Source organism: Thiofaba sp. EF100 (assembly GCF_039822285.1).
Taxonomy (GTDB): domain Bacteria; phylum Pseudomonadota; class Gammaproteobacteria; order Halothiobacillales; family Halothiobacillaceae; genus Thiofaba.
This window is the reverse complement of sequence record NZ_JBAJEY010000001.1, coordinates 506569-618885: the sequence shown is the minus strand read 5'-3', so window position 1 is coordinate 618885 and position 112317 is coordinate 506569. Positions and strand designations below refer to the sequence as shown.

Genomic DNA, 112317 nt, shown 5'->3' with positions numbered 1-112317 from the left:
CCGTCGCCATGTTCGAGGCCACCCACGGCACTGCGCCGGATATCGCCGGTAAGAACATCGCCAACCCGTCGTCGATCATCCTCTCGGCCGAAATGATGCTGCGCCACATGGGCTGGAACGAGGCCGCCGACGCCATCATCCGCGGCATGGAGGGCGCCATCCAGGGCGAGCGCGTCACCCACGACTTCGCCCGCCTGATGAAGGGGGTGACCGAGGTCACCAGCTCGGCGTTCGGCGACGAGATCATCCGCCACATGTGATTCGCCGGCCTTCGCCCGCATCGATCCGGACCCCGCCGCGCGCGGGGTTTTTCATGCGCCAGCGCCTGGGACCTGCTAAGTGTTGTGGGGCAAGGGTACTGACAGGCGATACCGACCATGCGCATCCTCATCATCCTCGGTCACCCCGACTCGGAAACCTATTGCGGCGCGCTCGAGCAGGCCTATGCCCGCGGCGCCGACATGTCCGGGGCGGAGGTGAGGCGGCTCAACCTGGGCGAACTGGACTTCGATCCCCTCCTGCATCACGGCTACAAGGAGATCCAGCCGCTTGAGCCCGATCTCGTCTATGCCCAGGAGGCGATCCGCTGGGCGGAGCACCTGGTGATCATCTACCCCACCTGGTGGGGCGACATGCCTGCCGTGATGAAGGGGTTCTTCGACCGCATCCTGCTGCCCGGTTTTGCCTTCAAGATGATCTCCGCTTGGCGCTGGAGGAAGCTGCTGAAGGGGCGGTCGGCCCGACTGATCGTGACCATGGACACCCCGCCGCTCCTGCACGGGCTGCTCTACGGCTCACCGGGGATCCGGCTGGTCAAGGACGCCATCCTCGGTTTCTGCGGCGTCTCTCCGGTGCGGGTGAGTACCTTCGGTCCGGTGCGTCACAGCACGGAGGAGCGGCGCGCCCGCTGGCTGGCCGAGGTCGAGGCACTCGGCCGTCGCCAGCGCTGAGCCGGCCCTGCGCGGACGGGGGAACTTGAAGGGATATTTCCCTTCCAATTCATGCTATTGTCCGCACCCTTCCCTGTCCGCCCGCCTTCCGCGAGGCTCTTCCCATGCTCCCTGCCAAGAACATCTTTTCCTACCGTAAATACTGGGCAAGCCGCTTTGGTACCGCGCCGTTCCTGCCCATGTCGCGCGCGGAGATGGACAAGCTCGGCTGGGACTCCTGCGACATCATCATCGTGGTGGGGGATGCCTACGTCGATCACCCGAGCTTTGGCATGGCGGTGGTCGGCCGCATGTTGGAGGCGCAGGGCTTTCGCGTCGGCATCATCGCCCAGCCGGACTGGACCTCGGTGGACGCCTTCCGCCAGCTCGGCAAGCCCAACCTGTTCTTTGGCGTGAGTGCGGGCAATATGGATTCGATGGTGAACCACTACACCTCGGATCGCCGCCTGCGCCACAACGACGCCTACACCCCCAACGACGAGCACGGCAAGCGTCCCGACCGCGCCGTGACCGTGTACGCCCAGCGTTGCCGGGAGGCCTACAAGGACGTGCCGGTCGTCATTGGCGGAATCGAGGCCTCCCTGCGCCGCATCGCCCACTACGACTACTGGTCGGACAAGGTGCGCCGCTCCGTGCTGCCGGACTCCAAGGCCGACCTCTTGGTGTACGGCAATGCCGAGCGCGCCATCGTCGAGATCGCCCACCGCGCGGCCAAGGGCGAGCACCCGCGCACCATGCGGGACATCCGCGGCACCGCCTTCATGACCGATGGCACCATCCCCGAGGGCTGGGTGATGCTGGACTCGACCACCGTGGACGAGCCGGGTCCCGTGGCCCCGCATCCCGATCCCTATGCCATGACCTCGCCGGCGACCTGCGCGAGCAAGGATGAGCCCTCACCCCCGGCCCCTCTCCCGCAGGGAGAGGGGGGCAAGGCTGCAGAGGTTAAGGTGGTGCATCTGCGCCGAGAGATCCCGCGCAATCACCCGCGCGAGCGCACGGTGATCCGCCTGCCGGCCTATGAGCAGGTCAAGGACGATCCCATCCTGTACGCCCACGCCTCGCGCGTGCTGCACCTTGAGACCAACCCCGGCAATGCGCGCGCCCTCGTGCAGCGGCATGGGGATCGGGATGTGTGGATCAACCCGCCGCCCATTCCCCTGACCACCGCCGAGATGGATGGCGTGTTCGGCCTGCCCTATGCCCGCGCCCCGCACCCGGCCTACGGCGACGCCCGGATCCCGGCCTGGGAGATGATCCGCTTCTCGGTCAACATCATGCGCGGCTGCTTCGGCGGCTGCACCTTCTGCTCCATCACCGAGCACGAGGGGCGCATCATCCAGAGTCGCTCGGAGGCATCCATCCTGCGCGAGGTCGAGGAGATCCGCGACAAGGTCAAGGGCTTCACCGGCGTCATCTCCGACCTCGGCGGGCCGACCGCCAACATGTACCGGCTGGCCTGCAAGGACGAGAAGATCGAGGAGAACTGCCGCAGGCTGTCCTGCGTCTTTCCGGACATCTGCAAGAACCTGAACACCGACCATGGCCCGCTGATCCAGCTCTACCGCAAGGCGCGCTCCTTACCGGGGATCAAGAAGGTGCTGATCGCCTCCGGCCTGCGCTATGACCTGGCCGTGCAGTCGCCGGCCTATGTCAAGGAGCTGGTGACCCACCATGTCGGCGGCTACCTGAAAATCGCGCCCGAACACACCGAGTCCGGTCCGCTCTCCAAGATGATGAAGCCGGGGATCGGCACCTATGACCGCTTCAAGGCGATGTTCGAGAAGTTCTCCCGTGAGGCGGGCAAGGAGCAGTACCTGATCCCGTACTTCATCGCCGCGCATCCGGGCACCACGGACGAGGACATGATGCACCTGGCCCTGTGGCTGAAGGCGAACGGCTTCCGCGCCGACCAGGTGCAGGCCTTCCTGCCGAGTCCCATGGCGCTCGCGACCGCGATGTACCACTCCGGCCGCAACCCGCTGCGCACCGTGCGCCGCACCGGCACCGAGGAGGTGTACTCGCCCAAGGGCCTCAAGCAGCGCCGCCTGCACAAGGCCTTCCTGCGCTACCACGACGCCGAGAACTGGCCGCTGCTGCGCGAGGCGCTCAAGCGCATGGGCCGGGCCGATCTGATCGGCAATGGCAAGCGCCATCTCGTACCGAGCTGGCAGCCGGCCGGCACCGGTCTGACCGGCGGCGAGGGGGCGCGTACCGGAAGAAAACATGGCCAGCAGAAGTTCCTGACCAAGCACACCGGCCTGCCGCCCCAGCCTTCGGTGCGGGACGGCAAGCCTGCCGCCCCGGCCCGGCGCGCGAAGCCGGAGGCCGCGCGTGCTCGGCCCACAGGCAACAAACCGGGACCGGCCAAGCGCGGCAAGGGGCGTTAAAGGCGATGTAGGAGGCCCGCCCCGGGCCGATGCCCGGGACCCATTTTTCGAGGGGGCATCATCTTTTTTGATGGGGCAGGGTGTGCGCAGGCGGGCTAGGATCAAGAGGCCAACCCCTTGTCCCAGGGCAATCGCATGAACCTGTTTCATCGTTCAAAACGCCCGCGTAGGAGCGGCGCCCCCGCCGCGACAGGCGTGCCGTGCGTGGGCGATCGGCCCGAGGGCGGGCCTCCTACCCCCAACAGGGCGACGATGGCCCCGTTGGCACGCTGGATTTTCGTCTTGTGCGAACGCTCCAGGCCTTCATGCGATTGCCCTGCCCCTTGTCTCGGAGGATGTTAGCCATGCGCCATGCCCTGATCCCGATGCTCCCCGCAGCCTTCGTTGCCACCGCCCTGTTCGCGGAGCCCGTCCTGGCGGACATCAGCCGCGGGCAGAAACTGCACGAGGAGAAATGCGCCGGCTGCCACAAGGCCCCGCACAACGCCGCGTTCTACACCAGCCGGGTGGGCAAGAAATACCCGACCAAGGACAGTCTCAAGACCATGGTCCAGTCCTGCGTGACCTATTTCGACGTCCCCTGGTTCGAGGAGGAGGTGCAGGCGGTGACGGATTACCTCAACCACACCTACTACAAGTACAGGTAAGACTTGGCCGCGGCTCTCCCGGACGCCCAACTCCTGTCCCTGCTCGAGGCGCGGGTGGGGCGGCTGCACGCCCGCCTGCGGCTTGGCATCGAGGCCGAGCACGAGGCCCAGGTCTTCGGCCAGGGCCGCACCTTCTTCCATATCGAGAACTGGTACTCCGTCCACGGCCTGATGCGGGGTGTCTTGCGCCTGACCGGGCTGCATGGGCGGGGGCGGCGCAATGCGCGCGACATCCGTCTGACCCGCAGGGAGGTACGCCTTGAGCGCCTGCCCCGGGCCTTCGATGGCTTCCGCCTGTTGCACCTCTCCGACCTGCACCTGGACATGCACGCCGACATGCCGCAGGTCATTGCCGAGGCCGCACGCGGGGTGGAGTGCGACGCCTGCGTCATCACCGGTGACTTCCGCGCGCGCACCTTCGGTCCCAGCGAGCCGGCCCTGGAAGGGCTGGACCGGTTGCGTGCCGTGCTGCCCGAGCGGGTGTTCGCCGTGCTCGGCAACCACGACAGTCTGCGCATGCTGCCTGGTCTGGAGGCGCTTGGTATCCGGGTGCTGATGAATGAATCCGCCGTGTTGGAGCAGGCGGGGGCGCGGCTGCACGTGGTGGGGGTGGACGACCCCCACTACTACGCCCTGGACAACCTGGAGAAGGCGACCACCGACGTGCCGCCGCAGGCATGCGCCATCCTTCTTTCCCACTCTGCCGAGATCTGGCGCCAGGCCGCGCACGCGGGCTTCGACCTCATGCTGTGCGGCCATACCCACGGCGGGCAGATTGCCCTGCCGGGGGGCATGCCGATCCTGTGCAATGCCCACGCGCCGCGCCGGCTGTGCAAAGGGGCCTGGAGCCATGCGGGCATGCAGGGTTACACCTCGCGCGGGACCGGGGTGTCGGTGCTGGACGTGCGGCTCAACTGCCCGGCGGAGATGACCCTGCATGTCCTGCGTTCGGGGCTGGGGCGTGACTCAGTACGGCCGGTTACGGATGTGCAGGCGGTAGAGCAGGCGGGAGAGGGCGATATCCGCCAGGACGAACAGTCCGGCCGTCAGGGTGATGTCGATCCAGCCGAGTCCGAGGGCAGGCTTGAGCAGCAGCAGGGGCAGGAGGGCCTCCGGTAGCTGGTCCAGCAGGGGGGCGCGGCTGCTGGGGGCGAGGGCGAGGCGGCGCTTGACGAAGCTGCTGCCAAGGTCGCCCAGCATCGAGAAGAGGGCGAGCAGCATCCCGGTGATCGCGCCCAGCCCGAGCAGGGGGGCCAGGGCAGCCGCGGCGAGCAGGGCCGCGATGAGGCCGCGCCAGGTTTTGTGCGGGCCGAACAGCGGGCGGCCGTCGAGAAAGAGCCGTCCACCATCCAGCGGGGGATCGAGCATCCGGCCGAACAGCCAAGCCACGATGATGGGGGCGCCATTGGCGGCCATCAGCACCAGCAGCAGCTTGAGATCGAGGATCGGGCTCATGCCGTGGATGTGGAGCTGCGTTCTCCGAACCGGCGCAGGATGTCCACCGCTTCCTCGTCCTCCACCTGGCGGAAGTCGGCGAAGAACTGGCCCACCGCCCAGAACTCCGCCGGGCTGTGCAGGCAGACCAGCTCGTCGACCAGGGGACGGAGCCGGTTGAGGGTGTCTGGCGGCGCGACCCCGATGGCGAGGATCAGCTTCTCGGGCTTCTTCGCACGAATGGCCTGGAGCGCGGCCATGACGGTGGCGCCGGTGGCCACCCCGTCATCCACCACGATCACCACGCGGCCTGCCGGGTCGAGCGGGGGGCGCACCGGGGTGTACTGAGCGCGTCGCTTGCGTAAGACGGCGAGCTGGGCGCGGGCCTCGGCTTCGATATCCTCCTGGCTCGCCCCGGTCATCGCCGCGTGATCTGCAACATGGATGTGGCCGGACTCATCCACTGCGCCGATGGCGAACTCCGGGTTGCCAGGGGCGCCGAGCTTGTGCACCAGCACGACGTCCAGGTCGCCCTCCAGCGCCTCGGCGATGATCGCACCCATCGGCACCGCACCGCGCGGGATGGCCAGCACCAGGGGGTGCCGGCCCTTCCATGGCTTGAGGCGGCCGGCCAGCTGGCGGGCCGCATCCTCGCGGTCCCGGAACATCATGCCTTACTCCAGCAGGAAGGAGATCTTGGCGTTGATGCGGTACTTGACGATGCGGTTGTCCTCGATCTTGGCTTCGAAGTTCTCGATATAAATCGACTTGATCCCGTGCAGGGTCTTGGCGGCGCGGTTGATGGCCTGCTGGGCGGCGTCTTCCCAGCTCTTCTCGGATTCGGCCAGGACCTCGATGACTTTGACGACATTGCTCATGGCGATTTCCTCCGGTGGTGTCTTCAGGTCACGGCGACCTGCCATCGACTATAGACCAGCCTTCGGCGCTTGGTGGGACCTCGTTTCTTCCTGCACCTCTGACTCGGAGTGAGGCCGGGCTTGGTCCTGGCCGCAGGCAAAGCGGAAGACCCCGCGCCCCGCCTTCTTGGCGGCGTACATCGCGCGATCCGCGGCCGCGATCAGCTCTTCCGGTCCTTGCGCATGCTCGGGCCAAAGGGCGATGCCGATGCTGGTGCCGATAGTCACGCGCTGTCCATCCAGTGGGAAAGGCTGGCCCATGGCCTGGATCAGCTTGCGAGCCACGGCCCCGGCCTCCATGTCCGTATGCGCGCCGGGCAGGAGGATGGTGAACTCATCCCCGCCCAGGCGGGCCACCGTGTCGGATTCGCGGCACAGGCCCTGCAGGCGCCGGCCCACCTCCTGCAGCAGGCGGTCGCCGGCCAGGTGGCCGAAGTTATCGTTGATCGGCTTGAAGCCGTCGAGGTCGAGGAACAGCAGGGTCACCCCCTGACCGTTGCGCCGCGCCATGGCGATGGCGCGCGTCAGGCGCTCCATCAGCAGGCGGCGGTTGGGCAGGCCCGTGAGCACGTCGTGATGGGCGAGATGGGCGATGCGCTCCTGGTTGATCTTCTTGGCGGTGATGTCCTCGTGGATGGAGATGTAGTGCGAGATGTTGCCCTGCGGGTCGCGGATCGGCGTGATGGTCTGCTGCACCACGTACAGCTCGCCGTCCTTGCGCCGGTTGATGGTTTCGCAGCTCCAGGCCCCTCCCGCAGAGATGGTCTCCCACAGCTGCTGGTAATACTCCACCGGCTGGCGGCCTGATTGCAGCAGACGGGGATTGTGGCCCAGCACCTCGCCCATCTCGTATCCGGTCAGGTTGAGGAAGGCCTGGTTGGCCCAGACGATCGTGCCTTCCCGGTCGGTGATGAAGGTGGGGTTGCCGGCGGCCACCAGGGCATCGTTCAAGAGGCGCATGCGCTGCTGGTCCATGGCCATCTCGAGGGTCAGGCTGAGGTGGTCGCTGAGGCGTTCGAGCCGGGTCCGGATCAGCGGGTCCTCGAACTGGTCGGGGCGCTCGGCATAGAGGCTGTACACCCCTTCGACCTTGCCACGCACGATCAGGGGAATGGCGAAGCCCGCGCGGATGCCGAAGCCCTCCACGACGGAGGCCCAGCGTTCCCAGGCAGGGTCGTCGGTGCTGGCGGACTGAGGGCGGCCGCTGCGCAGGGCAGCAAGGGCCGGTCCGAGCGTCACCTCGGGCAGGCCGCCGACATGATTGGCCTGCAGCAGCTTGACCAGACAGGGCTCTGCCGTACCCGCCGCGGCGACCGCGACCAGCGTGTCCTCGGCGACATGACGCTTGCCGACCCAGGCAAGCGGGAGCTGCAGGACATGTACGATCCGCCGGCAGAGGAACTGCATCAGCGTATCCCAGGATTCGCCGCGCAGGACGTGCTGGTCCAGCTCGTGGGTCAGGCTCTCCAGCCCTTCGAGGAGGGGGCGGAATCCGCTCCTCGAGTCGTGCGGCGTCGCGTCTGGAACCTTGCGCTGACGGATGTCGCGCACCACGCTGAGGACCACCTCGCGCCCGTCGAAGGGAATGACCTGGCTGTGGACCTCCACCGCGATCCGCTCCCCGGAGCGGGTCAGGTGGACTGTCTCGAACAGCCGCCGGCCTTCCTCGCGCAATGTGGCGAGATGCCCGCCGAGGAGGGCCTTCGAGGCGGGGTCGCCGAGGTCCGCGAGGCCCATGCGCAGCAGTTCGTCCCGGCTGTAGCCGAGGTGGCGGCAGGCGGTGTCGTTGACCTCCAGGACGTTTCCCTCGAGGTCATGGAGAAGCACGGCATCCGTCAGGTGATTGAAGAGGATGGCGAGGCGGGAGTCATCCCCTTTGGCCGCTGGAGTGGAGGATAAGACCATGAATGTTCCCTGCGCCCCGAACGGGGGGCTTATTCCTTACATAGCACATGGCCTTGATCCTCGCGCCCGATTCTCAGTCCTTGGGCTCGCTGAGGACGTGAGCGCCGTGCGTGACCGCCGCACCGGCGGCCATCGCCACCGCCACCATCACCGCCTCGCCAATCTCCTCCTCGGTGGCACCGTGGCGGCGCGCCAGGCGGGCATGCACCTCGAGGCAGTAGGGGCACTGGGTGATCTGGGCGGCGACGATGGCCATCAGCTCCTTGTACTTGCGCGGAATGGCGCCGTCCTTGAAGGCGACGTCGTCCAGCGCCTTGAAGGCAGCGAAGGACTCGGGGGCGAGGTGGTCGAGTTGCGCCAGGCGGCGCAGGTGCTTCATGTCGTACATGCGTTCCTCCTTAAAAAACAGAACGCTACGATGAGGCGCAGCCCAAGGGAAGAGGTCGGCTCGGTTAAACTTCAAAACATGGTCTTGATGAGGCAGGGCGAAGGGGGACGGATGCGGATACAGGCCGTGTTGCTCGACATCGGTGGGGTACTGCTGGACGGGGAGGCGCCCCTGCCAGGGGCGGCGGAGGCGCTGGACCAGCTACGTGCGGCCGGCCTGCCGTTCATGCTGCTGACCAACACCACCCGCACCGCACGTGCCGCACTGCTGGAGCGGCTTGCTGCGGCGGGATTGGTGGTGGAGCCGGAGGCTCTGCTGACGCCGGCCATTCTTGCGCGGGAGTGGCTGGTGCATGAGGGCCGCCGTCCCCTGCTGCTGATCCATCCCGGTCTGCGTGCCGATTTCTCCGGCGTGGATGAAAGCGCGCCCGATGCCGTGGTGGTGGGCGATGCCGGGGAGGGCTTCACCTATGCCGCCCTGAACGCGGCCTTCAGACTTCTGATGGAGGGGGCTCCGCTGGTTTCGCTCTCCGGCAGCCGGTACTTCCGCGAGGGGGGCGAGTTGTTCCTCGACGCAGGCCCGTTCGTGCGCCTGCTGGAGGAGGCTGCGGGTTGCCGCGCCTTGTCCTTGGGCAAGCCCGGCGTGGCTTTTTTCCGCCACGCCGTGGCGCGGCTGGGCGTGCCGGCCGAGGCGGTGGTGATGATCGGGGATGACGTGCAGAGTGACGTGCTCGGTGCACGGGCTGCAGGCCTTCAGGCCATGCTCGTGCGCACGGGGAAATACCGGCCTGGCGATGAGCGTGCCTGCCCTCCGGGGGTGGCGGTGGCGGCGGATGTGCTCGAGGCGGTGGTTCAGGTCACGGCTTTGCATCAAGGCTGAACAGCGACCTGAAGGGTTTGGCCCCCGGTTGATTCAGTTCAGGGCCGGCAGGATCTCGCCCAAGGCGCGTGGGCGGCCGACCACCCAGCCTTGGGCGTAGTCCACCCCGATCTCGCGCAGGGTGGTGAGGATCTCCTGGCGTTCGACATACTCGGCGATGGTGGGGATGCCCATGACCTTGCCGACCCGGGCAATGGCCTCGACCATCACCCGGTCGGTGGCGTCGTGGTCGACATGGCGGATGAAGCTGCCGTCGATCTTGAGCATGTCCACGGGCAGGTTCTTCAGGTAGGCGAAGGAGGACAAGCCGCTGCCGAAATCGTCCAGGGCGAAGCGGAAGCCCCGATCGCGGAACTCGCGCATGAAGTCCTGTGCCCGGCTGAGATTGCTGATGGCGGCCGTCTCCGTGATCTCGAAGCACAGGCGCTGGGGCGCGACGCCGCATTCGCGTACCTTCTCGTGCAGGAAGTCGCTGAACCCATCGTCGGCCAGGGTCTGGCCGGAGAGGTTGATGGCGACCGAGACATGCTGCGGTCCGCGGTGCAGGGAGGCCAGCGTTTCCTCCACCACCCAGCGGTCGATGCGCGACATCAGGTGGTAGCGTTCCGCGGCGGCAATGAAGTCCACCGGCCCGATGACTTCGCTGCCCGCCTCGCGCAGGCGGAGCAGGATCTCGTAGTGCTCCTGCTCGGTGGCAAGGGCGATGGGCCGGATGGGTTGGGCCACCAGGCAGAACAGACGGTTGGACAGGGCGTGCTCGAGCCGGGTGATCCAGGCCAGGGTGGCCTTGCGGCGGGAGAGGTCGGCATCCCCGGGGCGATAGACCTGCACCTGGTTGCGCCCTTTCTCCTTGGCGGCGTAACAGGCCGTGTCAGCGTCGCTCAGGGCCTCCTGGGCGCTCGCCGTCTGCGAGTCGATGCCGACGATGCCCGCGCTGACACTGACCGGGTGCGGTCTGCCGCCCCAGTAGAAGCGGATCTTGGCCATGGCATCGGTGATATTGCGGGCCAGGGTCTCGGCGCGCTCCAGCGGGCAGTCGGCGAGCAGCAGGGCGAACTCGTCCCCCCCGAGGCGCGCCACCATGTCAGAGGCCCGCGTCTGGGTGCTGATGAGCAGGGCGATCTGCCGCAGCAGCTCATCCCCGGCGGCGTGCCCTTCGGAGTCATTCAGCACCTTGAAGTGGTCGAGGTCGAACACCACCAGGGCATGCCGCCCGCCGTCCATGCGGGCGTTGTAGAAGAGCTGGTCCAGGCGGCGTTCGAAGGCTCGCCGGTTGGCCAGATTGGTCAGCATGTCGTGGGTGGCTTCCCACTCCAGGGTGCGCTTGGCCTCCACCTCGGCGGAGATGTCCCGCAGCACGATCACCATCCCCTGTTGGGCCATGTCGGCGGCGTGGATGGGGGAGAGGGAGAGCTCCAGAATGCTGCCGGCATGGGGGCCGTGATTCAGCACCACACGCCGCCCCCTCGCCAGTTCCGCAGGTGGGGCATCGCTGTCCAGGCCAAGAAGGCGGGTCAGATCGATCGGCTCCCCATCGAACTCATCCCGCACCCTGATCCAGTCCGCCACGTGCTGCCCGAGGACGTGCTGCCGCGTCACCCCCAGCAGCCGTTCGGCGGCGGGATTGATGAGCTGGATCGTCCCCTGTGGGGCGAGGCTGATGACGCCATCCGAGAGCGCCAGCAGCGCTGCCTGGGCACGCTCGCGTTCCAGCTTAAGCTCCGACTGGATGGCCTGGATGGTGTGCAGGCGGTCATGGGCCAGGCAGGCCTGGGCCAGCTGCTCCGCAATGGGGATGAGCGACTGCCGCAGCGGATGGGAGAGGGGATGGTCGGGGCGCAGCAGGACCAGTGCGCCAAAGCGGGGCAGGCTGTAGAGGTGCAGATGGAGTGGGTCACCCTCCTCATCCTGCACAAGCAGGGTCAGCTCTTTGGGTGGGACGCTTGCCTCGTGCTCCGCGGTCCATGAGAGCAACCGTTGACGCGCATGCTCCAGCAGCCGCAAGGAAGTGCCATGGTGGGGGATGTGCTGCAGCAGCACCATCGTGTCGGGATGATCAGGGCGGCATTTGAACACGCCCCCCGCCACACAGCCCAGTTGCCGCAGCATGATCGAGAGGCTGTCCCTCAGCATGGGTTCGAGCTCAAGCCCGCGTCCCACCCGCATGGCAATGTCGAAGGCGATCTGACGCTCGAGCGGGGTCATGTCGGTTCTCCGAGCAGGGCCACGGTCGTGGTCTTGTTGTGGAATTCGAGGTAGTTGCTGCCATGGCCTGCGATCTCACCGAGGGTGAGCGCGCCGATCAGGGGACGCTGGCCTGAGTTCAGCGCGGCCAGCTCGTTGGCGTAGCGGTTGCCGAGGAAGAGGGCGCGCGAGATGCAGTCGAACACGAGGTCGATGCGGGGCTGCATCCCCTGCGGCAGGCGTTGCTCGGCGTCATGACGGGCCTTGAGCGCGGCGTCGATCAGCGCATCCGGCTTGCCGTGCAGGATGTGCACCAGGCTGCCGGTCGGGACCTCGCCCACGCAGCGCAGGCCATGGTCCTGTTCGATCCGGACCGGATCGCGGACCACGAACTCGGCATCCAGACGGGCCATGCCGAACGGGTAGGCCTTGGCCAGATCGAAGAAATGCTCCGGGTCGAGGTCGTGCCCGGAATGGGGCTCGACGACGCCACGGTAGACATCCAGCGCCGCCTGCCAGTCGAGGCAGAGGATCACATTGCCGTCAGCCTCGGTGACCTCGAACGGCCCGGCAATGGCCTGCCAGCCATGGCCGGTGCCCACCGCGGCGGGCAGGTCGAGCAGGGCGATCAATCCACCCTCCGCCTGCAGCCCCCAGGGGGTGATCAGCGACGGAGGAGCTTCATCCTCGAGCAGCCCCGTCCCGCCGCCGATGACCGGGATGCTCATCCCAAGGTGATCAAACAGGGCGTCGATCAGATCGTCGATGCGGCGTGCCCAGCCATCGACCAGGACGATCGCGAGTCTCGCCTTCTGGCCGTCCGCCTGGGCCTGGAGCAAGGCGTGGAGGTCGATCTCCGGATCGTTGAGCGAGGGGATGGCCATGAAGCTTGGGGCGCAGGGCAGCGCAAGGCAGATCGCCCCCTGCTGCAAACACTCATCATGCGTGATGACACCGGGGAAGCAGCCGCCGAAGGCGGGGATGGGCAGGGAGGCAAGCAGGTCGTTCCAGGGTTCGGGCTTGGCCTCGCCCGCGGCCAGGATCAGCAGGCTGCCCACGCCCTCCTGCTGCGCCAGGTGGTGCGCACAGGCAGCGATGTGCGCGAAGTCCCCGGTCCGTTCGATTGCAAGGTGCATGGTGTTCCATCCTTGAACCATGAATTTTGTGTGTTTATGAGAGGTTTTACCTCATCCGTCAAGGGGTGGGCAGGGCAATCGCATGAACCTGTCTCATCGCCCTGAACGCCGATGTAGGAGCGGCGCCTCCGCCGCGACAGGCGTATCGTGCGCAAGCGTCGGCCCGAGGGCGGGCCTCCTACACCCCGACAGAGCGAAGATGCCCCTTTGCATGCTGGATTTTCGCTTTATGCGAACGTTCCAGATCTTCTTGCGATTATTCTGAAGGGATGGGGGAGCGCCTTGTCCATGCCTCATGCGCCTGCCGCAGCCGGTGATAGGCCTCAAGCAAGCGCGCATGGCGCTGCATCCCGCCACCCTCGCCGGTGAGGGCGGGCAGATCCGGCAGGCGCTCCTGGCCTGCCACCAGCTGCTCGGCCCGCGTGAACACCTCATCTCCATGCAGGCGCAGCAGCACCGGGCGGAAGTCGGCCACATCCAACCCCTTCTGGGCCTTGAAGCGCAAAAGATCGGTGACCGCGCGCACAAGCCGGGCCCGCCCCTCCGGCAGGTGGCCGAAGTCCAGCGCCCAGGCGAGGTTGTCCGCCGCATCCCGGGCTTTGCCCAAGGCCAGCCGCAGCCAACCCTTCAGCTCCCCCACCCGCAGGCTGGCCCAGGCACTCTCCCGGTCAGCCAGAAGCCCCAGCAGCTCGGTCAGCGGCTGTTCGTCGGCGAAACCCAGCTGCTCCAGCTTGCGCAACAGCCCGCGCAGCCCGGCCTCATCCAGCATGGGCAGACAACGCAGGGCATCGCGCAGGGGCAGGGCGGCGTTGCTGTTGTTCTCCCACAGATCCGCGGCCGGATAGACCTCGGAGAAACCCGGCACGACAATGCGGCAGGCGTACACCCCAAGGTGGGGCAGGTCGAGGATGTAGGCATCGCGCCCCTCCTCGTGCAACAGGCCCAGCAGGTGGTGGAACTCCTCCTCGGTCGAACCGCCATAGTCCCAGGCGCAGAACTCCACGTCCGGCGTGCGGTGGAAGAAGTCCCAGGCGATCAGGCCGCTGTGGTCGATGAAATGGGTCTCCATATTGGCCGGGTCGGCCACCTCGTCCAGATCGAAAGAGGGTGGGTGAAAATCGGCCAGCTGATCCAGGTCACGCCCCTGCAACAGCTCGGTCAGGGTGCGCTCCAGCGCCACCTCAAAACGCGGATGCGCGCCCCAGGAGGCATACACCCCGCCGTTTCTGGGGTTGAGCAGGGTGACATTGAGCACCGGGTAGCGGCCGCCGAGCGAGGCGTCCTTGACCAGGATGGGGAAACCGCTCTGCTCCAGCGCCTCGATTGCGCGCAGCACCTGCGGGTAACGGGCCAACACCTCCGGCGGCACGTCCGGCAGGCACAGCCCATCCGTGATCACCCGGTGGCGCACGTGGCGCTCGAAGATCTCGGCCAGGCACTGGGTGCGCGCCTCAAACACCGTATTCCCCGCCGCCATGCCATTGCTGGCAAACAGATTGGCGAGCACATTCACCGGCACAAACACCGTCTTGCCATCCCGCTGGCGCACAAAGGGCAGGGCGCAGATCCCCCGCCCGGCAAAGCCCGCATTGCAGTCGAGCAGATGCTGGGCCGCAAGCTCCCCATCGGGGTTCCAGGCCGTGAGCATCGCCTCATCCATCAGCCCCTTCGGGATGGCCTTGCCTTTGACCGGGAACCACCGCTCCCTGGGGTGATGCACCCAGTCCGCTTGGGCCAGCGCATCGCCCAGGTCGTAGTCGGAGAAGAAATACTGCGTCGCCAGCCGCTCGAAGTACTCCCCCAGGGCCGAGGCCAACGCCGCCTTCCGGCTCGCCCCCTTGCCATTGGTGAACAGGAAGGGTGCGTTGCGGTCGCGGATGTGCACCGACCAGACATGCGGCACAGGATTGAGCCAGCGCGCCTCCTCGATCGCAAAGCCAAGCTCGGCGAGGCGCGTGAGCATGCGCTCAATGGACACCTCAAGGGCCGCGTCCTTGCCGGTGATGAAGGTTTGTTCGGTCATGGTGTAGGGCCTTCTGATGAGATCGTGTGATTGAAACCGAATATTTGTGGAAATGCTACATGGATAGGGAGCAGAGTTTTTTGCGTCCAAGTCTGTGTCGGTGCGATGCAAATGAATGACTCTAACGGAGCGGCTGCGGTGTTTATGGTCTAGTATGCTCGTCATGCCGTCGATGATGTCATAGATCGTCTGGTCAGGAAGGATGTGGGTTCGTTGCGCCGAAGCAGTTTGGTTGGTGCTTTCGGCATAATTTTGGCATGCTTGTAAAAGTGGATGTTCATGGCTATTTTTATCCAGGTTATCAACGAGCAGCTTCAACGCCCCAAAGCCAGGAGGGGGGGTTATTATCTTGAGGTCATCCGGGATGTGGCAAACAAGGGGGTAGTAAATATGGGGTTTTTTCGTGGCCTATCCGAAAAGATTGCCGTTATCAGGCAGCGCTACAGGGATAAGAAAGATTTTCTGTCTTGCATTATCAAGGCGGCGGAGGATGGAAGGCTAAGCGACGATGAAATGTATGATATGCAGGCATGGTATAAAGAGCTTGGACTTACGCAAGACGACTTGAAGAGCGTTCGTGTTCAGGCATATAACGCCGCACTTAGAGCAGCGAAAGCAGATGGTGTCGTCACCGCGGAAGAGGAAGCTGAGCTTGCCAAGCTACAGAAGTTTTTAATGATACCGGAGTCTGAGATTGCAAAGTCGAAAAAGGAGTTAATTCGTCTTCGTCTCATCACAGAAATTAAAAATGGAAATCCCCCTATTTTTAGTGTACCCAACGTAGTTCTTCAAAAAGAAGAGCTTGCGTACTGGATGGAGCCAGCCAGTATTCTTGAGGAGCGTGTCGTGAGTCGCCATTATGAGGGTGGCTCCCAAGGTTTCAGTTTCCGTATTGCGAAGGGCGTCTCCTATCGAGTGGGTAGTCACCGCGGGCGTATCGTTACTGACAAGGCGGTCCTTCCTGTGAGTGTTGGTGACCTAATTATTACGAATAAGCGGGTTTTATTTCGTGGAGATGTCAAGTCCTTCATGATTCGCCTGGATAAAATGCTTGAAGTTGATTTTTACAGTGATGGCATTCGCCTGACCGATGACAAAGGAAAGCCTCGTGTTGTGAAGTTTGATAATGAGGGTGGTGTTGATGTTGTGGGTGCTATATTAAGCTATGCTATCAACCACTTTACAAGCTAAGCCAAGTACGATCTTGCGAGCAGTGTTTTTTTTTCTGAGGTGGCTTGTCCCATGGTTTTCTTGTACCCTCGGAATCAGGGGGGTAGACGTTTGACTTTTTGCTCGGGCTAAGGAGCTGCAATGCCCATTGCCGAAATCCCCGTTGACCAGCGCGTCATCGATATCGACTCCCGCCGCTTCGCCTCGCTGGAAAAGGCGCTGGTCGAGCTGATCACCAATAGCGATGACAGTTACCTCCGCCTGGGGCAAGCGGGCGGGGTGATTCTGGTGCAGTACGAGCGCCACCTGGCCGGTGCGGTGTTGAAGGTGACCGATCAGGCGGAGGGGATGAGCCATGCCCAGGCGCGGCGCATCCTCAGCTACGGCGGGGCGCACAGTGTGTTGGCCAACGGCGGTGGCAGTGGGCGGGGCTATTTTGGCCGGGGCTTGAAGCAGGCCGTGTTCGGGCTGGGTTACGGCTGGATCGAGACCATCCGTGACGGGCGGTATGCCCGCATCGAGCTGTTTCGTGGTGAGAACGGTGGTTATCTGTTCGATGACGGTGCGGGGGATCGGGCGGTGGAGGCGGCCGACCGGGAGCGCCTCGGCATTCCCGCCAACGGTACGCGGGTGACCATCGTGGTCGACAACCCGCAGGTGAGCATTGCCCAGTTCCAGTCCCTGCGGCATGCGCTGGCCGACAACATCTACCTGCGCGAGGTGCTCGCCCGCCGGGAGGTGATGTTGCAGGAGATGCATGACGGCCGGGCGGACGGCCCGCCACTCCCGGTACGCTACGAGGAACCGCCGGCCACGGTGCTGCTGGGGCCGGAGCTTCCCGCGCATTTCGATGTTGAGGGGCAACGTTACCCCTTCACCCTGACCCTCAAGCGCGCCCTGGGGGCTGAGCTGACGTTGCGCGGGGATGAGCGGACCAACGGTCTTTTGGTGGTCTCGGGCGAGGCGGTGCTGGACTGCCAGTTGTTCGAGTTCGAGAACAAGGTGGGCACGGAGTACCTGTTCGGTACGGTGCGCTGCCCGGCGCTGCTGGAAAGGCTCGCCCAGGGCGAGGCCATCATCAGTGACGAGCGGGAAGGGCTGAACCTGCGCAATCCCTTCGTGGCGGCGTTTGCCCAGGCAGTGAGTGCCCTGATCGCCCCCGCGGTGCAGGCCGAGCTGGACCGGCTGCGGCACCTGGATCACGCCACTACCTCCGGCCGTACCAGCCAGATGATCGAGCATCTGCTGCTGCACATGAGTGAGGTGGCCATTCACGACCTGGGTATCACCCTGGGCCCGGACGAAGGGCCTGGGCAGGCCGCGGGGGCGGCCGAGGCCGTGGAGGCCCTGCGCTTTTCTACGCCGTTCTATTACCGCCCACCCGGGCATCCCTTCCATGTGACGCTGATCGTTGATCCGGCAAGGCTTGGGCCGGATGCCGTGCTGAACATCAGCTATGCCCTGCCCGACTCAGTGCGCATCGAACCGGCCGTGACGGAGCGGCCGGTAAGCGAGCTTGCGGGGGCGCACACCCTGACCTGGACGGTGGAGGGGGCGCAGGCCGGGGCGCGGGGGACGATCACGGTTACCGCCGGGCCGTATCTTGCCCTGTGCGAGATCGTGCTGGCTGAGCAGGCCCCAAGGCAGCATCACCCGCGGGGCAGGGCAGTGCATGGGGCCCACAGGCGGCCACAACACGATCATGGGGTTATCCTGTTTGCAGGCTATGAGTTGCGGGCGCTGGACAACGAGGTGGACCGGGCGATCTACAGTTCGGTGGAACGCAAGGTCATCATCAACACGCGCGCGCCCACGGTGCAGTTGTACCTCGACGGGCGCGGGCGCTTCCGCGATGCCGCGCGGCTGCTGTTGGCGGAGCTGTTTCTGGATGTGATCGCCGATGAATTGGCGCGGCGTGTGGTGGCGCGAGGCGGCCAGCCGTGGAGTGAGGCGGCGCACCAGGCTGCCAAGCGGGAGATCATCCACCGCTATGGTGGGGATGTGCATCGGGCCTTCTTGGGAGGGTGAGAGGCGGGGCGGGGGCCATCGAATCCTCACAGTGAGGGATCATCGAGGCGGTAATCTCCCCTCTCCCTTGAGGGGAGAGGGGCGGGGGAGAGGGTGGAGACGATGGTCCTGCCCTCAATCCCCCTCTCCCCAACCCTCCCCCCCCTGAGGGGGGAGGGGGCATTAGCCACCCACCATCAGCCCGCATCCCACCCGACGGCCTTCACCGGCGAGGATATTGTAGATCCGGCAGGCGGCCGGGGTGCTGACGTATTCGAGGCCGATGCCATGGCGGGCGAAGAAGCGCATGACGGCGGGGCTCGGTACCTGCTGGCGTGGGCCGGTGCCAATGATGATCAGCTCGGGTTCGTCTTCCAGCAGCGGGGCGAGCAGGGCCTCGTCCAGGTTTGCGGCCGCCAGCGCGGTCCAGTCGAGCCGTTTCTCCGGGGTGAGGATCAGGCTGCGTTCGATGCGCTCGCCGTTGATGGTGACGTGGGCCTCCCCGTAGTTCTGGATGATGAAGCGCTGGTCGGTGAAGTTGAGGTGCAGTTTCACGCTGATCTCTCCAAGGATGGCCCGGGCAGGCCGCATTGACAGCCCTTGAGGGTAAACCTAATGTTGCCTGTTTTCCTGCCCTGCACCAACATCTCGAGCGCGCCATGACCACCCCACTGCTCAATCCGATCCGCAAGTCCTCCAAGCTCGCGAATGTCTGCTACGACATTCGCGGCCCGGTCATGGAGCGCGCCAAGCAGATGGAGGAGGAGGGGCACCGGATCATCAAGCTGAACATCGGCAATCCGGCCACGTTCGGCTTCGAGGTGCCCGAGGAGATCATGCAGGACGTGATCCTCAACCTTGGCGGGGCCTCGGGCTATTCCGACTCGCGCGGGCTGTTCGCTGCGCGCAAGGCGGTGATGCACTACACCCAGACCAAGGGCATCCGCGGGGTGCAGATCGATGACATCTACATCGGTAACGGGGTGTCCGAGCTGATCGTGATGGCCATGCAGGCCTTGCTGGACGATGGCGACGAGGTGCTGGTGCCTTCGCCGGACTATCCGCTGTGGACGGCAGCGGTGGCACTGGCCGGGGGCGCGCCGCGCCATTATGTGTGCGACGAGCAGGCGGGCTGGCTGCCGGACCTTGATGACATCCGCGCCAAGATCACCCCGCGCACCCGCGCCATCGTGCTCATCAACCCGAACAACCCCACCGGCGCGGTCTACCCGGTCGAGCTGTTGCAGGGGATCGTGGAGATTGCCCGCCAGCATCAGCTGATCGTCTATGCCGATGAGATCTACGACAAGGTGCTCTACGACGAGGTGGAGCACACCTCCATCGCCTCGCTGGCCGATGATGTGCTGTTCATCACCTTCAACGGCCTGTCGAAGAACTACCGCGCCGCGGGCTACCGGGCGGGCTGGCTGGTGGTCTCGGGCGACAAGCGCCACGCGCGGGACTACATCGAGGGTCTGACCATGCTCGCCTCGATGCGCCTGTGCTCCAACGTCCCGGCGCAGTTTGCCATCCAGACCGCGCTGGGGGGCTACCAGAGCATCAACGACCTGGTCGCGCCCGGTGGCCGCCTGCGGCGTCAGCGTGACCTTGCGCACGAGATGCTGGAGGCGATCCCTGGGGTGAGCTGCGTCAAGCCGCAGGGGGCGATGTACCTGTTCCCGCGCCTCGACCCCAAGATGTACCCGATCCAGGACGACCGCCAGTTCATCCTCGAGCTGCTGGAGCAGGAGCGGGTGCTGGTGGTGCAGGGGAGCGGTTTCAACTGGGCCGATACCGACCACTTCCGCGTCGTCTTCCTGCCGAACATGGATGACCTGGGCGAGGCGCTGGGTCGCATCACCCGCTTCCTCGACCAGTATCGCCGGCGTTACACCCACGTGCTGGGCTGAGGCCGGGTTCTTGGGGCAATCTGGGTTAAAATCCTGCGCATCGCTTTTCACAGAGAACAACCATGAAGCCAGTGAAGGTCGGCCTGCTTGGGCTGGGCACGGTGGGAGGCGGCACGGTCAATGTGCTGCGCCGCAACCAGGATGAGATCTCGCGCCGCGCCGGGCGGGGCATCGAGGTGGTCGCCGCCTCGGCCCGCCGGATCGACGCGCCGCGCATCTGCGACACCACCGGCATCCGCCTGACCACCGATCCCTTCGCCGTGGTCAATGACCCGGAGGTGGAGGTCGTCTGCGAGCTGATGGGGGGTGTAGAGCCTGCCCGCGAGCTGGTGCTGCGTGCCATTGAGCTTGGCAAGCACGTGGTCACCGCCAACAAGATGCTGATCGCCCTGCATGGCAATGAGATCTTCCGTGCCGCCCAGGATCGGGGGGTGATGGTGGCGTTCGAGGCCGCGGTCGCCGGCGGCATCCCGGTCATCAAGGCCATCCGCGAAGGTCTGGCGGGCAACCGCATCGAATGGCTCGCCGGCATCATCAACGGCACCGGCAACTTCATCCTCACCGAGATGCGCGACAAGGGCCGCGAGTTCGACGACGTGCTCGCCGAGGCCCAGCGCCTGGGCTATGCCGAGGCCGATCCGACCTTCGATGTGGAAGGCATCGACGCCGCGCACAAGCTGACCATCCTTGCCTCCATCGCCTTTGGCATCCCGCTCCAGTTCGACAAGGCGGTGACCGAGGGCATCACCCGCATCACCCGTGAGGATGTCAGCTACGCCGAGGCACTTGGCTACCGCATCAAGCACCTTGGCATTGCCCGCCGCACCGCGCAGGGGGTCGAGCTGCGCGTGCACCCGACCCTCATCCCTGAGCGCCGCCTGATCGCCAACGTCGATGGGGTGAAGAACGCTGTGCTGGTGATGAGCGACGCGGTGGGCCCGACGCTGTACTACGGCGCGGGCGCGGGCGCCGACCCCACCGCCTCGGCGGTGGTAGCGGACCTCGTGGACGTGGTGCGCACCATGACCGCCGACCCCGAGAACCGCGTGCCGCACCTGGCCTTCCAGCCCGACGCCCTGCGTGATCTGCCGATCCTGCCGATGAGCGAGGTCGAAACCGCCTACTACCTGCGCCTGACTGCGGAGGACAAACCCGGCGTGCTGGCGGATGTGACCCGCATCCTCGCCGACCAGGACATCAGCATCGAGGCCATCCTGCAGAAAGAGGCCCCGGAGGACGAAACGGACATCCCGGTCATCATCCTCACCCACCGGGTGAAGGAAGGCCGCATGAACGAGGCTATTGCCCGCATCGAGGCGTTGCCCGCCATCAAGCGGCCGGTGGCGCGGATCCGGGTCGAGAGCCTCGGTTGAGGTCGCGCATTTTTCCCCTCTCCCTTGAGGGGAGAGGGGTAGAGGAGAGGGTGATGCTTCGTTGAAAATCCATCCCCCTCTCCCTGACCCTCCCCCCAGGGGGGGAGGGGATACCACATCCTATCCGTCCCCCTTTGAGTCACCACCATGCCATTCCGCAACCGCTACACCGGCCTGATCGACCGCTACCGTGACCGCCTGCCGGTGTCCGATGACACCCGCATCATCTCCCTCGGCGAGGGCAACACCCCCCTCATCCGCCTGCACAACATCCCCAAGCTGTTGGGCAAGCAGGTGGACATCTACGTCAAGTACGAGGGTCTGAACCCCACCGGTTCGTTCAAGGACCGCGGCATGACCATGGCGGTCACCAAGGCGGTGGAGGAGGGCTCCAAGGCCATCATCTGCGCCTCCACCGGCAACACCTCCGCGGCGGCCGCGGCCTATGCTGCGCGTGCGGGCATCACCGCCTTCGTGCTGATCCCGGACGGCAAGATCGCCATGGGCAAGCTCGCTCAGGCGATGATGTACGGTGCCATCACCCTGCAGATCAAGGGCAACTTCGATGACGGCATGCGCCTGGTCAAGGAAGTGGCGGGTGAGGCCCCGGTGACCATCGTCAACTCGGTCAACCCCTACCGCCTGCAGGGCCAGAAAACGGCGGCCTTCGAGATCATCGAGGAGCTGGGGCGCGCCCCGGACTACCACTGCCTGCCGGTGGGCAATGCGGGCAACATCACCGCGCATTGGATCGGCTATTGCGAGTACTCCTCCGCCTCCGGTGAGCACGTCACCGAGGCCTGTGCCTACTGCAACGGCAAGTGCGCCTACGCGGGTGGCGCCATCGTCGGCAACCGGCCGAAGATGGTCGGCTACCAGGCCGCCGGCTCCGCGCCCTTCCTGCGCGGCCACATGGTCGATCATCCGGAGACCATCGCCACTGCCATCCGCATCGGCCATCCGCAGTCCTGGGACCGCGCCTGGAACGTGATGGAGGAGTCTGGCGGCTGGTTCGCGGAGGTCACCGACGCGGAGATCCTCGCCGCGCAGAAGATGCTGACCCAGTACGAGGGTGTGTTCTGTGAGCCCGCCTCGGCCGCCTCGCTGGCGGGCGCCATCAAGGACATCCAGAGCGGCAAGATCCCGGAGGGCTCAAGCCTCGTGCTGACCCTGACCGGCAACGGCCTGAAGGATCCGGACACGGCGATTGCCCAGTGCCAGGGCAAGGCCACGCTGCTGACCATCGACGCGACCCTGGACCAGGTCAAGCGCGCGATCCTTGACAACATGCGTTGACGAAAAAGGGGCAGGGATGCCCCTGAGCAGAGCCTGAACGCTTGAGGCCCGCATCTGCGGGCCTCAAGCGTTTGGGAGCGCGTTTTCTGTTCAGCGCATATTGCGCTTCATCTCGCTGATCAGGTCGATCTCGAGGTGCTCAAGGGCACGCAGGCGGCTGTCCGCGGCATTGCCAAGCCACTGGATGATCTCGGCCCGCTTCTTGGCGAAGTAGTCGAGGATGAAGCGCTCGGACATCAGCATGTACTCGATGGCCTTCTTCGGATCGACCTGGATGAAGGGGTTGCGAGCGACCTGCTTGGCGGCGGCCTCCTGCTGTTCACAGAAGGCATTGAGCAGGAAGAACAGGTTGAGGCGGGATTGGCGCAGGTTCTGCTGGGTGGCGGCGGAGTTCACATACAGGCTGGCGTCGACCATGGCATCCAGCCAGCGGGTCAGCTGGCTCTCGGCCATGACCCATTCCTCGCTCATGATGCGCTGGTGCAGGTCGCTGATGCGGTGCTTGAGGTTCTCCTCATGCTTCTTCGCACCCCAGGGCAGCAGGCGGGAGAAGAGGGAGGTGGGACGCTTGAGCTGTTCCTCCAGCGCGTTCAGCTCTTCCAGCAGATCCTTTTTCTTGAGGTCGGAGTCGTTGATCTGGCGGCGCTTGTCGTTCATGTCAGCGGCCGCCACCTCGAGCTGGAGGGCGTGATACTCGCCGAGGGTGGCGTCGATCTTGCCGGAGAAGTGCTTGAGGCGCTCGAGGGCCTCACGCAGCCGGGCTTCGAAACGGCCCGGGTTGTTGGCCAGGCATTCGCTGATCACGAGCTCGGCCTTGGCCATGCGCGCGCGCTCGGCATGGACATCGGTGACGATCTCCCGCAGGCCATGCATGGTCTGCGACATGGCGTAGTTGGTCATCTTGCCGGCGCGCCACTTCTCCAAGGCAGGGGTGGTGTCGGCGATCTTCTGCCGCAGGCGGGCAATGGCGATGTCCGCCTCGTAGCCGCGCGCCTTGTCCAGCGCCTGGGCGGCCTGGTTGCCGAACTGCTGTTCCAGCGCCTGCTGCTCGCGCAGTTCGTGCACGTTCAGATCGAAGGCGAGCTTTTCCAGCACTCCGCGCAGGGGCTGGGGGGAGTTGCGGATCAGTTCGGCGGGGATGGTTTCGGGAAGGGTCTCGAGCGGCAGGCTTGCCACCTTGTCCACCGGCATGCTGCGCACCATGGAGACGAACTGGTCGACGGTCAGGCGCTGGCTCATCCTTCCTTCCTTTGCTGGGTTTTCAGATTACCCTGCAAAAGTAGGACGAATGGAAGGACAATTCAAGTGACGCTTGAAAGGGCGGTGTGCGGCCCCGGCGGGGCCGCATGGTAGGAGCGGGTCAGGCCTGGAAGCGGCGGAAGACGAGGCTGGCGTTGGTGCCGCCGAAGCCGAAGCTGTTGGAGAGAATGGTATCCAGCTTGGCGTTGTCGATGCGCTCCTGAGCGATGTTTACACCGTGCGCTCCCGGATCAAGGGTCTCGATGTTAGCCGAGGCGGCGATGAAGCCATGCTCCATCATCAAGAGCGAGTAGATGGCCTCGTGCACGCCGGCGGCACCCAGGGCATGACCCGAGAGGGACTTGGTGGAGGTGACCACCGGCATGTAGTCGGTGAACACCGCCTTCATGGCCTCCAGCTCGCGGATGTCGCCGACCGGGGTGCTGGTGCCGTGGGTGTTGATGTAGTCGATCGGCGTGTCGACGGTGGCGAGGGCCTGCTGCATGCAGCGGATGGCGCCCTCGCCGGAGGGCTGCACCATGTCGTAGCCATCCGAGGTGGCGCCGTAGCCGACCAGCTCGCCGTAGATCTTCGCGCCGCGGGCCAGGGCGTGCTCCAGCTCTTCCAGCACCACCATGCCGCCGCCGCCAGAGATGACGAAGCCGTCGCGGAACTCGTCATACGGACGGGAGGCGGTGTGCGGGGTGTCGTTGTACTTGGAGGAGGTCGCGCCCATGGCGTCGAACATGGCCGACTGCACCCAGTGCAGCTCCTCGCCACCGCCGGCGAACACCACGTCCTGCTTGCCGAGCTGGATCAGCTCCATGGCGTTGCCGATGCAGTGTGCCGAGGTGGCACAGGCCGAGCTGATGGTGTAGTTCACGCCCTTGATGCCGAACGGGGTGGCAAGGCAGGCGGAGGTGGTCGAGCTCATGGTGCGGGTGACCATGTACGGGCCCACGCGCTTGATGCCGCGGCTCCTGGCGATCTCGGCGGTCTCGACGATGTTGGCGGTGGAGGAACCGCCGGAGCCGACGATCAGGCCGGTGCGGACATTGGAGATCTGGTCATCGCTCAGGCCCGAATCCGCGGCGGCCTCGGCCATGGCGAGGTAGCTGTAGGCCGCAGCCTGGCCCATGAAGCGGAAGAGCTTGCGGTCGATCAGCTCCTCGGGGTTCAGCTTGAGCGTGCCGGCAACCTGCGAGCGGAAGCCGAGGTCAGCGTACTCCTGCATGAACTCGATGCCCGAGCGGCCTTCGCGCAGGCTCTGGAGGACTTCTTGCTTGTTGTTGCCCAGGCTGGAAACGATGCCCATTCCGGTGACGACGACGCGGCGCATAAGTCTAACCCTCAGAATCCGCTAGTGGAGGTAAACAGCCCGACACGCAGGTCGGTGGCGTGGTAGATCTCGCGCCCATCGACCAGCATGACGGCATCGGCGATGCCCATCACCAGCTTGCGGTTGATGGTGCGCTTCATGTTCACCTTATAGGTGATCAGCTTGGCCTCCGGCAGGACCTGGCCGGTGAACTTCACCTCGCCCACGCCGAGGGCGCGGCCATGACCCTTGCCGCCGATCCAGCCGAGGTAGAAACCGACCAGCTGCCACATGGCATCGAGCCCCAGGCAGCCGGGCATCACGGGATCCCCATCGAAATGGCACTGGAAGAACCAGAGGTCCGGCTTGACGTCCAGCTCGGCGATGAGCTCACCCTTGCCGAAGGCTCCGCCGTCTTCGTTGATCTGCATGATGCGGTCGAACATCAGCATTGGCGGCAGGGGGAGTTGAGCGTTGCCGGGGCCGAACATCTCACCGCGGCCGCACTGGATCAGCTCATCGTAGGAGTAGGAGGATTTCTTCATGTCCCTCTCGCAGGGGTGCGTGCATAAAAATGTGAATGGTATGACAAAACCCGCCCGAAGGGCAGGGAAGATGGACTATTCGGCTTCGCCGAAGCGTCCGCTGACCAGTGCGCCAAGGGCTTCGAGGGCCTGCTCGGCGTCCGGGCCTTCGGCCTGGATGACGATTTCGGTGCCCTGTGGGGCGGCCAGCATCATCAGGCCCATGATGCTCTTGCCATTGGCCGTGAGCTCGCCGCGCCGCACGCTGATGTGGCTGGTGAAGGTCGCAGCCAGGCTGGCGAAGCGGGCGGCAGCGCGGGCATGCATCCCGCGCTTGTTGACGATCCCGACGGTGCAGTTTCTGACCATCAGGCCATGCCACGCGCGTCGAAGATCCCCTCGCGCCCGCCGCTCAGGGCCTTCTGCACCAGCTCTTCGAGCGGCAGATCGGCGTAGTTCAGTGCGCGGATCAGCATCGGCAGGTTGATGCCGGAGATCACCCGCACCGCATGCTCGTTGTCGCCCAAGCGGTGGGCGATGTTGCTCGGGGTCGAGCCATACATGTCCGTCAGCACCAGCGCACCGGCGCCCTGGTCGATTTCCGCCAGCAGGCGCCGGGCTCGCGCCAGCAGGTCGACGGGGTCATCGTCTTGCAGGACATCCAGGCTGCGCACCTGCGGCGGGCGTCGGTTCAGCATGTCGGTGGCGGTCTCGAGCAGCTGCTGGCCGAGATGGTTGTGGGCGATGATCAGCACGCCAGCGCGTTTTCTTTGCTCGGTCCCTTCCGATGTCCCTGTCGGAAGCCCGTTCGGGGTCGGCCTTTGGCTCATGGGTCAACTCAATTCGCGGTGCCGGATGGCGAGGGAAGGATAGTGTTTGCGCAGGCGTTCGGCCAGACGTTCCACCATGAACACCGAACGGTGCTGGCCGCCGGTGCAGCCGAGCGAGACGCACAGGAACTGCCGCTGCTCGCGCTCGAACATGGGCAGCCAGGCCAGCAGGGTCTGCTCGAGCTGATCGAGCATGGCATGGACTTCGGGCAGATCACCGAGGAAGGCGGCCACCTCGGCATCGCGCCCGGTCAATGGGCGCAGGCGAGGGTCCCAGTGGGGGTTGGGCAGGCAGCGCATGTCGAAGATGAAGTCGCTATCGGTGGGGGCGCCGTGCTTGAAGCCGAAGGATTGCAGCAGGAGTGAAAGCCCGCGCTGCTCCTGCTCCAGCAGGCGGGCGCGCAGCAGGGCGCGCAACTGGTGGATGTTGCTGCGTGAGGTGTCGATGATCAGGTCGGCCGCCTCGCGCAGCGGGGCGAGCAGTTCCGCTTCCGCCAGTAAGGCTTCGTCCAGCGGCAGGCCTTCGCGCCCCAGCGGGTGCAGGCGCCGGGTTTCGCTGAAGCGGCGCAGCAACACCTTGTGCTCGGCGTGCAGGAACAGCAGTTGGATCTTCAGTTCCGGGTGCCCTTCGCGCAGCCGCGCCAACTGCTGGTGCAGGTGGCGCAGTTCGCTGACCCCGCCGCGGACGTCGATGCCGATGGCGGCGCGCTCCTGGGGGGCCATCGCCTGCTCCGGATCCAGACTGAGGGGTTGCAGCAGGGCAGTGTCGACGAAGGCCGGCAGCAGGGCGAGGGGGAGGTTGTCGACACAGTAGTAGCCGGCATCCTCGAGGGTGTGCAGGGCGATGGTCTTGCCCGAGCCGGAGAGGCCGCTGACGATGACCAGCTTCACAAAGGTTCCTTGCCGAGGTGTTTTCCGAGGCGGCGGGAGAGTTCGTGCGCGGCATTATAGCCGATGCCGTCCCCGGTGCCGCATGCCTGTAGACGGGCCGCCGTCTCCACCAGCAGGGCGAGGTTGCGACCACCGCGTACCGTCAGAGGAAGCTCGGGGAGGGTGGCATCGCCCAGGCGGTAGTCGCGCCAGGCCCCTGCGAGGCGATCTTCAGGGCGGGATGGCGCGTCCTCCAGCCGGATGATGAGGTCGAGCGGATGCTCAGCGCAGACGGCCTGTTCGCCAAACAGGCGCCGGACGTTGAGGATGCCGAGCCCGCGCACCTCGAGGAAGTCCTGCAGGGGAAAGGGGCAGCGGCCCAGCCAGCGGCCATCGGCTGCGGGGAGGAAGATGGGGGCGTCATCCGCGACCAGGGCGTGGCCGCGGCTGATCAGGTCGAGGGCGAGTTCGCTCTTGCCGATGCCCGCTGAGCCTAAGATCAGCACGCCGAGGGAGGTGGCGGATGCCCCTGATGCGTCGGGTTCTCGATGGCCATACCCCGAAAGGGCTTCCGGCATGGATGCCGGGGGAAACAACGAGGAAGGCCCAACGCATCGGGGCGTGTCCCCAGGGGGCGGCACCCGCAGGGCGAGAAAGACGCCATGCAGGCTGAGGATGCCTGCGGCTGAGGCCGACTCCGGGGCAGGGTCAGGGGGGTCCGTGCTCATGTTCTTGCTGCGTGCCACTGCCGGAAGCGTCCTCCACGCTGGCTACTTTGCGGGTCAGCAGGCTGAAGGCAATCTCGCTGTTCTGCGCCTGGCGGATGGCGGTGCAGAATTCGGGGTCACTGAAGCGGCGGGCGAGCTGGCCGAGGATGGCCAGGTGGGCCTCTTCCCCGCCTTCGGGGACGAGGATGGCGAAGATCAGGCTCACCGGGACGCCATCCGGGCTATCGAAGTCGATCCCGTTCTCAAGGCGCATGAAGGCGCCCACCGGGGCCTTGAGGGCGGGCAGTTTGCCGTGCGGGATGGCGATGCCGCGGCCGACGCCGGTGCTGCCGAGCCGTTCGCGGGCCAGCAGGGTATCGAAGATGGCCCACGCTTCGAGCCCTTCCTGGGCGCCGGCGACGATCTGGCTGACGAGCTCAAGCGCGCGCTTCTTGCTCGAGCATTCCTGGTCGAGCTTGACCCGCTCGGGGGTGAGGATGTCGGCAATGGTCAGGGTCTTCATCAGCAGAGACGCTTGCGCTCGTTGGAGGGGGGGATGCCGAGGGACTCGCGGTATTTGGCGACGGTCCGACGGGCGACGTTGATGCCTTCGGCCTCCAGCAGCTGGGTGAGACGACTGTCGCTCAGCGGCTTGTTGGCCGGTTCCTCCGCCACCAGCTGCTTGATCCGGGCGCGGATGGCGGTGGAGGAGGCCTCTCCGCCATCCGCGGTGCCCACGTGGCTGGAGAAGAAGTGCTTGAACTCCACCACGCCGCGCGGGGTGTGCATGTACTTGTTGGTGGTGACGCGGGAGATGGTCGACTCGTGCAGTCCCAACTCCTCGGCGATCTCGCGCAGCACCAGGGGGCGCATGGCGGCCTCGCCGTGCTCGAAGAAATCCTGCTGGCGGCGCACGATGGCCTCGGCCACCGCGAGCAGCGTTTCATTGCGGCTCTGCACGCTCTTGATGAACCAGCGCGCCTCCTGCAGGGCGTTGCGCATGTAGTTCATGTCCTCACCGCGGCGGCCGCGCTGGATGAGGCCGGCGTACAGGTTGTTGATGCGAAGTTTGGGGGTGACCTCGGGGTTGAGTTCGACCCGCCACTGCCCTTGGATGCGGCGCACGATCACGTCCGGGATCACGTATTCGACGTCCTGACTGCGCAGTTCGGCGCCGGGGCGTGGGTTGAGTCCCTGCAAGACCTGCAGGGCCGCCTTGAGGGCCTCGGCGTCGATCTTCAGCAGGCGCTGCAGGCGGACGTAGTCGCGGCTAGCCAAAAGGTCGAGGTGTTCGAGCAGGCGCGCGGCATCGCTGTGGGCCGGGGTGGGGGCCTCGACCTGTCGCAGCTGGATCGCGAGGCATTCGCCGAGGTCGCGCGCCGCGACGCCGGGCGGGTCGAACTGCTGGACGAGGTGGAGCATGGCCTGCGCCTCGTCCAGCTCGACATCCGGCAGGTCCCGACGCAGGCCCTCGACGATGCTCTCCAGGGGCTGCTCGAGGAAGCCGTCCTCGTCCACGGATTCGATGATGGCGGTGGCAATCTGTTGGTCGCGCGGTGAGAGGGGGGTGAGCAGCATCTGCGAGAGCAGGTGGTCGTGCAGGCTTTCCTGCCCGCTGCTGGTGTAGCTGAGGAAGTCGCGCTCCTCGTCCTCCGCGCTGCCCTTGCTGTAGCTGGTGCTGCCGTCGGCTTCGAAGATGTCATCCCAGCGGCTGTCGAGGGGCAGCTCCTCGGGCATTTCCTGGCGCGGGGCCTCGAGGTCGAGGGTGGTGTCTGCCTCGTCCAGGCGGGTGGTGGGCAGGGCCTCATGGGCTTCGATGGCAGCCGGCTCGGTCTCCTCGCCGCTCTCGTCTTCGATCTCCAGCATGGGGTTGGCCTCGATGGCCTGCTGGATCTCGGTCTGCAGTTCGAGGCTGGAGAGCTGGAGTAGCCGGATGGACTGCTGCAGCTGGGGGGTCATCGCAAGCGATAGCCCCTGTCTGAGCTCGAGTCCGGCCTTCATGCCTGCATCAATGGGATGGTCATCATGGCGTCATTCTAGCGCGAAGCGTTGGCGGGGTATGCAGTCTGAGCGTCATGCTCACAGGCTGAACTGTTCGCCAAGGTAGACCTCGCGCACGCGCGGGTCGGCGAGGATGGCCTCCGGCGTGCCCTCGGCCAGCACCCCCCCGGCATGCATGATGGTGGCGTGGCTGCAGATGCGCAGGGTCTCGCGCACGTTGTGATCGGTGATCAGCACGCCGATGCCGCGTTCGGCGAGGTGGCGGATCAGGCGCTGGATGTCCAGCACGCTGATCGGGTCCACCCCGGCGAAGGGCTCGTCGAGCAGCAGGAAACGCGGCTCGGCGGCCAGGGCACGGGCGATCTCGACCCGCCGCCGTTCGCCGCCGGACAGGCTCAGGCCGAGGCTGTGGCGCACGTGGCTGATGTGCAGCTCTTCGAGCAGTTGGTTGCAGATCGTCTGCCGATCCGAGGCGCGGCGTAGATCCGCTCGCAGTTCGAGCACGGCGAGGAGGTTGTCCTCCACGGAGAGCTTGCGGAAGACGGAGGGCTCTTGCGGCAGGTAGCCGACGCCGAGGCGGGCGCGGGTGTGCATTGGCAGGGAGGAAATATCCTGGTCGTCGAGCAGGATCTTCCCGCCATCCGGCTTCACCAGGCCGGTGATCATGTAGAAGCTGGTGGTCTTGCCCGCGCCGTTCGGTCCCAGCAGGCCGACGATCTCGCCGGTGCGTACCTCGAGCGTCATGGCGTGCACCACGGTGCGCGCGCCGTAGCGCTTGTTCAGCCCCTCGGCGCGGAGGGTGTGGCCGGGAGTGCTCACGGTTTCTTGCCCTCGCCGGCACTGCGCGGCTGCAGGGTCATGCGCACGCGGTCGCTGCCGCCGGCACCGGCGTCCACCACTTCGTTCTTGAGGTGGTAGACGATGCGCTCGCTGGCGAGGGTGTCGCCGGCCCGCTCGATCCGCGCCTGGCCGCTCAGGGTGATGATCTCGTCGAGGGCCTGGTAATCCATCCTCCGGGCTTCGCCGCGGATGGGCTGGCCCGCATCGTCGCGGTCCTGGTAGATCACGGGACGCCCTTCGAGGATGGCGCGGTCGAACTGGCCGTCGCGCAGGTGGATGGTGGCCTTGTCAGCCGTCAGCGTGAGCTGGCCCTGGGTGATGATGACACGCCCCTCGTAGGTGGCCTCGCCGCCCTTGTAGTCGGTGTGCTTGCGGTCGGCCTCGATCGAAAGCGGCAGCTTGCGGTCGGCGGAGGCCGCGTGGGCCTGGGGCGTGAGCCACAGCGGGGCGAGGAGCAGGGTGGCGAGGAGGATCTTAACGACGGGGCGGTTCATGGCGATCATGCACGCGGCCTTCCTGCAGGAGCAGTTGTTGAGTGAAATCGGCGGAAAAGGCCGCTGCCTGGCTTTGCCAGTGCAAACCTTCCGCCGTCATGGGTTGTTGACTTGCGGCGGTGCGCGCGACGAGGTCGAGGGCCACGTCGCGCGCTTGCAGCCGCAGGGCATCGGCGGGTGGGACCTGCTCGCGGTCGAAGGTCACGGCTCCCTCGAGCCACGCGTGCCTGCGGTCGTCGTCGAGGCGGGCCTGCTCGGCGCGGAGATGCCACATCCCCTGCTCGCCCTCCCCGGGGTGGACGAGCAGTTCGGCCTCGCTCAGCAGGTAGGCACCGCTCTCCGCCCGGTGTTCCAGGTGGGTGCCGAGGGCCTCGTAGGCGATGCGCCCCTCACGGTCGAACAGCCAGGCGTGTGGCTGGGTGAAGCTGTGGTCAGCGCCATGCAGGCGCGGTGTGGCTGTGGGCAAGGGGCGCTGCAGGGCGCCGTTGGCCAGGACGGCCAGTAAGGCGGCCCCGCCAAGCAGGCTCCAGAACAGTGCCTCTTGCCGGAATCTCATGCCAGGTAGCGCGCCAGCAGGGCATCCAGCCTGCCCTGGGCCTCGAGGATCAGATCGCACAGGTCACGTACTGCGCCCTGGCCGCCGCCATGCTCGGCAATCCAGTGGCAGTGACGTTTCACGATGCCGGGGGCGTCCTGCACGGTGGTGGCGAGGCCGACCCGGCTTAAGACCGGCAGGTCGATCACATCGTCGCCCATGTAGGCGACCTGTTCGTGCGCAAGGTCCAGGCGCTCGATCAGGGCAAGATAGGTGGCGCGTTTGTCGTGCTGGCCCTGGAAGACGTGCGGGATGCCAAGGTTGTGCATCCGGTGCGCGACCGCGGGCGAGCTTCGCGCGGTGATGACGCCGACCTCGATCCCCGCCTCCATCAACAGCTTGAGGCCGTGTCCGTCGCGGGAGTGGAAGGCCTTGATCTCCTCGCCGTCGGCATTGAAGATCAGGCGACCGTCGGTGAGCACCCCGTCCACGTCGAACAGGGCCAGGCGAATCTTGCGGGCGCGGGCGAGGATGTCCTGCATCAGGCCACCCCGGCGCGCAACAGGTCGTGCATGTTGAGCGCACCCACCGGCCGGCGGTCCTCGTCGACCACGATCAGGGCGTTGATCTTGTGCCGCTCCATCAGGCCGAGGGCCTCGGCTGCCAATATCCCCGCCGGGCAGGTCTTGCCGCCCGGGGTGTAGAGCTCATCGATGCGTGCGCCGCGCAGGTCGATGTCGGCATGATCCAGGGCGCGGCGCAGGTCGCCATCGGTGAACACCCCGGCAAGCCGCCCATCCGCACCCACCACGGCGGTGATGCCGAGCCCCTTGTGGGTGATCTCGACCAGCGCATCGCGCAAGGGGGCACCCAGGGAGACCTTGGGCAGACGCTCGCCGCTGTGCATGATGTCGCGCACGTGCAAAAGCAGGCGGCGGCCCAGGGCGCCCCCCGGATGGGAGAGGGCGAAGTCCTCCGCGGTGAAGCCGCGCGTCTCCAGCAGGGCCACCGCCAGGGCATCGCCCATGGCGAGGGCGGCGGTGGTGCTGGCGGTGGGGGCGAGGCCGAGCGGACAGGCCTCCTTGTCGACTCCGACATCGATGTGCACCTCGGCCTCGCGCGCCAGGGTGGACTGCGGGCGGCCGGTCAGGGCGATCAGCGGCACCCCCAGGCGCTTGATGATCGGCAGGATGGCGAGGATCTCCGGGGTCTCGCCGGAGTTGGACAGGGCCAGCACCACGTCCTGGCGGGTGATCATGCCCAGATCGCCATGGCTGGCCTCGCCTGGGTGGACGAAGAACGCGGGGGAGCCGGTGCTGGCCAGGGTGGCGGCGATCTTGCCGCCGATGTGCCCCGACTTGCCCATGCCGGTGACGACCACCCGACCTTGGCAGGCGAGCATCAGCTCGCAGGCGCGCACGAAGGCCTGATCCAGCCGCGCGGTCAGGCGGACGAGGGCGGCGGCCTCGGTGTCGAGCACGGCGCGGGCCAGGCCGAGCAGGCGGTCGGGATGCATGGGGTGGGTGTCTTGGGTTGAGGGAGTCAGGAACAAAAGTATACCGAAGCCGAGGGCATGACCTGAAGGCAGGTATTGATACAATGCTCCCCATGGAAGAAGTGGACGTACCAACATTCGAACCCGAAGCTGCCCGCGCCAGCGAGCTCGGCTGGGATGCGGCGCGTGCGCGGCAGCGCGAGGCTGCCGCGCGCCTTGGGCTCGAGGTCAGCTTTCGCGACCGGGTCGAGGGGTTCGAGGGGCCGCTGCTTGCCCTCGTACCGTCCGGTTACTTCTTCATGGGGGCGCCCCCCGAGGAGTACGCCCGCCAGGCGTGGGAAGGGCCGCAGCACAAGGTCACCGTGCTGCACGACTTCGCCCTCATGCGCCATGCCGTGACGATCGGGGAGTACGCGCGTTTCTACCAGGAAACCGGCCACCCTCGTCCGCGCCGCTACAGCTGGACCGATCCAGATCTGCCGGCCTTCAATGTCAGCTTCCAGGATGCCCAGGCCTATGCCGAGTGGCTGTCGCAGCGGACCGGCCAGCGCTATCGCCTGCCGACCGAGGCCGAATGGGAGTACGCCGCGCGGGCGGACACCACCACGGCGTTTGCCTTCGGCGACAAGATCCACCGCAGCGAGGTCAACTGCGCCGGCGGGCTGCATTGCACCCGTGGGTTCTACCTCTGTGGCCCCAGACGTCCGGTGCCGGTCGGCAGCCTGCCGGCGAACGCCTGGGGTCTGCATGAGATGCACGGCAATATGCAGGAGTTCGTGCTTGATCACTGGCGCGAGGCCTACAGCGGTGTGCCGCGCCTGGCGCACGAGGCCTGGACCGGTAGCACCACCCGTCTGCGCGTGGTGCGCGGCGGCTCGTGGTTCGATGCGCCCGGCATGTGCCGCAGCGCCGCGCGCTGGTTCCGTGAGCTGGGCGAGTTCGATCTCAACCTCGGCTTCCGTCTGCTGCGCGAACTGGAACCCTCGGCATGATCCGGCTTGGGGGTTTTGACTGGCGCCATGCCGCCTGGCAGGGCGGGTTCTATCCCGAAGATCTGCCGGAAGACTGGCGGCTGACCTTCTACGCCAACGAATTCGATGCCCTCGGCCTTGCGGCGGAGGCGTGGCTTGCGCCCTCCCTGGAGGAGCTTGCCGGCTGGGTGAAGGATACACGTGAGGGCTTTCGCCTCTATCCCGAACTGCCCGCCCGGCGGGTGCCGGACCTCGAGGCGCGCCTGAAGGCCCTGGGCCCGCGCCTGGGCGCCACCCTGGCCGGGGAGGGGTGCCCGCCCGAGATCATCGCGCTCGCCGGGCGTTTCGCCCCGGTATGGGCGCAAGCCGCGATGGAGGGCCTGCCGCCGGTGGCCCACGACTTCGTCGAGGCGTTGGAGCCTGGCCGTGCCCCGCTGGTCGTGCTCGAGTCCTCGCGCGTCGACCTGCGCGCCGCGCGCAGGGTCATGGAGGTGCTGGGGCCGCGCGATGGCGTTATTTTGCTGCGCGATGCCGGCACGGCGCTCGAATCGCTGCAGGGGCTGCGCACCCTGCGCGACCTCTTGGGATGGCAGTGAGCATGGGCAGCGATAATCTGATCGAGGTCCGCAACCTCACCTTCCGGCGTGGCTCCAAGGTGATCTTCGATGACCTGAGCCTGACGATCCCGCGTGGCAGCGTGGCGGCCATCATGGGGCCGAGCGGCACCGGCAAGACCACCCTGCTCAAGCTGATCGGCGGCCAGCTGCGCCCGGATGCCGGCGAGGTCTGGGTGGACGGGGTCAACGTGCACAAGCTGCGCCACGCCGAGCTGTTCGAGCTGCGCAAGCGCATGGGCATGCTCTTCCAGCATGGTGCACTCTTGACCGATCTGTCGGTGTTCGAGAACGTCGCTTTCCCGCTGCGCGAGCACACCCGTCTGCCGGAGTCGATGATCCGCGATCTGGTGCTGATGAAGCTCAATGCGGTGGGGCTGCGTGGTGCGCGTGATCTGATGCCCGCCGAGCTGTCCGGCGGCATGGCGCGCCGGGTGGCCCTGGCGCGGGCGATTGCCATGGACCCCTGTCTTGTGATGTACGACGAGCCCTTCACCGGCCAGGACCCGATCACCCTCGGTGTGCTGGTGCGGCTGATCCGCAGTTTGAATGACGCCCTCGGCCTGACCAGTATCCTCGTCTCGCACGACGTGGCCGAGGCCACCTCGATCGCCGACCAGGTCTACGTGCTGGCGGACGGCAAGGTGGTGGCCTCGGGCAGCCCGGCGCAGGTGCATGCGAGCGAATCCCCCTGGGTACGCCAGTTCATGCAGGGGTTGCCGGACGGCCCGGTGCCGTTCCAGTACCCGGCCCCGCCACTGGAGGAAGATTTCCTGGTTCGGGGGAGGGTCGCATGATCCGTGGATTCGCCCTGCTGGGCCGGCGCGCACAGGATGCCCTGGCGCGGCTCGGTCGCCTGCATCTGTTTTTGCTTGCCCTGCTGCCGGCCCTGCCGGCGGGGCTGCTGCGCCCGCGCCTGGTGGTCGACCAGCTGTTCGCCATCGGCGTGCTGTCCATGCAGATCATCCTGGTCTCCGGCTTGTTCGTCGGCCTGGTGCTGGGGCTGCAGGGCTACAACATCCTCACCACCTTCGGCTCGGCGGAGTCGCTCGGCGTGGTGGTGGCGCTAAGCCTCGTGCGCGAGCTCGGGCCGGTCATCACCGCCCTGCTGTTCGCGGGCCGCGCCGGCTCGGCCATCACCGCCGAGATCGGCCTGATGAAATCCACCGAGCAGCTCGCCGGGATGGAAATGATGGCGGTCGACCCGCTCAAGCGTGTGGTCGCGCCGCGTTTTCTGGCTGGTTTCCTGGCCATGCCCCTGCTCGCCGCGCTGTTCTCGGCCATCGGCGTGTTGGGTGGGTATTTCATCGGCGTCGGCCTGCTCGGGGTGGATGCCGGGGCCTACTGGTCGCAGATCGAGTCGCGTGTCGATTTTCACGAGGACATCGTCAACGGCGTGATCAAGAGCCTGGTGTTCGGCATCGTGGCGATCTGGATCGCGGTGTTCGAAGGCTTCGACTGCGTGCCGACACCCGACGGTGTCAGCCGCGCCACTACCCGCACCGTGGTCAATACCTCGCTCGCGGTGCTGGGGCTCGATTTCATCATGACCGCGTTGATGTTCAACGTGTGAGGGACAGCATGAAGTACGACACAACCATGCGTGACGTTTGGGTAGGGCTGTTCGTGGCCCTGGGACTGGCCGCGCTGGTCATGCTGGCGCTGCGGGTCAGCAACCTCGCCAGCCTGTCTAATGATGCGGGCTACCGGGTGGTCGCCCAGTTCGACAACATCGGCGGGCTCAAGGTACGCGCGCCGATCAAGCTGGCCGGCGTGGTGGTCGGGCGGGTCGAGTCCATCAGCATCGATCCTGCGACCTTCCGCGCCGAGGTTGGGCTGCGCATCGAGAACCGCTACGGCATCCTGCCGAAGGATACCTCGGCCGCCATCTACACCTCAGGACTGCTGGGCGAGCAGTACATCGGCCTCTTACCTGGGGCGGAGGAGGCCGTGCTCAAGGATGGCGACCGCATTACGATCACCCAGTCCTCCATCGTGCTGGAGAACCTGATCGGCCAGTTCCTGTACAACAAGGCTGCCGAAGGAGAGAAGAAATGAGAGGGATGCGTGCGATCTTGTTGGCTCTTATAAGCCTGCCGAGTCTGGCGCTTGCTGAGCCGTTGACCCTAGAGCGAGCCGTGGAGTTGGCCTTGCAGGCTGACCCGCGCATCCGCGAGCGCGAGGCGGTGGTCGAGCAGGCCCGCGCCCTGCTCGACGAGGTCAAGGGGCATGGTGGGCTGAGCCTTTCAAGCAACCTCTACCTCTCCGCCGTGGAGGCGGTGAAGGGAGGCTTCTTCAAGGAAGGTACCTTGGAGCCGCGCAGTGACGCGGGTGAGTTCAAGAACGGTCTCTCCCCGCTGGTCGGCCTGCAGCTGGCGCTGATCAAGCCGCTCTACACCTTCGGCAAGATCGAGCACTACAGTGCCGCCGCAGAGGGCAATATCAGCGTCAAGCAGGGCGAGGTGAAGGTTGCGCGTGCGCAGACCCAGATGGATGTGCGCCGTGCCTGGTACGGCCTGCTGACCGCACGCGAAAGCCGCGCCTTCCTCGAAGACTTGGACAAGCGGGTTGACGGCGCCATCGAGTCCTTCGACCGCCGTGCCGCCAACGGTACCCCGCCGCGTCAGGCCGACCGTTTCGCGCTCGAGGCGGTGAAGGGGCTGGTGGGCCGCTACCTGGCCCAGGCCCGAGCGATCGAGCAGGTGTCGCTGGACGGGCTCAAGACCCTGATCGGCCTGCCGCTGTCCGCCACGCTCGAGCTGGCCGATGCGCGGGTCGAGCCGGTTGACCTGCCCGAGGGCTCGCTTGATGAAATGGTCAAAAAGGCCCTCGCGCAGCGCGCCGAGATGGAGCAGGTCGAGGCCGGCATGGCGGCCCTGCGCGAGATGGTCGAGGCCCGCCGGGCCGAGACGCGGCCCGACCTGTACGCCGCCGTGGTGGGGGATGTGGCCTGGGCTGCGCGCCGCGACAGGCTCGACAACCCCTACCTGTCCGACCCGTTCAATCACGCCTATGCCGTGCCCGTGGTGGGCATGCGCTGGAACTGGCAGCCCGGGGTGCAGGATGCGCGCACGCGCCAGGCGGAGGCCGAGCTGCGCGCGGTGACGGAGAAGGCCAACCTTGCGCGCATGGGCATCCCGTTCCAGGTGGCAGAGGCCTATCACCGGGCGCGCGGCATGCAGGCCGGGCTGGATCAGCTCAAGAGCGGGTATCAGTCCGCGCGGCGCTGGATGGTGGCCAACTTCATCGACATGGAGGCCGGCTCGGCCACCATGGACCAGGTGGTCGAGGCCTTCAAGACCTATGCCACCATGTATGGGGACTATCTGCTCGGCGTGAATGATTACAATATGCAGGTCGCCGCCCTGCGGCAGGCCCTTGGAGAATGGCATCAATGAAATTCCTGTCCGCTGTATTCGCGGCCATCCTCGTGCTGATCGCACCGCTTTCGCATGCCGACATGGGCCCCGATGAGCTGGTGCGCGTCACCTCGGACAAGGTGCTCGAGGCGATCAAGCAGAACCGCGAGCAGCTCAAGAGCGACCCCAAGCTGGTCTACAAGATCGTCGACGAGCTGGTGCTGCCGCATTTCGACTTCGAGGCGATGAGCAAGCTGGTGCTGGGGGCCAACTGGCGTCGCGCCACGCCCGCCCAGCAGGCCGAGTTCACGCGCGAGTTCCGCACCCTGCTGGTGCGTACCTATGCCAAGTCCCTGGCCGAGTATGACGAGCAGGGCATCCGCTACCTGCCGATGCGTCCGGAAGCCGACCCGAACGAGGCCACCGTGCGCACCGAGATCCAGCCCAAGGCCGGCCCCTCGATCCCGGTGGATTACCGTCTGCGCAAGAGCGGGACGAGCTGGAAGGTGTTCGATGTCAGCATCGACGCGGTGAGCCTGGTGACCAACTACCGCACCACCTTCGCGCAGGACGTCCAGCGCATCGGCATGGACGGCCTGATCAAACAGCTTCAGCGTCGCAATGCAGGTGATGCGGCTTGACTGAGCTCACCATCACCCGGGAGGGTGAAACCCTGAAACTTGCCGGTCCGCTGCGCCTCGGCGGGGTGGTGCAGGCGCTGGAGGGGCTCCGGCGTGAGTTGGCCCATGGGCCGGTGGTCACGCTCGACCTTGCGGGGGTGAGCGCCTGTGACAGTTCCGCCGTGGCCCTGATGCTTGAGATGCGACGCCAGGGCGTCAGCGGGATCCGCCACGTCCCGGCCGACATGGAGGCCATCGTGCGTGCCTGCCAGCTTGAGACGCTGCTTGCGACCGATCCATCGCCCAGCCCTGCGGCCGGGCGTCCGAACCACAACGAGCATTCATGAACAAGCTGCTGATTCAGGGAGGCACACCGCTCCAGGGCGAGGTGCGCATTTCCGGGGCGAAGAACGCCGTCCTGCCGATCATGGCCGCCGCCCTGGTGGCCGATGCCCCTGTGGTGATCGAGAACGTCCCGCATCTGATGGACGTCACCACCATGATGGAGCTGATCGGGGGGATGGGGGCCCAGCTCACGCTCGGCGATCGCATGAGCATCCACATCGACCCGCGTACGGTGCATCGCTACTCGGCCCCCTACGAGCTGGTGCGGACCATGCGCGCCTCCATCCTCGTGCTCGGCCCGCTGCTCGCGCGCCACGGCCAGGCCGAGGTGTCGCTGCCCGGCGGTTGCGCGATCGGCTCGCGCCCGGTGGATGTCCATCTCAAGGGCCTGGAGGCGATGGGGGCTGAGATCCGCGTCGAGGGCGGCTACATCCGCGCCACCGCCAAGCGCCTCAAGGGTGCGCGCATCGTCATGGACCTCGTGACCGTGACCGGCACCGAGAACCTGCTGGTGGCCGCCTGCCTGGCCGAGGGCACCTCGGTGCTGGAAAACGCCGCGCGTGAGCCCGAGATCGTCGACCTGGCCCGCTTCCTGACCTCCATGGGGGCGCGCATCGAGGGCGCCGGTACCGATACCATCACCGTGCACGGCGTCGAGCGTCTGGGTGGCACGGTCCACCGCGTATTGCCCGATCGCATCGAGGCCGGGACCTTCCTGGTCGCCGCGGCGATGACCGGCGGGCGGGTGAAGCTGAAGGATGCCGATCCAGCCTCCCTGGACGCGGTGTTGGCCAAGCTGCGCGAGGCGGGGGCTTCGGTCGAGACCGGGAACGACTGGATCCAGCTCGACATGCAGGGGCGCCGGCCGCGCGCGGTGGACATCCGCACCGCGCCGCACCCGGGGTTTCCGACCGACATGCAGGCCCAGTTCGTCGCCATGAACGCCATCGCCGAGGGGACCGCGACAGTGGTCGAGACCATCTTCGAGAACCGCTTCATGCACGTGCATGAGCTGGTCCGCATGGGCGCTAACATCAGCGTACAGGGCAACACCGCCATCGTGCGCGGGGTGGACAAACTCTCCGCCGCGCCGATCATGGCGACCGACCTGCGTGCCTCCGCCAGCCTCATCCTCGCGGGCCTCGTGGCGGAGGGCGAGACTGAGGTCAACCGCATCTACCACATCGACCGCGGCTACGACGCGATCGAGGAAAAACTGGCCAAGCTCGGCGCCAATATCCGCCGCGTGCCGGGCTAAGGAAACGCTGAATCATTCAGCGTTTCCTGTTTGGGGCAGGATGCCCCAACGCGAACAACGCGTTCCGTCGTTGATTCGCCAAGGCCGTCGCGGACATGTGCCTTGATAAGACGATCTGAAAAAATCCATGGATGGATTTTTCAGAGTTTCCCTAACAGGCCGTTGAAAAATCCCCCGCCGGCGCCCGCGTCGGCCACTACGATCTGAAGCCACCCGAGAACAACCCAGACGAGCACGATGAGAGGCAACCAAAACTTCCAGGGGGCGATGTTCAGCTACATCAGTCTTGAAGAGCGAGTGCCGCAGGCCCACCCGCTGCGCAAGCTGCGCGCCGTAGTCGATGCGCTGCTGGCGAGTATGAACAACGAGTTCGAAGCGGTCTACGCCCGCCGTGGCCGCCCCTCTGTGCCGCCGGAGATGCTGCTCAAGGCCCTGCTGCTGCAGATTCTGTTTTCCATCCGCAGCGAGCGGCTGCTGGTTGAGGCGATCGACTACAACCTGCTTTACCGCTGGTTCGTCGGCCTGAACATCGAGGACAAGGTCTGGGATCACTCCACCTTCAGCGCCAACCGCGAGCGCCTGTTCAATGAAGACCTCGCGCGCGTCTTCTTCGAGCGCGTCAAGCTCAGCGCGCAGTGGGGCAAGCTCGCCAGCGACGAACACTTCAGCGTCGACGGCACGCTCATTGAGGCCTGGGCCTCGCACAAGAGCTTCAAGCGCAAAGGCGATGACAGCGCCAACCCGCCCGGGCGTAACCCCGAGGTGGACTTCAAAGGACAAGAGCGCAGCAACGACACCCACGAGAGCACCACCGACGCCGATGCCCGGCTGTTCAAGAAAGCCCCAGGGGACAAGTCCCGCCTGTGCCACATGGGGCACATCCTCATGGAAAACCGCAACGGGCTGATCGTGGATGTCGAGATCACCCATGCCAGCGGCACCGCAGAGCGCGAAGCGGCGCTGGCCATGCTCGCGCGCCGGGGCAACAAGAACAAGCGCGCCACGGTCGGGGCCGATAAGGGCTACGACACCAAGGACTTCATCACAGGCTGCAGAAGGCTCAAGGTCACGCCGCACGTGGCGGCCAAGGACAAGCACTCGGTGGTGGATGGTCGCATCAAGCGCCACGAGGGCTACAAGACCAGTCTGAAGGTGCGCAAGCGCATCGAGGAAGCCTTTGGCTGGATCAAGACCGTGGGCGGTCTGGCCAAGACCAAGCTGATCGGCCAGGCCAGGCTCACGGGCCAGGCGCTGCTTTGCTTTGCCACCTACAACCTGGTGCGCATGGGCTCCATCGGCGGCTGGTGGGACGCGCATCATGCGTAAACCGTGGGATTCGTGCGCCCGAAATGGGCAAAACGGCTTGCAAACAGGCCAAAATGCCCGCTCCAATCGCTGCCCAGCCGCGTCTGGGCGGCTCGTTTCTTCGAAATCAGTGTCGCTGCTGCGTTCAAAGAACACTTTTTCAACGGCCTATTATACACATTTTTCTGTGTTCACTAGACGTTAGCCGCAAGAAAGAGATCACAAGTGATGACTAAAGCAGAATTCGAGAACGCCTTGAAAGACTTTGCGAACACTCTCACAGGGTATGTGAGCACCGACGCCGGACAGTGGTCAGTGAAAGGATTCATCGACGCCTTTAGAAACATTTATACAATCTCGTCCGACACCAAGATTGTCTCCAAAATCCTCGAGATCCACCTTTTCCCAAGAATTCTTGCCTTTGCTGACCAGCATGAGTTCGCCATCGTCTTGGCCGAGCATCAGAATTACTACCCGGATATATCGTTCGTTTTAAAGCGTGATGAATCCGTCCGGTTTGCTGTTGACTTTAAAACGACCTACCGTCCTCCCGGTAAGCCCTGGCTCTGCAATGGATTCACTCTTGGTTCACATGGCGAATACTTTCAGAACCGAACAAGCACCAAGAATATTCAGTTTCCTTATGGAAGCTATTCTGGGCATTTTTGCTTGGGCATCATCTATGATCGCGCTGATGGAGCCACGATTGACGAAACACGATGCTATCGTATTGAGGAACTTCATTCTATCACCTCGGTCATTTCGAATATCCAGTTCTTCGTTGCAGAGAAATGGAAAATCGCTAGCGATAAGGGCGGCTCTGGAAACACAGCTAATATCGGAAGCATTCAACGCATTGAGGATATCCTTTCAGGCAACGGCATGTTCGCCAAGCTGGGCGAGGAGTGGTTTGACGATTACTGGATGAATTTTGGAAAGATTGTCGTCAAAGGCCCAGATGGGAAAACTAAGAAGATTACTTCGCTTGTTGATTTCGTGAAATACCGCGGTGGCGATCCGTCGCTTATCGTCCCAAGGAACAATCAACCATGACCACCCATCGAATACTGGTCCCCCCGATAAAGTGTCAAGGGATCAAGACTAAACTTGTTCCCTGGATAAAAGCCATAATCCCTTCCGATTTCGACGGTCGCTGGATTGAACCATTTATGGGATCAGGGGTAGTGGCCTTCAATGTACGGCCTCGAAAGGCGTTGCTTGCAGACTCAAATCCACACCTCATCAATTTTTACCAATGCATCGCCAAGGGCGAGATCACCGCCGCGATCACGAGACGGTTCCTAGAAAGAGAAGGAGCAGAATTACTTCGGTCGAAGGGGGAGTATTATTACTTAGTCCGAGAGAGATTCAATCGGGACGGAAATCCGTTAGATTTCATTTTTCTGAACCGTGCGTGTTTTAATGGCATGATCCGTTTCAACCGGCGGGGGGAATTCAATGTTCCATTCTGTCGCAAGCCCAACCGTTTCGTGCAAGCCTATATCACAAAGATTAGCAATCAGGTTCAAGCTGTTGCAGACGCCTGCGCTTTAGGAGACTACGAGTTCCGATGCCAGGATTACTCAGTAACTATTGCTGAAGCGAGTGCGCGCGATCTTCTGTATTGTGACCCCCCATACATCGCCCGACATACTGATTATTTCAACGGCTGGGACGAGGGGCACGAAAGACAACTAGCGAAACTCCTTGCGGATACTCAAGCGAGGTTTATCCTCTCCACTTGGCATGGCAACGAATTTAGAACGAACCAATTTATTCACAGTATTTGGGCTAGATACAGTATTTTAACTAAAGATCATTTCTACCATGTTGGAGCAAAGGAAGATAACCGAAATCCAATGCTTGAGGCCCTTGTCACGAATTTCAGTGCTTCATACGAGGAGGAAAAGCCTCCGAGAGCGGTCCAAATGACGCTGCTTGAAAAGAAAGCGGTATACAACGGCTAACAAGTCGCTGCACCGGACGGCAATTCCGCTGCGCTCCATGGCCTTAGCAGGCCGTTGAAAAATCCCTGGCGGACGCGCGCGTGGGCCATTACCATCTGAAGCCACCCGAGAACAACCCAGACGAGCACGATGAGAGGCAACCAAAACTTCCAGGGGGCGATGTTCAGCTACATCAGTCTTGAAGAGCGAGTGCCGCAGGCCCACCCGCTGCGCAAGCTGCGCGCCGTAGTCGATGCGCTGCTGGCGAGTATGAACAACGAGTTCGAAGCGGTCTACGCCCGCCGTGGCCGCCCCTCTGTGCCGCCGGAGATGCTGCTCAAGGCCCTGCTGCTGCAGATTCTGTTTTCCATCCGCAGCGAGCGGCTGCTGGTTGAGGCGATCGACTACAACCTGCTTTACCGCTGGTTCGTCGGCCTGAACATCGAGGACAAGGTCTGGGATCACTCCACCTTCAGCGCCAACCGCGAGCGCCTGTTCAATGAAGACCTCGCGCGCGTCTTCTTCGAGCGCGTCAAGCTCAGCGCGCAGTGGGGCAAGCTCGCCAGCGACGAACACTTCAGCGTCGACGGCACGCTCATTGAGGCCTGGGCCTCGCACAAGAGCTTCAAGCGCAAAGGCGATGACAGCGCCAACCCGCCCGGGCGTAACCCCGAGGTGGACTTCAAAGGACAAGAGCGCAGCAACGACACCCACGAGAGCACCACCGACGCCGATGCCCGGCTGTTCAAGAAAGCCCCAGGGGACAAGTCCCGCCTGTGCCACATGGGGCACATCCTCATGGAAAACCGCAACGGGCTGATCGTGGATGTCGAGATCACCCATGCCAGCGGCACCGCAGAGCGCGAAGCGGCGCTGGCCATGCTCGCGCGCCGGGGCAACAAGAACAAGCGCGCCACGGTCGGGGCCGATAAGGGCTACGACACCAAGGACTTCATCACAGGCTGCAGAAGGCTCAAGGTCACGCCGCACGTGGCGGCCAAGGACAAGCACTCGGTGGTGGATGGTCGCATCAAGCGCCACGAGGGCTACAAGACCAGTCTGAAGGTGCGCAAGCGCATCGAGGAAGCCTTTGGCTGGATCAAGACCGTGGGCGGTCTGGCCAAGACCAAGCTGATCGGCCAGGCCAGGCTCACGGGCCAGGCGCTGCTTTGCTTTGCCACCTACAACCTGGTGCGCATGGGCTCCATCGGCGGCTGGTGGGACGCGCATCATGCGTAAACCGTGGGATTCGTGCGCCCGAAATGGGCAAAACGGCTTGCAAACAGGCCAAAATGCCCGCTCCAATCGCTGCCCAGCCGCGTCTGGGCGGCTCGTTTCTTCGAAATCAGCGCACCTGATGCGTTCCAAGAGGACTTTTTCAACGGCCTGCTAAAGGACATCCCATGAGCGAAACCCTGACCATCGGCCTCTCCAAGGGGCGCATCTACAAGGAAACCCTGCCGCTGCTCGAGGCGGCCGGGATCGTCCCCGCCGAGGACCCGGAGAAGAGCCGCAAGCTGATCCTCGAGACCAACGTGCCGGGCGTGCGCGTGGTGCTGCTGCGCGCCTCCGACGTGCCCACCTACGTCGAGTACGGTGCGGCCGACGTCGGCGTGGCCGGCAAAGACGTGTTGATGGAGCATGGGGGGGAGGGGCTGTACGAGCCTTTGGACCTCAACATCGCCCGCTGCCGGCTGATGGTGGCCGGCAAGCCCGGGGCGCTGGATGGTCATCACCGCCTGCGCATCGCCACCAAGTACGTCGAGAGCGCGCGCGCCCATTTCGCCCGCCAGGGGCGGCAGGTCGAGGTGATCAAACTGTACGGCTCGATGGAGCTGGCGCCGCTGGTGGGCCTGGGTGACTGCATCGTGGACGTGGTCGACACCGGCAACACCCTGCGGGCCAACGGCCTGGAGCCGCTCGAGCACATTGCCGATATCAGCTCGCGGCTGATCGTCAACCGCGCGTCGATGAAGATGAAATCGGCGCGCCTGCGTGCTTTCATCGAACACATGCGCGCCGCCGTCGAGGCGCGCAAGGGCTGAGAACCTCATGAACATCCAACGCCTGTCCACCTTCGAGGCCGACTTCCAGAGCCGCCTGAACGCGCTGCTGGAGTGGGAATCCGTCTCCGACGACGCGGTCTTCGCCACCGTGCAGGGGATCCTGCGCGACGTGCGCGCCCGCGGCGATGCCGCGGTGCTGGAGTACACCGCGCGCTTCGATCATTTCGAGGCCGACTCCATGAGGGATCTCGAAGTGTCCCACCCGCGCATGGACGAGGCGCTGGAGCGTATCCCCGTGGCCCAGCGCCAGGCCCTGGAGCAGGCCGCCGAGCGCATCCGCCGCTATGCCGAGCACCAGAAGCTCGAATCCTGGAGCTACCGCGAGGCCGACGGCACCCTGCTCGGCCAGCAGGTCACGCCGCTCGATCGCGTCGGCCTGTATGTGCCGGGTGGCAAGGCGGCCTATCCGTCCTCGGTGCTGATGAACGCCATCCCGGCCAAGGTCGCGGGCGTGCCCGAGCTGATCGTGGTCGCCCCCGCGCCGCGCGGTGAGCTCAACGACCTGGTGCTGGCCGCCTGCCGCATTGCCGGGGTGGATCGCGTGTTCGCCATCGGCGGCGCGCAGGCCGTGGCCGCGCTGGCTTATGGCACCGACACCATCCCGCAGGTGGACAAGATCACCGGTCCCGGCAACATCTTCGTCGCCACCGCCAAGCGCATGGTGTATGGCACCGTCGGCATCGACATGATTGCCGGTCCCTCCGAGATCGTCGTCGTGTGCGACGGCAAGACCGATCCGGACTGGATCGCCATGGACCTGTTCTCGCAGGCCGAGCACGACGAGCAGGCGCAGGCCATCCTCATCTCCCCGGATGCCGCCTTCCTCGATGCCGTGGCCGCATCCGCCAGCCGCCTGGTTGAGGAGATGCCGCGGGGCGAGATCATCCGCCAGTCCATGGAAGGCCGGGGCGCGCTGATCCATGTGCGCGACCTGGACGAGGCCGCCCGGGTGATCAACTTCATCGCCCCCGAGCACCTGGAATTGTCGGTGGAGGATGCGGAAGGCTACGCCGCCAAGATCCGCCACGCCGGTGCCATCTTCCTTGGCCGCTACACCGCCGAGGCCTTGGGCGACTACTGCGCCGGTCCCAACCACGTGCTGCCGACCTCGCGCACCGCGCGTTTCTCCTCGCCGCTCGGCGTGTACGACTTCCAGAAACGCTCCAGCCTGATCGGCTGCTCCGCGCAGGGGGCATCCATGCTCGGCAAGATCGCCCGCGTGCTGGCCGAAGGGGAGGGGCTGTTCGCGCATGCCGCCTCGGCGGCATACCGGATACGTGACTCCGAGATGGGTTGAGTCCCTGCCCATGCTCTACCTCAACGTCGAACAACTCGAACGCTGTATCCAGACGTTGAGCGCCTCATTGTCGCTTTATCAGGCGGCGGAAGAGGGCAGTACGGAGCAGGAGGTATTTCGTAATGCCGTGGTCAAGGGCTTCGAGCTGACTCAGGAAACGGCGTTCAAACTGTTGAAAAAGGCCCTGAAGGCCTACGGGCACGGAGCTCGCAAGCTGGAAACGACGCCGATCAAGGACCTGCTGCGCATGGCCGCCGTGCATGGCTTGATGACATTGGATGAGGTGGAACGCTGGTTCGCCTATCGTGATAATCGCAACAATACGGCACACGATTATGGCGAGGGCTTTGCCCATGAAACCTTGCGCCTCATACCGGCTTTTCTGGAAGATGTGCGGCATCTTGCTGGGGTATTGAAGCACAGGCTTGGCCAGGATGCTGGTGACTGAATCACCCAGGACCATTCATCTGCCTGAGCGCTATCGGTTGATGGTGCTTGATGCGGTGAAACGGTACATACCGAGGGCCGAGGTTTGGGCCTACGGCTCCCGGGTGCGCGGGGATTGGCATGAGGCGAGCGATCTTGATCTTGTTGTTCGCTTTCCTGAAGCCCACGCTGCTTCGCAGTCTTTTTCCCAGCTCGAGAAGCTGCGCGAGGCCCTGAGCGAGAGTGCGTTGCCGATCTTTGTGCAGATCGTCGATTGGGACAGGATTCCAGAGAGTTTCCGGGAGGAGATCCGTGCGTGTCATGCGCGGTTCTATGCGCCGGGGGAGCCGTCATCGAGTCCCTGAGAGCGTGCTGAAGACTATTGCGTGAGCACGCTTCATCCTTTTCCCCCGCTTGCGGGGAATAAGGCGTAAATCAGAGCTTCCTTGGCGAGCGACTGTTGGTTTTTTCAGATGTCCACAGCCGAGGAAGTACCCCGAGGCATCCATCGACCGAGACAAGACATGAGCCGTTTCTGGAGCCCACTGGTATCCCGCCTCTCGCCCTATGTCCCGGGTGAGCAGCCGAAGATCGCCAACCTGGTCAAGCTGAACACCAACGAGAACCCCTATGGGCCCTCGCCCAAGGTGCTGGAGGCGATCCGCGCCGAGGTGGGGGATGGCCTGCGCCTGTACCCGGACCCGGAGGCCACCGCGCTCAAGGAGGCGATCGCCACCTACCACGACCTGAAGCCTGCCCAGGTGTTTGTCGGCAACGGCTCGGACGAGGTGCTGGCCTTCATCTTCCAGGCCCTGTTCAAGCATGATGAGCCGATCCTGTTCCCGGACGTGACCTACAGCTTCTACCCGGTCTATTGCGGGCTGTACGAGATCGCCTACAGCACGGTGCCGCTCGCGGATGATTTCTCCATCCGCATCGAGGACTACCGGAAGCCGAACGGCGGCATCATCTTCCCCAACCCGAACGCGCCGACCGGCCGCCTGCTGCCGCTTGCGCAGATCGAGGCCCTGCTCGATGCGAATCCCGACTCCGTGCTGGTGGTGGATGAGGCCTACATCGACTTCGGGGGTGAGACGGCCATCCCCCTGGTGCATCGTTATCCCAACCTGCTGGTCGTGCAGACCTTGTCCAAATCGCGCTCGCTGGCCGGGTTGCGGGTGGGCTTCGCGGTCGGTCATCCGGAGCTGATCGAGGCCCTGGTACGGGTCAAGGACAGCTTCAATTCCTATCCCCTGGACCGGCTCGCTATCGCCGGGGCGGTCGCGGCGTTCCAGGATGAGGCCTGGTTCCTGCAGACCCGTCGCGCGGTGATGGAGAGCCGCGAGATGCTGGTCGAGGCCATGGCAAAGCTCGGTTTTGACATCGTGCCCTCGGCGGCCAACTTCATCTTTGCCCGCCATCCCGGGCACAAGGCCGAGCGCATTGCGGCGGGCCTGCGCGAGCACGGCGTGATCGTGCGTCACTTCAACAAGCCGCGCATCGACCAGTACCTGCGCATCACGATCGGCACGCCGGAGCAAAACGCGGCGCTTCTGGCAGCCCTGGCTGCGGAACTGGGGACCTGAGTCCGGGGTGCAGGCTCAAGGCCAGCCTCATGCAGGCATGACATGAGCGGTGCACGTCGCTTTCACGGCATTGTCGTGGGCGTTCTTGTGGCGCTGATGCTGCTCGAATTCTTTGTGGCCGTGTGGGAAGGGCAGTGGATGACGACCTTCCTGATCGCCGCCATCCTGGCCATTGCGCTGGCCCCGATGCTTGCGCCGCGTCGCATGCCGGTGGCCATACCCGCTGAGTTCCATCTCCTCGCGGTGCTCTTCATCTTCGCGTCGCTGTTCCTTGGCGAGGTGCATCGTTTCTATGAGCGTGTGTGGTGGTGGGACATGGTCCTGCATGCAAGTTCAGGCCTGCTTCTCGGCATACTCGGCTTCCTGCTGGTCTACGTGCTCAACGAAAACGAGCGCGTCGATCTGCACCTGCGCCCGGGCTTCGTTGCCCTGTTCGCCTTTCTGTTCGCGTTGGGCGCGGGCGTCCTTTGGGAGATCTTCGAGTTCGGGATGGATCGTCTGTTCGGCATGAACATGCAGAAGCCGATGTTCGGTGACCCTTCCGGTTTGACCGACACCATGTGGGACCTGATCCTGGATGCCCTCGGTGCCCTGGTCATCAGCCTGCTCGGCTGGTGGTACATGAAGCACCGCCAGGTCTCCTTCATCGAGGCCTGGATCCGCAAGTTCATCGCTAGCAACCCACGTCTGTTCCGTTCGTGAGAGGTGTTTCATGACGATCTCCCGTGATGACCTCCTGGCCTACTGTGACGGCCTCCTCAATGTCGGAGCCTTTGCCGACTATGCGCCCAACGGTCTGCAGGTCGAGGGACGCACCGACATCGGGCGCATTGTCAGCGGCGTGACCGCAAGCCAGGCCCTGCTGGATGCGGCGGTCGAATTCAAGGCGGACGCCGTGCTGGTGCACCACGGCTATTTCTGGAAGGGCGAGGACGCCCGGATCACTGGCATGAAGCGCAGGCGCCTCGCCACTCTGCTTGCGCATGAGATCAACCTCATCGCCTACCATTTGCCCTTGGACGGTCATCCTGAACTTGGCAACAACGCCCAGTGGGCGCGGGCGCTGGGGCTTGGCGAGCTTAAGGGCTTTATCGGCCAGGCGGGGGCGGAGATCGGCGTGCGGGGGGCCTTTGCCGAGCCGGTGGCGGGTGAGGTGCTCGCCCAAAGGCTGGAGGCCCTGCTTGGGCGGTCGGTGTTGCACGTGGCGGGCAAGCCCGGGCCGATCCGCACCGTCGGGCTGTGTAGCGGCGGGGCGCAGGGGTACATCGGCGAAGCGGCCGCGCTCGGCCTCGATGCCTACCTGACCGGCGAGGTCTCCGAGCATACCGTGCACGTGGCGCGCGAGATGGGCCTCCACTTCTATGCCTGCGGTCATCACGCCACCGAGCGCTTCGGCGCGCGCGCCCTGGGTGAGCATCTCGCCGAACGCTTCGGCCTGACGCATCGCTTCGTCGACATTGACAACCCCGCCTGATCGTCGCACCGCCGCAGGCACTTGGGCGGATTGACCCAAGTGCTTTGCTCGGGATTATCTGCGCATAAGAAATCCTTAACATGCTGATGGCATGAATGCCTTGTCAGGCGGGGCCGCATCAGGGATCCTTGGCGGGATTTTGCCCCGAGCGGGCACCGGGTGATGCCCGGTCCACTCTGACCGACAGGAGAGATGCATGTCCGAGCAGGACGTTGATCTGCGCCGCCGCCGCTTCCTGACCGGCGCCGCCACCGTAGTGGGCGGTGCCGGCGTGGTTGCGGCCATGGTGCCCTTCATTTCCTCCTTCCAGCCCAGCGCCAAGGCCCAGGCCGCCGGTGCGCCGGTGGAAGTCGATATCGGCAAACTGGCCCCGGGCCAGATGATCACCGTCGAATGGCGTGGCAAACCGGTGTACATCCTGCGCCGCACCGAGGCCAACCTGGCCTCGCTCAAGGCACTGGAAGGCAACCTGCGCGACCCGGCTTCCGAAGTCCCGCAGCAGCCCGACTACGCACGCAACGAGTACCGCTCGCTCAAGCCAGAAATCTTCGTTGCCATTGGCATCTGCACGCACCTCGGCTGCGCGCCGACCTACCGGCCGGAGATCGCACCGGCGGATCTGGGGGCGGAATGGAAGGGCGGTTTCTTCTGCCCCTGCCACGGTTCGCGCTTCGACCTGGCCGGGCGCGTCTACAAGGGCGTGCCCGCGCCCACCAACCTGGAGGTGCCGCCGTATGCCTTCCTGGGCGACACCACCCTGGTGATCGGCAGTGACGGGGAGGGTAAGGCATGAACGCACTTCGCAGGGTTTTCCACTGGTTCGACGATCGCCTGCCGATCTCGCACTTCTGGAACGCGCACCTCTCCGGCTACTACGTGCCGAAGAATTTCAACCTCTGGTACTTCTTCGGCTCGCTGGCGCTGACCGTGTTCGTCATCCAGATTGTCTCCGGCATCTGGCTGACCATGAACTACAAGCCGTCCGCCGCCGAGGCCTTCGCCTCGGTCGAGTACATCATGCGCGATGTGGAGTGGGGCTGGCTGATCCGCTACCTGCACTCCACTGGGGCCTCGGCGTTCTTCATCGTCATCTACCTGCACATGCTGCGCGGGATGATGTATGGCTCCTACAAGAAGCCGCGCGAGCTGGTGTGGATCTTCGGCATGCTGATCTACCTGGTGCTCATGGCCGAGGCCTTCATGGGCTACCTACTGCCCTGGGGGCAGATGTCCTACTGGGGCGCGCAGGTGATCATCTCCCTGTTCGGCGCCATCCCGTTCATCGGCCCGGACCTTGCGCTGTGGATCCGCGGTGACTACGTGGTGGGGGATGCCACCCTCAACCGCTTCTTCGCCCTGCACGTCATCGCCCTGCCGCTGGTGCTGCTGTTCCTCATCGGCGGCCACATCATGGCCCTGCACGAGGTCGGCTCGAACAACCCCGACGGGGTCGAGATCAAGGAACATAAAGACGCCCAGGGTCGCCCGCTGGACGGCATTCCCTTCCATCCGTACTACACGGTGAAGGACATCGTCGGCGTGACCGTGTTCCTGTTCTTCTTCGCCATCGTCGTGTTCTACCTGCCCGAGATGGGTGGCTACTTCCTCGAGAAGCCGAACTTCGTCCCGGCCAACCCGATGCAGACCCCGGAACACATCGCCCCGGTGTGGTACTTCACCCCGTTCTACGCCATCCTGCGCGCGGTGCCGGACAAGTTCCTCGGCGTGGTGGCCATGGGCGCGGCGATCTTCGTCCTGTTCCTGCTGCCCTGGCTGGACCGCAACCCGGTCAAGTCCATCCGCTACCGCTCGACCACCTTCAAGGCGCTGCTCGGCATGTTCGTGGTCAGCTTCATCGTGCTCGGTTGGCTGGGCATGAAGCCGGCCACCCCGACCCTGACCCTGCTGGCGCAGTTCTTCACCATCCTCTACTTCGGCTACTTCGCCGCCCTGTGGTGGATCAGCAAGAACGAGAAGACCAAGCCCGTGCCGGAGAGGATCACCCGATGAAGCGATTTGGATGGATTGCGGCCGCCCTGGTGTTCCCTGCGGCCGTCATGGCGGGGGGCGGCCATGGTATGCCGCTGGACAAGGCCGGCATCGACATTTCCGACACGGCCTCCCTGCAGCGTGGCGCCCAGCTATTCGTCGACAACTGCCTGAGCTGCCACTCCGCGAAGTACATGCGCTACAACCGCATCGGCCAGGATCTTGGCTGGACCGATGAGGAGGTCAAGCAGCGTCTGATCAAGGGCGAGGCCAAGGTGGGTGAGACCATGGTCAGTGCCATGCCCGCGGACTATGCCAAGACGGCCTTCAACGGTGCGGTACCGCCTGACCTGTCGCTGACCGCGCGCTCGCGGGGTGCGGACTGGTTGTACACCTACCTGCGCAGCTTCTATGTCGACCCGGCGCGGCCCACAGGGGCCAACAACCTGCTGTTCAAGGACGTCGGCATGCCCAACGTCTTCTGGCGCGAGCAGGGGGTGGTGATGCCCGTCACCCACGAAGTCGCGCACGAGGGGGGGGCGAAGGAGATCGTGGTGGACGCCCTCAGGCTGGAGCAGCCGGGTACCCTGAAACCCGAGGAGTTCGACGCCATGATCCGCGACCTGGTCGGCTTCATGGTCTACATGGGCGAGCCTGCCCAGCTCAAGCGCCTGGGCCTCGGCCCCTGGGTGCTGGGTTTCCTGGTGCTGTTCTTTGTCATCGCCTACCTGCTCAAGAAGGAGTACTGGCGCGACGTGAAGTAAAGACCCGCGCGCCCCTTCATCCAGCCCGGCCACGCCGGGCTTTTTCATCTCCACGCATGGGGCTTGTCTGCTGTGCTAGAATCGCCGCGTTTTCAACCCCTTTGGAGAGGTCACGCATGGGCAGCAGCGCAAGTCGCCGCGGCGTCATGACGCTTTTTTCGCATCCTGACAATCCGGACAGCCATCGCACGCGCATCGTGCTGGCCGAAAAAGAGCTCACGGCCGATATGGTGGAGGTCAACCCCGCCAATCCGCCCGAGGACTTCCTCGACCTGAGCCCGACCGGCACCCTGCCGACCCTGGTCGACCGTGATCTGGTGCTGACCAACGCGCGGGTGATCATGGAGTACCTGGACGAACGCTTCCCGCATCCGCCATTGATGCCGATCGACCCGGTCAGCCGCGCCAAGGTGCGCACCGCCCTGTACCGCATCGAGCACGACTGGTACCCGTTGCTGCCGGAGTTGGCCGAGGGCGGCAAGGGCGCAGCCAAGGCGCGCAAGACGCTGCGCGAGGGCCTGTTGTCCATCATGCCGGTGTTCGCCGCCAGCCCCTACATCATGAGCGATGAGTTCAGCCTGGCCGATGCCACCCTCGCGCCGATCCTCTGGCGCCTGCCGGTGTACGGCATCGAGATCCCGGCCCAGGCCAAGGCCCTCAACGACTACATGGAGCGCATCTTCAGCCGCCCGACCTTCCGCGAGAGCCTCTCCGACCTCGAGTTGGAGATGCGGGCGTGACCTCGAGCCGCCCGTATCTGCTGCGTGCCCTGTACGAGTGGATCGTGGACAACGACCACATCCCCTACATCGTGGTGGATGCCCGGCAGCCTGGGGTGGTCGTGCCGCCTGAGCATGTGAAGGACGGCCAGATCACGCTCAACATCGCCCCCCATGCGGTGCAGGGGTTGAGCCTCGGCAACGCCGAGGTGCGCTTTTCCGCGCGCTTCAGCGGCCGTGCCTTCACCGTCAGCGCCCCGGTGCAGGCGGTGCTTGCGATCTACGACCGGGAGACGGGGCAGGGGATGGGCTTCCCGCCCGAGACCATGCCCGGTGAGGTGGCGGACGAGTCGGAGGGCGAGATCCCCGCGGTCGGCGGGTCCGATGCGACGGGCCCGGAAGAAACGCCGCCTACTCCACCGCGCCGCGGCGGCCATCTGCGCCGGGTCAAGTAGGGTTCGACGTCGGGCCCCGCAGGGCGGCCAGCTTGAGATGGATCAGGCCGGCGGTCAGGGCGTCGTGGTAGGCGTCATGGCGGCCGCCGGCGGGCAGTTCCAGGACCTGCAGGATGGTCTCCAGCCGCAGGTCCGCCGGCCGGTGCGCCAGGCGGCCGAAGCGCCAGTGGTAGTATTCGGTGGCCACCTCGATCCGTCGGTTGGGCAGCCGGATGCCCAGCCAGTCATGCACGTAGCGGTCGATCAGGTCCATGTCGAAATCGACGTAGTAGCCGACCACCGGGCGCGGCCCGATGAAGTCGAGCAGCCGGCGGAGGGCCTCCTCCACCGGCAGACCGCTGGCCACGTCGACATTGCGCAGGCCGTGCACCCGGATGCTTTCCCCTTCGATGACCCCGCGCGGACGCACCGTCAGGCGCAGGGCCGAACTCGTCTCCAGCCGGCCAGCGACGATGCGGATCGCGCCGATCGACAGCAGCTCCCCGGTCTTCGCGGACAGGCGGCTGGCCTCGCAGTCGAGGCACACCGCCTCGTCCGGTGGTGGCGCATCGAACAGGTGAGCGAAGCGCGCATCGCGTAGCCTGCGCCGGTACCACCAGCGTGCGACGGGGTTCATGAGGTTGCATCCCGGGGTCGTAATCTATGCAATAGTACCAAGCTCGCCATCGCAGAGGCCGCATGCAGTCAGCCTACACCATTCCCCCGTCCCCAGACCGGCTCGAACAGCTCGCCGCCTGGTGGGCGACCCCCGACGCCGCGGCCTTGTGGCGCAAGGAGGGTGCGGCCGTGGAGGATTGGCTGTCCCGTTGTTTTGGCTACCATGCGGCGCTGCTCGGCCTGCAGCCAGCCCTGCTGGGCGAGGTGCGGGGACTGCGCATCCCCCACCAGTTCACCCTCGGGCCGCGCTCGGGGGACGTGAGGGGGTTGTTCGAGGCCCTGCCACTTGCGGCGGAGTCGGTCGACCTCGTCCTGCTGCATCATGTGCTGGAATATGCCCTCGACCCGCACCAGGTGCTGCGCGAGGCCGATCGCGTGCTGCTGCCTGAGGGCCACTTGTTGCTGATGAGCTTCAACCCCCTCGGCCTCTGGGGGGTGCGCGGTCTGATCCATGCGGGGCGCCGTGCCCCCTGGTACGGCCATCGCCTCGGGCGCAAGCGCCTGCATGACTGGCTGGGCCTGCTCGGCTACGACGTGCAGGCGGAGGCCTGGGCAGGGCACGGCTGCCTCCGTGATTTCAACCGCGACGGTGAGGGCTGGATGGAGCAGTGGGGCGCACGCTTCCTGCCGCGTCTGGGTATGAGCCACCTGCTGCTGGCGCGGAAGCGGGTCAGCATGCCGGCGCCCATCCGCCATCGCTGGAGCCTCATCCCCGCGCTTGGGATCAAGGAGCGCCAGGCCCAGGCGCGTCATACCGTGGGAAGACATGCATGAACCCGACATCGCCGATGGAACACGCCGCCACCCCAGCTCTGGTCGAGGCCTGGACGGACGGTGCCTGCCGAGGCAACCCCGGCGCGGGGGGCTGGGGGGTGGTGCTGCGCGCGCGGGGACACGAAAAGCAGCTTTGGGGCGGCGAGCCGCACACGACCAACAATCGCATGGAGCTGACGGCCGCCATCCGTGCGCTCGAGGCCCTCAAGCGCCCCTGCCGGGTGCGCATCACCACCGATTCGCAGTACGTGATGAAGGGGATCACCGAATGGATGCCCAACTGGAAGCGGCGCGGCTGGCGCACAGCGGACAATAAGCCGGTCAAGAACGACGACCTGTGGAAGGCGTTGGACGCCATGTGTAGCAGGCACCAAGTCGAATGGGCCTGGGTGCGCGGGCATGTCGGCCATCCGGAGAACGAATTGGCGGACCAGCTTGCCAATCGCGGCATCGACGAACTGAAGGAGGGCGTGGCATGAGGCAGATCATCCTCGACACGGAAACCACCGGCCTTGAGCCGCGCGAGGGGCACCGCATCATCGAGATCGGCGCCGTCGAGCTGCTCAACCGCGGCATCACCGGGCAGGATTTCCACCAGTACCTCAACCCCGAGCGCGAGATCGACGCGGATGCGGTGCGCGTACACGGCCTGACCAACGAGTTCCTCGCCGACAAGCCGACCTTCGCCGACGTTGCGGAGGCCTTCCTCGACTACGTGCGCGGCGCCGAGTTGATCATCCACAACGCGGCCTTCGACGTCGGCTTCATCAACCACGAGCTGGCGAAACTCGGCCCGGGCTACGGCCGCTTGGAGGACCATGTCAGCGGCGTGCTTGATACCCTGCTCCTGGCCCGCCGCATGCATCCCGGCCAGCGCAACAGCCTGGACGCGCTGTGCAAGCGCTACGGGGTGGACAATAGCAACCGCGAACTGCACGGCGCGCTGCTCGACTCCCGCATCCTCGCGGAGGTCTACCTTGCGATGACCGGCGGCCAGTCCAGCCTCGGGCTGGACACCCAGGAGGCCGGGATGCTCGATCCGGCGGCCCTCGCGCCCAGGCGACTTGCGGATGACCGCCCGCGACTCAAGGTGCTGCGGGCGAACGAGGTGGAGGTTGCGGCGCACCAGCGGCGCATGGAGGCCATCGCCAAGGCCGCTGGGGGTGAGACCGTGTGGGGGCGGCTGGGTGAGCCGGTGAGTTAGGGAAATGCTGAAAAAATCCATCCATGGATTTTTTTCAGCTCGTCTCGTCGCGGCGCATGTCCGCGACGGCCTCCGCGAATCAACGACTTGCGTCGTTGATTCGCGTTGGGGCGTCCTGCCCCAAACGGGAAACGCTGAATTTTCAGCGTTTCCTTAGGGGATGTGCTCAGCTTATCGCCGCGGCACGCGGCTCCCACGCGCTTGACCTGCCCTTGTGGGAGCGGCGCATCGCCGCGATGAATGTGGGAACCCGCTGGCCTAGCCTCTCGCATCGTGCCGCATCAGGCGGCCCTTCTCGCGCTGCCAGTCGCGCTCCTTCTCGGCTGCGCGCTTGTCGAATTCCTTCTTGCCCTTGGCGAGCCCGACCTCGACCTTGACCCGGCCGCCCTTCCAGTACATCGCCAGCGGGATCAGGGCATAGCCTTTGCGTTCCACCGCGCCGATCATCTTGCTGATCTCCTCGCGGTGCAGCAGCAGCTTGCGTGTGGCCGTAGGGTCGGGCTTGACGTGGGTGGAGGCGGAGAGCAGCGGGGAGATCTGCGCGCCGAACAGAAAGGCCTCGCCGTTCTTCAGCAGCACGTAGCTGTCGGTGATCTGGACCTTGCCTGCGCGGATCGCCTTGACCTCCCAGCCCTGCAGCACGATCCCCGCCTCGAAGCGCTCCTCGATGAAGTACTCGTGCTTCGCCTTCTTGTTGAGGGCGATGGTCGAGCCGCCGTGGGTGTCTTTCTTGTCTTTGGCCATGGTGCCGGGCGATGAGGCTGGATGCCTGGTGTTCAAGCAGGAGGCGGCATCTTACCATTAAGGCTTTGTGAAACCGCCGCTTCGGAGTCGTGCGCGATGCCTTCAACCCCGCGTGAATCCATCCATGGACAGTGGTCCTCCCGCCTGGCCTTCGTTTTGGCCGCGACCGGGGCGGCCGTCGGCCTTGGCAACATCTGGAAGTTTCCCTACATCATGGGGCAGAACGGTGGCGGGGCCTTCGTGTTGGTCTATCTTGCCTGCATCCTGCTGGTGGCCACGCCCATCCTGATCACCGAGATCATGCTGGGCCGGCGCGCCCGCCGCAGCCCCGTCCATGGCATGCAGGCCCTGGCGCGCGAGGAGGGTGCACCTGCTGCGTGGAGCTTGCTTGGCTGGATGGGGGTGATCGCCGGTTTTCTGATCTTAAGCTACTACAGCGTGATCATGGGCTGGGCCATTGCCTATGTCGAGCGGGCCCTGGCCGGCAGCTTCACCGGGCTGGAGGGGCCGGCCATCAAGGCGATGTTCCAGTCCTTCACCGCCAACCCGCTGGAGCTCTTGTTCTGGCACACCATCGCCATGCTCTTCACCATGCTGGTGGTGGTGCGTGGGGTGCGTGCGGGGCTTGAGGCTTTCACCACCCTGCTCATGCCTTTGCTGTTCATCATCCTGCTCATCCTGGTGGGGTATGGGCTCAGTACCGGGCATTTTGCCGAGGCCCTCGCGTTCATGTTCACGCCGAACTTCAGCAAGCTCTCGGCCTCTGCCGTGGTGGTGGCCATGGGGCATGCCTTTTTCACCTTGAGCATCGGTATGGGCACCATCATGGCCTATGGTTCATACATGCCCGAGCGCACCTCCATTGCCCGGACGGCCCTGATCATCGTCGCCGCTGACACCCTCGTGGCCCTGCTCGCGGGCATGGCCATCTATCCCATCGTCTTCGCCAATGGCCTGGAACCGTCCGCCGGGCCGGGCCTGGTCTTCCAGACCCTGCCGATTGCCTTTGGCCAGATGAGCTTCGGCGTGGTGTTCGGCGCGTTGTTTTTTGTTGCCCTGGTGCTCGCGGCCTGGACCTCGTCCATTTCCATGATCGAGCCGGCGGTGGCCTACCTCGTCGAGAGCCGCGGCTGGAGCCGGGCGCGTGCGGGCACGCTGCTCGGCTTTGCCGCCTGGGCGCTGGGCATCCTGACCGTGCTCTCCTTCAATCACTGGGCCGAGGTCAGGCTGTTCGGGAAAAACTTTTTCGAGCTGCTTGATTTCCTGACCTCGAACATCATGCTTCCGCTCGGGGGGCTGCTGCTGGCGGTGTTTGCGACCTGGGTCATGCGACGAGCATCCAGCTTTGAGGAGCTTGGTCTGCCGGCCGCCGCCTATGTCCTGTGGCGGGTGCTGACCCGCTATGTCGCGCCCTTGGGTATTCTTGTCGTCCTTCTCCATGGCCTCGGCCTGCTCGGATAAATGCTCATGACCATGCTTCATCGCGAGGCCATCGTGCCTTACACCCCCAATGAGATGTTCACCCTCGTGGGTGCCGTCGAGGATTACCATGTCTTCCTGCCCTGGTGCAGCGATTCGAAAGTGATCTCGCGCGGCGAGGATGAACTGCGCGCCAGCGTGACCATCAGCAAGGGCGCCCTGCGCAAGAGTTTCACCACCCACAACCTGATGCAGCAGGATAAGATGATCGAGATGCGTCTGGTGGATGGCCCGTTCAAGCACCTGCACGGTTTCTGGCGCTTCGAGCCGATGGGGGAGGGGGGGTGCAAGGTCAGCCTGGACTTGGAGTTCCAGTTCTCCAACAAGCTGATCGAACTGGCGGTGGGGCCGGTGTTCACCACCATCGCCGGCGAGATGGTGCAATCCTTCCACCGCCGCGCGGAGGAGGTCTATGGCCGGCGCGTCTGAGCACGGTGGCGCGGGTGCCATGATCCCGGTCGAGGTTGCCTATGCCCTGCCCGAGCGGCAGACCCTGCTGCGCCTCATGGTGCCGGAAGGTACCAGTGCCGAGGAGGCGATCCGACGCTCCGGTATCCTCGAGCGCCATCCCGAGATCGATCTTGGGGTGAACAAGATCGGCGTCTTCGCCAAGCCGGTGCCAGGAAGCCGTGTGCTGCGCGCAGGGGAGCGGGTGGAGATCTACCGGCCGTTGATCGCCGACCCGAAGGCCGTGCGCAAGCAGCGCGCGGAGGAGGGCAAGCGGATGAAGAAGGGTGGCGGCGAGATCGAAGCTGACTGACCCCGCGAGGAGAGTTTAGTTTGCCGCCTCCAGCGGCGGTTCGATGCGCGCCAGGCGCCCGGACTCGAAGAACAGACTGATCCGGCGCTGCTGGGGTTCGTCCTTGCCCGGCTTGTTGTAGTAGATGTAATCCCAGCGGTGCTGGTGGAAGATATCCACCAGCATCGGGCTGCCGAGCAGGAAGCGGACCTCGTTCTCGGTCATGCCAAGGCGCAGTCCCTTCACCTTGTCCTCATCCAGGATGTTGCCCTGGTGGATGTCCATCTTGTAGACCTGCAGGAAGCCCGGCATCGAGCTCGAGGCGCAGGCACTCAGGACGAGCGGAAGGGCGAGGGCGAGCAGAGGGCGTGCATGGCGCATGGTTATTCGCTAGCTGGCAGTGAATCCGCGCTAAAATACACTCCCAAGCCGTTCGCATCCACTCCGGGAGCCCTGTTACGTGGAAACCCATGAACTGAAGAAGGCGGGCCTGAAGGTCACCCTGCCGCGCATCAAGATCCTCGAGGTGCTCGAGCAGAATGCCGATCAGCATCTTTCCGCCGAGGACATCTACCGCATCCTGCTCGAGCAGGGCGAGGAGATCGGCCTGGCCACCGTCTACCGGGTGCTCACCCAGTTCGAGGATGCCGAGATCGTCACCCGCCATCAGTTCGAGAGCGGCAAGGCCGTGTTCGAGCTGGTTGCCAAGGGCAACCACGACCATATCGTGTGCGTGAAGACCGGTGTGGTGGAGGAGTTCTACGACCCCATCATCCAGGAGCGCATCAACAAGATCGCCGAGGAGCATGGCTTCGAGATCACCGACCACGCCCTCGTGATCTACGGCATCAAGCGCAACAACGCCTGATCCGTCCGTCCTTCCCGAATGGCGGGGGCCAGACCCCGCCTTCTCAGCTGACCTGAAACTGCCCCACCAGGTGTCCCAGCCGGGCGGCGGTCTGGTGCACCTCATCCGAGCTCATGCGCAGCGCGCGGATGGCCTGGCCGAGTCCCTCCACGGCATCGGCCACCTCGGCAATGCCGTCACTCTGGCGTGTCGTCCCGTCGTTGATTTGCCCGAGGGTAGTGAACAGCCGCCGCATGCTTTCCTGCAGCTCGGTCTTGTCGTGGGACGCGGCCTCCGCCATGCGCAGGCCGTTTTCCACATCGCGCAGGCTGTTTTCCATCGCGGTCACCGCCCGCTGGGCATCGCCCTGGATGTCGCCGATCATGCTCGAGATGTCCTGCGCGGCGCTGGCCGTGCGGGCCGCCAGGTTGCGCACCTCCTCGGCCACCACGGAGAACCCCCGGCCGTGCTCCCCCGCCCGTGCGGCCTCGATGGCGGCATTGAGTGCAAGCAGGTTGGTCTGCTCGGTGATGCCGGTGATGACCTTGACGAACTCGGCGATCCGGCTGACCCGCTCGTTGAGATTGCGGATCGTGCCGGTCGTGTTTTCCACTGTGCCCTGCAGCGCCTGGATCTCGCCCCGGGCGGTATCGAACTGGGCGCGGGCCTCGAGCACCACATGCTCGATGGCCTCCCGCATGGAGGAGGCGGTCTCCCCGGCGCGGCGCGTCTCCTCGCCCTGAGCCGCGAGCATGACCAGCAGGTTGCCGACGATGCGGTTCACGGTATCGGCGGTCTCCTGCGCGGCCTGCTGGCGCTCGAGCATGCGCGCGTTGGTGTCAGCGACCTCCCCGCTGGCACGGATCACCTCGCGCACGGTACCTTCCAGGTTGTCGATGAAGCTGTTGATCCAGCGCCCCATGTCTCCGCTCTCGTCGGCGGTGAGGAACTGGGACGTCAGTCGTTGTCGCAGGTTGCCGCCGCCCTCGGCGATGGCGCGGATGACCTCGGTCATGGCCATCAGTCGGCGGGTAAGCGTGCGTTTGACAAGACGGTGGAAGAGGAGGGTGGCGAGGATGACCAGCAGCAGGGTGATTGCTTCGGTGGCGAGTACGGGCAGGTTCAGGAGCTTGCTCATCAGGGTATGCGCACCCCACAGGCCAAGCACGATGAGAAGGAAGCCACGCATGAGCTGGAAGCCGTGCGAGCGGCGCCGGTAGACCTCTTCGAGGTCGGCCTCGCACATCATCCCCCAGCGGTCGGGCGAACCGGGCAGCTGGAAGGTGACGCCTTTGCCGATGACCGGGATATGCCGGTAGTCGGAGTAGCCGGGGTAGGTGACGAACAGGTTCTCCCCCTTGCGGATGGTTTCCCGCACCCCGGGGTGGAGCTCACGGGTGGCCGGATCGGTGAAGCGGAGCTCAAATTCCGTGTGCTGGCGGACCTGCACGGTACCCCAAGGGGTGTGGACCCCGGACTTGAGGTTCTCGCCATGGGTGAAGGTGCTGTCCTCGAAGCGCGAGCGGGAGAGGGCCGTGCCCGGCTTGATGGCGGGGTCGAAGCGTGACTCCACCATGAAAATGTAGTTGTCGCCCGACTCGGGGTAGATGTGGCCGGCCTCGCGCTGGATCAGATCGCTCATGACATCGTTGGGCACGCGCCCGCACAGGCAGCCCACCACCTGCCCGGCCACCTCGATCGGCTGGTAAAACATCAGGGTGACGGCATCATGGAAGGCGGAGGTCGACGGGCCGATGACCTGCGTCAGCGGATCGACGTAGGGGCCATGCAGGAAGGGGGCTGTCATCCCCCGCTCGATGGCCTTGGGCGAGAGGTCTCGCCCACCGACATGCGGGGCGTGCGTGCTGCACAGGACCTTGCCTTCGGCATCGATGACGAACAGTTCGGAGAAATCCCGCGCCGAGCGTCTGCGGCTCTCAAGGAAGGCGGGGTCCTGCGCCGGCCAGCCATGGACCAGGTGGGCGGCGGTCGTCTCCAGCTGTCGCCACTGCTGCGTCGCCCACAGCGTGAGCAGCCGGACCCGGGTGGCGGCGATCCCCTCGAAGGTCTGTTCCACGATCGGGTAGTACGACCGGTTGATGAGACAACTCCACCCCAAGGCGATTTTTCCCGTCTTCCCCCACCATGGGAGCCAGTGTCTTTCTGCCGGCGATCGGTTCATTTCAAGGCTTTTCAGTACGTGTCGCGGCATGAGTCCGTGCTCTTCACTTCGTTAAGGATGCGGGTGGAGCAAGCAATAGTCGCGCCAGTGGGGCCGGCCTTGTTGTTTCTTGGCGAGGCGGCTCGCTGTGCACCACATAAGAGCACGAGTGGGCCATCGTGGTGCATGGGCCGTGGGGCAGATGGGCAAGACGGTCCGCCATGGCCTCGGGATCGGGCTATATTCGTAACTCGAAAGCCCATTTCTGGAGGACACCATGCGCACCATGATGATGGGAATGCTGGCCTGGCTGGCGCTGGGAAGTGCCCAAGCCGCCATCGTGACCAAGGAAACCAGTTACGAGGCGGATGGCCAGAAGTATGTGGCCTACATCGCCTATGACGACGCCATCAAGGATAAGCGTCCCGGCGTGCTTGTGGTCCATGAGTGGTGGGGGCACACCCCCTATGTGCGCAAGCGCGCGGAAATGCTGGCCAAAATGGGTTATGTCGGCATGGCGCTGGACATGTATGGCGACGGCAAGACCGCCAGCCACCCCAAGGACGCGGGCGGCTTCGCCCAGGCCGCCATGGCGGACTTCCCCAAGGCGAAGCGGCGCTTCGAGGCGGCGCGCGCGCTGCTGGCCAGGCAGCCGCAGACGGATGCCCGGCACATCGCTGCGATCGGTTACTGTTTCGGCGGAAGTGTGGTGCTGAACATGGCCCGCTCAGGCGCGGACCTGGACGCCGTGGCGAGCTTCCACGGTGCGCTCGCGACCACCCAGCCGGCCGAGCCGGGTGGGGTGAAGGCCAAGGTGTTCGTGGCTAACGGTGCGGCCGATCCGATGATCAAGCCGGAGGACGTGCTGAACTTCCACGAGGAGATGCGTGCGGCGGGGGTGGAGTTCACCTACCTCGAATATCCGGGCGTGAAGCACAGCTTCACCAACCCGGACGCAGACCGCTTCGGCAAGGAATTCAACATGCCGCTCGCCTATGACGCCCACGCGGACGCTCATTCCTGGGCGATGATGAAGACCTTCCTGGAACAGGCGTTCAGATGAATCCGGGGCGGCTCATTCCCTCCGCTGTTCGCGAGGGGATGGGCTACAGCCCCAGCGCGGCCTGCACGCCCCCGCCTGCGGCGCGTTCCAGCATCTCCTTCGCCAGGCCGCGCGTCTGGGCGGTGATCTCCACTCCGCCCATCATGCGGGCCAGCTCCTCGATGCGTGCCTCGCGGTCGAGCGGGATCAGCTGCGTGCGGGTGCTGTCCGCGCTCTGCTCCTTGCGCACGTGCAGGTGGTGGCTGCCCTGCGCCGCGACCTGCGGCAGGTGGGTGACGCACAACACCTGGCGCTGGCGGCCAAGGCTTGCGAGCAGGCGGCCGACCACCTCGGCGACGCTGCCGCCGATGCCGGTGTCGACCTCGTCGAACACCAGCGTGGCGACCTGGCCGTGCACGGCGGTGGCCACGCGCAAAGCGAGGCTGATGCGCGACAGCTCGCCGCCGGAGGCGACCTTGCCGAGCGCCTGGAGCGGCTGGCCGGGGTTGGTGCTGACCAGCATCTCCACCGTGTCCAGTCCGTGCGCGGTGAAGCCCTTGTCCTCGCGCGGGGTGACCTGGATGGCAAAGCGGGCGTGCGGCATGCCGAGCCCGCGGATGGACTCCGTCACCTGGGCGGCGAGCCGGGCGGCGGTCTTGGTACGTGCGTGGGAGAGGGCGAGGGCGGCCTCGCGGTAGACGGCTTCTTGAGTCAGGAGGCGGTCCTCGAGTGCCTCCAGCGATTCCCCCTCGCCTTCGAGTTCGGCCAATTCGTCGGCCAGCTGGCGGGCGAGTTGCGGCAGCTCCTCCGGGCGCACGCGGTATTTGCGCGCGGCATCGTGCAGGGCGGTCAGGCGGGCCTCGACCTCAGCCAGGCGCTCGGGGTCGAGTTCGAGGCTGCGGGCGTAGTCACGCAGCTGGTCCACCCCCTCGTGGAGCAGGATCTCGGCCTGGCGCAGCAGCTCCAGTGCCGGCTCCAGCCCTGCGTCGGTGCGCCGTCCCTGTTCCAGGAGGGCGTTGATGTGGGTCAGACCGCCGTGGAGGGTCTCGCCCTCGCCCTCGTACAGCGCCTCGAGGGCATTCTGGCACAGTTCGATCAGGCGCCCGGCGTGGGTCAGCCGGCGGTGCTCGGCCTCGATCCGTTCCCATTCGTCGGGTTCCAGGTGCAGGGCCGTAAGCTCCTCGACCTGGTAGCGCAACAGCTCGATGCGCTGGCTACGGCTATCGTCGGCCTGGCGCAGGGCCTCGAGTTTCTCGGCGGTGGCGCGCCACTCGGCAAAGGCCTGGCTGACCCGGGCGAGCAGGGCCTCGTGCCCGCCGAAACCGTCCAGCAGCTCGCGCTGGGCGCCGGGTTTGAGCAGGTTCTGGTGTTCGTGCTGGCCGTGGATGTCGACCAGAAGCCCGCCCAGTTCGCGCAGGGTGGAGAGGTTGACCCCGCGGCCGTTGACGTAGGCGCGGCTGGCACCCTCGCGCGCGATCACGCGGCGCAGGAGGCACTCGCCTGATTCATCGTCGAGCGCCTGCTCGCTCAGCCAGCGCCGGGCCTCCGGGCTGTCGTCGAGTGAAAACAGGGCCTCGAGTTCGGCGCGTTCGGCCCCCGGGCGAATGGCCTCGCTGCCCGCGCGCTCGCCCAGCAAAAGGCCCAGGGCGTCGACCAGGATGGACTTGCCGGCGCCGGTCTCGCCGGTCATCACGGTCAGGCCGGCCGTAAGTTCGAGTTGCACCTCGTCGATGATGGCGAACTGGCGGACGTGGATGTGGCGCAGCATGGTTGTTCCCTTACGGATGCCCGCCCCAGTGCAGCTTGGCACGCAGGATGTGGAAATAGTCGTAGTCCGCCGGGTGGATCAGGCGTGCGGTGTGGGCCGCGCGGCGGATGTTGAGCCGGTCCTCCGGCTCCATGTCGATCATGGTCTGGCCGTCGAAGCTCACCAGGCTGTTGGCGCGCGAGTGGCGCGTGGCCCGGATCTCGACGCAGGAGCTCGCGGGCACGACGATCGGCCGGTTGCTCAGGGTGTGCGGGCAGATGGGGGCCAGCACGATGGCCTCGAGCCCTGGGGTGAGGATCGGCCCGCCGGCGGACAGGGCATAGGCGGTCGAGCCGCTCGGCGTACTGACGACCATGCCGTCCGAGCGCTGGGTGAACAGGTAGCGGCCGTCGATGTGGGTCTCGAACTCGATCATGCGCACCGCGTCGCGTACCTTGTAGACCAGGTCGTTGAATACGATCCCCTCGTGCACCACCGTTTCGCCGCGCAGCACCCGGCCGCACAGCAGGAAACGCTCCTCGGCGACGTACTCCCCTGCCAGGATGCGGTCGAGGCGGCTGCCAAGCTCGTCCGGGGAAATGTCGACGAGGAAGCCAAGCCGACCGAGATTGATGCCGAGCACCGGCTTGCCATGGGGGGCGAGGCAGTGGGCTGCGTTGATGAGGGTGCCGTCGCCGCCGACGGCGATTACCAGGTCGCTTCGTTGGCCGATTTCGTCGCGGGTGGTGCGCGAGTAGTCGCGCAGGCCCGGCAGGTCAGGCAAGGTGGCCTGGTCGAGCAGGATGCTGAGGCCGCGCGCATGCAGATGCTCGACCAGCGTTTCCAGGGTGCCGGACAGGCGCTCATCCGAAGGTTTGGCGAGGATGCCGACGGTGCGGAAGGCGAGACTCATGCGGGCCCTGGTGTTGCGTATGTCGGATAACGATAGCAAACCCGGGGCGAGGGTAGAAACGCCGAAGAAACGACGAGGAAGCGGCACCGGAATCTGCGCCCGAATATTCGCCGGAAAAGAAAAAACCCGCTGGATGCGGGTTTTTCAATATGGTGGCTATGGGTGGACTCGAACCACCGACACCGGCATTATGAGTGCCGTGCTCTAACCGCCTGAGCTACATAGCCTCAAAATCGAGGCGCATATTATTGATCCAATAGGCGCCTGGCGTCAATAGTCTGGATCAGACATTAAACAGGAAGTTCATCACATCGCCGTCCTGGACGATGTAGTCCTTGCCTTCGGCGCGCATCTTGCCTGCCTCTTTGGCGCCCTGTTCGCCCTTGTACTGGATGAAGTCGTCATAGGCGATGGTCTGGGCACGGATGAAGCCGCGCTCGAAGTCGGTGTGGATGACGCCGGCGGCCTGCGGGGCGGTGGCCCCCTTCTTGATGGTCCAGGCGCGCACCTCCTTCACCCCGGCGGTGAAGTAGGTCTGCAGGCCGAGCAGGTCGTAGCCGGCACGGATCACGCGGTTCAGTCCCGGCTCGCTCAGGCCCATGCTGGCAAGGAACTCACCTTTGTCGGCATCGTCCAGTTCGGCGATCTCGGCCTCGATCACGGCGCAGACCGGCACCACGACCGCACCTTCGGCCTTGGCGTGTTCGCGCACGGCATCGAGCAGGGGGTTGTTCTCGAACCCGTCCTCGTTGACGTTGGCGATGTACATGATCGGTTTGATGGTCAACAGGTGCAGGTCGCGGATGGCCTTCTTTTCTTCCTCGGAGAGATTCAGGCTACGCGCGCTGTGGCCGGCGTCGAGGTGGGCGTACAGGCGCTCGAGGATCTCCTTCTTCGCCAGTGCGTCCTTGTTGCCGGATTTTGCGGCCTTGGCCGCGCGGTCGAGGTTGCGGGCGACGGTGTCGAGGTCGGCGAGGATCAGTTCGGTGTTGATGACGTCGATGTCATCCAGCGGGTCCACGCGCCCGGCGACGTGGATCACGTCGTCGTTCTCGAAGCAGCGCACGACCTGGGCGATGGCGTCCGTCTCGCGGATGTTGGCAAGGAACTGGTTGCCGAGGCCCTCGCCCTTGGAGGCGCCTTTCACCAACCCTGCGATGTCCACGAATTCCATGGTGGTCGGCACCACGCGCTCAGGCTTGACGACCTCGGCCAGCTTGTCCAGCCGGGGATCTGGCATGGGCACGACGCCGACGTTCGGCTCGATGGTGCAGAACGGATAGTTGGCGGCCTGGATGTTGGCGCGGGTGAGTGCATTGAACAGGGTGGACTTGCCGACATTGGGCAGTCCGACGATGCCGCATTTGAAACCCATGGTAGTGCCTTAACGTAGAGCGTGCAGGTGGTTCATGACCGCGGTTGCATCGCCGCGGAGCAGGGTGGGGAAGAGGCGGCGTGCCTCGTCGATGACGATCTCGAGCTGCTCGCGCTCGGGCTTGGAGGGCGGGTGCAGCACGTAATCCGCCACCTGATCCTTGTTGCCGGGGTGGCCGACGCCGATCCTCAGCCGCCAGTAGTTGGGCGTGCCGAGGTGGGCGTGCAGGTCGCGCAGGCCGTTGTGGCCGCCATGACCGCCGGCAAACTTGAGCTTGATCTGACCGACGGGCAGGTCGATCTCGTCATGCGCGACCAGGATCTGCTCGGGGGCGATCTTGTAGAAGCGGGCGAGGGCGGCGACGGACTGGCCGCTGCGGTTCATGAAAGTGGTGGGTTCGAGCAGCCAGAGCTCACGCCCATCGAGCGTGGTCCGGGCTGCTTCGCCATGAAAACGGGGTTCGGGACGCAGGGTCGCGCCGGTCTGCCGGGCGATGGCGTCCACGAACCAGAAACCCGCATTGTGGCGGGTATCCACATAGCGCGCCCCGGGGTTGCCGAGACCGACGATCAGCCGGATATCGGGTTGGGGTGCGGCTGCTGCGGACATGAGGGGCTGATCAGGCCTCGCCTTCGGCGGCGCTGCCCTTCGGCATGTGAATGGCCACGATGCCCGGGTTGTTGCCGTGGGCGGCCAGTTCGAACGCGCTTACGCCGGCCGGCAGGGCGATATCGGCCAGGTGCACGATCTGCTCGACGTCCACGCCGGCCAGATCGACCTCGATGAACTCCGGCAGGTTGCCCGGCAGGCAGGTGATCTCGATCTCGGAGGCCAGGTGGTTGACCACGCCGCCCTTCTTCACGCCCACGGAGGTGGCTTCGTTGATGAAGTGCAGCGGCACCTTGACGTGCAGCAGGTCGTTCGCGCCCACGCGCTGGAAGTCGGCGTGCATGACCAGCGGCTTGTACGGATGGCGCTGCAGGTCACGCAGGATGGCCTTCTCGGTCTTGCCGTCGATCTCGATGTCGAGGATGTGCGAGTAGAAGGCCTCGTTCTCCAGGCTGTGCCAGAGGTCCTTGTGGGCGATGGTCAGGGCGACCGGCTCGGCATTACCGCCGTACAGCACGGCCGGGACGTTGCCTTCGCGACGCAGGCGGCGGCTCGCACCTTTCCCCAGATCGTCACGGCGGGTGGCCTTCACGGTGAAGGATACGCTCATGGTGTTACTCCAAAGTAGCAAGCAAAAACCCGCCTTGCGGCGGGGTGATCCACCGGGCCGCGACCAGCCCGGGGTGTGCCGTGCCTCACGGCACGGCGAAAACTCAATCCAGGTACAGCGAGCTGACCGATTCGTCGGTGTGAATGCGGCGGATGGTCTCCGCCAGCATCCCGGCCACGGACAGCACGCGGATGCGCTCGCAGGCCTGGGCCTCGGTGCGCAGGGGGATGGTATCGGTCACCACCAGCTCGTCCAGCACCGAATTCTGCAGGTTCTCGATGGCCTTGCCGGACAGCACCGGGTGGGTGGCGTAGGCGATGACCTTGCGCGCACCGTGTTCCTTGAGGGCCTCGGCGGCCTTGCACAGGGTGCCGGCGGTGTCGACGATGTCGTCAATGATGACGCAGGTCCGATCGCGCACCTCACCGATGATGTGCATGACCTGGGCCACGTTCGCCTTCGGCCGGCGCTTGTCGATGATGGCGAGGTCCACGTCGTTCAGGCGCTTGGCCAGGGCGCGGGCACGCACCACCCCGCCCACATCCGGGGAGACCACGGTCAGGTTCTCATGGTTCTGCCGCCAGATGTCACCGAGCAGGATCGGCGAGGCGTAGACATTGTCCACCGGGATGTCGAAGAAGCCCTGCACCTGCTCGGCGTGCAGGTCGATGGTCAAGAGGCGGTCGAAGCCCACGCTCTGCAGCATGTTGGCGACCACCTTGGCGGTGATGGGCACGCGGGCGGAGCGTACGCGACGGTCCTGGCGGGAATAGCCGTAGTAGGGCACGACAGCGGTGATGCGACCGGCGGAGGCACGGCGCAGGGCGTCGGCCATCACCATCAGTTCCATCAGGTTGTCGTTGGTCGGCGCGGAAGTCGGCTGGATGACGAACACGTCACGGCCGCGCACGTTCTCGAGAATCTCGACAAAAGTCTCACCATCGCTGAAGCGGGTGACGGTGGCCTGGCCAAGCTTAAGGTCAAGGTTCTCAACCACACGCTGGGCAAGCGCGGGGTTAGCATTCCCCGTGAAGACCATCAGCATAGGATGCACCACGTTCGAGAGGATTCTTGAGAAGGAATATGGCTGGGCCGCTAGGGATCGAACCTAGGAATGCCGGAATCAAAATCCGGTGCCTTACCGCTTGGCGACGGCCCAGGAGAGGTTGTGCATTATATGGATCGGCGCGCGTTGCGCAAGCCCTTCTGTCGAAACTGAAGCGGTTCACCCCGCCTCGGTTCCCGCACTCGCGCACAAGGGCGCGGGGCAGGTTTGCCGTCCAGACGGCGCGGAATCATAAAAGAAATCCGCCACAGATCAAGCCCGCTGCATCAGGGCCAGGTGCAGGGGGGAGCGAGTCACGCCCCGGGCCGTGAAGCTCGTCCATCCGGCAGGCAGGCTGCGCCGGGCCCGTTCTGCGGTTGCGTGGTCTTCGCAGGCGCAGAACACGCAGGCGCCGGTGCCGGTCAGATGCGGCTCGCCGAAGGGGCGCAGCATCTCCAAGGCCGTGGCGATGATGGGGTGGCGCCGCACGGCAACGGGTTCGAAGGCGTTGTCATGTTCGCCGCTCCAGAAGTCGTGCGGGGTGATGCGCGGCATGTCGCGCGGAAGTTTCGGATCGGCGAACAGTTCGGCGGTGCTGACGTGCACCGGCGGGCAGGCGACGACGTACCAGCGCTCGGGCAGGTCGAGCGGGGTGAGCTTGTCGCCCACACCTTCGGCCCAGGCGCTGCGGCCGCGTACGAAAACCGGCACATCGGCACCGAGCTGGCGGCCGAGTTCGGCCAGCTGGTCCTCGGTCAGGCCGGTGCCCCACAGGTGGTTGAGGACCACGAGGGTGGTTGCGGCATCCGAGCTTCCGCCGCCCACGCCGCCACCGAGCGGCAGGCGCTTGTCCAGGCGGATGTCGGCTCCGAGCGCAGTGCCGCTGGCCTGCTGCAGGAGGCGCGCGGCGCGCACGGCCAAGCCATTGGCCTCGGGGACTCCGGGCGGCGGGTCAAGCTTGCGGATCAGCCCGTCCGGGCGCGGCTCGAAGGCAAGCCGGTCGCCGAAGTCCAGCAGCTGGAACACGGTCTGCAGCTCGTGATAGCCGTCCGCCCGGCGCCCCACGATGCGCAGCATCAGGTTGAGCTTGGCCGGGGCCGGCCACCACAACGGGGTCACAGGTGCCACCGGTCCACGACCAGACGCAGGGTCAGGTCGGCATGGGTCAGTTCCATCCGGCTGGGGAGTGGGATGCCGTTGACCAGCGTGTAGCGCTGGTAGTCGATGCGCCAGCCGTTGCTGTGCATGCGCTTGAGGCGGCCCAGCTCGTCCAGGTTGTAGGCATCGCTTTGCGAGGCTGGCAGTCCGAGCAACCAGGCGTGCATGGCATCAAGCGGCACGCTCCAGCCCAGGGTCTCGCGCAGCATGGCTTCGCCGTCGTTTCCCTGGTAGACCGAGCCCTCGTGGTCGATCAGCACCACGCCCTGGGCGTTCTGGGTCAGCTGCATGGCATTCTGGCCCAAGGGGGTGCGGATGTTCAGCAGCTGCTGGCCGGGCTCGCGCTGCCAGTCGAAGGCGACCTGCCCGCCCGTGCCTTGGGCGAGAATGGCGGCGCGGCCTTCGGCTCGCCAGTGTTCGACCTGCTTGAGCAGAGCTTGGTGGGCCTGCCACAGACTGATGCGCTGAGGATCGGTCGTCGGTTCGAGCAGGGGCGCGGTGGCGCAGCCCGCGAGCAAGAGCAGCCCGCCGAGCAGGAGAAGGCGCAAGGTCATGGTTGCTGCAGGCGGTGTTGCAGGTTCAGCAGTTCGCGCCGGCCCGGGTCGCGGGTCAGGGCGTCTTGGATCAGCTGGAGGGCCTCGTCCCGGCGGCCCTGGGCAGCCAGGACCTCGGCCAGATGCGCGGCGATCTCGCCGTCGGGCTCGCGGGCGTAGGCCCGGCGCAGGTAACCCTCGGCCTCAGTAAGCTTCCCCTGGCGGAACAGCACCCAGCCCATGCTGTCCAGGATGGCAGGGTTGTCGGGGTTGAGCTTGAGAGCCTTGTCGATCAGCGTGAAGGCCTCGTCCAGACGGAGGTTGCGGTCGGCGAGGGTGTAGCCGAGGGCGTTGAGGGCCTCTGCATGGTCGGGATCCTGGGCGAGGATGGCACGCAGGTTGGCCTCGGCCTCCTCAAAGCGGTCGAGCTGGTCCGCGAGCAGGGCGCGGGTGTAAAGCAGGTCGGGCTCGCCGGGGTAAATGCGCAGGGCCTCGTCGAGCACACCCAGGGCGGCCACCGGCTGGCCAGACTGTTTCAGCAGGTCTGCTTCCGCGAGGAACAGGCGCACCTGCTCCTCCGTGGTGTCGGTCTCCGCGCGCGCCTTGGCGAGATGGGCGCGCGCCTGATCAAGGTGCCCCTGGCGGGCATCGATCGTGGCGATGCGGATGAGCGCGTCCATGCGTACCTCGCCTTGCCGTGCGCGGCCGTACCAGTCGCGCGCGGACCGCGCGTCACCGCGTTGTTCGAACAGGCGGCCGAGGTAATAAGCAGCCACATCGGCCCGCTCGGGCACCTTGTGCAGGGCGCGCAACTCGCGCTCCGCGGTGTTGAGGTCGTTGGCATCCAACGCCAGCAGGGCGACGGTGAACCGCAGGTCGGCATCGCCCGGGTTCTTGCGCAGCAGCTCCTGGAACAGCGGGCGGGCCTCGTTGTAACGGCGGGCCTCGATCAGGGCGCGGGCGTAGTTCAGCCGCAGGGACTGATCTTTCGGGAAGCGCTCGACCGCGGCACGGACCTCGCTCAGTCCTTGGTCGATCTGCCCGGCGCTGAAATGGGTGCCGGCCAGCAGGAGGTAGGCCTCCTTGCGCTTGGGCTGCAGGCGGATGACCTTGCGCAGGGCCGCCTGGGCGGTGTCGAACTGCTTGAAGTGCATGGCGAGCTGGGCCAGCGCGATCCAGCCTTCCGCATCCTCGGCATGGCGCTGGGCCACGCCGTGCATCAGGGTGAGGCCAGGCAGTCCTTCGACGGTCAGGATGGAGACGATACGGCGGTAGGTCTCGACCCGGTCCGCGCCTTCCGACAGGTGCCGGTCAATCACGTCCAGGGCTTGGCTGTCGCGCTTGGCGCGGATGTGCACCAGGGCCTCGGCTTCCCAGCGGTCCGGCTGCGCCGGTTCGAGCGCGGTCCACAATGCCAGGGCCTGCTCGGCGGTGGCGCTGTCGCGGGCGAACAGGGCGATGCGGGTCGCCCGCTCGGCCACTCGCGGGTCGCGGCTGAGCTTGGCGGATTCCAGGTAGAGCCTGCCGGCATCGACCACCCGGCCCTGGCGGCCGGCAAGTTCGCCCAGCATCAGGAAGTAGAGGGATTCCCCGCGCACATCTTCCGCTGTCGCTGCGTGTTGCACGACCGCGGCCTCGCCATTCGCGCGCGGCTCGGGTGCAGGCGTGACCGACGCGCAGGCAGCGGTCAGCAGCGGCAGCAGAAATACAAGGCGTCTGGTCATGCGTGATCCTCGTGAGTTGATGCTCATTCTATCAGGCGGACGGGGGGCTGACAGGCCAGACGGCCGTGCTGAAGGAGGCTCCGGGTTTGACGGGCATCAGCCCTCAAGGTTCGCGGCAGGTGCAGGGGCCTGGGCGGCAGGCGCGTCTAGCTGGCTTGTCATTGCCGGGGGGATGGCCGAAAATCCCCATCCCCCATCAGGCTTCGACCCCTGCGGTTCAGCATCCCCTTCATGTCCATCATTGCCCTTGGCCTCAACCATCGCACCGCGCCCATCGAAGTGCGCGAGCGGGTGGCCTTCGCGCCGGAGCGGCTGAAGGATGCCCTGCGCGAGATGTTGAGCCTGCCGCAGGTGCGTGAGGGGGCGATCGTCTCCACCTGCAACCGCACCGAGGTCTACGCTGCGGTGGCCGGGGAGGGCGAGGGCGAGCTGCTGCGCTGGTTCCCGAGTGCGCATGGTCTGAGCGTGGAGGAGGTGCGTCCTTATCTCTACCTGCACGAGGAGGGCGAGGCCATCCGCCACTTGCTACGCGTCTCCTGCGGACTGGATTCGCTGGTGCTCGGCGAGCCCCAGATCCTCGGTCAGATCAAGACCGCCTACGCCCAGGCGGGTGAGGCGCGGGCCGTGGGGCCGGTGCTCAACCGCATGTTCCAGCACGCCTTCGCGGTGGCCAAGCAGGTGCGCACCGACACCGCCATCGGTGCGAGTCCGATCTCGGTGGCCTTCGCTGCGGTGAGCCTGGCGCGCCAGATCTTCGGTGATTTCGGCAGCAAGACGGCGCTGCTGATCGGCGCGGGGGAGACCATCGAGCTTGCCGCCCGGCACCTGCACGGCAACGGCATCGGCCGCATGATCGTCGCCAACCGCACCTTCGAGCGCGCCCACGCCTTGGCCGAACCGTTCGGCGGGTTCGCCATCGCCCTGCACGAGCTTTCCGATCACCTGCATGAGGCCGATATGGTGATCACCGCTACCGCAAGCCAGCTGCCCATCCTGGGCAAGGGCGCGGTGGAGAGTGCCTTGAAGCGGCGCAAGCGTCGCCCCATGTTCATGGTCGACATCGCCGTGCCGCGCGACATCGAGCCGGAGGTGGGCGAGCTGGAAGACGTCTACCTCTACACCGTCGACGACCTGGAGCAGGTCATCGACGAGAACCGTCGCTCCCGCCAGGAGGCCGCGCAGCAGGCGGAAGAGATCATTGACGCCCAGGTCGGGCATTTTCTCGACTGGCTGCGCATGCAGGGCAGCGCGGACATCATCCGCGACCTGCGTGCCGGTGCCGAGCAGGCGCGCGACGAGGTCCTTGAGCGCGCCCTTGGCCAGCTCGCCCAGGGGCAGCCGGCGGAAGAGGTCCTGCGCCACTTGGCGCATGCACTGACCAATAAGCTCATGCACGCCCCCACCGTGGCCCTGCGCGAGGCCTGCCAGACGGGCCAGATCGAAACCGTCGAGGCCGCGCGCCTGCTGTTCGACCTGTCTCGGGATTAGCTCCTATCCCCCGGCCGGGGCCGAGCCCGCTACGCTGCCGGTTACACCGGAATGATCGCGGCGGGGCGCCGCTCCTACGGCCCTTTCCTGTCAGTTCTGAAGTCATGCACCCATCCATTTACGACCGCCTCGAACAGCTCGCCTCCCGCTTCGACGAGGTCACCGCGCTGCTCGCCGATCCCGAGGTGATTGGCGACAACCAACGCTTCCGCGACCTGTCGCGCGAGTATGCCCAGCTCGAACCCTTGGTCCGCAGCCTGCGCGACTACCGCAATGTGGAAGCGGGGCTTGCGGCAGCACGCGAGATGGCGGCGGGGGAGGATGCCGAGCTGCGCGCCATGGCCGAGGAGGAGATCGCCACGCTCGAGGCCCGGCATCAGGAGCTCGAGCTTGCGCTGCAAAAGCACCTGCTGCCGAAGGACCCGCACGATGAGCACAACATCTTCCTCGAAGTGCGCGCGGGCACCGGCGGGGATGAGGCCGCGATCTTCGCCGGGGATCTTTTGCGCATGTACGCCCGTTATGCCGAGCGGCAGGGCTGGCCGGTGGAGATTTTGAGTGAGAGCCCGGGCGAACACGGCGGCTACAAGGAGGTGATTGCCCGCATCCAGGGGCAGGGGGCCTATTCGCGGCTCAAGTTCGAGTCCGGGGCCCATCGCGTCCAGCGTGTGCCCGAGACTGAGGCGCAGGGGCGCATCCACACCTCCGCCGCCACCGTTGCCATCCTGCCGGAGCTGGACGAGGCGGAGGCGATCGACATCAATCCCGCTGAGCTGAAGATCGACACCTTCCGCGCCTCCGGGGCGGGCGGCCAGCATGTCAACAAGACCGAGTCCGCCATCCGCATCACCCACCTGCCCACGGGCATTGTGGTCGAATGCCAGGACGAGCGCTCCCAGCACAAGAACCGCGCCCGTGCCATGAGCCTGCTCAAGGCGAAGCTGGATGACATCGAGCGCAGCCAGCGGCAGAGCGCCCAGGCGGCCGAGCGCAAGCGGCTGGTCGGCTCGGGCGACCGCTCGGAGCGCATCCGCACCTACAATTTCCCGCAGGGTAGGGTGACCGATCACCGCATCAACCTCACCCTCTACCGCCTCGACGACATCCTGCAGGGCGACCTCGATCCCATCCTCGAGCCCCTGATGCAGGCGCACCAGGCCGAGCTTCTGGCCGAGCTTGCGCAGGAGACGGGGCTTGGCTGAGGGGACGGTGACGATCGCCGAGGCCTTGCGGTATGCCCGAGCGCGCCTGGCGGGCGGCGACAGTCCGCGCGCCGATGCCGAGATCCTGCTCGCCCATGTCCTGGGCCGCCCGCGCAGTTACCTTGTGGCCTGGCCCGAGCAGCCGCTGGCCTCGGATGCGTGGGTGGCCTACCAGCAGCTGGTGGCGCGCCGGGCCGAAGGGGTGCCAGTCGCCTATCTGACCGGGATGCGCGCTTTCTTCGGGTTGGAGCTTGCGGTCACGGATGCCGTGCTGATCCCCCGTCCAGAGACCGAGCTGCTGGTGGAGGCGGCACTCGAGCGGTTGCCACACGGCCCCTGTGCGCTGGCCGATCTTGGCACCGGCAGCGGGGCGATTGCGCTGGCCATCGCCAGCGTGCGGCCGGAGGCGCGGGTGGTGGCGGTGGAGGCCTCACCTCGGGCCCTGGCGGTGGCGCGCGCCAATGCCGAGCGGCTAGGGCTGCGGAATGTGGAGCTGCGCCAAGGCGATTGGTGCCAAGGGTTGGGCGATGAGCGTTTCGACATGATCGTCAGCAACCCGCCCTACATCCGCGCGGGTGACCCCCATCTTGGGCAGGGCGATGTGCGCTTTGAGCCGGCCATGGCGCTGGCATCGGGGCCGGAGGGGCTGGATGCCATCCGCGCCATCCTCGCCTGCGCCCCCGCGCACCTTGCGCCCGGCGGCTGGCTGCTGTTCGAACATGGCTATGACCAGGCCGAGGCGGTGGCCGGGCTGATGCGAGAGGCGGGGTTTTCCGGCGTTCAAACCCTCGCTGACCTGCTCGGCCATGGGCGGGTGACCCTGGGGCGAGCCCCCGTTGGGCAGCCCTCTTTTTCTGTGGAATAATGCCGCTTCGACAACGCTTTACCAGGTACACGCCGCCAATGGACGAGAACCGCAAGAAGGCGCTAGCCGCCGCCCTGACCCAGATCGAGCGCCAGTTCGGCAAGGGCTCCGTGATGCGCATGGGCGACTCCACCGCCGCGCGCGAGGTGGACGTCATCTCCACCGGCTCGCTGGGCCTGGACCTGGCCCTCGGGATTGGCGGCCTGCCGCGTGGCCGGGTGATCGAGATCTACGGCCCGGAATCCTCGGGTAAGACCACCCTGACCCTGCAGGTCATTGCCGAGGCGCAGAAGAAGGGCGGCGTGTGCGCCTTCGTCGATGCCGAGCACGCGCTCGACCCGACCTACGCCGCCAAGCTCGGGGTGAACGTCGACGACCTGCTCGTCTCCCAGCCGGACACCGGCGAGCAGGCGCTCGAGATCGCCGACATGCTGGTGCGCTCCAACGCCGTGGACGTGGTGGTGATCGACTCCGTGGCCGCGCTGGTGCCGAAGGCGGAGATCGAGGGTGAGATGGGCGACTCCCACGTCGGCCTGCAGGCCCGCCTGATGAGCCAGGCGCTGCGCAAGCTGACCGCCAACATCAAGCGCTCCAACTGCCTGGTCATCTTCATCAACCAGATCCGCATGAAGATCGGCGTCATGTTCGGCAGCCCGGAAACCACCACCGGCGGCAACGCGCTGAAGTTCTACGCCTCGGTGCGCATGGACATCCGCCGCATCGGCTCGGTCAAGAAGGGCGACGAGGTCATCGGCAACGAAACCCGGGTCAAGGTGGTCAAGAACAAGCTCGCCCCCCCGTTCAAGCAGGTCGAGTTCGAGATCCTCTACGGTGAGGGCATCTCGCGTGAGGGCGAGATCATCGAGCTGGGCGTGGCGAATGGCCTGATCGACAAGTCCGGGGCCTGGTACAGCTACAACGGCGAGAAGATCGGCCAGGGCAAGGACAACGTGCGGCAGTGGCTGAAGGAGCATCCCGAGAAGGCGCAGGAGATCGAACAGCAGATCCGCGCCAAGGCCATGCCGGCCATGGCGAGCGGCCGCACGGCGGTGAGTGACGAGGCCCTTGTCGAGGAATTCTGATCCTCAGGACGAGGGGCAGCAGGCGCGCGAGATCGCGCTGCGCCTTTTGACCCGCCGTGAACATGCCGCGGCGGAGCTCGTGCGCAAGCTCGAGCAGCGCGGCATGCCCCGCGAGGCCGCTCGTGCGGCCGTGCTCGAGCTGGGCGAGGCCGGCTGGCAGAGCGATGCACGCTATGCCCAGGAGTTCGCCTCCGCCCACGCCGCGCGCGGCGACGGCCCGCTGAAGATCCGCGCGGCCCTCCTGGCGCGCGGGGTGGGGGAGCGCGAGGTGAGCGCGGCGCTCGCGGGCCTTGAGCTCGATTGGCTGGCCCAGGCCCGTGAGGTGCGGGCCAAGCGCTTTGGCGTCCCCCTGCCCGTCGATCCGGCCGATCAGGCCCGTCAGCTGCGTTTTTTGCAAACGCGGGGTTTTCCCCCCGCCATCGCACGCCAGGCCGTGCGTTCCACCGATTTCCAAGAAGACTGAACTGGCATGAAGACCGCCGACATCCGCAAGAGCTTCCTCGACTTCTTCGCCTCCAAAGGCCACACCGTCGTCCCCTCCAGCAGCCTGGTGCCGGCGGGCGACCCGACCCTGCTGTTCACCAACGCGGGGATGAACCAGTTCAAGGACGTGTTCCTCGGCTTCGACCAGCGCCCCTACACCCGAGCCGCCAGCAGCCAGAAGTGCGTGCGCGCCGGTGGCAAGCACAACGACCTCGAGAACGTGGGTTACACCGCCCGCCATCACACCTTCTTCGAGATGCTGGGCAACTTCAGCTTCGGCGACTACTTCAAGCGCGAGGCCATCGCCTACGCCTGGGAGTACCTCACCGAGGTGCTGAAGCTGCCCAAGGACAAGCTCTGGGTCACGGTGTATGCCGAGGATGACGAGGCGTATGCCATCTGGACCAAGGAGATCGGCGTCCCGGAGGAGCGTTGCATCCGCATCGGCGACAACAAGGGTGCACGCTACGCCTCCGACAACTTCTGGGCGATGGGCGACACCGGCCCCTGCGGCCCCTGCACCGAGATCTTCTACGACCACGGCGAGGGCATCTACGGTGGCCCGCCGGGCTCGCCCGAGGAGGATGGCGACCGCTACATCGAGATCTGGAACAACGTGTTCATGCAGTTCAACCGCGATGAACACGGGGTGATGCACCCGCTGCCCAAGCCCTCGGTGGACACCGGCATGGGCATCGAGCGCATCGCCGCGGTGATGCAGGGCGTGCATTCGAACTACGAGATCGACCTGTTCCAGGCCCTGATCCGCGCGGCCGCGCGTGAAACCGGGCAGACCGACCTTGCCAACCCCTCGCTCAAGGTCCTGGCCGACCACATCCGTGCCTGCGCCTTCCTGATCGCCGATGGCGTGATCCCCGGCAATGAGGGGCGCGGTTATGTGCTGCGCCGCATCATCCGCCGTGCCATCCGCCACGGCTGGAAGCTCGGCGCCCGCGCCGCCTTCTTCCACCGCATGGTGCCGGACCTGGTGGCCGAGATGGGCGAGGCCTACCCGGAGCTGGTGCGCGAGCAGACCCGCGTCATGGCGACCCTCAAGCAGGAGGAGGACCGCTTCTTCGAGACCATCGAGCATGGCATGGCCATCCTCGAGGGCGAGCTTGCCGCCCTGGGGCAGGGCGGCGTGCTCAATGGCGAGACGGCGTTCAAGCTGCACGACACCTACGGCTTCCCGCTCGATCTGACCGCCGACATCTGCCGCGAGCACGGTATCAGCGTCGACACCGCCGCCTTTGACGCTGCCATGGCGCGGCAGAAAGAGCAGGCGCGCGCCGCCGGCAAGTTCAAAATGGCGGCCAACCTCGACTACGATGGCCCGGCCACCACCTTCCATGGTTACGAGGAGCTCGAAATCCAGGGCAACGTCCTGGCCCTGTACAAGGACGGGGTGGCGGTCAACCGGCTCGAGGAGGGCGAGATGGGTGTGGTCGTGCTCGATCACACCCCGTTCTACGCCGAAAGTGGCGGTCAGGTGGGCGATCGGGGCGAGCTGCGCTCCAGCCACGGCATCTTCGCCGTCGAGGACACCCAGAAGATTCAGGCCAACGTGTTCGGTCACCATGGCGTGGTCAAGACCGGCAGCCTGAGCGTGGGCAACGGGGTGACCGCCCGGGTGGACGTGGCCGCGCGCCGCCGCACCATGCGCAACCACTCCGCCACCCATCTGCTGCACAAGGCCCTGCGCGAGGTGCTGGGCGAGCACGTGCAGCAGAAGGGCTCCCAGGTCGATCCGGACAAGACCCGTTTCGACTTCGTCCACCACCAGCCGATGACCGACGAGGAGATCCGCCGCGTCGAGGCCATCGTCAATGCCGAAATCCTCGCCAACGAGGCCACGCAGACCCGGGTGGTGCCGCTCGACGAGGCGCGCAAGCTGGGCGCGATGATGCTGTTCGGCGAGAAATATGGCGAGGTGGTGCGGGTGCTGGATATCGGCAGCAGCTGTGAGCTGTGCGGCGGCACCCACGTGGCGCGCACCGGCGACATCGGCCTGTTCAAGATCGTGGCCGAATCCGGGGTCGCGGCGGGCGTGCGCCGGGTCGAGGCCATCACCGGCGACGTGGCCCTCGCCTACATGCAGCGCCAGCAGGCCGTGCTGGATGACATCGCCGCTGCGCTCAAGTCCTCCGCCAGCGAGGCACCGGGCAAGATCGCCCAGCTGCTCGAGGGCATGCGCCAGCTCGAGAAGGAGCTTGCCCGGCTCAAGTCGAAACTGGCCGCCTCGCAGGGGGATGAGCTGGTCAACCAGGCCGTGGATGTCCACGGGGCCAAGGTGCTGGCCGCCACCCTCGAGGGGGCTGACGTGGCCGCCCTGCGCGAGACGATGGACAAGCTCAAGGACAAGCTCAAGTCGGCCGCCATCGTCCTGGCCGCCGTCCAGGACGGTAAGGTCAGCCTGATCGCGGGGGTCACGCAGGACCTGACCAGCAAGCTTAAGGCGGGCGAACTGGTCAATTTCGTCGCCCAGCAGGTCGGGGGCAAGGGCGGCGGGCGCCCGGACATGGCGCAGGCCGGCGGCACCCAGCCCGAGGCCTTGCCGCAGGCCCTGGCCGGCGTGGCCGAGTGGGTCCGTGCCCAACTCGGCTAGGTCACTGGCTGTTTTTTATCCAACCATTGATTAAAATATCGAGGGCCCGCTTTATGGCGGGCTCTTTTTTGATTCGCGTCCGTTTGTGACGCTTTTATGGCAGGCCAATCATGGCATTGATTGTTCAGAAATACGGCGGCACCTCGGTGGGAACCGTCGAACGCATCCAGAAGGTCGCCGAGCGCGTCATCCGTTGGCGCAAGATGGGGCATGACATCGTGGTCGTGGTGTCCGCCATGAGCGGGGAGACCAACCGCCTGCTGGGTCTGGCCAGGGAGATCGACCCCAAGGCCGATCCGCGCGAGCTGGACATGCTGGCGGCCACTGGCGAGCAGGTCACGATCGCCCTGCTCGCCATCGCCCTGCAAAAGCTCGGCCAGCCGGCCCGCTCCTACACCGGCGCCCAGGTGCGGATCCTGACCGATACCGCCTTCACCAAGGCACGCATCCGCGAGATCGACACCCAGCGCATCCGCGATGATCTGCGTGAGGGCCGGGTGGTGGTGGTCGCTGGTTTCCAGGGGGTGGACGAAGAGGGCAACATCACCACCCTCGGCCGCGGCGGTTCCGACACCAGTGGCGTGGCCCTGGCGGCGGCGCTGAAGGCGGATGAATGCCAGATTTATACCGACGTGGACGGGGTCTACACCACCGACCCGCGTGTCGAACCGAATGCCCGCCGCCTCGACCGGATCACCTTCGAAGAAATGCTGGAAATGGCCAGCCTCGGTTCCAAGGTGCTGCAGATCCGCTCGGTCGAGTTTGCCGGCAAGTACAACGTCCCGCTGCGTGTTCTGTCGAGCTTCGACGAAGGTCCGTTCGAAGAACACCCTGGCACACTGATCACTTACGAGGAAAACGGTATGGAAGAGCCCCTCATCTCCGGGATCGCCTTCAACCGCGACGAAGCACAACTGACCATCAAGGGCGTGCCTGATGCGCCGGGCGTGGCCTACCGCATCCTTGGCCCGGTGGCGGATGCCAACGTCGAGGTCGATATGATCGTGCAGAACGTCGGTGCCGACGGTACCACCGATGTGACCTTCACCGTGCATCGCAACGACTACGACAAGGCCATGGGCATCCTGCGCAAGGTCGCCGACGAGGTCGGGGCGCGTGAGGTCTCGGGCAATGCGAAGATCGTCAAGGTTTCGGTCGTCGGGGTGGGGATGCGCTCGCATGCCGGCATCGCCAGCACCATGTTCGCCGCGTTGGCGCGCGAAGGCATCAACATCCACATGATCTCGACCTCCGAGATCAAGATTTCCGTGGTGGTGGACGAGAAGTATCTGGAACTGGCCGTGCGCACCCTGCACGACGCCTTCGGCCTGGATAAGGCTGCCTGAGCAGCCCCTTTTCCGATCACTGAACAAAAATAACCGTCGACTTTTTTGCGCTCTGCTATCTTCGAATGAGTGCAAGACGGTTCAAGGAGAGCCAACATGTTGATTCTGACCCGCCGCATCGGCGAAGTACTGCGCATCGGTGACGACGTATCGATCACCATTCTCGGCGTCAAGGGTAATCAGGTACGCATCGGCATCGATGCCCCCAAGGATGTCGCCGTCCATCGCGAAGAGATCTACCAGCGCATCAAGCGTGAGGAAGGGCAGGCCGCCGCTCCGAGCGACGAGGAATAAGGCTTTTTCGTTGTGCAAACCCTTGCCTGAAGGGCGCCACAGCGGATAGAATGACCTCCCTCACTGGAGAGATGGCCGAGAGGCCGAAGGCGCTCCCCTGCTAAGGGAGTATGCGGTCAAAAGCTGCATCGAGGGTTCGAATCCCTCTCTCTCCGCCAAATATCTAAGACCCCGTCAGATCAAGAGTCCGGCGGGGTTTTTTCTTTTTCCCAAGTGAAATTTTTGCCTGATGGGGCATGCCGGAGGGGGCGCTCCTGCCAGGCTGGATCGAGCTGGACCGATACTTGCTTGAATCTGGGGAAAAAATCGGCTTTTCCCCATGCTTAATCAAGATATCGCTGACTTTCTGGTGCGCTCTCGACAGTGCGAGATCGAGGGCCTGGAGCATCTGTTGGCCACGAGCATCATGGTCGGTCGTATCCGCGCGCTGATTCATGGCCTGCAGCGTGAGCGCGGTGCCACCAACCTGTTCCTGGGCTCCAGGGGGCAGTGTTATGCCGAGCGGATGATCGAGTACCGGCGCGAGGCCGGCATCGCTGAAGGTGAGGTCCGTGCGCATCTCGTCGGCTGGCTGGAGCGTCCGCGTTGCCACACGGCCGCGAGCCGCTTCTTTGCGCATGTCGCCCTGGCCTTGCATGGGCTGGGGGAGCTGTCCCGTCTGCGTGAGAAGGTCGATCGGTTCGAGATCTCCGCGCCCGAGGCCATGGAGCGTTTCAACGATCTGGTGCGCCATCTGCTGGCCGTGGTGTTCGAGGCCGCGGATCCGGTCTCCGATCCGGCCATTTCCAGCGCCCTGGTGGCGCTATTGAATTTCATGCAGGGCAAGGAGCTGGCGGGGCAGGAGAGGGCCGTGGGGGTGGCCGGCTTCGGGCTGGGGTGGCGTGAGGAGGCGCTGCGCGAGGCCCTGATGCATCGGATCGATGCGCAGGAGCGGTGTTTCCAGATCTTTTCAGAATTTGCCGATGCCGCAACCTTGATCCGCTGGCAGCAGCTCTCGGCGTCTCCTCTGACCGCCGAGGTCGAGCGCCTGCGCCGCATGGCCTTCACCAGGACGCTGCAGGGCGATTCCGGCTTTGAGCTGGCGCAGATCTGGTTCGATCAGGCGACACGTCGCATCGATGCGATGAAGTCGATCGAGGATGACCTTGAGCAGGTTTTGCATGACTTGTGCGAAACGCGGCTGGTCCGGGCGCATGCCGAATGGGTCGACGATGAGGCGCGGATCGCCGAGCTCGCCCGTGAAGGTGGCGCTTCCCTGCCCGTCGGGGTCATTTTGGGCTATCCCGTCGATGCTGCCGCCTCCGGCGTGCTGCTGGACGTGGAGCGACAACACGTCATGGGCGGCGGAGTCGGGCGTTCGCTCATCGAACTGGTGCAGATGCAGTCGCGCCGCCTGCAGAGCGTGGAGGACGAGCTTCGCGCCGCGCGCGAGGCGCTGGAGGAGCGCAAGCTGATCGAGCAGGCCAAGGCCCTGCTCATCAAGCATCGGGGGATGACGGAGGACGAGGCCTACCGGGTGCTGCGCAAGGCCGCCATGGATCAGGGCAAACGGCTCATCGAAGTGGCCCGCGCAGCCATCGCCATGGCTGAGGTGCTGGGGCCGAAGTTCTGAGCTTTTTTCCGGCAACGTGCTGCATCACGGTGCGCCATGACGCACTGATCCGGGGCGCAGGCGATGCCCTTGTGCGGGGAAACCTCAAAAAAACCACAATGTTGGGCTGGCACGGCGTTTGCTTTGATTAAAGCAGCGGCCAACGTCGGTCGTCACGATGGATGAGCAATGGCGCTCATGTCACGGGATTCACCCTCCCGTGGTGTGAGCGCCTTTTTATTTGGGCGATATAAGGGGATACCCGCATGAGCACTGACAGCAAGCACTCCAGCAACAGGCGTGAGTTTCTCAAGAACACCGTGGCGGCGGTCGGCAGCGCGGCACTTTACGGCATGTTGCCGGCCGGCATCCGCGCGGGGGCCTGGGCGGCCGGCTCGGATGCGCCGGAGAAGACTGAGCTGAAGGTGGGGTTCATCCCGCTGACCGACTGCGCCAGCGTGGTGATGGCCTCGGTCAAGGAGTTCGACAAGAAGTACGGCATCAAGATCGTCCTCTCCAAGGAGGCCTCGTGGGCCGCGGTGCGCGACAAGCTGGTCAACGGCGAGCTGGACGCGGCGCACGTGCTCTACGGCCTGGTCTACGGCGTCAACCTCGGCATCGGCGGGCCGAAGAAGGACATGGCGGTGCTGATGACCCTCAACCACAACGGCCAGGCCATCACCCTCTCCAACCAGCTCAAGGACAAGGGCGCGACGGACGGGGCCAGCCTGGCCAAACTCATCGCCAATGAGAAGCGCGAATACACCTTTGCCCAGACCTTCCCGACCGGCACCCACGCCATGTGGCTCTACTACTGGCTGGCGCACTTTGGCATCGATCCGCTCAAGGATGTGAAGACCATCACCGTGCCGCCGCCGCAGATGGTCGCCAATATGCGGATCGGCAACATGGACGGTTACTGCGTGGGGGAGCCCTGGAACGCACGCGCCATCATGGACAAGATCGGCTTCACCGCCGAGACCACCCAGGGGATCTGGAAGGATCATCCCGAGAAGGTGCTTGGCACCACCGCCGATTTCGTCAAGCAAAACCCGAACGCGGCGCGCGCCCTGACCATGGCGGTGCTGGAGGCCTCGCGCTACATCGACACCCCGGCCAACCGCGCGGAGGTGGCGAAGATCATCGCCGACAAGGCCTACGTCAACACCGCGGTCGAGGTCATCGAGGGGCGGATGAGGGGCGAGTATGACAACGGCCTCGGCAAGACCTGGAAGGACCCGGACGCCATGAAGTTCTTCAACGACGGCGCGGTCAACGTCCCCTACCTGTCGGATGGCATGTGGTTCCTCACCCAGCACAAGCGCTGGGGGCTGCTCAAGGAACACCCGGACTACCTGGCCGTGGCCCGCCAGATCAACCAGCTCGAGCTGTACAAGCAGGCCGCAGGCCAGCTTGGCATCAGCGTGCCGTCCAGCCCCATGCGCAGCAGCACCCTGTTCGATGGCCTCAAGTGGGATGGCAGCGACCCGAAGGCCTACGCGGACGGTTTCAAGATCAAGGCCTGACGGTCACGTACCGAGGAGTACCCCCTCATGAGCACCCCCATGACCCCGTCCCCCGGAGCGGATCGCCTCAAGGCCGTCGTCCGCACCACCCTGCCCCCCGTGATCGGGCTGGCTCTGTTCATCCTGCTGTGGGCCCTGCTGTCGGCCAGCACGCCCACCCTGCCGGGGCCGGGTAAGACCTTTGCCGCGGCGGTGGAGCTGTTCTCCGACCCGTTCTACGACAACGGCCCGAACGATATGGGGATCGGCTGGAACATCCTCCACTCGCTGGAGCGGGTCGGTATCGGCTTTGGTCTTGCGGCGCTGATCGGCATTCCGCTCGGGTTCATCATCGGCCGCTTCAGCTTCTTCCATGACATGCTCGCGCCCATCATCAGCCTGCTGCGCCCGGTCTCACCGCTGGCCTGGCTGCCGATCGGCCTGTTGGTGTTCCAGAAGGCCGAGCCCGCCGCCATCTGGGTGATCTTCATCTCCAGCATCTGGCCGATGATCATCAACACTGCCGTTGGCGTGACCCGCGTGCCGCAGGACTACATGAACGTGGCCCGGGTGCTGAACCTGTCCGAATGGAAGATCGTCACCCGCATCCTCTTCCCCGCCACCCTGCCTTACGTGCTGACCGGCGTGCGCCTCTCCATCGGCGTGGCGTGGCTGGTGATCGTCGCCGCGGAGATGCTGACCGGCGGCGTCGGCATCGGCTTCTGGGTGTGGGACGAATGGAACAACCTGGTGGTGGAGCACATCATCATCGCCATCTTCGTGGTCGGCATCGTCGGGCTCCTGCTGGAGGCCGGGCTGACCCTGCTCGCCAAGCGCTTCGATTACGCCACCCGCTGAAGGAATCCACGATCATGAATGCCTACATCCAGCTCGAAGACGTCGGGATGCAGTTTGAGACCAAGCGCGGGCCGTTCGTCGCCCTGCGCGAGGTCAACCTGGCCATCCAGAAGGGCGAGTTCATCTCCATCATCGGCCACTCCGGCTGCGGCAAGTCGACCGTGCTCAACCTCGTGGCCGGCCTTCTGGACGCAAGCTCCGGCACCCTGCTGTGCGCCGGGCGTGAGATCAAGGGCCCGGGTCCGGACCGCGCGGTGGTGTTCCAGAACCACTCCCTCTTGCCCTGGCTGACCTGCACCCAGAACGTGCTCCTGGCCGTCGAACAGGTGTTTGGCCCGAAGGAGGGCAGGGCGCAGCTTCTGGAGCGCGCGCATGCCGCCCTGGACCTTGTGCACCTTGGGCATGCGCGGGACAAGTACCCGCACGAGATCTCCGGCGGCATGAAGCAGCGCGTCGGCATCGCCCGCGCGCTGGCCATGGAGCCCAAGGCCCTGTTGATGGACGAACCGTTCGGCGCGCTCGATGCCCTGACCCGCGCCCACCTTCAGGATGAGCTGATGCGCATCTGTGCCGCGACCCAGAGCACCGTGATCATGGTCACCCACGACGTGGACGAGGCCGTGCTGCTCTCCGACCGCATCGTGATGATGACCAACGGCCCGGCCGCCACCGTGGGCGAGATCCTCAGCGTGGACCTGCCGCGCCCGCGCGACCGTCTGGCCCTGGCGGACGATCCCACTTACAACCACTGCCGCCACGCCGTGCTCAAGTTCCTCTATGAGAAGCAGCGCAAGGTCGAGGACATCAGTGAGGCGCGCAAGCCCAAGGCCACGAGCAAGGCGGCCTGAGGTGATGCCATGAGCAGGCAGCATCTGGTGGTGATCGGCAACGGCATGGCCGGGATGCGCACGGTGGAGCACCTGCTGCGCCTGGCCCCGGAGCGCTATGCCATCACCGTGATCGGCCGCGAGCCGCGCGGCAACTACAACCGCATCCTGCTCTCGCCGGTGCTGGCGGGCGAGAAGTCCTTCGCCGACACCCTGCTGCATGATCGGCCCTGGTATGCCGAGCAGGGGATCGCGCTGATCGCGGGGGCGAGCGTCACCGCCATCGACCGCGAGCGGCGGTGCGTGCAAACCGACCAGGGCCACCTCATCGGCTACGATCGTCTGCTGCTCGCCACTGGCTCGGAGCCGTTCATGCCGCCGCTGCCCGGCATCGAGCTGCCCGGCGTGCTGGGTTTTCGCGACCTGGACGATGTCGAGGCCATGCTGGAGGCGGCCCGTCGGCATCGCCATGCCGTGGTCATCGGTGGCGGCATCCTTGGCCTCGAGGCGGCGGATGCCCTCACCCGGCGCGGCATGCAGGTCACCGTGGTGCATCGCAACGCTTGGCTGATGGACCGGCAGCTCGATGCGACCGCAGGCCGGATGCTGCAGGCGGCGCTGGAGGCGCGGGGCATCCGCTTTGTGCTTGGGGCGAGAACCGAGGCGCTGGTCGGCGAGACGCGTGTCCAAGGGGTGCGCCTGGGTGTGCCCCCCTCGCCCCTTGCGGGAGAGGGGGCTGCAAGCCGCGAATCGAGCGCCACACTCAGCGCCTGCTCACCCCCTCCCCAACCCTCCCCCCTCAAGGGGGAGGGGGAACAGTCACCTGCGTCCGCTCAGCGCATGATCCCCGCGGACCTCGTTGTGATCACCGCCGGCGTGCGTCCGCGCATCGAGCTGGCCCAGGCCTGTGGCATCCACTGCGGGCGCGGGGTGATTGTGGACGATCGGCTCGCCACCTCCGACCCGGACATCTTCGCGGTGGGCGAGTGCATCGAGCACCGTGGCGAGACCTTTGGCCTGGTCGCCCCGCTGTGGGAGCAGGCCGAGGTGCTGGGGCGCATCCTCGCGGGCGACGACACCGCCCGCTATGCAGGTTCACCCACCCAGGCCACGCGGCTGAAGGTCACCGGCATCGAGGTCTTCTCCGCCGGGGATTTCCACGGTGGGGCAGGGGAGGAGGTGCTGACCCTGCACGACCCCATCGCGGGTCACTACCGCCGCCTGGTGCTGCGGGCAGGCCGCCTTGTTGGCGCCGTGCTGTACGGCGATGCCCGCGATGGCGGCTGGTACTTCGAGCTGATGCAGTCCGGCCGCGACCTCAGCGCCCTGCGCCCCTCCCTCATCTTTGGCGAGGCCCTGGCCTTAGCCCAACCCGAACCGTCCGCCGAATGCGCGGCGAGGAGCCCCCTCATGAACAAGCCCACCCTCATCGTCGCCGGTCACGGCATGGTCGGCCACCACCTGCTGGAGCGCCTGGTCGAGCACGGCCTGCACCACAGCCACCGCATCATTGTGTTCGCCGAGGAGCCGCGCCCGGCCTATGACCGCGTGCACCTGTCCGAATACTTCGGCGGGCGCACGGCCGAGGACCTGTCGCTGGTCCCTGAGGGCTTTTTCGAGCAGCACGGCATCGAGCTGCGCCTGGGCACGCCCATCACCGCCATCGACCGCGTGCGCCAGTGCGTGACCGATCGTAGCGGGCACGAAACCCCGTATGACCTCCTGGTGCTCGCCACCGGCTCCTACCCCTTCGTGCCGCCGCTGGAGGGGCGGGAGCGCGAGGCCTGCCTGGTCTACCGCACCATCGAGGACCTGGAGGCCATCACCCGCTGGGCCGCGCAGTCGAAGGTCGGCGTGGTGGTCGGCGGCGGGCTTCTGGGCCTGGAGGCGGCCAATGCCCTGCGCCAGCTTGGCCTTGAGACCCATGTGGTCGAGTTCGCCCCGCGCCTGATGCCGGTGCAGCTCGACGAGGGCGGCGGCGCCATGCTCAAGCGCAAGATCGAGGCGCTCGGGGTGCGGGTGCACACCGGCAAAAACACCCAGCGGATCGTGGTCGGCGAGGCGCACCGCCACCGCATGGAGTTCGCCGATGGCGAGTCGCTCGAAACCGACCTGATCCTGTTCTCCGCCGGCATCCGCCCGCGCGATCAGCTCGCGCGCGACTGCGGCCTTGCGGTCGGCCCGCGCGGCGGCATCGTGATCGACAACCAGTGCCGCACCTCCGACCCCGCCATCTTCGCCATCGGCGAGTGCGCCTTGTGGAATGGGCAGATCTTCGGCCTGGTCGCCCCCGGCTACCAGATGGCGCGGGTGGTGGCCGAGACGCTGGCCGGCCGGGAGGCCGCCTTCACCGGCGCGGACATGAGCACCAAGCTCAAGCTGCTCGGCGTGGATGTCGCCTCCATCGGTGATGCGCATGGCGCCACCCCCGGCAGCCTGGCCTACACCTACGTCGACGGGCCGAACGCGGTCTACAAGAAGATCGTGGTCTGCAGCGAGGCCAAGCGGCTGCTCGGCGCGGTGCTGGTGGGCGATGCCAGCGAGTACGGCACCCTGTTGCAGATGGCGCTCAACGGCATCGAATTGCCCGAGCACCCGGATGCCCTGATCCTCCCCGCCCGCGATGGGGCCGCGCCCAAGGCCCTGGGCGTGGCCGCGCTGCCCGCCAGCGCGCAGATCTGCTCTTGCCACAACGTCAGCAAGGGCGACATCACCGCCGCGGTCGAGGGGGGCTGCACCACCGTGGCCAAACTCAAGGCCTGCACCAAGGCCGCGACCGGCTGCGGTGGCTGCGCGGCGCTGGTCAAGCAGGTGCTGGACTTTGAGCTGGCGCAGCGCGGGGTGGAGGTGAAAAAGGACCTCTGCGAGCACTTCCCCCACTCACGTCAGGAGCTGTTCCACCTGGTCAAGGTCGGCTGCATCCGCACCTTCGACGAGCTGCTCGCCCGTCATGGCAGGGGCCATGGCTGCGATGTCTGCAAGCCCGCGGTGGCCTCCATCCTCGCCTCGGTGTGGAACGAGTACGTGCTCAAGGAGGAGCACTTCGGCCTGCAGGACACCAACGACCGCTACCTGGCCAACATGCAGAAGGACGGCACCTACTCGGTGGTGCCGCGGATCCCGGGCGGGGAGATCACCCCGGAGGGGCTGATCGCCATCGGCCAGGTGGCGAAGACATACGGCCTCTACACCAAGATCACCGGCGGCCAGCGCATCGACCTGTTCGGCGCGCGGCTGGAGCAGTTGCCGCTGATCTGGAAGGCGCTGATCGACGCCGGGTTCGAGACCGGCCAGGCCTATGGCAAGTCCGTGCGCACGGTGAAATCCTGCGTCGGCTCCACCTGGTGCCGCTATGGCGTGCAGGACTCGGTGGGACTCGCCATCGAGCTGGAGAATCGCTACAAGGGCCTGCGCGCCCCGCACAAGCTCAAGTTCGGCGTCTCCGGCTGCACCCGCGAATGCGCCGAGGCCCAGGGCAAGGACGTGGGGGTGATCGCCACCGACAAGGGCTGGAACCTCTACGTCTGCGGCAATGGCGGCATGAAGCCGCGCCATGCCGACCTGTTCGCCGCCGATCTCGACAAGGAAACCCTCATTCGCACCATCGACCGCTTCCTGATGTTCTACGTCCAGACCGCCGACCGTCTGCAGCGCACCAGCACCTGGATGGATAACCTTGAAGGCGGCATCGACTACCTGCGCGATGTCATCCTCCATGACTCGCTGGGCATCGGCGCGGAGCTGGAGGCGCGGATGCAGCACGTGGTGGACACTTACCAGTGCGAGTGGAAGACCACCCTCGAAAATCCCGACCGCGTCCGGCTGTTCCGTTCCTTCGTCAACAGCGATGGGCCGGATGAGGGCATCGTGTTTGTCGAGGAGCGCGGCCAGATCCGCCCGGCCACCGCGGAAGAAAAGGCCCTGCGGTCTGCCGCGTAGGGCAAGGAGAACCCCCATGGACATCGTCATCCTCCAGCACATGCCCCACGAGGGCCCGGGACGTATCGCCGACTGGGCCCTGGCGCGCGGGCATGCCATCACCATGCACGACCTCCATCATGGTGCCGCGCTGCCGAACCCGGGGGACTTCGACCTTTTGGTCGTGCTCGGCGGGGCCATGGGCGTGCATGACGCCGCGGAATACCCCTGGCTCATCGACGAGCGCGCCCTGATCAAGGCAGCGCTGGCTCAAGGCCGGAGGGTGCTCGGCATCTGCCTTGGTGCCCAGCAGATCGCCCATGCCCTGGGCGCGAAGGTCGAGGCGAACGCCCAGCGCGAGGTCGGCTTCTGGCCCATTTACCAAACGGCCCGGACCCTTCCCTTGCCCGAGGAGCTGAACGTGCTGCACTGGCACGGCGACACCTTCGAGCTGCCCGCCCACGCGACCCTGCTTGCCAGCAGTGCGGCCTGCCGCCACCAGGCCTTCCTTGCCGCCGAGGGTCTGGCCCTCGGCCTGCAATGCCATCTGGAGGCCACGCCCGAGATGGTCGAGGCCTTCTGCCGCGATGATGCCGGCTACCTGATCCCGCCGCCCGGCCAGGGGCGCTGGATGCAGGGCGCCGCCCGGATGCAGGCCGAACGGGAAGCCTATGCCCCGATGCATGCCGCCCTGTTCGCCCTGCTCGATGCCTTCACCCTTCACGCGAGAGAATCATGAACGACTGGATCGACCTCTGCGCCCTGCACGATCTGCCGCGCAACGCCGGGCTCGCCGCCCGCGTGGGCGGGCAGCAGATCGCCCTCTTTCACCTGCCCGACACCCCGGAGCAGGTGTTTGCCTTAACCCATCACGACCCCAAGAGCGGGGCCAACGTGCTCGCCCGCGGGATCGTGGGCGATGTGGGGGGGGAACTCGTGGTCGCCTCGCCCATGTACAAGCACCACTACCGCCTGCGCGACGGGCAATGCCTGGAGGATGATGACGTGCGCGTGGCCACCTGGCCGGTGAGGGTCGAGGGGGGGCGGGTGCTGATCCGTGTCTGAGCACGGTTGCGAGGCAGGCTGCACCATGGTGGTGCAGCTCGACAGTTTCCCGGCCCGGCTGCAAGGCAAAGGAAGGTTATCTTGCCCCCCTCTCCCGCTTGCGGGAGAGGGGCTGGGGGTGAGGGGGATTTTCTCTCCCGTTGGAGGTCTTGTTTCGCCCGCCTCCATGGTTTGCGCTTCGTAGCGATGTTCGTTGTGGCGGGCGAGCCCCTTTTCTTGTTCGCGCAAGAAAAGGGGCGAAAAGAACGCGCCCCCGCAAGGCCGCCCTTCGGGTTCCCGTGCTGCCAGGCCGTTCAAGGGGGCCGCTTTGACGGGGCATCCTGCCCCGGCAAAGCTGAACCGGCCCTCCTTGGCCGGTTCACCCCCTTGCCCAACCTGGCATCACGGCGGCCTTGAGGGGGGGGACTTTTCCCTCACCCCCAACCCCTCTCCCGCAAGCGGGAGAGGGGAGCAAGAAAACCTTGGTTTTGTAAACCCTCCAACTTGGCATCAAAGATGCTTAAGCCTTCCTGACCCTCCCAAAGGCGGGAGGGTCTTCTTGGAGTGAGGACAAAGGCGTCCTGCCCCCAGCGCACATGGATGCGTTGGGTGCGGGGCGCCTTTTTTGTTTGCGAGGTCCGCATGAGCACGAGGATTCCAGTATCGGCCACGGCCCTGACCACCTGCCCTTATTGCGGCGTCGGCTGCGGTGTCCAGGCGCGCCTGGAGGATGGCCGTCTGGTGGGGGTGAAAGGCGACACGCACCACCCCGCCAACCTCGGCCGCCTGTGCGTGAAGGGCGCGGCCCTGCACGAGACGGTCGGCCTTGAGGGGCGCCTGCTGCACCCGGAAATGGGCGGCCAGCGGGTGGATTGGGACACCGCGCTGGATGCGGTGGCCGAGGGCTTTGCGCGCATCATCCGTGAGCACGGCCCGCAGGCGGTGGCCTTCTACGTCTCCGGGCAGCTGCTGACCGAGGACTATTACGTCGCCAACAAGCTGATGAAGGGCTACATCGGCGCGGCCAACATCGACACCAATTCGCGCCTGTGCATGGCCTCCGCGGTGGTCGGCTACAAGCGCGCCTTCGGCATGGATGCAGTGCCCTGTAGCTATGAAGACCTGGGGCTGGCCGAGCTGATCGTGCTGGTCGGCTCCAACACCGCCTGGGCCCACCCCGTGGTCTTTCAGCGCATCGAGGCGGCCAAGAGGGCCCGGCCAAGCCTGCGGGTGGTCGTCATTGATCCGCGTCGTACTGCGACCTGCGAGCTGGCCGACCTGCATCTTGCGCTCAAGCCCGGCACCGATGCGGTGCTCTTCAACGGCCTTTTGGCCTGGCTTGCGGCCACCCATGCCATCGACCGCGCCTACATCGATGCCCACACCGAGGGTTTTGACGAGGCGCTGGCCGCGGCGCGTGAATGGACGCCTGTGCGGGTGGCCGAGGCCTGCGAATTGCCGCTCGCGGAGGTGCTGTCCTTCTTCAGTCAGTACGCCGACACCGAGAGGGTGGTGACGTTGTACTCGCAGGGTGTGAACCAGTCCTCCAGCGGGGTGGACAAGTCCAACGCCATCATCAACTGCCATCTGGCCTGCGGGCGGATCGGTCGCCCCGGCATGGGGCCGTTCTCGATCACCGGCCAGCCGAACGCGATGGGCGGGCGCGAGGTCGGAGGACTGGCCAACCAGCTCGCCGCGCACATGGACTTCGCCCCGGAGGACGTGGCGCGCGTGCAGCGCTTCTGGGGCAGCCCGACCATCGCCCGGGCGCCTGGCCTGAAGGCGGTGGACCTGTTCCGTGCCATCGGCGAGGGACGGGTGAAGGCGGTGTGGATCATGGCGACCAATCCGGTGGTGTCGATGCCGGACGCCGATGCCGTGCGTCAGGCCCTGGCCGGCTGCGATCTGGTGGTGGTGTCCGACATCCTGCGTGACACCGACACCACGCACCTGGCCCACATCCTGCTGCCCGCCACTGGCTGGGGTGAGAAGGACGGCACGGTGACCAACTCCGAGCGGCGCATCTCGCGCCAGCGCGGCTTTCTGAACCCGCCTGGGGAGGCGCGCCACGACTGGTGGATCATCACCGAAGTGGCGCGCCGCATGGGCTTTGGCGCGGCCTTCCCCTACACCCGTCCGACGGAGATCTTCCGCGAACATGCCGCACTCTCGGGCTTCGAGAACGGCGGCCGGCGGGCCTTCGACATCAGCGCCCTGGCCGACATCAGCGATGCGGCCTACGACGCCCTGACGCCGATCCAGTGGCCGGTGAGGTCTTTCGTCGAGCCTATGACGGGTGTGACCCCTCCCCCCTGGCGGGGGAGGGATGGGGAGAGGGGGATGCCGGGCGGGCCGGAGACATCGGATTCAAGCGTCGTTTCACCCTCACCCCTGTCCCCCTCTGCCCAAGAGAGCGGGGGAGCATGGTGCGGCACCCCACGCCTGTTCACCGACGGCCGCTTCTTCACCCCGAGCGGCCGGGCGCGCCTGATCCCCATCACCCCCCGTCCGCCGGTCCATGTGCCAAGCGAGGGCTATCCCTTCGTCCTCAATACCGGACGGGTGCGCGACCAGTGGCACACCATGACCCGCACCGGCAAGGCGGCGCGCCTTCTTGAGCACATCGATGAGCCGTACTGCGAGATCCATCCCGAGGATGCCCGGCGCGTCGGGGTGGCGGAGGGAGGGATGGCGCGGCTGACCTCGACCACCGGCTGGATGCTGGCGCGCGTCCGGGTCAGCACCGGCCAGCGTCCCGGTTCGCTGTTCGTGCCCATGCACTGGAATGGCCAGTTCGCCACCCAGGCGCGGATGGGCACGCTGGTCGCGGCGGTGACCGACCCGCTCTCCGGCCAGCCCGAATCCAAGCATGCCCCGGTGCGGATCGAGCCCTGGGTGCCTGCCTGGCAGGCGGTGCTGTTCTCTCGCGCCGCGCCGGACCTCGACGGTGTGCCCTACTGGGTGAGGGTGCCGGTGGAGGGGATGACCCGCTACGAGCTTGCGGGCGCTGCCCCGGTGCCGGACTGGCGCACCTGGCTGGCCGCGAGCTTGCCTGAGTCAGGGGTGCGGCAGGAGGCCGGCGATCCCCAGGGGAGGGACTACCACGCCGTGCTGTGGGCCGAAGGGCGGGCCATCGCGGCCCTCTACGTCGCCCCCGGCCGGCCGGCCATCGACCGCGAGGCCGTGGCCCGCGCCCTGCGTGAGCCGCCTGTGGACCACGCCGGACGCCTCGCCCTGCTGGCGGGACGAAGCCCGGCAGGGGGAGGTGATGGCGGGCGCATCGTCTGTTCCTGCTTTGGGGTGGGCGAGACCGCCATCCGCCAGGCGATCGAGGCGGGTTGCAGCACGGCCGAGGCCCTGGGTGCCGCGCTCAAGTGCGGCACCAACTGCGGCTCCTGCATCCCCGAGCTGAAGGCCTTGATCCTGGCTTACCGGCGCGAGGCGGCGGCGTGACACGCATGGGCACCTCGAAAAACCTACTGAACGCGAAGCTGGCGCAAGCCCGCGGGCAGATTGCGGCGTCGCTTCCTCGCTCATACATCGCCTATCTAATTGATATGTCTAGGGGATTCGCTGCGGGGCTCCTTGCACTCCGCCCGCTCGCGACGGTTTTTCGGGGTGCCCGCACGGCCATGACCCCCCTCCCCCCTGGTGGGGGAGGGGCCGGGGGAGAGGGGGCTGAGCGTCCCCTCGTCACCCCCTCCGCAACCCTCCCTCTTCAAGGGGGAGAAGGTCTACCGTCGTAAGGTGAATCCCATGGAAAACCTGCCCATCTTCATGAACCTCAAAGACCGCCCGGCCCTGGTCGTCGGCGGAGGCACCGTGGCCGCGCGCAAGGCCGAGCTGCTGCTCCTGGCCGGGGCCTCCGTGACCGTCATCGCCCCGCGCGTGCGCAATGAGATGCGGCGCATGATCGACACCGGCCGGGTGGTGTGGCGGGAGCAGGTGTTCGGCCCGGGGCTGGTGCGGGGCTTCCGCATCGTCATCGCCGCCACCGACAACGAGGCGGTCAATCGCTTGGTGTTCGAGGAGTGCGAGCGCCACGCCATTCCGGTCAACGTGGCCGATCAGCCGGAATTGTGCAGCTTCATCCTGCCGTCCATCGTCGAGCGTGGCCCGCTGACCCTCGCCCTCTCCACGGGCGGGCGTTCGCCCATCCTCGCGCGGCTGCTCAAGGCCCGGCTGGAGGCCCTGATCCCGGCCGGATTCGGCCACCTGACCGAACTTCTGGGGCGCTACCGCGGCGCAGTGAAGAGGCGCTTCGCGGTGCAGGAGGCGCGCAGGCATTTCTGGGAGCGCATGCTGGATGGCCCGCTGGTGCAACTGGCCACTTCCGGCCGGATCGCCCAGGCCGAACGGCTGATCGAGGAGGCCCTGGAGGCGGGGCAACCTGCCGCCTTGGGGGAGGTCTGGCTGATCGGCGCGGGGCCGGGCGATGCGGACCTGCTCACCCTCAAGGCCCTGCGCCTGTTGCAGCAGGCGGATGTCGTCGTCCATGACCGGCTGGTGCCGGAGGCCATCGTCAACCTCGCCCGCCGCGAGGCCGAGCGCATCGACGTGGGCAAGTGCATGAACCGCCACACTCTGCCGCAGGAGGAGATCAATCGCTTGCTGGTGGATCTGGCGAAACAAGGCAAGCGCGTGGCCCGCCTGAAGGGCGGCGATCCGTTCATCTTCGGCCGGGGCGGGGAGGAGATGGAGGCGGTCATCGAGGCGGGCATCCCCTGCCTCGCGGTGCCGGGGATCACCGCGGCGGCCGGGTGTGCGGCCGCTGCCGGCATGCCGCTCACCCACCGTGATCATGCCCAGTCGGTACGTTTTGTCACCGGGCACACGAAAAAGGACGACATGGGGCTCGACTGGCGTGCGCTGGTGGCCGAGGGGCAGACCCTGGTGTTCTACATGGGGCTTGCCAATGTGGAGCGCATCTGTGAGCGGCTCATGGCCCACGGCATGCGGCCTGACATGCCGGCCGCCATCGTCGAGCGCGGCACGCTGCCGGACCAGCGGGTGTTCGAGGGCACCCTCGCCAGCCTGCCGGAGGTGGCGCGCAGGACCGAGCCGCGCTCGCCCAGCCTGATCGTGGTCGGCGAGGTGGTGCGGCTGCGGGAGCGGCTGGGTTTCGTGGAATCGACGTCGGCCTCCGCCGCCGACCTGTCCCTGTTCGCGGCCTAGCACCATGCATCCCTTCGCCCCGTTCATCCAGATCCTCGGCAAGGGCCGCCACGGCTCGCGCAGCCTAACGCAGGAGGAGGCGCGCGCGGCCTTCGGCATGATCCTCGACGGGCAGGCAAGCCCCGAGCAGGTGGGGGCCTTCCTGATGCTGATCCGCGTGCGCGAGGAGAGCCCGGAGGAGGCGGCTGGCTTCGTCGCGGCCGTGCGCGAGCGCATCGCCGTGCCCGAAGGCATCCCCGTGCCCGCCATCGACTGGGGCAGTTACGCCGGCAAGCGCCGCCACCTGCCCTGGTTCCTGCTGGCCGCGCGGCTGCTGGCGCAAAACGGCCTGCCGGTGTTCATGCACGGCACCGAAGGCGAGTCCGGCGAGCGAATCTACACCCACGCGGCGCTGGCGGCGCTTGGCCTGTCCGCATCCGCCTCGCTCGCAGAGGCCGGCGAGCGCCTCGCCGCCAGCGGCTTCGCCTTCCTGCCGCTGGAGTCCTTTGCCCCCGGCCTGAAGCGGCTGATGCAGCTGCGCGAGCTGCTCGGCCTGCGCTCGCCGGTGCATAGCGTGGCGCGCATGCTCAACCCGCTCGGTGCGCCGCTGTCGGTGCACGGTATCTTCCATCGCGGCTATGAGCGCATCCATCAGCAGGCGGCGATCCTGCTGCGGGAACCGGGTGTGGTGGTCTTCAAGGGCGAGGGGGGGGAGGCGGAAATCAATCCCGAAATGGGAGCCGAGGTGCTGGTCAGCCGGGGGGCGGTGGCGGGCGGTTTCGACCTGCCGCCCCTGCTTGAACGCCGCCAACTCAAGCCGGAACGGCTCGACCCCGCGCACCTGCGCGCCGTCTGGGAGGGGGAGGTCGGCGATGTCTACGGCGAGGCCGCCGTCATCGCCACCGTTGGCTGTGTGTTGCAGGCTCGTGGGATGGCCGCCGGTCGGGACGAGGCCCTCGCGCTGGCCCGCGCCTGGTGGGCCGCCCGATGAGCGGGGGGATTACCGGCGTGATCCTCGCCGGCGGCCGCGGCACGCGCATGGGCGGGGTGGAGAAGGGGTTGCTGGACTGGCAGGGGCGGCCGTTGATCGCCCGTCTGATCGAGGACTTGGCGCCGCAGGTGGATCGCCTGCTCATCAATGCCAATCGTGCCCACGAGCGCTATGCGGCGTTCGGCCTGCCGCTGATCGCCGATGATCCGCGCCATGCCGGGCTGGGGCCGCTGGCCGGGGTGCATGCCGCGCTGACGGCGGTGGAGACGGGGCGCGTGGTGTGCGTGCCATGCGACCTGCCCGGACTGCCGGAGGATCTCGTCAGCCGTTTCCTCGCGGCATCCACGGGGCAGGGGGCCCCCCTGGTCATGGCCGCGACGGGGGCACGCCTTCACCCCACCGTCTGTCTCGTCGACGCATCCTTTCGCAGCGCCTTGCAGGACAGCCTGCAGCGGGGCGAGCACGCCGCCTGGCGCTGGTTCGCGGCCCATCGTGTGCGGCTCGTGGATTTCGGGGCATCCGGCCCGCTGGCCCGCAACCTCAATACGCCGGGGGATCTTGCCGCTCTGGGCATGACGGCAGGGCGGTCAAGTGAAGGCTGATTCAGGTCCTTAGCGCTCCTTGGATCCCGGGGCTGGGGACATGGCGGCCTCGCCCGGCGGCTGGCTGAGCAGGTTGTGGATCACGCGCCGGAACATGTCGATCACAACGTCCTTGTCGATGTCCGGGTTGCGAATGGTGCGGAACTGCAGGCCCTCGAACATCGCGGCGAGCACCTCGACCATGCCCGCGATGCTCGTCTCGGTGTCCTCAAAGCCGGCGGCGCGGCGGAGGTTGCGGATTGTCTCGGCCAGGCTGGCGCGGCAATTCCGGTCGGCCGTCTCCACGATGCCGGCCACGCGTGAGTTGCGGGCGGCCTCGGCGATGATCTCAAGCTGCAAGCCGGCGGCCTGCGGGTCGAGCTTGCCCTGCACGCCCTCGGCGGTGCGCTCGATGAGGGCGCCCTTCACATCGCTCGCCGAACGCAACTCGCTGTTCAGGGTCAGCATGCGCTCGAGATCCTGCGCCACGATGGCCTCGATGATGGCTTCCTTGTTCTCGAAGTAGTGGTAGATGTGGCCGGGGCTCATGCCGCAGGCCTGCGAGATCTTGGCGATGCTGGCGCCATGGAAGCCGTGCTCGCGGAAGCAATCGGTCGCGGCGGTGAGAATCTGCGCCCGGCGGGCATCCGAACGCTGTTGCACAGTCTTGGGTTCAAGGTCGCGCATGATCTGGATCTGGCTGGGGTGAATGCTTGCAGTATAAACGACCCATTGTAGAATGAATGCTCAAACTAGAATGAACGCTCAATCTTGTCGGGTTGTCGCGTGCTTCGTGACGCCGCGTCCCCTTTGTCCGGGAGGTCTTCCATGACGATCCATCGCAACCATCTTTTCAGGCCAGTCCTCGCCGTGCTGATCAGTGTTCTGGCGCTGACGGCCTGCGATGGCGGGAAGGAGGGAAGTGCGCCGGCCGGGGTGGCGGCGTTGCCCGTGGTCACCGTGATGACCGTGCGTCCCGGCCCGGTGACGCGGACGACAGAATTACCGGGGCGTACCGTGCCGTACCTGATTGCTGAGATCCGCCCGCAGGTCACGGGCATCATCAAGTCGCGCAAGTTCATCGAGGGCAGCGAGGTCGAGGCCGGACAGCTGCTCTACCAGATCGACCCGTCCGGCTACCAGGCCGCCTACGATGGCGCCAGGGCGAGCCTTTCGCGTGCCGAAGCTCAGCTGCAGTCTGCCCGTCTCAAGGCGGAGCGGCAGGCCGAGCTGGTCAAGATCAACGCGGTGAGCAAGGAAGCGCACGACGACGCCCAGGCGGCGCTGAAGCAAGCCCTGGCTGACGTGGCCTCGGCCAGGGCCGTACTGGATAAGGCGAGGATCGATCTCGACTACACGCGCCTGACCGCGCCGATCAGCGGGCGTATTGGCCGTTCCATGGTCACGCCCGGCGCCCTGGTGACGGCGAACCAGGCTGAGGCGTTGGCCACCGTGCAGCAACTGGACCCGATCTACGTCGACCTGGCCCAGTCCAGCGCCGATCTGCTGCGCCTGAAGCGCGAGTTCGAGGCGGGCAGGTTGCTGCGGGGGCGGGAGAGCTCGGTCCCGGTCCGGCTGGTGCTCGAGGATGGTAGCGAGTACGGCCCGGAAGGGCGGCTCGCCTTCTCCGAGGTCACGGTCGACCAGGGTACGGGCAGTGTGACCCTGCGTGCCGTGTTCCCGAACCCAAAGGGGGATCTCCTGCCAGGCATGTATGTGCGTGCGCGTCTCGACCAGGGGGTGGACGAGCAGGCGATCCTCGTGCCACATGCCGCCGTGATGCGCGATCCGAAGGGAAATGCGCAGGTGTTGGTGGTCAATGCCGAGGACAAGGTCGAGCTGCGCGTCATCCGGACGGCCGAATCCATGGGCAACCGCTGGCGGGTGACGGACGGGTTGGCTGCGGGCGAGCGTGTGATCGTCGAGGGCCTGCAGAAGGTGCGTCCGGGCGCGACGGTGAAGGCTGAGGAAGCGAAGGCGGCGGTTGAACCCGTCGCCCAGGCGCAGTGAGGTCCTGATCCATGGCACAGATCTTCATCGACCGCCCGGTCTTCGCCTGGGTCATCGCGATCCTCATCATGCTCGCGGGCGGCCTGTCCATCACCCAGATGCAGGTCTCGCAATACCCCGCGATCGCCCCGCCGACCATTGTCGTCAACGCCACCTACCCGGGCGCATCGGCCAAGACCGTGGAGGATGCTGTTGTCCAGGTCATCGAGCAGAAGATGAATGGCCTCGATGGGCTGCTCTACATGAGCTCGACCAGCGACTCCTATGGTAACGGCGCGGTCACGCTGACCTTCAGGACTGGCACGGACCCCGACATCGCCCAGGTCCAGGTGCAGAACAAGCTGCAGAGCGCGCTGCCGCTGCTGCCGCAGGCCGTGCAGCAGCAGGGCGTGACGGTCTCCAAGTCGGCGCGCAACTTCCTCATGATCATCGGCCTGGTGTCCGAGGATGGCAGCAAGAACAACAAGGACCTGTCCGATTTCCTCGCCTCCACGATCCAGGATTCGATCTCGCGGGTGACTGGTGTGGGCGAGGTGCAGGTCTTCGGCGCGCAGTACGCCATGCGGGTGTGGATGGACCCGGCCAGACTCGTCAAATTCAATCTGACCCCCGCCGATCTCAAGGCGGCCATTCGCGCGCAGAATGCTGAGGTCTCGGGCGGCCAGCTCGGCGGCACGCCGGCCGTGCCCGGCCAGGGCTTCGCTGCCACCCTCACGGCGCAGAGCCGCCTAACGACTCCGGAGGAGTTCGAGGCTATCCTGCTGCGCACCGATGCGCAGGGTGGTGAAGTACGTCTTGGGGACGTGGCCCACGTCGAGATCGGTGCCGAAAACTACGGCACCATGGCGCGCTACAACGGCCAGCCGGCCGCAGGCATGGGCATCAAGCTCGCGGCGGGGGCGAATGCGCTGGAAACCGCGGCGGCGGTGCATGCGCGCCTTGAGGAGCTGAAGGACTTCTTCCCGGCGGGCGTGCAGGCGGTGGTGCCCTACGAGACCACCCCGTTCGTGAAGCTGTCGATCAAGTCGGTGGTCAAGACCCTGCTCGAGGCGATCCTGCTGGTGTTTGTGGTGATGTTCCTGTTCCTGCAGAACCTGCGGGCCACGCTCATCCCCACCATCGCCATCCCCGTGGTACTGCTCGGTACCTTCGGGGTGATGGCAGCGCTCGGCTTTTCGATCAACACCCTGACCCTGTTTGGCATCGTGCTCGCCATCGGTCTCCTGGTGGACGACGCGATCGTGGTGGTGGAGAACGTCGAGCGCCTGATGACGGAGGAAGGGCTCTCGCCCAAGGAGGCGACTCGCAAGTCTATGCGCCAGATCACCGGCGCGCTGGTCGGCATCGGCCTGGTGCTGTCGGCGGTGTTTGTGCCGATGGCCTTCTTCGGCGGCTCCACCGGGGTGATCTACCAGCAGTTCTCCATCACCATCGTCTCCGCGATGGCCCTCTCGGTGCTGGTGGCCATCATCTTCACCCCGGCCCTGTGCGCGACCATCCTCAAGCCGGTGGAGAAGGGGCACGGTCATGGCGAGAGCGGGTTCTTCGGGCGCTTCTTCGGTGGCTTCAACCGCCTGTTCGAGCGGGGCACGCGCGGCTACACGAACACCGTGGGCGGCATGCTCGGGCGCAGCCTGCGCTTCGTCGCCATCTATGCGGCGCTCGTGGTGGTGCTCGGTGTCCTGTTCATGCGCATGCCGACCTCCTTCCTGCCGGAGGAGGACCAGGGCTTCATGTTCAACCAGATCATGCTGCCGGCGGGCGCGTCCCAGGAGCGCACCCTCGAGGTGCTGGAGAAGGTGGAGAAGCATTTCCTCGAGGGCGAGGAGGGCAACGTGAAGTCGATCTTCACCGTGGCCGGCTTCAGCTTCGCGGGCCGCGGCCAGCACATGGGCATCGGCTTTGTGAGCCTGCATGACTGGAGCGAGCGCACGGAGCCCGGACAGGACGTGAGATCCATCGTCAACCGCGCGATGGGGGCGTTCTCGCAGATCCGCGAGGCCATGGTGTTCGCCTTCGTACCGCCGGCGGTGATCGAGCTCGGCACGGCTGGAGGCTTCAACCTCTACCTGCAAGACCGTGCGGGCCTCGGGCACGAGGCCCTGATGGCCGCGCGCAACCAGTTCCTTGGTATGGCGGCGCAGGATCCCCGCCTGGTGCGGGTGCGTCCGAATGGCCAGGACGACATGCCCGAGTTCCGCATCGACATCGACTATGCCAGGGCCGGAGCGCTGGGACTGTCCGTGGCGGACATCAACGACACCCTGTCCACGGCCTGGGGCGGGGCGTACGTGAACGACTTCAACGACCGCGGCCGCACCAAGAAGGTGTACATCCAGGGTGAGGCTGACGCGCGCATGACGCCGGAGGATCTCGGCAAGTGGTACGTGCGCAATAAGCAGGGGCAGATGGTGCCGTTCTCGGCCTTCGCCAGCGCGCGATGGATCTACGGTTCCCCGCGCCTGGAGCGCTTCAACGGCGTCCCGGCGGTCGAACTGATGGGTGAGGCCGCGCCGGGGCTGTCCTCGGGCGAGGCGATGGCGGCGGTCGAGGAGCTGATCGCGAAGCTCCCGCCGGGCATCGGCTACGAGTGGAGCGGCACCTCCTACGAGGAGCGCCAGAGCGGCTCGCAGGGCACGATGTTGTATATGCTTTCGCTTCTGATCGTGTTCCTCTGCCTGGCGGCGCTGTACGAAAGCTGGTCGGTGCCCTTCGCGGTGCTGCTGGTGGTGCCGCTCGGCGTGCTCGGCGCGGTGCTGGCGACCACCGGCCGGGGGCTTGCGAATGACGTCTACTTCCAGGTGGGCCTGCTCGCCATCATCGGCCTGTCAGCGAAGAACGCGATCTTGATCGTGGAGTTCGCCAAGGCTGAATGGGAGGCCGGCAAGGACCTGGTGGCCGCCACGCTGGAGGCGGTGCGCATGCGCCTGCGGCCGATCATCATGACCTCGCTGGCCTTTGGCTTCGGCGTCTTGCCGCTGGCGATCGCCACGGGGGCGGGCTCCGGTAGCCAGCACGCGATCGGCACGGGCCTGCTCGGCGGCATTGTCGCAGGAACGCTGCTTGGCATCTTCTTTATCCCGCTGTTCTACGTGCTGGTCATGCGCCTGTTCAGGGTGCGGCCCGTGCAGGCGGGCCCGCGTAACACTGAGGAGGTGGAATCATGATGCGGCTGCGGATGCTCTCACTGGCGCTCGGCCTCGGCCTCGTCAGCGGCTGCGCAACCCTGGCTCCGGAGCATGAGCACCCGGTGCTCCCAGTGCCGGAGTCCTTCCCCCAAGCTGGCGTGCTGCCCAAAGGACAACTGGCTGCAACCATCCCTTGGCGCAATTACTTCACTGATCCGCGCTTGCGCGAGGTGATCGCGCAGGCGCTGGAGAATAACCGCGACCTGCGCGTGGCCGCGCTCAATATTGAGAAGGCGAGGGCGCAGTACCGTATCCAGCGTGCTGATCTGTTCCCGGCGGTCGGTACCGATGGCAGCCAGACGGTGCAGCGCTTGCCGGGCGACCTGACTACAACGGGCGAGCCCATGACCCATCGCCAGTACAGCGCGACGCTCGGCTTTGCAGCCTGGGAGCTGGACTTCTTCGGCCGCATCCGCAGTCTGAACGAGCAGGCCATGGAACAGTACCTCGCCACGGAGCAGGCACGACGCAGCGTGCAGATTAGCTTGATTGCCGAGGTGGCCCAGGTTTGGATGACTCTCGCCGCCGATCGCGAGCGCCTGACCCTGGCCCAGCGCACCTACGAGACCCGAGCGCAGTCGCACGAGCTGACGCGCCGCAGCTTCGAATTCGGCGCCGTTTCTGCCCTTGACCTGCGCCAGTCCGAGACTCTGCTGGAAGGTGCTAGGGCCGACCGGGCGCGCTTCCAGGCCGTAGTGAACCAGGACGAGAATGCGCTGGCCCTGCTGGTCGGCACGTCCTTGCGGACCGAGTGGCTACCTGAAGCACTTGGGGAGTCCTCGGCTGCCATGGCTGGACTGAAGGCGGGGGTCCCCTCCGAGGTGCTGGTACGACGCCCTGACATTCTCCAGGCGGAGCATGAGCTGCGGGCCGCGAATGCCAGCATCGGCGCCGCCCGCGCTGCCTTCTTCCCGAGCATCGCCCTCACCGCCGCTGGCGGTATCGCTAGCAGTTCGCTGGACGGCCTGTTTGCCAGCGGTTCGGGAACATGGACCTTCATGCCGCAGGTCCGCCTGCCGATCTTCGAGGCCGGTCGCCTTCGGGCAAGTTTGGATGTGGCCGAGCTGCAGCGCGACATTGGCATCGCCCGCTACGAGAAGGCCATCCAGACCGCTTTCCGCGAGGTAGCCGATGCGCTGGCCGAGCGCGCCAGCCTGGGCGAGCAGCTGGATGGTAGGCGGCGGCTGGTCGAAGCCTCCAAGGACAGCTTCCGCCTCTCCGAGGCGCGCTACACGGCCGGGGTGGACAGCTACCTTGGCCTGCTCGACGCCCAGCGCAGCCTGTACCTGGCGGAGTCCCTCCTGATCGACGCGCGTCTCGCGGAGGCAGCCAACCGTGTCGTGCTGTACAAGGTTCTAGGGGGCGGGGTCTTATAAGGGCACGTTACCTCCGCTTTCCTGGCCCCAGCGGTATGACGACTGCCCGTCTTGCCGATGGGGATCCTCGGGAATGCCAACGCCCGCCTGCAACGGGGGGGGATCGCGCGACTCGTAATTTCGTGGCATCCAACCCGCTGGCCACAATCTCGGTGTCTGACGGCTGCACAGAAAATCTGTCGCTCCTGGCGTCGACCATCCCGGGTTAGGAGCCCGGATGCTCCGCATCACCCCTTTTTTCTCATCATCTCGTACACGGCCTGTCCAGCGGGAAAGCGGTCGGGATGTCCCTTGATTTCGTCCACGACATACCGGTTGAAGGAACACCGGATCGGCTTGGGGCAGGGAGCCATGGATACGGAGGCACTCTTGTGCATTGAACAGGCGCGGTCTAACCTTGGACAAAAGTTGGACAGTTGTGCCTTTGGAAAGGAATATCGTGTTCACGATCCAGATGATCAGCGATGAGATTGGCGTTCCGGCGGACACGCTGCGCAAGTGGGAGCAACGCTACGGTTTTCCCAGGCCGGGGCGCACAGAGGGCGGATTCCGCCTCTACTCTGCTCGCGACCTTCGCCTGTTGCGCAGCGCCAAGGCCCTGCTGGATCAGGGGATGCGCCCGGGGCAGGTATTCCGTTCCCTGTCCGCCTCGGTGGAAGGAATCGAGGCGGCTGCGGCTGACTCGCCGGATGGGGTGATCAGGGAACTGCTTGACCTTCTGCGGCAGGACCGTCTGGACGCGCTTCGCCAGCGGCTGGAGCTCGATTCCATGGCGTTGGATGTACTGGGGTTCATCGAGTCGCGGATCGTTCCCTTGATGAGGAGCGCCGGCGATGCCTGGGCGACGGGCGAACTGCCGGTCTTCCGCGAACATGCCTTGTCGATGATCGTGCAGTCGTTGCTCGAACAGCGGGTCTCATCCGTTCCCGAAGCGCAGGCGAGATCCCGCGTCCTGCTCGCCACGCCATCCGGAGAGCTGCATGCCTTGGGGCTTGCCGCGGCCAAGGCCGTCCTGAGCGGTCTTCGCTGCCAGTGCATCGATCTTGGGCCGAATCTTCCCCTCGACCAGCTCCTGGCCTCCGTCAAGTCCTTCCGGCCAGATGCGATCGGCCTGTCCATCAGTTGCAGCTATGCGCCCGGGGAGGCGCAGGCCTATGTGTCGGCTCTGTGCGACTCGGTCTGCCCCCGGACGGAGGTCTGGCTCGGTGGAGGTGGCATCGTCCGGATCGCGTCCCTGCCTGAAGGCGTGTTCGCCTTCGAGGACCTGATGCAGCTGTCGGCGCATGTGCTCTCGCATCTATCCCGGGGGTGAGTTCATGACCGGCAGGGAATTTCGTGAGCCGAACCCCGTGGCAAGGGATGCAGCGTCACGCGCGTTTGTGGCTTTCGGTGTTCAAGGTTTCTTCGATTCGAGGTTCCGATATGCCCATCAAAATCCCTGACTCCATCGGCTTCCGCACCAGCCTCGCCATCGGCGGCATCATCGTCCTGCTCCAGGGCGTCATGCTCGTGGACCGGGCCCGTACGGAGTGGCACGACAAGATCCAGGCCGAGGTCCATGCTGCGCGCAACCTGCTCCTGATGACCGAGTCCGTGCGTGAGAACATGGAGCAGAAATGGCGCCTCGGGCTGTTCAGCACTGAGGCGATGACGCGCATCGCGGCGGAGGCCCCCTCCATGGACGAGGCGAGGGCGAAGATCCTCGCGGTCATCCCCGTGGTTTCGGCCTGGGAGGCGGCCAAGGCCAAGTCTCAGGAGGGGGGCTTCACCTTCAAGAGCCCGCGCCGTAATCCCCGCAATCCGGACAACAAGGCCGATTCGCTCGAGACCGGCGTGCTGGAATTCTTCGAGGCCAATCCCCAGGTGCGGGAGCACTACGTGATCGACGACAGCCTCCATGCCGTGCGCTACTTCCGGCCGGTCCGCCTGAGCGAGGCCTGCATGATCTGTCACGGCGACCCGGCCCGATCCAGGGTCCTGTGGGGGCGCGACGACGGGCGGGATATTGCCGGCTATCCCATGGACAACAAGAAGGTGGGTGACCTGCATGGCGCCTTCGAGATCATTCGCCCGCTGGACGAGGCCAAGGAGCAGATATGGCATGGCATCCTGACCGGGGGACTGACCGCGCTGATCGGCTTGCTCATCACCCTGTTCGCGATCTTCCGGCTGGTGCGCGGCATGGTGACCGCGCCTGTCATGGGGGTCATGCAAAAGCTCAATCAGGCCGAGGTCGACAACGACCTGCGCGTGCGGCTCGACGAGCGGGGGCGGGGCGAGATGGCGCAGATGGCGAAGTCCTTCAACCGCTTCATGCATCGCATGCAGGGGGCGATGCAGGGCGTGGCCGTGGCTTCGGCCAAGGTCGCCACCTCTGCGGAGGAGGCCCATGCCGTCGCCGAGCAGACCCACCTCAGCCTGGACAGGCAGCGCCACGAGACCGACATGGTGGCGACTGCGATGACGGAGATGAGCGCGACCGTGCAGGAAGTGGCGCGCAATACTTCCTTCGCCGCGCAGGAATCCACGACGGTCGAGCAGACCGCACGGGATGGCTTTGCCGTCATCGAGAGCAGCATGAAGAGCATTGACACGCTGGCCGCCACGGTGCAGCAGACGGCGCGGCTCATTCACGAACTTCGCACCGACAGCGTGGCGATCGGGGCCATTCTCGACGTGATACGCAATATCGCCGAGCAGACCAATTTGTTGGCGCTCAATGCCGCGATCGAGGCGGCGCGTGCTGGCGAGCAGGGGCGTGGCTTCGCGGTGGTGGCCGACGAGGTGCGCAACCTGGCAAGCAAGACCCAGGCATCCACCCATGAAATCCAGGCGATGATCGACAAGCTGCAGGACAAGTCTCACCAGGCCAGCGAGGCGATGGAGAGTAGCCGCCAGCAGGCGGCGGGTGCGGTGGAGCAGTCGGCCCAGGCCGGTAAGGCGTTGACGGCCATCAACGAGGCGATCAGCCGGATCAACGACATGATCCTGCAGATCGCGACCGCGGCCGAGGAGCAGAGCGCAGCGGCGGACGAGGTTGCGCGCAGCATCGTCAACATCAGCCATGCCGGCAGCGAGACAGCGCAGCAGGCCCAGCGGACGCTGGTCTCCAGTGAGGAACTGGCCGGGCTGGCGGAGCAGCTTAACGCCCTCGTCAGGGAGTTCCGGGTGTAGAGACGGACTGCCCGCGCCAAGGCGCCAGTCCAGAGTCGTGAGCCCGATGCTCAGCGCTGACAGACGGGGCAGTAGAAGCTCGCGCGCTGGCCGATGACGGTGTGGGCAATGGGCGTGCCGCAGGCCCGGCAGGGCGCGCCGCCTCGCCCGTAGACGTTGAGGGTCTGCTGGAAGTAACCGGGGCGGCCTTCGGGGTTGACGAAATCGCGCAGGGTGGTGCCGCCCTGTTCCACCGCCGCGGCCAGCACATGCCGGATGGTACCGGCGAGGTTTTCGATGCGTTCCCGGGCGATGCGCTGGCAGGCCCGGCGCGGGTCGATGCCAGCGAGGAACAGGGCTTCGTTGGCGTAGATGTTGCCCACACCGACCACCACATGGTGGTCCATGATGGCGCTCTTGATGGCTTGTTTGCGGTGGTGGATGGATTGGTAGAGGTAGCTGCCGTTGAACGCCTCCGCCAGCGGCTCGGGGCCGAGGTGGGCGAGGAGGGGGTGGTGTTCGGCAGGTGCCTCCGTCCACAGCAGGGCACCGAAGCGGCGTGGATCATGCAGACGCAAGGCAAGCCCGGAGTCGAGCCGGAATTCGACGTGGTCGTGCTTCTGCAGCGCGGTGCCCGGTTCGACCAAGCGCAGGCTGCCGGACATGCCAAGGTGGGCGATGAGGGTGCCGTGCGGAAAATCGATCAGCAGGTATTTCGCCCGCCGCCGGACGCCCTGCACCGTTTGGCCGAGCAGCTGTTGCTCCAGTCCTGCCGGAATGGGCCAGCGCAGGCGGCGTTCACGGACCAGGATGTGTTCGAACCGGTGACCGGTCAGATGCGGTTCGATGCCGCGGCGGGTGGTTTCGACCTCGGGCAGTTCAGGCATGGCTCAACGGCGGGGCGGGCGTAAAAAAGCCCGGCGGGGCCGGGCTCTTTGCAGATCAAATCATCGGGTCAGAAGCCCAGTGATTACTTGATCTTGGCTTCCTTGAAGATCACGTGCTGACGCACCACCGGATCGTACTTGCGGAACTCCATCTTGTCCGGAGTGTTGCGCTTGTTCTTGGTGGTGGTGTAGTAGAAGCCGGTGCCCGCGGAGGATACCAGCTTGATCTTGTCACGTGCAGACTTGGCCATCTCTTCTTACCTCAAACCTTTTCGCCACGGGCGCGCAGATCGGCGACAACCTGTTCGATGCCCAGCTTGTCGATGATGCGCATGCCCTTGGAGGAGACGCGCAGGCTGACGAAGCGCTTTTCGCTCTCCAGCCAGAAGCGGTGTTGATGCAGGTTGGGCAGGAAGCGGCGACGGGTCTTGTTGTTGGCGTGGGAAACGTTGTTTCCGGTCGCCGGACGCTTACCGGTCACCTGGCAAACTCGGGACATGATGCTTTCCTGTTACTGAAAATGGTCGTGTATACGAAAGCCCGGCATTCTATTGGAAAAGGTCTTTCTCCTCAAGCACTGCCAATCATTTTCCTTTGCCAAGGATGGCGCCAAGCACGCCGCGCACGATCTCGCGCCCCAAGCGGCTGCCGATGGCACGGGCGGTGCTCTTGATCAGCGTTTGCGCCAGGGAGTCGCCGCGTCGTCTACCGCTCTGACCTAGGAGTCCGTCCAGCAGGCCGCCGCTATCTTCTTTGCCTTCCAGCACGGCCCCGGCCTTGGCCGCAAGACTCTCGGTCTGCTGGTGCAGGATCTCGTAGGCCGATTCGCGGTCCACCTGTTTTTCGAACACGCCGTAGACGGGGGAGTGCTGGATGACGCGCTGTCGCTCCTCCGGTGTGATCGGGCCGATGCGTGAACGGGGCGGGGCGATGAGCACGCGCTCGACCGGCTGGGGTGTGCCCTTGGCATCCAGGCAGGAGACCAGGGCCTCGCCCACGCCGAGCTGGGTGATGACCTGTGCGGTGTTGAGCCCCGGCTTCGGGCGGAAGGTCTCGGCGGCGACCTGCACGGCCTTCTGGTCGCGCGGGGTGAAGGCGCGCAGGGCGTGCTGGATGCGGTTGCCGAGCTGGCCGAGGATGGGCAGCGGCACGTCCAGCGGGTTTTGGGTGATGAAGTACACGCCCACGCCCTTGGAGCGGATCAGGCGCACCACGCGCTCGATGGTGTCGACCAGGGCCTTGGGGGCGTCGTCGAACAGCAGGTGGGCCTCATCAAAAAAGAACACCAGCTTGGGCCGCTCGGCATCGCCCACCTCGGGCAACTGCTCGAACAGCTCGGCCAGCAGCCAGAGCAGCAGGGTCGCGTACAGGCGGGGGGAGTGGTAGAGCTTCTCGGCGGCGAGGACATTGATCACGCCGCGTCCCTGCGGGTCGGTCTGGATCAGGTCATCGAGGCTGATGGCCGGCTCGCCGAACAGGCGGTCGCCGCCCGCATCCTCCAGGGTCAGTAGGGCGCGCTGGATGGCGCCGACACTCGCGGCGGAGACATTGCCATAGGTGGCGGTCAGCTCCTTGGCATGCTCGCCCACGTACTGGACCATGGCGCGCAGGTCCTTGAGGTCGAGCAAAAGCAGTCCTTCCTCGTCCGCGAGGCGAAAGGCGATGTTGAGCACCCCAGTCTGGATCTCGTTGAGGTTCAACAGGCGCGCCAGAAGCAGCGGACCCATTTCCGAGATGGTGGTGCGCAGCGGGTGGCCGAGCTCGCCGTAGACGTCCCAGAACACCACTGGCGCGGCCTCGAAGGTGTGGTCGTCGAGGCCAAGCTTTTCCACCCGCTCGCGGATCCGTGGGT

The 112317-nt window shown here is 65.9% G+C and carries 108 protein-coding genes, 3 tRNA genes and 2 pseudogenes (2 of these 113 cut by a window edge); 70 read left to right on the top strand and 43 right to left on the bottom strand.

Going from position 1 to position 112317, the window contains the following annotated elements; all coding sequences use genetic code 11:
- From icd to V6D91_RS02995, 5 genes and pseudogenes are all read left to right on the top strand, one after another.
- A protein-coding gene (gene icd, locus V6D91_RS03015) for an NADP-dependent isocitrate dehydrogenase (RefSeq protein WP_347317699.1) crosses the window boundary here: on the top strand, positions 1–260 show its end. 991 nt of this gene lie to the left of the window's left edge; 260 of the gene's 1251 nt are visible here — the last part of the coding sequence; the start codon falls outside the window, past its left edge; the stop codon is at positions 258–260.
- A 117-nt stretch (positions 261–377) separates the two neighbouring features.
- Positions 378–950: an NAD(P)H-dependent oxidoreductase gene (locus V6D91_RS03010; RefSeq protein WP_347317698.1), complete on the top strand. Its 573-nt coding sequence runs from the start codon at positions 378–380 to the stop codon at positions 948–950.
- Positions 951–1054: 104 nt separating this feature from the next.
- On the top strand, positions 1055–3340 hold the full coding sequence (locus tag V6D91_RS03005; protein WP_347317697.1) for a YgiQ family radical SAM protein: 2286 nt from the start codon (positions 1055–1057) through the stop codon (positions 3338–3340).
- Positions 3341–3684: 344 nt separating this feature from the next.
- Positions 3685–3987, top strand: a complete 303-nt coding sequence (locus V6D91_RS03000; RefSeq protein WP_347317696.1) for a cytochrome c — start codon at positions 3685–3687, stop codon at positions 3985–3987.
- A gap of 171 nt (positions 3988–4158) precedes the next feature.
- Positions 4159–4752 (top strand): annotated as a pseudogene (locus V6D91_RS02995) (metallophosphoesterase); the annotation flags it as partial.
- Between the two features lie 201 nt (positions 4753–4953).
- Here the strand turns inward: V6D91_RS02995 and V6D91_RS02990 are convergent.
- From V6D91_RS02990 to V6D91_RS02970, 5 genes are all read right to left on the bottom strand, one after another.
- Positions 4954–5442: a CDP-archaeol synthase gene (locus V6D91_RS02990; RefSeq protein WP_347317695.1), complete on the bottom strand. Its 489-nt coding sequence runs from the start codon at positions 5440–5442 to the stop codon at positions 4954–4956.
- Positions 5439–6092, bottom strand: coding sequence for a phosphoribosyltransferase family protein (locus tag V6D91_RS02985; RefSeq protein WP_347317694.1), 654 nt, complete (start codon positions 6090–6092; stop codon positions 5439–5441). Before V6D91_RS02985 ends, V6D91_RS02990 begins: the two co-directional genes overlap by 4 nt.
- 3 nt (positions 6093–6095) lie before the next feature.
- Positions 6096–6299 carry a dodecin family protein gene (locus V6D91_RS02980; RefSeq protein ID WP_347317693.1) on the bottom strand — a complete coding sequence of 68 codons (204 nt, stop codon included), beginning with the start codon at positions 6297–6299 and terminating at the stop codon, positions 6096–6098.
- A gap of 48 nt (positions 6300–6347) precedes the next feature.
- Complete coding sequence (locus tag V6D91_RS02975; protein WP_347317692.1) at positions 6348–8243, bottom strand: diguanylate cyclase; 1896 nt, start codon at positions 8241–8243, stop codon at positions 6348–6350.
- Positions 8244–8316: 73 nt separating this feature from the next.
- A complete protein-coding gene (locus tag V6D91_RS02970; protein WP_347317691.1) occupies positions 8317–8631 on the bottom strand; it encodes a carboxymuconolactone decarboxylase family protein in 315 nt (104 codons plus the stop codon).
- 111 nt (positions 8632–8742) lie between these two features.
- Here V6D91_RS02970 and V6D91_RS02965 point away from each other — a divergent pair, with 111 nt between their 5' ends.
- The gene (locus V6D91_RS02965; RefSeq protein ID WP_347317690.1) at positions 8743–9510 is read left to right on the top strand and encodes a TIGR01458 family HAD-type hydrolase; all 768 of its coding nucleotides are present in this window, start codon (positions 8743–8745) and stop codon (positions 9508–9510) included.
- Positions 9511–9543: 33 nt separating this feature from the next.
- On the opposite strand, the gene V6D91_RS02960 is transcribed toward V6D91_RS02965, so the two are convergent.
- The 3 genes from V6D91_RS02960 to ycaO form a co-directional block, all read right to left on the bottom strand.
- A complete protein-coding gene (locus V6D91_RS02960) occupies positions 9544–11715 on the bottom strand; it encodes an EAL domain-containing protein (RefSeq protein WP_347317689.1) in 2172 nt (723 codons plus the stop codon).
- On the bottom strand, positions 11712–12830 hold the full coding sequence (locus tag V6D91_RS02955) for an FIST C-terminal domain-containing protein (RefSeq protein ID WP_347317688.1): 1119 nt from the start codon (positions 12828–12830) through the stop codon (positions 11712–11714). Before V6D91_RS02955 ends, V6D91_RS02960 begins: the two co-directional genes overlap by 4 nt.
- A gap of 256 nt (positions 12831–13086) precedes the next feature.
- The gene (gene ycaO / locus V6D91_RS02950) at positions 13087–14853 is read right to left on the bottom strand and encodes a 30S ribosomal protein S12 methylthiotransferase accessory factor YcaO (RefSeq protein ID WP_347317687.1); all 1767 of its coding nucleotides are present in this window, start codon (positions 14851–14853) and stop codon (positions 13087–13089) included.
- A 279-nt stretch (positions 14854–15132) separates the two neighbouring features.
- Between ycaO and V6D91_RS02945 the strand changes: the two genes are divergently transcribed.
- Entirely contained in the window at positions 15133–16044 is a 912-nt protein-coding gene (locus V6D91_RS02945) for a hypothetical protein (protein WP_347317686.1), read from the top strand.
- Between the two features lie 120 nt (positions 16045–16164).
- Entirely contained in the window at positions 16165–18051 is a 1887-nt protein-coding gene (locus V6D91_RS02940; protein WP_347317685.1) for an ATP-binding protein, read from the top strand.
- Positions 18052–18213: 162 nt separating this feature from the next.
- Here the strand turns inward: V6D91_RS02940 and V6D91_RS02935 are convergent, their stop codons facing one another.
- Entirely contained in the window at positions 18214–18585 is a 372-nt protein-coding gene (locus tag V6D91_RS02935) for an Mth938-like domain-containing protein (protein WP_347317684.1), read from the bottom strand.
- Between the two features lie 104 nt (positions 18586–18689).
- On the opposite strand from V6D91_RS02935, the gene V6D91_RS02930 reads away from it, so the two are divergent.
- The 3 genes from V6D91_RS02930 (at position 18690) to thrC (ending at position 22609) form a co-directional block, all read left to right on the top strand.
- On the top strand, positions 18690–19940 hold the full coding sequence (locus V6D91_RS02930; RefSeq protein ID WP_347317683.1) for a pyridoxal phosphate-dependent aminotransferase: 1251 nt from the start codon (positions 18690–18692) through the stop codon (positions 19938–19940).
- A 62-nt stretch (positions 19941–20002) separates the two neighbouring features.
- Positions 20003–21313, top strand: a complete 1311-nt coding sequence (locus tag V6D91_RS02925) for a homoserine dehydrogenase (RefSeq protein WP_347317682.1) — start codon at positions 20003–20005, stop codon at positions 21311–21313.
- A gap of 147 nt (positions 21314–21460) precedes the next feature.
- Positions 21461–22609, top strand: coding sequence for a threonine synthase (gene thrC, locus V6D91_RS02920; RefSeq protein ID WP_347317681.1), 1149 nt, complete (start codon positions 21461–21463; stop codon positions 22607–22609).
- A gap of 90 nt (positions 22610–22699) precedes the next feature.
- Here thrC and V6D91_RS02915 read toward each other — a convergent pair whose 3' ends face one another.
- From V6D91_RS02915 to V6D91_RS02850, 14 genes are all read right to left on the bottom strand, one after another.
- Positions 22700–23848, bottom strand: coding sequence for a hypothetical protein (locus tag V6D91_RS02915; protein WP_347317680.1), 1149 nt, complete (start codon positions 23846–23848; stop codon positions 22700–22702).
- A gap of 121 nt (positions 23849–23969) precedes the next feature.
- A complete protein-coding gene (gene fabB, locus V6D91_RS02910) occupies positions 23970–25187 on the bottom strand; it encodes a beta-ketoacyl-ACP synthase I (protein WP_347317679.1) in 1218 nt (405 codons plus the stop codon).
- Between the two features lie 11 nt (positions 25188–25198).
- Positions 25199–25711: a 3-hydroxyacyl-[acyl-carrier-protein] dehydratase FabA gene (gene fabA / locus V6D91_RS02905; RefSeq protein WP_347317678.1), complete on the bottom strand. Its 513-nt coding sequence runs from the start codon at positions 25709–25711 to the stop codon at positions 25199–25201.
- 75 nt (positions 25712–25786) lie between these two features.
- Complete coding sequence (locus V6D91_RS02900; RefSeq protein WP_347317677.1) at positions 25787–26059, bottom strand: HPr family phosphocarrier protein; 273 nt, start codon at positions 26057–26059, stop codon at positions 25787–25789.
- Complete coding sequence (locus V6D91_RS02895; RefSeq protein ID WP_347317676.1) at positions 26059–26445, bottom strand: PTS fructose transporter subunit IIA; 387 nt, start codon at positions 26443–26445, stop codon at positions 26059–26061. Before V6D91_RS02895 ends, V6D91_RS02900 begins: the two co-directional genes overlap by 1 nt.
- A 78-nt stretch (positions 26446–26523) precedes the next feature.
- Positions 26524–27411, bottom strand: coding sequence for an RNase adapter RapZ (gene rapZ / locus V6D91_RS02890; RefSeq protein WP_347317675.1), 888 nt, complete (start codon positions 27409–27411; stop codon positions 26524–26526).
- Complete coding sequence (locus V6D91_RS02885; protein WP_347317674.1) at positions 27408–27968, bottom strand: HPr kinase/phosphorylase; 561 nt, start codon at positions 27966–27968, stop codon at positions 27408–27410. The genes rapZ and V6D91_RS02885 overlap by 4 nt, the downstream gene beginning before the upstream one ends.
- A 130-nt stretch (positions 27969–28098) precedes the next feature.
- Positions 28099–28620, bottom strand: a complete 522-nt coding sequence (locus tag V6D91_RS02880; RefSeq protein WP_347317673.1) for a PTS sugar transporter subunit IIA — start codon at positions 28618–28620, stop codon at positions 28099–28101.
- Positions 28620–30098 carry an RNA polymerase factor sigma-54 gene (locus V6D91_RS02875; RefSeq protein WP_347317672.1) on the bottom strand — a complete coding sequence of 493 codons (1479 nt, stop codon included), beginning with the start codon at positions 30096–30098 and terminating at the stop codon, positions 28620–28622. Before V6D91_RS02875 ends, V6D91_RS02880 begins: the two co-directional genes overlap by 1 nt.
- A 78-nt stretch (positions 30099–30176) precedes the next feature.
- A complete protein-coding gene (gene lptB / locus V6D91_RS02870) occupies positions 30177–30917 on the bottom strand; it encodes an LPS export ABC transporter ATP-binding protein (protein ID WP_347317671.1) in 741 nt (246 codons plus the stop codon).
- Positions 30914–31432 (bottom strand): lipopolysaccharide transport periplasmic protein LptA, encoded by a 519-nt coding sequence (gene lptA, locus V6D91_RS02865; RefSeq protein ID WP_347317670.1) that lies wholly within the window; start codon positions 31430–31432, stop codon positions 30914–30916. The genes lptB and lptA overlap by 4 nt, the downstream gene beginning before the upstream one ends.
- Positions 31413–31988 carry an LPS export ABC transporter periplasmic protein LptC gene (gene lptC / locus V6D91_RS02860; protein WP_347317669.1) on the bottom strand — a complete coding sequence of 192 codons (576 nt, stop codon included), beginning with the start codon at positions 31986–31988 and terminating at the stop codon, positions 31413–31415. Before lptC ends, lptA begins: the two co-directional genes overlap by 20 nt.
- Positions 31985–32512 carry an HAD-IIIA family hydrolase gene (locus V6D91_RS02855; protein WP_347318102.1) on the bottom strand — a complete coding sequence of 176 codons (528 nt, stop codon included), beginning with the start codon at positions 32510–32512 and terminating at the stop codon, positions 31985–31987. The genes lptC and V6D91_RS02855 overlap by 4 nt, the downstream gene beginning before the upstream one ends.
- Positions 32509–33483 (bottom strand): KpsF/GutQ family sugar-phosphate isomerase, encoded by a 975-nt coding sequence (locus V6D91_RS02850; protein ID WP_347317668.1) that lies wholly within the window; start codon positions 33481–33483, stop codon positions 32509–32511. The genes V6D91_RS02855 and V6D91_RS02850 overlap by 4 nt, the downstream gene beginning before the upstream one ends.
- A gap of 92 nt (positions 33484–33575) precedes the next feature.
- Between V6D91_RS02850 and V6D91_RS02845 the strand changes: the two genes are divergently transcribed.
- From V6D91_RS02845 to V6D91_RS02725, 25 genes are all read left to right on the top strand, one after another.
- Entirely contained in the window at positions 33576–34454 is an 879-nt protein-coding gene (locus tag V6D91_RS02845) for a formylglycine-generating enzyme family protein (RefSeq protein WP_347317667.1), read from the top strand.
- Positions 34451–35029, top strand: a complete 579-nt coding sequence (locus V6D91_RS02840) for a hypothetical protein (protein WP_347317666.1) — start codon at positions 34451–34453, stop codon at positions 35027–35029. The genes V6D91_RS02845 and V6D91_RS02840 overlap by 4 nt, the downstream gene beginning before the upstream one ends.
- A 2-nt stretch (positions 35030–35031) precedes the next feature.
- Positions 35032–35844 carry an ABC transporter ATP-binding protein gene (locus V6D91_RS02835; RefSeq protein WP_347317665.1) on the top strand — a complete coding sequence of 271 codons (813 nt, stop codon included), beginning with the start codon at positions 35032–35034 and terminating at the stop codon, positions 35842–35844.
- On the top strand, positions 35841–36620 hold the full coding sequence (gene mlaE / locus V6D91_RS02830; protein WP_347317664.1) for a lipid asymmetry maintenance ABC transporter permease subunit MlaE: 780 nt from the start codon (positions 35841–35843) through the stop codon (positions 36618–36620). Before V6D91_RS02835 ends, mlaE begins: the two co-directional genes overlap by 4 nt.
- A gap of 8 nt (positions 36621–36628) precedes the next feature.
- Positions 36629–37105 (top strand): outer membrane lipid asymmetry maintenance protein MlaD, encoded by a 477-nt coding sequence (gene mlaD, locus V6D91_RS02825; RefSeq protein WP_347317663.1) that lies wholly within the window; start codon positions 36629–36631, stop codon positions 37103–37105.
- Positions 37102–38445, top strand: a complete 1344-nt coding sequence (locus V6D91_RS02820; RefSeq protein WP_347317662.1) for a TolC family protein — start codon at positions 37102–37104, stop codon at positions 38443–38445. The genes mlaD and V6D91_RS02820 overlap by 4 nt, the downstream gene beginning before the upstream one ends.
- A complete protein-coding gene (locus V6D91_RS02815; protein ID WP_347317661.1) occupies positions 38442–39047 on the top strand; it encodes an ABC transporter substrate-binding protein in 606 nt (201 codons plus the stop codon). Before V6D91_RS02820 ends, V6D91_RS02815 begins: the two co-directional genes overlap by 4 nt.
- Entirely contained in the window at positions 39044–39373 is a 330-nt protein-coding gene (locus V6D91_RS02810) for an STAS domain-containing protein (RefSeq protein WP_347317660.1), read from the top strand. The genes V6D91_RS02815 and V6D91_RS02810 overlap by 4 nt, the downstream gene beginning before the upstream one ends.
- Positions 39370–40629 (top strand): UDP-N-acetylglucosamine 1-carboxyvinyltransferase, encoded by a 1260-nt coding sequence (murA, locus tag V6D91_RS02805; RefSeq protein ID WP_347317659.1) that lies wholly within the window; start codon positions 39370–39372, stop codon positions 40627–40629. The genes V6D91_RS02810 and murA overlap by 4 nt, the downstream gene beginning before the upstream one ends.
- A gap of 237 nt (positions 40630–40866) precedes the next feature.
- Entirely contained in the window at positions 40867–41955 is a 1089-nt protein-coding gene (locus V6D91_RS02800; protein WP_347317656.1) for an IS5 family transposase, read from the top strand.
- Positions 41956–42162: 207 nt separating this feature from the next.
- Positions 42163–42987, top strand: a complete 825-nt coding sequence (locus V6D91_RS02795; RefSeq protein ID WP_347317658.1) for an EcoRV family type II restriction endonuclease — start codon at positions 42163–42165, stop codon at positions 42985–42987.
- The gene (locus V6D91_RS02790) at positions 42984–43901 is read left to right on the top strand and encodes a Dam family site-specific DNA-(adenine-N6)-methyltransferase (protein WP_347317657.1); all 918 of its coding nucleotides are present in this window, start codon (positions 42984–42986) and stop codon (positions 43899–43901) included. Before V6D91_RS02795 ends, V6D91_RS02790 begins: the two co-directional genes overlap by 4 nt.
- Positions 43902–44030: 129 nt before the next feature.
- A complete protein-coding gene (locus V6D91_RS02785; protein ID WP_347317656.1) occupies positions 44031–45119 on the top strand; it encodes an IS5 family transposase in 1089 nt (362 codons plus the stop codon).
- 164 nt (positions 45120–45283) lie between these two features.
- Entirely contained in the window at positions 45284–45925 is a 642-nt protein-coding gene (gene hisG / locus V6D91_RS02780) for an ATP phosphoribosyltransferase (protein WP_347317655.1), read from the top strand.
- 7 nt (positions 45926–45932) lie between these two features.
- Positions 45933–47243: a histidinol dehydrogenase gene (gene hisD / locus V6D91_RS02775; RefSeq protein ID WP_347317654.1), complete on the top strand. Its 1311-nt coding sequence runs from the start codon at positions 45933–45935 to the stop codon at positions 47241–47243.
- Positions 47244–47253: 10 nt separating this feature from the next.
- Positions 47254–47691, top strand: coding sequence for a nucleotidyltransferase substrate binding protein (locus V6D91_RS02770; RefSeq protein WP_347317653.1), 438 nt, complete (start codon positions 47254–47256; stop codon positions 47689–47691).
- Positions 47678–48034 carry a nucleotidyltransferase domain-containing protein gene (locus V6D91_RS02765; RefSeq protein WP_347317652.1) on the top strand — a complete coding sequence of 119 codons (357 nt, stop codon included), beginning with the start codon at positions 47678–47680 and terminating at the stop codon, positions 48032–48034. Before V6D91_RS02770 ends, V6D91_RS02765 begins: the two co-directional genes overlap by 14 nt.
- A gap of 159 nt (positions 48035–48193) precedes the next feature.
- Positions 48194–49255 carry a histidinol-phosphate transaminase gene (gene hisC, locus V6D91_RS02760; RefSeq protein ID WP_347317651.1) on the top strand — a complete coding sequence of 354 codons (1062 nt, stop codon included), beginning with the start codon at positions 48194–48196 and terminating at the stop codon, positions 49253–49255.
- Between the two features lie 42 nt (positions 49256–49297).
- Positions 49298–49957 carry a hypothetical protein gene (locus V6D91_RS02755; RefSeq protein ID WP_347317650.1) on the top strand — a complete coding sequence of 220 codons (660 nt, stop codon included), beginning with the start codon at positions 49298–49300 and terminating at the stop codon, positions 49955–49957.
- A 10-nt stretch (positions 49958–49967) separates the two neighbouring features.
- On the top strand, positions 49968–50729 hold the full coding sequence (locus V6D91_RS02750) for a Nif3-like dinuclear metal center hexameric protein (RefSeq protein ID WP_347317649.1): 762 nt from the start codon (positions 49968–49970) through the stop codon (positions 50727–50729).
- A gap of 196 nt (positions 50730–50925) precedes the next feature.
- Positions 50926–51522: a ubiquinol-cytochrome c reductase iron-sulfur subunit gene (gene petA, locus V6D91_RS02745; RefSeq protein WP_347317648.1), complete on the top strand. Its 597-nt coding sequence runs from the start codon at positions 50926–50928 to the stop codon at positions 51520–51522.
- Entirely contained in the window at positions 51519–52739 is a 1221-nt protein-coding gene (locus V6D91_RS02740; RefSeq protein ID WP_347317647.1) for a cytochrome bc complex cytochrome b subunit, read from the top strand. The genes petA and V6D91_RS02740 overlap by 4 nt, the downstream gene beginning before the upstream one ends.
- Positions 52736–53482: a cytochrome c1 gene (locus V6D91_RS02735; protein WP_347317646.1), complete on the top strand. Its 747-nt coding sequence runs from the start codon at positions 52736–52738 to the stop codon at positions 53480–53482. Before V6D91_RS02740 ends, V6D91_RS02735 begins: the two co-directional genes overlap by 4 nt.
- 116 nt (positions 53483–53598) lie before the next feature.
- Positions 53599–54222 carry a glutathione S-transferase N-terminal domain-containing protein gene (locus V6D91_RS02730; protein ID WP_347317645.1) on the top strand — a complete coding sequence of 208 codons (624 nt, stop codon included), beginning with the start codon at positions 53599–53601 and terminating at the stop codon, positions 54220–54222.
- A complete protein-coding gene (locus tag V6D91_RS02725) occupies positions 54219–54656 on the top strand; it encodes a ClpXP protease specificity-enhancing factor (RefSeq protein ID WP_347317644.1) in 438 nt (145 codons plus the stop codon). Before V6D91_RS02730 ends, V6D91_RS02725 begins: the two co-directional genes overlap by 4 nt.
- Here V6D91_RS02725 and V6D91_RS02720 read toward each other — a convergent pair.
- Positions 54649–55272: a 3'-5' exonuclease gene (locus V6D91_RS02720; protein WP_347317643.1), complete on the bottom strand. Its 624-nt coding sequence runs from the start codon at positions 55270–55272 to the stop codon at positions 54649–54651. The genes V6D91_RS02725 and V6D91_RS02720 overlap by 8 nt on opposite strands.
- A 62-nt stretch (positions 55273–55334) precedes the next feature.
- Here V6D91_RS02720 and V6D91_RS02715 point away from each other — a divergent pair, with 62 nt between their 5' ends.
- Genes V6D91_RS02715 through dnaQ form a run of 3 tightly spaced genes read left to right on the top strand, consistent with a single transcriptional unit; the run spans position 55335 to position 57291 of the window.
- Positions 55335–56087: a class I SAM-dependent methyltransferase gene (locus tag V6D91_RS02715; RefSeq protein ID WP_347317642.1), complete on the top strand. Its 753-nt coding sequence runs from the start codon at positions 55335–55337 to the stop codon at positions 56085–56087.
- Positions 56084–56566, top strand: coding sequence for a ribonuclease HI (gene rnhA / locus V6D91_RS02710; RefSeq protein ID WP_347317641.1), 483 nt, complete (start codon positions 56084–56086; stop codon positions 56564–56566). The genes V6D91_RS02715 and rnhA overlap by 4 nt, the downstream gene beginning before the upstream one ends.
- The gene (dnaQ, locus tag V6D91_RS02705; protein ID WP_347317640.1) at positions 56563–57291 is read left to right on the top strand and encodes a DNA polymerase III subunit epsilon; all 729 of its coding nucleotides are present in this window, start codon (positions 56563–56565) and stop codon (positions 57289–57291) included. Before rnhA ends, dnaQ begins: the two co-directional genes overlap by 4 nt.
- Before the next feature lie 258 nt (positions 57292–57549).
- On the opposite strand, the gene smpB is transcribed toward dnaQ, so the two are convergent.
- Positions 57550–58035, bottom strand: coding sequence for an SsrA-binding protein SmpB (gene smpB / locus V6D91_RS02700; protein WP_347317639.1), 486 nt, complete (start codon positions 58033–58035; stop codon positions 57550–57552).
- A gap of 96 nt (positions 58036–58131) precedes the next feature.
- Between smpB and V6D91_RS02695 the strand changes: the two genes are divergently transcribed.
- Genes V6D91_RS02695 through V6D91_RS02685 form a run of 3 tightly spaced genes read left to right on the top strand, consistent with a single transcriptional unit; the run spans position 58132 to position 60274 of the window.
- Positions 58132–59496 (top strand): sodium-dependent transporter, encoded by a 1365-nt coding sequence (locus V6D91_RS02695; RefSeq protein ID WP_347317638.1) that lies wholly within the window; start codon positions 58132–58134, stop codon positions 59494–59496.
- Positions 59497–59502: 6 nt separating this feature from the next.
- Positions 59503–59943, top strand: a complete 441-nt coding sequence (locus tag V6D91_RS02690) for a type II toxin-antitoxin system RatA family toxin (RefSeq protein WP_347317637.1) — start codon at positions 59503–59505, stop codon at positions 59941–59943.
- Positions 59927–60274 (top strand): RnfH family protein, encoded by a 348-nt coding sequence (locus V6D91_RS02685; protein ID WP_347317636.1) that lies wholly within the window; start codon positions 59927–59929, stop codon positions 60272–60274. The genes V6D91_RS02690 and V6D91_RS02685 overlap by 17 nt, the downstream gene beginning before the upstream one ends.
- A 15-nt stretch (positions 60275–60289) precedes the next feature.
- Here V6D91_RS02685 and V6D91_RS02680 read toward each other — a convergent pair whose 3' ends face one another.
- Positions 60290–60634 carry an outer membrane protein assembly factor BamE gene (locus tag V6D91_RS02680; RefSeq protein ID WP_347317635.1) on the bottom strand — a complete coding sequence of 115 codons (345 nt, stop codon included), beginning with the start codon at positions 60632–60634 and terminating at the stop codon, positions 60290–60292.
- 79 nt (positions 60635–60713) lie between these two features.
- On the opposite strand from V6D91_RS02680, the gene fur reads away from it, so the two are divergent.
- Positions 60714–61121, top strand: coding sequence for a ferric iron uptake transcriptional regulator (gene fur, locus V6D91_RS02675; RefSeq protein ID WP_347317634.1), 408 nt, complete (start codon positions 60714–60716; stop codon positions 61119–61121).
- Between the two features lie 43 nt (positions 61122–61164).
- Here fur and V6D91_RS02670 read toward each other — a convergent pair whose 3' ends face one another.
- Entirely contained in the window at positions 61165–63177 is a 2013-nt protein-coding gene (locus V6D91_RS02670) for a methyl-accepting chemotaxis protein (protein WP_347317633.1), read from the bottom strand.
- 361 nt (positions 63178–63538) lie between these two features.
- Here V6D91_RS02670 and V6D91_RS02665 point away from each other — a divergent pair, with 361 nt between their 5' ends.
- Entirely contained in the window at positions 63539–64324 is a 786-nt protein-coding gene (locus V6D91_RS02665; RefSeq protein ID WP_347317632.1) for a dienelactone hydrolase family protein, read from the top strand.
- A gap of 43 nt (positions 64325–64367) precedes the next feature.
- Here V6D91_RS02665 and recN read toward each other — a convergent pair whose 3' ends face one another.
- The 11 genes from recN to V6D91_RS02610 form a co-directional block, all read right to left on the bottom strand.
- Positions 64368–66071 carry a DNA repair protein RecN gene (recN, locus tag V6D91_RS02660; RefSeq protein WP_347317631.1) on the bottom strand — a complete coding sequence of 568 codons (1704 nt, stop codon included), beginning with the start codon at positions 66069–66071 and terminating at the stop codon, positions 64368–64370.
- Between the two features lie 10 nt (positions 66072–66081).
- Entirely contained in the window at positions 66082–66963 is an 882-nt protein-coding gene (locus tag V6D91_RS02655) for an NAD(+) kinase (RefSeq protein ID WP_347317630.1), read from the bottom strand.
- Positions 66964–67113: 150 nt separating this feature from the next.
- A tRNA-Met gene (locus V6D91_RS02650) sits at positions 67114–67190 on the bottom strand.
- 56 nt (positions 67191–67246) lie between these two features.
- Positions 67247–68338 carry a redox-regulated ATPase YchF gene (gene ychF / locus V6D91_RS02645; protein ID WP_347317629.1) on the bottom strand — a complete coding sequence of 364 codons (1092 nt, stop codon included), beginning with the start codon at positions 68336–68338 and terminating at the stop codon, positions 67247–67249.
- A 9-nt stretch (positions 68339–68347) separates the two neighbouring features.
- On the bottom strand, positions 68348–68947 hold the full coding sequence (pth, locus tag V6D91_RS02640; RefSeq protein ID WP_347317628.1) for an aminoacyl-tRNA hydrolase: 600 nt from the start codon (positions 68945–68947) through the stop codon (positions 68348–68350).
- Between the two features lie 10 nt (positions 68948–68957).
- Positions 68958–69557, bottom strand: coding sequence for a 50S ribosomal protein L25/general stress protein Ctc (locus V6D91_RS02635; protein WP_347317627.1), 600 nt, complete (start codon positions 69555–69557; stop codon positions 68958–68960).
- A gap of 103 nt (positions 69558–69660) precedes the next feature.
- The gene (locus V6D91_RS02630; RefSeq protein ID WP_347317626.1) at positions 69661–70602 is read right to left on the bottom strand and encodes a ribose-phosphate diphosphokinase; all 942 of its coding nucleotides are present in this window, start codon (positions 70600–70602) and stop codon (positions 69661–69663) included.
- 39 nt (positions 70603–70641) lie between these two features.
- Positions 70642–70716, bottom strand: a tRNA-Gln gene (locus V6D91_RS02625).
- A gap of 159 nt (positions 70717–70875) precedes the next feature.
- A complete protein-coding gene (gene ispE / locus V6D91_RS02620) occupies positions 70876–71730 on the bottom strand; it encodes a 4-(cytidine 5'-diphospho)-2-C-methyl-D-erythritol kinase (protein ID WP_347317625.1) in 855 nt (284 codons plus the stop codon).
- On the bottom strand, positions 71718–72314 hold the full coding sequence (lolB, locus tag V6D91_RS02615; protein WP_347317624.1) for a lipoprotein insertase outer membrane protein LolB: 597 nt from the start codon (positions 72312–72314) through the stop codon (positions 71718–71720). Before lolB ends, ispE begins: the two co-directional genes overlap by 13 nt.
- Entirely contained in the window at positions 72311–74017 is a 1707-nt protein-coding gene (locus V6D91_RS02610) for a tetratricopeptide repeat protein (RefSeq protein WP_347317623.1), read from the bottom strand. The genes lolB and V6D91_RS02610 overlap by 4 nt, the downstream gene beginning before the upstream one ends.
- A gap of 231 nt (positions 74018–74248) precedes the next feature.
- On the opposite strand from V6D91_RS02610, the gene hemA reads away from it, so the two are divergent.
- From hemA to mobA, 21 genes and pseudogenes are all read left to right on the top strand, one after another.
- The gene (gene hemA, locus V6D91_RS02605; protein ID WP_347317622.1) at positions 74249–75505 is read left to right on the top strand and encodes a glutamyl-tRNA reductase; all 1257 of its coding nucleotides are present in this window, start codon (positions 74249–74251) and stop codon (positions 75503–75505) included.
- Between the two features lie 104 nt (positions 75506–75609).
- Positions 75610–76707 (top strand): peptide chain release factor 1, encoded by a 1098-nt coding sequence (gene prfA, locus V6D91_RS02600; protein WP_347317621.1) that lies wholly within the window; start codon positions 75610–75612, stop codon positions 76705–76707.
- Positions 76700–77572, top strand: coding sequence for a peptide chain release factor N(5)-glutamine methyltransferase (gene prmC / locus V6D91_RS02595; RefSeq protein ID WP_347317620.1), 873 nt, complete (start codon positions 76700–76702; stop codon positions 77570–77572). The genes prfA and prmC overlap by 8 nt, the downstream gene beginning before the upstream one ends.
- Before the next feature lie 38 nt (positions 77573–77610).
- Positions 77611–78654 carry a recombinase RecA gene (gene recA, locus V6D91_RS02590; protein ID WP_347317619.1) on the top strand — a complete coding sequence of 348 codons (1044 nt, stop codon included), beginning with the start codon at positions 77611–77613 and terminating at the stop codon, positions 78652–78654.
- Positions 78638–79117 (top strand): regulatory protein RecX, encoded by a 480-nt coding sequence (locus tag V6D91_RS02585; protein ID WP_347317618.1) that lies wholly within the window; start codon positions 78638–78640, stop codon positions 79115–79117. Before recA ends, V6D91_RS02585 begins: the two co-directional genes overlap by 17 nt.
- 6 nt (positions 79118–79123) lie before the next feature.
- Positions 79124–81742, top strand: coding sequence for an alanine--tRNA ligase (gene alaS, locus V6D91_RS02580; RefSeq protein ID WP_347317617.1), 2619 nt, complete (start codon positions 79124–79126; stop codon positions 81740–81742).
- A gap of 110 nt (positions 81743–81852) precedes the next feature.
- Positions 81853–83088 (top strand): aspartate kinase, encoded by a 1236-nt coding sequence (locus V6D91_RS02575; protein ID WP_347317616.1) that lies wholly within the window; start codon positions 81853–81855, stop codon positions 83086–83088.
- 96 nt (positions 83089–83184) lie between these two features.
- Entirely contained in the window at positions 83185–83382 is a 198-nt protein-coding gene (csrA, locus tag V6D91_RS02570) for a carbon storage regulator CsrA (RefSeq protein ID WP_347317615.1), read from the top strand.
- Positions 83383–83447: 65 nt separating this feature from the next.
- Positions 83448–83540, top strand: a tRNA-Ser gene (locus V6D91_RS02565).
- 161 nt (positions 83541–83701) lie between these two features.
- Positions 83702–84994, top strand: coding sequence for a nitrate- and nitrite sensing domain-containing protein (locus V6D91_RS02560; RefSeq protein ID WP_347317614.1), 1293 nt, complete (start codon positions 83702–83704; stop codon positions 84992–84994).
- 245 nt (positions 84995–85239) lie between these two features.
- Positions 85240–86499, top strand: coding sequence for a CmpA/NrtA family ABC transporter substrate-binding protein (locus tag V6D91_RS02555; RefSeq protein WP_347317613.1), 1260 nt, complete (start codon positions 85240–85242; stop codon positions 86497–86499).
- A gap of 27 nt (positions 86500–86526) precedes the next feature.
- Positions 86527–87336, top strand: a complete 810-nt coding sequence (gene ntrB / locus V6D91_RS02550) for a nitrate ABC transporter permease (protein ID WP_347317612.1) — start codon at positions 86527–86529, stop codon at positions 87334–87336.
- Positions 87337–87383: 47 nt separating this feature from the next.
- Entirely contained in the window at positions 87384–88184 is an 801-nt protein-coding gene (locus V6D91_RS02545; protein WP_347318100.1) for an ABC transporter ATP-binding protein, read from the top strand.
- Between the two features lie 9 nt (positions 88185–88193).
- Positions 88194–89153: pseudogene (locus V6D91_RS02540) on the top strand (FAD-dependent oxidoreductase); the annotation flags it as partial.
- The gene (nirB, locus tag V6D91_RS02535) at positions 89142–92102 is read left to right on the top strand and encodes a nitrite reductase large subunit NirB (protein WP_347318099.1); all 2961 of its coding nucleotides are present in this window, start codon (positions 89142–89144) and stop codon (positions 92100–92102) included. The pseudogene V6D91_RS02540 and the gene nirB, both read left to right, overlap by 12 nt.
- A 16-nt stretch (positions 92103–92118) precedes the next feature.
- Entirely contained in the window at positions 92119–92820 is a 702-nt protein-coding gene (locus tag V6D91_RS02530) for a type 1 glutamine amidotransferase (protein WP_347317611.1), read from the top strand.
- Positions 92817–93146 carry a nitrite reductase small subunit NirD gene (gene nirD / locus V6D91_RS02525; RefSeq protein WP_347317610.1) on the top strand — a complete coding sequence of 110 codons (330 nt, stop codon included), beginning with the start codon at positions 92817–92819 and terminating at the stop codon, positions 93144–93146. The genes V6D91_RS02530 and nirD overlap by 4 nt, the downstream gene beginning before the upstream one ends.
- Before the next feature lie 621 nt (positions 93147–93767).
- A complete protein-coding gene (locus V6D91_RS02520) occupies positions 93768–96578 on the top strand; it encodes a nitrate reductase (protein ID WP_347317609.1) in 2811 nt (936 codons plus the stop codon).
- A gap of 303 nt (positions 96579–96881) precedes the next feature.
- Positions 96882–98300, top strand: a complete 1419-nt coding sequence (gene cysG, locus V6D91_RS02515; RefSeq protein ID WP_347317608.1) for a siroheme synthase CysG — start codon at positions 96882–96884, stop codon at positions 98298–98300.
- Positions 98301–98304: 4 nt separating this feature from the next.
- The gene (locus V6D91_RS02510; RefSeq protein WP_347317607.1) at positions 98305–99270 is read left to right on the top strand and encodes a glycosyl transferase family protein; all 966 of its coding nucleotides are present in this window, start codon (positions 98305–98307) and stop codon (positions 99268–99270) included.
- Complete coding sequence (gene mobA, locus V6D91_RS02505) at positions 99267–99872, top strand: molybdenum cofactor guanylyltransferase MobA (RefSeq protein ID WP_347317606.1); 606 nt, start codon at positions 99267–99269, stop codon at positions 99870–99872. The genes V6D91_RS02510 and mobA overlap by 4 nt, the downstream gene beginning before the upstream one ends.
- 9 nt (positions 99873–99881) lie before the next feature.
- Here mobA and V6D91_RS02500 read toward each other — a convergent pair whose 3' ends face one another.
- Complete coding sequence (locus V6D91_RS02500) at positions 99882–100538, bottom strand: TetR/AcrR family transcriptional regulator (RefSeq protein ID WP_347317605.1); 657 nt, start codon at positions 100536–100538, stop codon at positions 99882–99884.
- Positions 100539–100679: 141 nt separating this feature from the next.
- On the opposite strand from V6D91_RS02500, the gene V6D91_RS02495 reads away from it, so the two are divergent.
- From V6D91_RS02495 to V6D91_RS02475, 5 genes are all read left to right on the top strand, one after another.
- On the top strand, positions 100680–101861 hold the full coding sequence (locus V6D91_RS02495) for an efflux RND transporter periplasmic adaptor subunit (RefSeq protein ID WP_347317604.1): 1182 nt from the start codon (positions 100680–100682) through the stop codon (positions 101859–101861).
- Between the two features lie 11 nt (positions 101862–101872).
- Complete coding sequence (locus V6D91_RS02490; protein ID WP_347317603.1) at positions 101873–105028, top strand: efflux RND transporter permease subunit; 3156 nt, start codon at positions 101873–101875, stop codon at positions 105026–105028.
- Positions 105025–106425, top strand: coding sequence for an AdeC/AdeK/OprM family multidrug efflux complex outer membrane factor (adeC, locus tag V6D91_RS02485; RefSeq protein ID WP_347317602.1), 1401 nt, complete (start codon positions 105025–105027; stop codon positions 106423–106425). Before V6D91_RS02490 ends, adeC begins: the two co-directional genes overlap by 4 nt.
- A gap of 439 nt (positions 106426–106864) precedes the next feature.
- Complete coding sequence (locus V6D91_RS02480; protein ID WP_347317601.1) at positions 106865–107737, top strand: MerR family transcriptional regulator; 873 nt, start codon at positions 106865–106867, stop codon at positions 107735–107737.
- 110 nt (positions 107738–107847) lie between these two features.
- Positions 107848–109599: a methyl-accepting chemotaxis protein gene (locus V6D91_RS02475; RefSeq protein ID WP_347317600.1), complete on the top strand. Its 1752-nt coding sequence runs from the start codon at positions 107848–107850 to the stop codon at positions 109597–109599.
- A gap of 50 nt (positions 109600–109649) precedes the next feature.
- Here the strand turns inward: V6D91_RS02475 and mutM are convergent, their stop codons facing one another.
- The 4 genes from mutM to V6D91_RS02455 form a co-directional block, all read right to left on the bottom strand.
- Positions 109650–110465: a bifunctional DNA-formamidopyrimidine glycosylase/DNA-(apurinic or apyrimidinic site) lyase gene (mutM, locus tag V6D91_RS02470; RefSeq protein ID WP_347317599.1), complete on the bottom strand. Its 816-nt coding sequence runs from the start codon at positions 110463–110465 to the stop codon at positions 109650–109652.
- A gap of 83 nt (positions 110466–110548) precedes the next feature.
- Complete coding sequence (rpmG, locus tag V6D91_RS02465) at positions 110549–110716, bottom strand: 50S ribosomal protein L33 (protein ID WP_347317598.1); 168 nt, start codon at positions 110714–110716, stop codon at positions 110549–110551.
- An 11-nt stretch (positions 110717–110727) separates the two neighbouring features.
- The gene (gene rpmB, locus V6D91_RS02460) at positions 110728–110964 is read right to left on the bottom strand and encodes a 50S ribosomal protein L28 (RefSeq protein ID WP_347317597.1); all 237 of its coding nucleotides are present in this window, start codon (positions 110962–110964) and stop codon (positions 110728–110730) included.
- Positions 110965–111049: 85 nt separating this feature from the next.
- Positions 111050–112317 carry the 3' portion of a helicase HerA-like domain-containing protein gene (locus V6D91_RS02455; protein WP_347317596.1) on the bottom strand. 214 nt of this gene lie beyond the right edge of the window, so 1268 of the gene's 1482 nt are visible here — the last part of the coding sequence; the start codon falls outside the window, past its right edge; it ends in the stop codon at positions 111050–111052.

Coding starts and splice junctions, on each gene's coding strand:
- V6D91_RS02715 (WP_347317642.1), top strand. CDS start 55,335: ATGCAGTCAGCCTACACCATTCCCCCGTCCCCAGACCGGCTCGAACAG.
- V6D91_RS02785 (WP_347317656.1), top strand. CDS start 44,031: ATGAGAGGCAACCAAAACTTCCAGGGGGCGATGTTCAGCTACATCAGT.
- fabB (WP_347317679.1), bottom strand. CDS start 25,187: ATGCGCCGCGTCGTCGTCACCGGAATGGGCATCGTTTCCAGCCTGGGC.
- V6D91_RS02985 (WP_347317694.1), bottom strand. CDS start 6,092: ATGATGTTCCGGGACCGCGAGGATGCGGCCCGCCAGCTGGCCGGCCGC.
- V6D91_RS02850 (WP_347317668.1), bottom strand. CDS start 33,483: ATGCATCCCGACCGCCTGCTCGGCCTGGCCCGCGCCGTGCTCGACACC.
- V6D91_RS02575 (WP_347317616.1), top strand. CDS start 81,853: ATGGCATTGATTGTTCAGAAATACGGCGGCACCTCGGTGGGAACCGTC.
- recA (WP_347317619.1), top strand. CDS start 77,611: ATGGACGAGAACCGCAAGAAGGCGCTAGCCGCCGCCCTGACCCAGATC.
- V6D91_RS02685 (WP_347317636.1), top strand. CDS start 59,927: ATGGCCGGCGCGTCTGAGCACGGTGGCGCGGGTGCCATGATCCCGGTC.
- fabA (WP_347317678.1), bottom strand. CDS start 25,711: ATGAAGAAATCCTCCTACTCCTACGATGAGCTGATCCAGTGCGGCCGC.
- V6D91_RS02520 (WP_347317609.1), top strand. CDS start 93,768: ATGAGCACGAGGATTCCAGTATCGGCCACGGCCCTGACCACCTGCCCT.
- murA (WP_347317659.1), top strand. CDS start 39,370: ATGAACAAGCTGCTGATTCAGGGAGGCACACCGCTCCAGGGCGAGGTG.
- smpB (WP_347317639.1), bottom strand. CDS start 58,035: ATGGCCAAAGACAAGAAAGACACCCACGGCGGCTCGACCATCGCCCTC.
- V6D91_RS02990 (WP_347317695.1), bottom strand. CDS start 5,442: ATGAGCCCGATCCTCGATCTCAAGCTGCTGCTGGTGCTGATGGCCGCC.
- hemA (WP_347317622.1), top strand. CDS start 74,249: ATGTCCATCATTGCCCTTGGCCTCAACCATCGCACCGCGCCCATCGAA.
- V6D91_RS02610 (WP_347317623.1), bottom strand. CDS start 74,017: ATGACCAGACGCCTTGTATTTCTGCTGCCGCTGCTGACCGCTGCCTGC.
- V6D91_RS02690 (WP_347317637.1), top strand. CDS start 59,503: ATGACCATGCTTCATCGCGAGGCCATCGTGCCTTACACCCCCAATGAG.
- V6D91_RS02560 (WP_347317614.1), top strand. CDS start 83,702: ATGCTTAATCAAGATATCGCTGACTTTCTGGTGCGCTCTCGACAGTGC.
- V6D91_RS02980 (WP_347317693.1), bottom strand. CDS start 6,299: ATGAGCAATGTCGTCAAAGTCATCGAGGTCCTGGCCGAATCCGAGAAG.
- V6D91_RS02510 (WP_347317607.1), top strand. CDS start 98,305: ATGCATCCCTTCGCCCCGTTCATCCAGATCCTCGGCAAGGGCCGCCAC.
- V6D91_RS02740 (WP_347317647.1), top strand. CDS start 51,519: ATGAACGCACTTCGCAGGGTTTTCCACTGGTTCGACGATCGCCTGCCG.
- V6D91_RS02545 (WP_347318100.1), top strand. CDS start 87,384: ATGCAGTTTGAGACCAAGCGCGGGCCGTTCGTCGCCCTGCGCGAGGTC.
- recN (WP_347317631.1), bottom strand. CDS start 66,071: ATGCTGCGCCACATCCACGTCCGCCAGTTCGCCATCATCGACGAGGTG.
- V6D91_RS02915 (WP_347317680.1), bottom strand. CDS start 23,848: ATGAGCCAGCGCCTGACCGTCGACCAGTTCGTCTCCATGGTGCGCAGC.
- V6D91_RS02930 (WP_347317683.1), top strand. CDS start 18,690: ATGACCACCCCACTGCTCAATCCGATCCGCAAGTCCTCCAAGCTCGCG.
- cysG (WP_347317608.1), top strand. CDS start 96,882: ATGGAAAACCTGCCCATCTTCATGAACCTCAAAGACCGCCCGGCCCTG.
- V6D91_RS02900 (WP_347317677.1), bottom strand. CDS start 26,059: ATGGTCAGAAACTGCACCGTCGGGATCGTCAACAAGCGCGGGATGCAT.
- V6D91_RS02970 (WP_347317691.1), bottom strand. CDS start 8,631: ATGTACGACATGAAGCACCTGCGCCGCCTGGCGCAACTCGACCACCTC.
- V6D91_RS02555 (WP_347317613.1), top strand. CDS start 85,240: ATGAGCACTGACAGCAAGCACTCCAGCAACAGGCGTGAGTTTCTCAAG.
- rpmB (WP_347317597.1), bottom strand. CDS start 110,964: ATGTCCCGAGTTTGCCAGGTGACCGGTAAGCGTCCGGCGACCGGAAAC.
- V6D91_RS02750 (WP_347317649.1), top strand. CDS start 49,968: ATGACGATCTCCCGTGATGACCTCCTGGCCTACTGTGACGGCCTCCTC.
- dnaQ (WP_347317640.1), top strand. CDS start 56,563: ATGAGGCAGATCATCCTCGACACGGAAACCACCGGCCTTGAGCCGCGC.
- hisC (WP_347317651.1), top strand. CDS start 48,194: ATGAGCCGTTTCTGGAGCCCACTGGTATCCCGCCTCTCGCCCTATGTC.
- mutM (WP_347317599.1), bottom strand. CDS start 110,465: ATGCCTGAACTGCCCGAGGTCGAAACCACCCGCCGCGGCATCGAACCG.
- V6D91_RS02840 (WP_347317666.1), top strand. CDS start 34,451: ATGATCCGGCTTGGGGGTTTTGACTGGCGCCATGCCGCCTGGCAGGGC.
- V6D91_RS02630 (WP_347317626.1), bottom strand. CDS start 70,602: ATGCTGATGGTCTTCACGGGGAATGCTAACCCCGCGCTTGCCCAGCGT.
- V6D91_RS02960 (WP_347317689.1), bottom strand. CDS start 11,715: ATGACCCCGCTCGAGCGTCAGATCGCCTTCGACATTGCCATGCGGGTG.
- V6D91_RS02680 (WP_347317635.1), bottom strand. CDS start 60,634: ATGCGCCATGCACGCCCTCTGCTCGCCCTCGCCCTTCCGCTCGTCCTG.
- lolB (WP_347317624.1), bottom strand. CDS start 72,314: ATGACCTTGCGCCTTCTCCTGCTCGGCGGGCTGCTCTTGCTCGCGGGC.
- rnhA (WP_347317641.1), top strand. CDS start 56,084: ATGAACCCGACATCGCCGATGGAACACGCCGCCACCCCAGCTCTGGTC.
- V6D91_RS03000 (WP_347317696.1), top strand. CDS start 3,685: ATGCGCCATGCCCTGATCCCGATGCTCCCCGCAGCCTTCGTTGCCACC.
- V6D91_RS02925 (WP_347317682.1), top strand. CDS start 20,003: ATGAAGCCAGTGAAGGTCGGCCTGCTTGGGCTGGGCACGGTGGGAGGC.
- petA (WP_347317648.1), top strand. CDS start 50,926: ATGTCCGAGCAGGACGTTGATCTGCGCCGCCGCCGCTTCCTGACCGGC.
- ntrB (WP_347317612.1), top strand. CDS start 86,527: ATGAGCACCCCCATGACCCCGTCCCCCGGAGCGGATCGCCTCAAGGCC.
- V6D91_RS02795 (WP_347317658.1), top strand. CDS start 42,163: ATGACTAAAGCAGAATTCGAGAACGCCTTGAAAGACTTTGCGAACACT.
- V6D91_RS02765 (WP_347317652.1), top strand. CDS start 47,678: ATGCTGGTGACTGAATCACCCAGGACCATTCATCTGCCTGAGCGCTAT.
- V6D91_RS02490 (WP_347317603.1), top strand. CDS start 101,873: ATGGCACAGATCTTCATCGACCGCCCGGTCTTCGCCTGGGTCATCGCG.
- nirD (WP_347317610.1), top strand. CDS start 92,817: ATGAACGACTGGATCGACCTCTGCGCCCTGCACGATCTGCCGCGCAAC.
- V6D91_RS02500 (WP_347317605.1), bottom strand. CDS start 100,538: ATGCGCGACCTTGAACCCAAGACTGTGCAACAGCGTTCGGATGCCCGC.
- lptC (WP_347317669.1), bottom strand. CDS start 31,988: ATGAGATTCCGGCAAGAGGCACTGTTCTGGAGCCTGCTTGGCGGGGCC.
- V6D91_RS02940 (WP_347317685.1), top strand. CDS start 16,165: ATGCCCATTGCCGAAATCCCCGTTGACCAGCGCGTCATCGATATCGAC.
- V6D91_RS03005 (WP_347317697.1), top strand. CDS start 1,055: ATGCTCCCTGCCAAGAACATCTTTTCCTACCGTAAATACTGGGCAAGC.
- V6D91_RS02755 (WP_347317650.1), top strand. CDS start 49,298: ATGAGCGGTGCACGTCGCTTTCACGGCATTGTCGTGGGCGTTCTTGTG.
- V6D91_RS02720 (WP_347317643.1), bottom strand. CDS start 55,272: ATGAACCCCGTCGCACGCTGGTGGTACCGGCGCAGGCTACGCGATGCG.
- V6D91_RS02965 (WP_347317690.1), top strand. CDS start 8,743: ATGCGGATACAGGCCGTGTTGCTCGACATCGGTGGGGTACTGCTGGAC.
- csrA (WP_347317615.1), top strand. CDS start 83,185: ATGTTGATTCTGACCCGCCGCATCGGCGAAGTACTGCGCATCGGTGAC.
- V6D91_RS02730 (WP_347317645.1), top strand. CDS start 53,599: ATGGGCAGCAGCGCAAGTCGCCGCGGCGTCATGACGCTTTTTTCGCAT.
- V6D91_RS02975 (WP_347317692.1), bottom strand. CDS start 8,243: ATGGTCTTATCCTCCACTCCAGCGGCCAAAGGGGATGACTCCCGCCTC.
- V6D91_RS02880 (WP_347317673.1), bottom strand. CDS start 28,620: ATGAAGACCCTGACCATTGCCGACATCCTCACCCCCGAGCGGGTCAAG.
- rpmG (WP_347317598.1), bottom strand. CDS start 110,716: ATGGCCAAGTCTGCACGTGACAAGATCAAGCTGGTATCCTCCGCGGGC.
- V6D91_RS02815 (WP_347317661.1), top strand. CDS start 38,442: ATGAAATTCCTGTCCGCTGTATTCGCGGCCATCCTCGTGCTGATCGCA.
- V6D91_RS03010 (WP_347317698.1), top strand. CDS start 378: ATGCGCATCCTCATCATCCTCGGTCACCCCGACTCGGAAACCTATTGC.
- V6D91_RS02800 (WP_347317656.1), top strand. CDS start 40,867: ATGAGAGGCAACCAAAACTTCCAGGGGGCGATGTTCAGCTACATCAGT.
- adeC (WP_347317602.1), top strand. CDS start 105,025: ATGATGCGGCTGCGGATGCTCTCACTGGCGCTCGGCCTCGGCCTCGTC.
- V6D91_RS02885 (WP_347317674.1), bottom strand. CDS start 27,968: ATGCCGGAAGCCCTTTCGGGGTATGGCCATCGAGAACCCGACGCATCA.
- V6D91_RS02635 (WP_347317627.1), bottom strand. CDS start 69,557: ATGAGCGTATCCTTCACCGTGAAGGCCACCCGCCGTGACGATCTGGGG.
- prfA (WP_347317621.1), top strand. CDS start 75,610: ATGCACCCATCCATTTACGACCGCCTCGAACAGCTCGCCTCCCGCTTC.
- ychF (WP_347317629.1), bottom strand. CDS start 68,338: ATGGGTTTCAAATGCGGCATCGTCGGACTGCCCAATGTCGGCAAGTCC.
- V6D91_RS02530 (WP_347317611.1), top strand. CDS start 92,119: ATGGACATCGTCATCCTCCAGCACATGCCCCACGAGGGCCCGGGACGT.
- mobA (WP_347317606.1), top strand. CDS start 99,267: ATGAGCGGGGGGATTACCGGCGTGATCCTCGCCGGCGGCCGCGGCACG.
- thrC (WP_347317681.1), top strand. CDS start 21,461: ATGCCATTCCGCAACCGCTACACCGGCCTGATCGACCGCTACCGTGAC.
- V6D91_RS02955 (WP_347317688.1), bottom strand. CDS start 12,830: ATGCACCTTGCAATCGAACGGACCGGGGACTTCGCGCACATCGCTGCC.
- V6D91_RS02875 (WP_347317672.1), bottom strand. CDS start 30,098: ATGAAGGCCGGACTCGAGCTCAGACAGGGGCTATCGCTTGCGATGACC.
- mlaD (WP_347317663.1), top strand. CDS start 36,629: ATGAAGTACGACACAACCATGCGTGACGTTTGGGTAGGGCTGTTCGTG.
- ycaO (WP_347317687.1), bottom strand. CDS start 14,853: ATGACCGAACAAACCTTCATCACCGGCAAGGACGCGGCCCTTGAGGTG.
- V6D91_RS02820 (WP_347317662.1), top strand. CDS start 37,102: ATGAGAGGGATGCGTGCGATCTTGTTGGCTCTTATAAGCCTGCCGAGT.
- V6D91_RS02655 (WP_347317630.1), bottom strand. CDS start 66,963: ATGAGTCTCGCCTTCCGCACCGTCGGCATCCTCGCCAAACCTTCGGAT.
- V6D91_RS02665 (WP_347317632.1), top strand. CDS start 63,539: ATGCGCACCATGATGATGGGAATGCTGGCCTGGCTGGCGCTGGGAAGT.
- lptA (WP_347317670.1), bottom strand. CDS start 31,432: ATGAACCGCCCCGTCGTTAAGATCCTCCTCGCCACCCTGCTCCTCGCC.
- V6D91_RS02475 (WP_347317600.1), top strand. CDS start 107,848: ATGCCCATCAAAATCCCTGACTCCATCGGCTTCCGCACCAGCCTCGCC.
- mlaE (WP_347317664.1), top strand. CDS start 35,841: ATGATCCGTGGATTCGCCCTGCTGGGCCGGCGCGCACAGGATGCCCTG.
- V6D91_RS02945 (WP_347317686.1), top strand. CDS start 15,133: ATGGCTATTTTTATCCAGGTTATCAACGAGCAGCTTCAACGCCCCAAA.
- alaS (WP_347317617.1), top strand. CDS start 79,124: ATGAAGACCGCCGACATCCGCAAGAGCTTCCTCGACTTCTTCGCCTCC.
- V6D91_RS02835 (WP_347317665.1), top strand. CDS start 35,032: ATGGGCAGCGATAATCTGATCGAGGTCCGCAACCTCACCTTCCGGCGT.
- V6D91_RS02845 (WP_347317667.1), top strand. CDS start 33,576: ATGGAAGAAGTGGACGTACCAACATTCGAACCCGAAGCTGCCCGCGCC.
- hisG (WP_347317655.1), top strand. CDS start 45,284: ATGAGCGAAACCCTGACCATCGGCCTCTCCAAGGGGCGCATCTACAAG.
- pth (WP_347317628.1), bottom strand. CDS start 68,947: ATGTCCGCAGCAGCCGCACCCCAACCCGATATCCGGCTGATCGTCGGT.
- V6D91_RS02790 (WP_347317657.1), top strand. CDS start 42,984: ATGACCACCCATCGAATACTGGTCCCCCCGATAAAGTGTCAAGGGATC.
- hisD (WP_347317654.1), top strand. CDS start 45,933: ATGAACATCCAACGCCTGTCCACCTTCGAGGCCGACTTCCAGAGCCGC.
- V6D91_RS02735 (WP_347317646.1), top strand. CDS start 52,736: ATGAAGCGATTTGGATGGATTGCGGCCGCCCTGGTGTTCCCTGCGGCC.
- V6D91_RS02695 (WP_347317638.1), top strand. CDS start 58,132: ATGCCTTCAACCCCGCGTGAATCCATCCATGGACAGTGGTCCTCCCGC.
- V6D91_RS02495 (WP_347317604.1), top strand. CDS start 100,680: ATGACGATCCATCGCAACCATCTTTTCAGGCCAGTCCTCGCCGTGCTG.
- V6D91_RS02770 (WP_347317653.1), top strand. CDS start 47,254: ATGCTCTACCTCAACGTCGAACAACTCGAACGCTGTATCCAGACGTTG.